The sequence below is a fragment of the Streptomyces avicenniae genome, from assembly GCF_000719135.1.
In the GTDB taxonomy this organism is placed as follows: domain Bacteria; phylum Actinomycetota; class Actinomycetes; order Streptomycetales; family Streptomycetaceae; genus Streptomyces; species Streptomyces avicenniae.
Genome location: NZ_JOEK01000016.1, coordinates 1 through 113,828, shown reverse-complemented (window position 1 = coordinate 113,828; position 113,828 = coordinate 1). Strand labels below are relative to the sequence as shown.

General features: G+C 74.0%; 106 protein-coding genes, 4 tRNA genes and 1 pseudogene (1 of these 111 running past the window's edge). 26 read left to right on the top strand and 85 right to left on the bottom strand.

The window, feature by feature from the left end; translation table 11 throughout:
• Positions 1–2,128 carry the 3' portion of an SCO5717 family growth-regulating ATPase gene (locus tag IF27_RS25355; protein WP_052852102.1) on the top strand. It extends 665 nt beyond the left edge of the window, so the window shows 2,128 of its 2,793 coding nt (coding positions 666–2,793); its start codon lies off the left edge, out of view; its stop codon occupies positions 2,126–2,128.
• A gap of 39 nt (positions 2,129–2,167) precedes the next feature.
• On the opposite strand, the gene IF27_RS25350 is transcribed toward IF27_RS25355, so the two are convergent.
• From IF27_RS25350 to rimP, 9 genes are all read right to left on the bottom strand, one after another.
• The gene (locus tag IF27_RS25350) at positions 2,168–3,112 is read right to left on the bottom strand and encodes a bifunctional riboflavin kinase/FAD synthetase (protein ID WP_052852101.1); all 945 of its coding nucleotides are present in this window, start codon (positions 3,110–3,112) and stop codon (positions 2,168–2,170) included.
• A 92-nt stretch (positions 3,113–3,204) separates the two neighbouring features.
• Entirely contained in the window at positions 3,205–5,304 is a 2,100-nt protein-coding gene (locus IF27_RS25345) for a hypothetical protein (RefSeq protein ID WP_052852100.1), read from the bottom strand.
• 123 nt (positions 5,305–5,427) lie between these two features.
• A complete protein-coding gene (truB, locus tag IF27_RS25340) occupies positions 5,428–6,342 on the bottom strand; it encodes a tRNA pseudouridine(55) synthase TruB (RefSeq protein WP_052852099.1) in 915 nt (304 codons plus the stop codon).
• A 7-nt stretch (positions 6,343–6,349) separates the two neighbouring features.
• Positions 6,350–6,802 carry a 30S ribosome-binding factor RbfA gene (gene rbfA, locus IF27_RS25335; RefSeq protein WP_052852098.1) on the bottom strand — a complete coding sequence of 151 codons (453 nt, stop codon included), beginning with the start codon at positions 6,800–6,802 and terminating at the stop codon, positions 6,350–6,352.
• 15 nt (positions 6,803–6,817) lie between these two features.
• Positions 6,818–7,114 carry a DUF503 domain-containing protein gene (locus IF27_RS25330; protein ID WP_052852097.1) on the bottom strand — a complete coding sequence of 99 codons (297 nt, stop codon included), beginning with the start codon at positions 7,112–7,114 and terminating at the stop codon, positions 6,818–6,820.
• Between the two features lie 79 nt (positions 7,115–7,193).
• Entirely contained in the window at positions 7,194–10,280 is a 3,087-nt protein-coding gene (gene infB, locus IF27_RS25325; RefSeq protein WP_052852096.1) for a translation initiation factor IF-2, read from the bottom strand.
• A 158-nt stretch (positions 10,281–10,438) separates the two neighbouring features.
• Positions 10,439–10,741, bottom strand: coding sequence for a YlxR family protein (locus IF27_RS30555; RefSeq protein WP_110946233.1), 303 nt, complete (start codon positions 10,739–10,741; stop codon positions 10,439–10,441).
• A 181-nt stretch (positions 10,742–10,922) separates the two neighbouring features.
• Positions 10,923–11,984, bottom strand: coding sequence for a transcription termination factor NusA (nusA, locus tag IF27_RS25320; protein ID WP_052852095.1), 1,062 nt, complete (start codon positions 11,982–11,984; stop codon positions 10,923–10,925).
• Between the two features lie 2 nt (positions 11,985–11,986).
• Positions 11,987–12,496, bottom strand: a complete 510-nt coding sequence (gene rimP, locus IF27_RS25315; RefSeq protein WP_052852094.1) for a ribosome maturation factor RimP — start codon at positions 12,494–12,496, stop codon at positions 11,987–11,989.
• A 275-nt stretch (positions 12,497–12,771) separates the two neighbouring features.
• On the opposite strand from rimP, the gene IF27_RS25310 reads away from it, so the two are divergent.
• From IF27_RS25310 to IF27_RS25300, 3 genes are read left to right on the top strand one after another with little or no spacing between them, the layout of a single operon-like run.
• Positions 12,772–13,215, top strand: a complete 444-nt coding sequence (locus IF27_RS25310) for a hypothetical protein (RefSeq protein ID WP_052852093.1) — start codon at positions 12,772–12,774, stop codon at positions 13,213–13,215.
• Positions 13,212–13,694, top strand: coding sequence for a ferritin-like domain-containing protein (locus IF27_RS25305; RefSeq protein WP_052852092.1), 483 nt, complete (start codon positions 13,212–13,214; stop codon positions 13,692–13,694). Before IF27_RS25310 ends, IF27_RS25305 begins: the two co-directional genes overlap by 4 nt.
• 2 nt (positions 13,695–13,696) lie before the next feature.
• Entirely contained in the window at positions 13,697–14,590 is an 894-nt protein-coding gene (locus IF27_RS25300; protein ID WP_052852091.1) for an aminoglycoside phosphotransferase family protein, read from the top strand.
• Between the two features lie 21 nt (positions 14,591–14,611).
• On the opposite strand, the gene IF27_RS25295 is transcribed toward IF27_RS25300, so the two are convergent.
• The 7 genes from IF27_RS25295 to IF27_RS25265 all read right to left on the bottom strand — a co-directional run bounded on the left by IF27_RS25295 (position 14,612) and on the right by IF27_RS25265 (position 23,626).
• Entirely contained in the window at positions 14,612–15,178 is a 567-nt protein-coding gene (locus IF27_RS25295; protein WP_052852090.1) for a GNAT family N-acetyltransferase, read from the bottom strand.
• 82 nt (positions 15,179–15,260) lie between these two features.
• Positions 15,261–16,109 (bottom strand): GNAT family N-acetyltransferase, encoded by an 849-nt coding sequence (locus tag IF27_RS25290; RefSeq protein WP_052852089.1) that lies wholly within the window; start codon positions 16,107–16,109, stop codon positions 15,261–15,263.
• A gap of 102 nt (positions 16,110–16,211) precedes the next feature.
• Entirely contained in the window at positions 16,212–17,366 is a 1,155-nt protein-coding gene (gene ispG / locus IF27_RS25285; protein WP_052852088.1) for a flavodoxin-dependent (E)-4-hydroxy-3-methylbut-2-enyl-diphosphate synthase, read from the bottom strand.
• A gap of 59 nt (positions 17,367–17,425) precedes the next feature.
• Positions 17,426–18,730 carry a M50 family metallopeptidase gene (locus IF27_RS25280; RefSeq protein ID WP_052852087.1) on the bottom strand — a complete coding sequence of 435 codons (1,305 nt, stop codon included), beginning with the start codon at positions 18,728–18,730 and terminating at the stop codon, positions 17,426–17,428.
• Positions 18,727–19,989, bottom strand: a complete 1,263-nt coding sequence (gene dxr, locus IF27_RS25275; RefSeq protein ID WP_052852086.1) for a 1-deoxy-D-xylulose-5-phosphate reductoisomerase — start codon at positions 19,987–19,989, stop codon at positions 18,727–18,729. Before dxr ends, IF27_RS25280 begins: the two co-directional genes overlap by 4 nt.
• A 95-nt stretch (positions 19,990–20,084) precedes the next feature.
• Entirely contained in the window at positions 20,085–21,989 is a 1,905-nt protein-coding gene (locus IF27_RS25270) for an acyl-CoA dehydrogenase family protein (RefSeq protein WP_052852085.1), read from the bottom strand.
• Positions 21,990–22,171: 182 nt separating this feature from the next.
• Complete coding sequence (locus IF27_RS25265) at positions 22,172–23,626, bottom strand: aldehyde dehydrogenase family protein (RefSeq protein ID WP_052852084.1); 1,455 nt, start codon at positions 23,624–23,626, stop codon at positions 22,172–22,174.
• Positions 23,627–23,862: 236 nt separating this feature from the next.
• Here IF27_RS25265 and IF27_RS25260 point away from each other — a divergent pair, with 236 nt between their 5' ends.
• A complete protein-coding gene (locus IF27_RS25260; protein ID WP_052852083.1) occupies positions 23,863–25,158 on the top strand; it encodes a M14 family metallopeptidase in 1,296 nt (431 codons plus the stop codon).
• A gap of 51 nt (positions 25,159–25,209) precedes the next feature.
• Here IF27_RS25260 and IF27_RS25255 read toward each other — a convergent pair whose 3' ends face one another.
• Complete coding sequence (locus IF27_RS25255; protein ID WP_052852082.1) at positions 25,210–26,754, bottom strand: PucR family transcriptional regulator; 1,545 nt, start codon at positions 26,752–26,754, stop codon at positions 25,210–25,212.
• A gap of 117 nt (positions 26,755–26,871) precedes the next feature.
• Positions 26,872–29,208, bottom strand: coding sequence for a type IV secretory system conjugative DNA transfer family protein (locus tag IF27_RS25250; protein WP_223291208.1), 2,337 nt, complete (start codon positions 29,206–29,208; stop codon positions 26,872–26,874).
• A 194-nt stretch (positions 29,209–29,402) separates the two neighbouring features.
• Here IF27_RS25250 and IF27_RS25245 point away from each other — a divergent pair, with 194 nt between their 5' ends.
• Entirely contained in the window at positions 29,403–30,746 is a 1,344-nt protein-coding gene (locus tag IF27_RS25245) for an ABC transporter ATP-binding protein (RefSeq protein ID WP_052852081.1), read from the top strand.
• 65 nt (positions 30,747–30,811) lie between these two features.
• Here IF27_RS25245 and IF27_RS25240 read toward each other — a convergent pair whose 3' ends face one another.
• The gene (locus tag IF27_RS25240) at positions 30,812–31,480 is read right to left on the bottom strand and encodes a pyridoxine/pyridoxamine 5'-phosphate oxidase (RefSeq protein ID WP_052852080.1); all 669 of its coding nucleotides are present in this window, start codon (positions 31,478–31,480) and stop codon (positions 30,812–30,814) included.
• A 188-nt stretch (positions 31,481–31,668) separates the two neighbouring features.
• Here IF27_RS25240 and gabT point away from each other — a divergent pair, with 188 nt between their 5' ends.
• Positions 31,669–33,036 carry a 4-aminobutyrate--2-oxoglutarate transaminase gene (gene gabT, locus IF27_RS25235; protein ID WP_052852079.1) on the top strand — a complete coding sequence of 456 codons (1,368 nt, stop codon included), beginning with the start codon at positions 31,669–31,671 and terminating at the stop codon, positions 33,034–33,036.
• A 170-nt stretch (positions 33,037–33,206) separates the two neighbouring features.
• Here the strand turns inward: gabT and IF27_RS25230 are convergent, their stop codons facing one another.
• On the bottom strand, positions 33,207–33,731 hold the full coding sequence (locus IF27_RS25230) for a hypothetical protein (RefSeq protein ID WP_223291207.1): 525 nt from the start codon (positions 33,729–33,731) through the stop codon (positions 33,207–33,209).
• A 153-nt stretch (positions 33,732–33,884) separates the two neighbouring features.
• Positions 33,885–34,802 carry a DUF4190 domain-containing protein gene (locus IF27_RS25225; RefSeq protein WP_052852078.1) on the bottom strand — a complete coding sequence of 306 codons (918 nt, stop codon included), beginning with the start codon at positions 34,800–34,802 and terminating at the stop codon, positions 33,885–33,887.
• A 101-nt stretch (positions 34,803–34,903) separates the two neighbouring features.
• On the opposite strand from IF27_RS25225, the gene IF27_RS25220 reads away from it, so the two are divergent.
• From IF27_RS25220 to IF27_RS25205, 4 genes are all read left to right on the top strand, one after another.
• A complete protein-coding gene (locus tag IF27_RS25220; RefSeq protein WP_052852077.1) occupies positions 34,904–35,926 on the top strand; it encodes an adenosine deaminase in 1,023 nt (340 codons plus the stop codon).
• Positions 35,923–36,606 carry a glycerophosphodiester phosphodiesterase gene (locus IF27_RS25215; RefSeq protein ID WP_052852132.1) on the top strand — a complete coding sequence of 228 codons (684 nt, stop codon included), beginning with the start codon at positions 35,923–35,925 and terminating at the stop codon, positions 36,604–36,606. The genes IF27_RS25220 and IF27_RS25215 overlap by 4 nt, the downstream gene beginning before the upstream one ends.
• Before the next feature lie 386 nt (positions 36,607–36,992).
• Positions 36,993–38,213: an SWIM zinc finger family protein gene (locus IF27_RS25210; protein WP_223291206.1), complete on the top strand. Its 1,221-nt coding sequence runs from the start codon at positions 36,993–36,995 to the stop codon at positions 38,211–38,213.
• Between the two features lie 68 nt (positions 38,214–38,281).
• Positions 38,282–39,328 carry an RNA ligase family protein gene (locus IF27_RS25205; RefSeq protein ID WP_190233097.1) on the top strand — a complete coding sequence of 349 codons (1,047 nt, stop codon included), beginning with the start codon at positions 38,282–38,284 and terminating at the stop codon, positions 39,326–39,328.
• On the opposite strand, the gene IF27_RS25200 is transcribed toward IF27_RS25205, so the two are convergent.
• Positions 39,312–40,745 carry a gamma-aminobutyraldehyde dehydrogenase gene (locus tag IF27_RS25200; RefSeq protein WP_052852074.1) on the bottom strand — a complete coding sequence of 478 codons (1,434 nt, stop codon included), beginning with the start codon at positions 40,743–40,745 and terminating at the stop codon, positions 39,312–39,314. The genes IF27_RS25205 and IF27_RS25200 overlap by 17 nt on opposite strands.
• Positions 40,746–41,089: 344 nt before the next feature.
• Between IF27_RS25200 and IF27_RS25195 the strand changes: the two genes are divergently transcribed.
• The gene (locus tag IF27_RS25195; RefSeq protein ID WP_052852073.1) at positions 41,090–41,809 is read left to right on the top strand and encodes an ABC transporter ATP-binding protein; all 720 of its coding nucleotides are present in this window, start codon (positions 41,090–41,092) and stop codon (positions 41,807–41,809) included.
• On the top strand, positions 41,791–42,984 hold the full coding sequence (locus tag IF27_RS25190) for a hypothetical protein (RefSeq protein WP_052852072.1): 1,194 nt from the start codon (positions 41,791–41,793) through the stop codon (positions 42,982–42,984). The genes IF27_RS25195 and IF27_RS25190 overlap by 19 nt, the downstream gene beginning before the upstream one ends.
• A 63-nt stretch (positions 42,985–43,047) precedes the next feature.
• On the opposite strand, the gene IF27_RS25185 is transcribed toward IF27_RS25190, so the two are convergent.
• Positions 43,048–44,628 carry a family 10 glycosylhydrolase gene (locus IF27_RS25185; RefSeq protein ID WP_110946230.1) on the bottom strand — a complete coding sequence of 527 codons (1,581 nt, stop codon included), beginning with the start codon at positions 44,626–44,628 and terminating at the stop codon, positions 43,048–43,050.
• A 150-nt stretch (positions 44,629–44,778) separates the two neighbouring features.
• On the opposite strand from IF27_RS25185, the gene IF27_RS25180 reads away from it, so the two are divergent.
• On the top strand, positions 44,779–45,432 hold the full coding sequence (locus tag IF27_RS25180) for a class I SAM-dependent DNA methyltransferase (RefSeq protein WP_052852071.1): 654 nt from the start codon (positions 44,779–44,781) through the stop codon (positions 45,430–45,432).
• Between the two features lie 18 nt (positions 45,433–45,450).
• On the opposite strand, the gene IF27_RS25175 is transcribed toward IF27_RS25180, so the two are convergent.
• The 9 genes from IF27_RS25175 to rpsB all read right to left on the bottom strand — a co-directional run bounded on the left by IF27_RS25175 (position 45,451) and on the right by rpsB (position 55,028).
• Complete coding sequence (locus tag IF27_RS25175) at positions 45,451–46,518, bottom strand: ABC transporter ATP-binding protein (RefSeq protein WP_052852070.1); 1,068 nt, start codon at positions 46,516–46,518, stop codon at positions 45,451–45,453.
• Entirely contained in the window at positions 46,515–48,161 is a 1,647-nt protein-coding gene (locus IF27_RS25170; protein ID WP_052852069.1) for an ABC transporter permease, read from the bottom strand. Before IF27_RS25170 ends, IF27_RS25175 begins: the two co-directional genes overlap by 4 nt.
• Positions 48,158–49,231, bottom strand: coding sequence for a thiamine ABC transporter substrate-binding protein (locus tag IF27_RS25165; protein WP_052852068.1), 1,074 nt, complete (start codon positions 49,229–49,231; stop codon positions 48,158–48,160). Before IF27_RS25165 ends, IF27_RS25170 begins: the two co-directional genes overlap by 4 nt.
• 231 nt (positions 49,232–49,462) lie before the next feature.
• Entirely contained in the window at positions 49,463–50,572 is a 1,110-nt protein-coding gene (gene rlmN / locus IF27_RS25160; protein WP_052852067.1) for a dual-specificity RNA methyltransferase RlmN, read from the bottom strand.
• A 33-nt stretch (positions 50,573–50,605) separates the two neighbouring features.
• The gene (locus IF27_RS25155; protein ID WP_110946229.1) at positions 50,606–51,562 is read right to left on the bottom strand and encodes a phosphatidate cytidylyltransferase; all 957 of its coding nucleotides are present in this window, start codon (positions 51,560–51,562) and stop codon (positions 50,606–50,608) included.
• Positions 51,563–51,626: 64 nt separating this feature from the next.
• Entirely contained in the window at positions 51,627–52,184 is a 558-nt protein-coding gene (gene frr / locus IF27_RS25150) for a ribosome recycling factor (protein WP_052852065.1), read from the bottom strand.
• 33 nt (positions 52,185–52,217) lie between these two features.
• Entirely contained in the window at positions 52,218–52,955 is a 738-nt protein-coding gene (gene pyrH, locus IF27_RS25145) for a UMP kinase (RefSeq protein WP_052852064.1), read from the bottom strand.
• Between the two features lie 200 nt (positions 52,956–53,155).
• Positions 53,156–53,992: a translation elongation factor Ts gene (gene tsf, locus IF27_RS25140; protein ID WP_052852063.1), complete on the bottom strand. Its 837-nt coding sequence runs from the start codon at positions 53,990–53,992 to the stop codon at positions 53,156–53,158.
• Positions 53,993–54,116: 124 nt separating this feature from the next.
• Positions 54,117–55,028, bottom strand: coding sequence for a 30S ribosomal protein S2 (gene rpsB / locus IF27_RS25135; protein WP_052852062.1), 912 nt, complete (start codon positions 55,026–55,028; stop codon positions 54,117–54,119).
• Between the two features lie 371 nt (positions 55,029–55,399).
• Here rpsB and IF27_RS25130 point away from each other — a divergent pair, with 371 nt between their 5' ends.
• From IF27_RS25130 to whiG, 4 genes are all read left to right on the top strand, one after another.
• Positions 55,400–55,783 carry a YraN family protein gene (locus IF27_RS25130; protein WP_052852061.1) on the top strand — a complete coding sequence of 128 codons (384 nt, stop codon included), beginning with the start codon at positions 55,400–55,402 and terminating at the stop codon, positions 55,781–55,783.
• Positions 55,783–57,396: a YifB family Mg chelatase-like AAA ATPase gene (locus IF27_RS25125; protein WP_052852060.1), complete on the top strand. Its 1,614-nt coding sequence runs from the start codon at positions 55,783–55,785 to the stop codon at positions 57,394–57,396. The genes IF27_RS25130 and IF27_RS25125 overlap by 1 nt, the downstream gene beginning before the upstream one ends.
• Complete coding sequence (gene dprA, locus IF27_RS25120; protein ID WP_420822050.1) at positions 57,393–58,604, top strand: DNA-processing protein DprA; 1,212 nt, start codon at positions 57,393–57,395, stop codon at positions 58,602–58,604. Before IF27_RS25125 ends, dprA begins: the two co-directional genes overlap by 4 nt.
• A 165-nt stretch (positions 58,605–58,769) precedes the next feature.
• A complete protein-coding gene (gene whiG / locus IF27_RS25115; RefSeq protein ID WP_052852059.1) occupies positions 58,770–59,612 on the top strand; it encodes an RNA polymerase sigma factor WhiG in 843 nt (280 codons plus the stop codon).
• A 24-nt stretch (positions 59,613–59,636) separates the two neighbouring features.
• On the opposite strand, the gene IF27_RS25110 is transcribed toward whiG, so the two are convergent.
• The 19 genes from IF27_RS25110 to nsdA form a co-directional block, all read right to left on the bottom strand.
• Entirely contained in the window at positions 59,637–60,179 is a 543-nt protein-coding gene (locus IF27_RS25110; protein ID WP_052852058.1) for a GNAT family N-acetyltransferase, read from the bottom strand.
• Positions 60,180–60,291: 112 nt separating this feature from the next.
• Positions 60,292–60,894, bottom strand: coding sequence for a M23 family metallopeptidase (locus IF27_RS25105; RefSeq protein WP_110946228.1), 603 nt, complete (start codon positions 60,892–60,894; stop codon positions 60,292–60,294).
• Between the two features lie 108 nt (positions 60,895–61,002).
• Positions 61,003–61,344: a DUF2469 domain-containing protein gene (locus tag IF27_RS25100; RefSeq protein WP_052852056.1), complete on the bottom strand. Its 342-nt coding sequence runs from the start codon at positions 61,342–61,344 to the stop codon at positions 61,003–61,005.
• Positions 61,345–61,373: 29 nt separating this feature from the next.
• The gene (lepB, locus tag IF27_RS25095; protein WP_052852055.1) at positions 61,374–62,120 is read right to left on the bottom strand and encodes a signal peptidase I; all 747 of its coding nucleotides are present in this window, start codon (positions 62,118–62,120) and stop codon (positions 61,374–61,376) included.
• Between the two features lie 73 nt (positions 62,121–62,193).
• A complete protein-coding gene (lepB, locus tag IF27_RS25090) occupies positions 62,194–63,258 on the bottom strand; it encodes a signal peptidase I (protein ID WP_223291205.1) in 1,065 nt (354 codons plus the stop codon).
• A complete protein-coding gene (gene lepB, locus IF27_RS25085) occupies positions 63,149–64,369 on the bottom strand; it encodes a signal peptidase I (protein ID WP_223291204.1) in 1,221 nt (406 codons plus the stop codon). The genes lepB (IF27_RS25090) and lepB (IF27_RS25085) overlap by 110 nt, the downstream gene beginning before the upstream one ends.
• Entirely contained in the window at positions 64,362–65,069 is a 708-nt protein-coding gene (lepB, locus tag IF27_RS25080; protein ID WP_110946226.1) for a signal peptidase I, read from the bottom strand. The genes lepB (IF27_RS25085) and lepB (IF27_RS25080) overlap by 8 nt, the downstream gene beginning before the upstream one ends.
• Before the next feature lie 31 nt (positions 65,070–65,100).
• Positions 65,101–65,448 (bottom strand): 50S ribosomal protein L19, encoded by a 348-nt coding sequence (gene rplS, locus IF27_RS25070; RefSeq protein ID WP_052852052.1) that lies wholly within the window; start codon positions 65,446–65,448, stop codon positions 65,101–65,103.
• A 138-nt stretch (positions 65,449–65,586) separates the two neighbouring features.
• Positions 65,587–66,417 (bottom strand): tRNA (guanosine(37)-N1)-methyltransferase TrmD, encoded by an 831-nt coding sequence (gene trmD / locus IF27_RS25065; RefSeq protein ID WP_052852051.1) that lies wholly within the window; start codon positions 66,415–66,417, stop codon positions 65,587–65,589.
• Complete coding sequence (rimM, locus tag IF27_RS25060; RefSeq protein WP_052852050.1) at positions 66,414–66,980, bottom strand: ribosome maturation factor RimM; 567 nt, start codon at positions 66,978–66,980, stop codon at positions 66,414–66,416. The genes trmD and rimM overlap by 4 nt, the downstream gene beginning before the upstream one ends.
• Before the next feature lie 127 nt (positions 66,981–67,107).
• Complete coding sequence (locus tag IF27_RS25055; RefSeq protein WP_052852049.1) at positions 67,108–67,347, bottom strand: RNA-binding protein; 240 nt, start codon at positions 67,345–67,347, stop codon at positions 67,108–67,110.
• Positions 67,348–67,349: 2 nt separating this feature from the next.
• Positions 67,350–67,790, bottom strand: coding sequence for a 30S ribosomal protein S16 (gene rpsP / locus IF27_RS25050; protein ID WP_052852048.1), 441 nt, complete (start codon positions 67,788–67,790; stop codon positions 67,350–67,352).
• A gap of 149 nt (positions 67,791–67,939) precedes the next feature.
• Positions 67,940–68,539 (bottom strand): hypothetical protein, encoded by a 600-nt coding sequence (locus tag IF27_RS25045; protein WP_052852047.1) that lies wholly within the window; start codon positions 68,537–68,539, stop codon positions 67,940–67,942.
• 166 nt (positions 68,540–68,705) lie between these two features.
• A complete protein-coding gene (proS, locus tag IF27_RS25040; RefSeq protein WP_052852046.1) occupies positions 68,706–70,121 on the bottom strand; it encodes a proline--tRNA ligase in 1,416 nt (471 codons plus the stop codon).
• A gap of 67 nt (positions 70,122–70,188) precedes the next feature.
• The gene (gene ffh / locus IF27_RS25035) at positions 70,189–71,700 is read right to left on the bottom strand and encodes a signal recognition particle protein (protein WP_052852045.1); all 1,512 of its coding nucleotides are present in this window, start codon (positions 71,698–71,700) and stop codon (positions 70,189–70,191) included.
• 87 nt (positions 71,701–71,787) lie between these two features.
• Entirely contained in the window at positions 71,788–74,274 is a 2,487-nt protein-coding gene (locus IF27_RS25030; RefSeq protein WP_052852044.1) for a [protein-PII] uridylyltransferase, read from the bottom strand.
• A 144-nt stretch (positions 74,275–74,418) separates the two neighbouring features.
• Positions 74,419–74,757, bottom strand: a complete 339-nt coding sequence (locus IF27_RS25025) for a P-II family nitrogen regulator (protein ID WP_052852043.1) — start codon at positions 74,755–74,757, stop codon at positions 74,419–74,421.
• Entirely contained in the window at positions 74,754–76,016 is a 1,263-nt protein-coding gene (locus IF27_RS25020; protein WP_223291203.1) for an ammonium transporter, read from the bottom strand. Before IF27_RS25020 ends, IF27_RS25025 begins: the two co-directional genes overlap by 4 nt.
• A 360-nt stretch (positions 76,017–76,376) precedes the next feature.
• Positions 76,377–77,891, bottom strand: a complete 1,515-nt coding sequence (gene nsdA / locus IF27_RS25015; RefSeq protein ID WP_052852042.1) for a transcriptional repressor NsdA — start codon at positions 77,889–77,891, stop codon at positions 76,377–76,379.
• A gap of 292 nt (positions 77,892–78,183) precedes the next feature.
• Here nsdA and IF27_RS25010 point away from each other — a divergent pair, with 292 nt between their 5' ends.
• On the top strand, positions 78,184–78,867 hold the full coding sequence (locus tag IF27_RS25010; RefSeq protein WP_052852041.1) for a bifunctional DNA primase/polymerase: 684 nt from the start codon (positions 78,184–78,186) through the stop codon (positions 78,865–78,867).
• 103 nt (positions 78,868–78,970) lie between these two features.
• On the opposite strand, the gene ftsY is transcribed toward IF27_RS25010, so the two are convergent.
• The 6 genes from ftsY to IF27_RS24985 form a co-directional block, all read right to left on the bottom strand.
• Positions 78,971–80,173, bottom strand: a complete 1,203-nt coding sequence (ftsY, locus tag IF27_RS25005; protein ID WP_052852040.1) for a signal recognition particle-docking protein FtsY — start codon at positions 80,171–80,173, stop codon at positions 78,971–78,973.
• Between the two features lie 78 nt (positions 80,174–80,251).
• On the bottom strand, positions 80,252–81,673 hold the full coding sequence (locus tag IF27_RS25000; RefSeq protein ID WP_052852039.1) for a sugar porter family MFS transporter: 1,422 nt from the start codon (positions 81,671–81,673) through the stop codon (positions 80,252–80,254).
• A 170-nt stretch (positions 81,674–81,843) separates the two neighbouring features.
• Complete coding sequence (smc, locus tag IF27_RS24995) at positions 81,844–85,377, bottom strand: chromosome segregation protein SMC (RefSeq protein ID WP_190233099.1); 3,534 nt, start codon at positions 85,375–85,377, stop codon at positions 81,844–81,846.
• Positions 85,344–85,436 (bottom strand) — tRNA-Leu (locus IF27_RS31250). Before IF27_RS31250 ends, smc begins: the two co-directional genes overlap by 34 nt.
• A 154-nt stretch (positions 85,437–85,590) precedes the next feature.
• Positions 85,591–85,797: a hypothetical protein gene (locus IF27_RS24990; RefSeq protein ID WP_052852037.1), complete on the bottom strand. Its 207-nt coding sequence runs from the start codon at positions 85,795–85,797 to the stop codon at positions 85,591–85,593.
• 334 nt (positions 85,798–86,131) lie between these two features.
• Complete coding sequence (locus IF27_RS24985) at positions 86,132–86,443, bottom strand: acylphosphatase (protein WP_052852036.1); 312 nt, start codon at positions 86,441–86,443, stop codon at positions 86,132–86,134.
• A 142-nt stretch (positions 86,444–86,585) separates the two neighbouring features.
• Here IF27_RS24985 and IF27_RS24980 point away from each other — a divergent pair, with 142 nt between their 5' ends.
• Positions 86,586–87,482: a CAP domain-containing protein gene (locus IF27_RS24980; RefSeq protein ID WP_052852035.1), complete on the top strand. Its 897-nt coding sequence runs from the start codon at positions 86,586–86,588 to the stop codon at positions 87,480–87,482.
• A gap of 90 nt (positions 87,483–87,572) precedes the next feature.
• Here the strand turns inward: IF27_RS24980 and mutM are convergent, their stop codons facing one another.
• From mutM to IF27_RS24925, 11 genes are all read right to left on the bottom strand, one after another.
• Positions 87,573–88,421: a bifunctional DNA-formamidopyrimidine glycosylase/DNA-(apurinic or apyrimidinic site) lyase gene (mutM, locus tag IF27_RS24975; RefSeq protein WP_052852034.1), complete on the bottom strand. Its 849-nt coding sequence runs from the start codon at positions 88,419–88,421 to the stop codon at positions 87,573–87,575.
• Positions 88,414–89,235 carry a ribonuclease III gene (gene rnc, locus IF27_RS24970; RefSeq protein ID WP_052852128.1) on the bottom strand — a complete coding sequence of 274 codons (822 nt, stop codon included), beginning with the start codon at positions 89,233–89,235 and terminating at the stop codon, positions 88,414–88,416. The genes mutM and rnc overlap by 8 nt, the downstream gene beginning before the upstream one ends.
• A 19-nt stretch (positions 89,236–89,254) precedes the next feature.
• The gene (gene rpmF / locus IF27_RS24965) at positions 89,255–89,428 is read right to left on the bottom strand and encodes a 50S ribosomal protein L32 (protein WP_052852033.1); all 174 of its coding nucleotides are present in this window, start codon (positions 89,426–89,428) and stop codon (positions 89,255–89,257) included.
• A gap of 86 nt (positions 89,429–89,514) precedes the next feature.
• Positions 89,515–90,138 (bottom strand): YceD family protein, encoded by a 624-nt coding sequence (locus tag IF27_RS24960; RefSeq protein ID WP_052852032.1) that lies wholly within the window; start codon positions 90,136–90,138, stop codon positions 89,515–89,517.
• A gap of 149 nt (positions 90,139–90,287) precedes the next feature.
• Positions 90,288–91,376, bottom strand: coding sequence for an ATP synthase F0 subunit B (locus tag IF27_RS24955; protein WP_052852031.1), 1,089 nt, complete (start codon positions 91,374–91,376; stop codon positions 90,288–90,290).
• Between the two features lie 70 nt (positions 91,377–91,446).
• Entirely contained in the window at positions 91,447–91,926 is a 480-nt protein-coding gene (coaD, locus tag IF27_RS24950) for a pantetheine-phosphate adenylyltransferase (RefSeq protein WP_223291202.1), read from the bottom strand.
• 50 nt (positions 91,927–91,976) lie between these two features.
• Positions 91,977–92,564: a 16S rRNA (guanine(966)-N(2))-methyltransferase RsmD gene (rsmD, locus tag IF27_RS24945; protein ID WP_052852030.1), complete on the bottom strand. Its 588-nt coding sequence runs from the start codon at positions 92,562–92,564 to the stop codon at positions 91,977–91,979.
• A gap of 99 nt (positions 92,565–92,663) precedes the next feature.
• Entirely contained in the window at positions 92,664–93,134 is a 471-nt protein-coding gene (locus IF27_RS24940) for a DUF6227 family protein (protein WP_190233095.1), read from the bottom strand.
• A 221-nt stretch (positions 93,135–93,355) separates the two neighbouring features.
• On the bottom strand, positions 93,356–93,874 hold the full coding sequence (locus tag IF27_RS24935; RefSeq protein ID WP_052852028.1) for a hypothetical protein: 519 nt from the start codon (positions 93,872–93,874) through the stop codon (positions 93,356–93,358).
• Between the two features lie 130 nt (positions 93,875–94,004).
• A complete protein-coding gene (gene recG / locus IF27_RS24930) occupies positions 94,005–96,233 on the bottom strand; it encodes an ATP-dependent DNA helicase RecG (protein WP_052852027.1) in 2,229 nt (742 codons plus the stop codon).
• A 67-nt stretch (positions 96,234–96,300) separates the two neighbouring features.
• A complete protein-coding gene (locus tag IF27_RS24925; protein WP_052852026.1) occupies positions 96,301–97,932 on the bottom strand; it encodes a DAK2 domain-containing protein in 1,632 nt (543 codons plus the stop codon).
• Positions 97,933–98,189: 257 nt separating this feature from the next.
• Here IF27_RS24925 and rpmB point away from each other — a divergent pair, with 257 nt between their 5' ends.
• Positions 98,190–98,375 carry a 50S ribosomal protein L28 gene (rpmB, locus tag IF27_RS24920; RefSeq protein ID WP_052852025.1) on the top strand — a complete coding sequence of 62 codons (186 nt, stop codon included), beginning with the start codon at positions 98,190–98,192 and terminating at the stop codon, positions 98,373–98,375.
• 87 nt (positions 98,376–98,462) lie between these two features.
• Here the strand turns inward: rpmB and thiD are convergent, their stop codons facing one another.
• Together thiD and IF27_RS24910 are read right to left on the bottom strand one after the other, a co-directional pair.
• Positions 98,463–99,272, bottom strand: coding sequence for a bifunctional hydroxymethylpyrimidine kinase/phosphomethylpyrimidine kinase (gene thiD, locus IF27_RS24915; RefSeq protein ID WP_052852024.1), 810 nt, complete (start codon positions 99,270–99,272; stop codon positions 98,463–98,465).
• Between the two features lie 68 nt (positions 99,273–99,340).
• Positions 99,341–100,303, bottom strand: coding sequence for a thiamine-phosphate kinase (locus tag IF27_RS24910; RefSeq protein WP_052852023.1), 963 nt, complete (start codon positions 100,301–100,303; stop codon positions 99,341–99,343).
• A gap of 144 nt (positions 100,304–100,447) precedes the next feature.
• Here IF27_RS24910 and IF27_RS24905 point away from each other — a divergent pair, with 144 nt between their 5' ends.
• Complete coding sequence (locus IF27_RS24905; RefSeq protein WP_052852022.1) at positions 100,448–100,681, top strand: Lrp/AsnC family transcriptional regulator; 234 nt, start codon at positions 100,448–100,450, stop codon at positions 100,679–100,681.
• Positions 100,682–100,700: 19 nt separating this feature from the next.
• On the top strand, positions 100,701–101,267 hold the full coding sequence (locus tag IF27_RS24900; RefSeq protein WP_052852021.1) for a DUF3515 domain-containing protein: 567 nt from the start codon (positions 100,701–100,703) through the stop codon (positions 101,265–101,267).
• A gap of 38 nt (positions 101,268–101,305) precedes the next feature.
• Here the strand turns inward: IF27_RS24900 and IF27_RS24895 are convergent, their stop codons facing one another.
• From IF27_RS24895 to IF27_RS24885, 3 genes are read right to left on the bottom strand one after another with little or no spacing between them, the layout of a single operon-like run.
• Positions 101,306–102,448, bottom strand: coding sequence for a D-alanine--D-alanine ligase family protein (locus IF27_RS24895; protein WP_052852020.1), 1,143 nt, complete (start codon positions 102,446–102,448; stop codon positions 101,306–101,308).
• Between the two features lie 34 nt (positions 102,449–102,482).
• A complete protein-coding gene (locus tag IF27_RS24890; RefSeq protein ID WP_052852019.1) occupies positions 102,483–103,484 on the bottom strand; it encodes an NAD(P)H-dependent glycerol-3-phosphate dehydrogenase in 1,002 nt (333 codons plus the stop codon).
• Positions 103,481–104,242 (bottom strand): lysophospholipid acyltransferase family protein, encoded by a 762-nt coding sequence (locus IF27_RS24885; protein WP_052852018.1) that lies wholly within the window; start codon positions 104,240–104,242, stop codon positions 103,481–103,483. The genes IF27_RS24890 and IF27_RS24885 overlap by 4 nt, the downstream gene beginning before the upstream one ends.
• Positions 104,243–104,455: 213 nt before the next feature.
• Between IF27_RS24885 and cofC the strand changes: the two genes are divergently transcribed.
• On the top strand, positions 104,456–105,112 hold the full coding sequence (gene cofC, locus IF27_RS24880; protein WP_052852017.1) for a 2-phospho-L-lactate guanylyltransferase: 657 nt from the start codon (positions 104,456–104,458) through the stop codon (positions 105,110–105,112).
• Here the strand turns inward: cofC and IF27_RS24875 are convergent.
• The 5 genes from IF27_RS24875 to leuC form a co-directional block, all read right to left on the bottom strand.
• Entirely contained in the window at positions 105,093–105,296 is a 204-nt protein-coding gene (locus IF27_RS24875; RefSeq protein ID WP_052852016.1) for a hypothetical protein, read from the bottom strand. The genes cofC and IF27_RS24875 overlap by 20 nt on opposite strands.
• Before the next feature lie 96 nt (positions 105,297–105,392).
• A complete protein-coding gene (locus tag IF27_RS24870) occupies positions 105,393–105,980 on the bottom strand; it encodes an HU family DNA-binding protein (RefSeq protein WP_052852015.1) in 588 nt (195 codons plus the stop codon).
• Positions 105,981–106,105: 125 nt separating this feature from the next.
• A complete protein-coding gene (locus tag IF27_RS24865; protein WP_052852014.1) occupies positions 106,106–106,360 on the bottom strand; it encodes an SCO5555 family protein in 255 nt (84 codons plus the stop codon).
• 169 nt (positions 106,361–106,529) lie between these two features.
• The gene (gene leuD, locus IF27_RS24860) at positions 106,530–107,123 is read right to left on the bottom strand and encodes a 3-isopropylmalate dehydratase small subunit (protein ID WP_052852013.1); all 594 of its coding nucleotides are present in this window, start codon (positions 107,121–107,123) and stop codon (positions 106,530–106,532) included.
• Positions 107,124–107,128: 5 nt separating this feature from the next.
• Positions 107,129–108,553, bottom strand: coding sequence for a 3-isopropylmalate dehydratase large subunit (gene leuC / locus IF27_RS24855; RefSeq protein WP_052852012.1), 1,425 nt, complete (start codon positions 108,551–108,553; stop codon positions 107,129–107,131).
• A 166-nt stretch (positions 108,554–108,719) separates the two neighbouring features.
• Here leuC and IF27_RS24850 point away from each other — a divergent pair, with 166 nt between their 5' ends.
• Positions 108,720–109,451, top strand: a complete 732-nt coding sequence (locus IF27_RS24850) for an IclR family transcriptional regulator (RefSeq protein WP_052852011.1) — start codon at positions 108,720–108,722, stop codon at positions 109,449–109,451.
• Positions 109,452–109,529: 78 nt separating this feature from the next.
• On the opposite strand, the gene IF27_RS24845 is transcribed toward IF27_RS24850, so the two are convergent.
• Positions 109,530–110,024, bottom strand: coding sequence for a DUF4188 domain-containing protein (locus tag IF27_RS24845; protein ID WP_223291201.1), 495 nt, complete (start codon positions 110,022–110,024; stop codon positions 109,530–109,532).
• Between the two features lie 146 nt (positions 110,025–110,170).
• Here IF27_RS24845 and IF27_RS24840 point away from each other — a divergent pair, with 146 nt between their 5' ends.
• Entirely contained in the window at positions 110,171–110,812 is a 642-nt protein-coding gene (locus tag IF27_RS24840) for a MerR family transcriptional regulator (protein ID WP_052852125.1), read from the top strand.
• Between the two features lie 73 nt (positions 110,813–110,885).
• Here the strand turns inward: IF27_RS24840 and IF27_RS24835 are convergent.
• The 6 genes and pseudogenes from IF27_RS24835 to IF27_RS24810 all read right to left on the bottom strand — a co-directional run.
• Positions 110,886–110,958: transfer RNA gene (locus tag IF27_RS24835), tRNA-Glu, on the bottom strand.
• Between the two features lie 33 nt (positions 110,959–110,991).
• Positions 110,992–111,064, bottom strand: a tRNA-Glu gene (locus IF27_RS24830).
• 19 nt (positions 111,065–111,083) lie between these two features.
• Positions 111,084–111,155, bottom strand: a tRNA-Gln gene (locus tag IF27_RS24825).
• A gap of 145 nt (positions 111,156–111,300) precedes the next feature.
• Positions 111,301–112,785: a glutamate--tRNA ligase gene (gltX, locus tag IF27_RS24820; protein WP_052852010.1), complete on the bottom strand. Its 1,485-nt coding sequence runs from the start codon at positions 112,783–112,785 to the stop codon at positions 111,301–111,303.
• The gene (locus IF27_RS24815) at positions 112,778–113,560 is read right to left on the bottom strand and encodes a fumarylacetoacetate hydrolase family protein (protein ID WP_052852009.1); all 783 of its coding nucleotides are present in this window, start codon (positions 113,558–113,560) and stop codon (positions 112,778–112,780) included. The genes gltX and IF27_RS24815 overlap by 8 nt, the downstream gene beginning before the upstream one ends.
• Positions 113,561–113,665: 105 nt before the next feature.
• Positions 113,666–113,828, bottom strand: a pseudogene (locus IF27_RS24810) (ATP-binding protein); the annotation flags it as partial.

Sequence of the window (113,828 nt, the reverse complement as noted above, 5' to 3'; positions counted from 1 at the left end):
GGAGCGCCCCGCCGGACTCCCGCCGCTGCCACCGGACTTCCGGATCGATCCGCCGTCGGCGGAGACTCCGTCCGCCCCGCCGCCACCGGCGGGACCGCAGCCTGAGCCCTCCTCGCCAGCGCCGCCGTTCGGCGGGGCGGGCGGCGGGCCCATCGCCTCGGAGCACACGGCGATCTTCACGCCGCCGAAGCGTCCGGCGTCGCCCGAGGCGCCCAGCGTGGAGGTCGAGTTCACCAAGTCGGGGACCGAGGCCGCGCTGGAGTTCGAGGAGGACGCCGAGCCGGAGCCGACGGCCGACCCCCGTCTCGCGGCGCCTCCGGGACCGCCTTCGCTGCCCGGCGCCCACGCGCAGAACGCGCCGGGTCCCTTCCCGGCGCCCGGCCCGGCGCCGGAACGTCCGGCCGCCCCGCAGTGGCCGCAGCCGACGCCCCATCAGGCGCACGGCGCGGCGCCGCAGTGGCCCCAGCCGTCCCCGGCGGAGGCGTCTCCCCCGCCGACGGCCGGGCCGCCCGGCCTGCCGTCGTACGCGCGGCCCGTCCAGGGCTCGCCACACGCCCCTGCCCCGCAGAACCAGCAGCCGCCCGCGCTGCCCCAGTGGCCTGAGCCCCCGGCGGCCCAGCAGGCAGCGCCGGGAGGGTGGCCGCCCTCCGGCACACCGGCCCACGGCGGCCCGGTACTTCATCCCGGCGTGCCCCAGCCAGGCCCCGTCCAGCAGCAACAGCCCTCACTGCCCGCGCCGTACGAGCAGCAGCAGCCGGCGGCACCGCCCCCCGGCCCGCAATTCCCGCAGCCGCCCGCGCCGCAGTACCCGCAGGCGCCGCAGCACGCGCTGCCGCCGGGCCCGGCGCAGCAACAGCAGCCCGGCCCCGGGGTCCCCGCGGCCCGCCCGCAGGACCCCCGCGAGAACGGCTGGCCCGACCCCTCGAACCAGCCGGTGCCGATGCAGCCGGGGGCGCTGGGCTACACGGCGTCCGTCGAGCTGTCGTCCGACCGTCTGCTCAACGACCGGCGGCGCAAGCAGCGGTCCCAGGCCGCCAGCAAGCCGACCTCCCGCTTCCGCATCGGCGGCAAGGCGGCCGAGGAGGAGCGCCAGCGGAAGCTGAACGCGATCCGCACGCCCGTCCTGTCCTGCTACCGGATCGCGGTCATCAGCCTGAAGGGCGGCGTGGGCAAGACGACCACGACCACCGCCCTCGGCTCGACGCTGGCCAGCGAGCGGCAGGACAAGGTCATCGCGATCGACGCCAACCCGGACGCGGGCACGCTCGGCCGCCGCGTCCGCCGTGAGACCGGGGCGACGATCCGCGACCTGGTGGGCGCGATCCCCTACCTGCACAGCTACATGGACATCCGCAGGTTCACGTCGCAGGCGCCGTCCGGCCTGGAGATCCTGGCCAACGACGTGGACCCGGCGATCTCCACGGCGTTCAGCGACGAGGACTACCGGCGCGTCATCGAGGTGCTGGGCAAGCAGTATCCGATCATCCTCACGGACTCGGGTACCGGCCTGCTGTACAGCGCCATGCGCGGCGTCCTGGACCTCGCGCACCAGCTGATCATCGTCTCGACGCCCTCGGTGGACGGCGCGAGCAGCGCGAGCACCACGCTCGACTGGCTCGCCGCCCACGGGTACGGGGAGTTGGTGCGGCGCAGCATCACCGTCATCTCGGGGGTGCGCGAGACCGGCAGGATGGTCAAGGTCGAGGACATCGTCGGGCACTTCAAGACGCGCTGCCGCGGTGTCGTCGTCGCGCCGTTCGACGAGCACCTCGCCGCGGGCGCCGAGGTGGACCTCGACCTGATGCGGCCGAAAACCCGGCAGGCGTACTTCGACCTCGCCGCGCTGATCGCGGAGGACTTCTCCCGCATGCAGCAGGAGCAGGGCCTGTGGACCCCGGACGGCGGGATGCCGCCGCAGGTGGCGCCGCCGCTGCCGGGCCAGGGTCAGGGTCCTGGCCAGCCCCCGCAGGGGTACGGCTATCCGGCGCCCGCCGCCCACCCGGGACAGCAGCAGCCGCAGCAGCCGCAGTACGGGTATCCGCCGCAGGTCCAGCCGCCGCCCCCCGCGGGGCCGGGTCAGGGGTTCCCGCAGCAGCCGGGCGGGTGGGGGCGCCCGCCGCAGGGCTGAGCGGTCCGGCCGGTGGCGGTCGGCCGGACCCCGGTCCGGTCAGCCGCCGCTGGTCAGCTCGCGGACGCGCCGCAGGTCGTCCGCCATCTTCTCCAGCAGCGCGTCGAGCGAGTCGAACGACTCCTGGCCGCGCACGAACTCGGTGAAGTCCACGGCGACCGTCATCCCGTACAGGTCGAGGTCCGTGCGGCCGAGCGCGTGCGCCTCGACGGTGCGCTGCGTGCCGTGGAAGTGCGGGTTGGTGCCGACCGAGACGGCGGCGGCCATCCGCTCCCCCGCCGCGAGGAGCCAGCCCGCGTAGACGCCGTCCGCCGGGATCGCCGTGTGGGGCACGGTGTCGAGGTTCGCCGTGGGGATGCCCAGTTCACGCCCGCGCCGCGCCCCGTGCACGACGACGCCCTCGACGCGGTGCGGACGCCCGAGCACCTCGGCGGCGCCCGCCACGTCCCCCTCGGCGACGAGCCGCCGTGCCAGCGACGACGAGAACGCCTCGCCATGGCCCGCGGCGCCGCGCTCGTAGAGATCCACCACGACGACCTCGAAGCCGTACGTCCCGCCCAGTTCCGCGAGCGTGGCGACCGTCCCCGCCGCCCGGTGGCCGAAGCGGAAGTTCGGGCCTTCCACGACGGCGCGCGCGTGGAGCCGCTCGACGAGCACCTTCACGACGAAGTCGGCGGGCGCCAGCTGCGAGAACTCCTCGGTGAACGGCAGCACCAGCACCGCGTCCACGCCGAGCGCCGCCATCAGTTCGGCGCGGCGCGGATGGGGCGCGAGCAGCGGCGGGTGGCTGCCCGGCCTGGTGACCTCCTTGGGGTGGGGGTCGAAGGTCACCACCACGGCGGGCACGCCGAGTTCCCTGGCACGGGCCACCGCCCGTCCGATGATCAGCTGATGCCCCCGGTGAACACCGTCGTACGAACCGATGGTGACGACGCTACGTCCCCAGTCCCCGGGGATGTCCGTCACGTCACGCCAGCGCTGCACCGTTCTCGCTCCTCGCCCGAACCCTCGCCACCGTCACCGGTGGACCTGCGGGTCCAAGGTACCCGGCACCCGGCACCGCGAGGACGGCCGCCTCACCCGGCCCGGCCGCAGAACGCCCGCGGGAGCGCCTCCGCCACGCCGCGCGGGCCGGTGCGCGGACCGGTCAGCGGGCCCGTCCACGGGTCGGCGGCCAGCTCGGTCAGCAGCTCGTCCGCGCGCGGGTGCGCCGCCCCGGCCAGGGCCGCCGCCAGCTCGGCGGGGGCCAGGCCGCGATGGGCGTACAGCAGCGCCTGGGCTGCGGTGGCGACGGTCAGCTCCCCCGGCGCGGGGCCGCTGCCACAGCGCAACGGCCGCTCGTCCCCGAACCACCGGCAGACCGCCGCCACGCCCGCCTCCGGCGCGGCGGCCAGCAGCGCGGCGGCGGCCGACAGGTACCGCTCGCCCCCGGTGCCGGGCCCGTCGGCGGGCAGCAGCCGCCGCAGAAGGTCGAAGGTCTCCTCGTCCGGCAGCCGCAGGCCGCGCCAGAACGCGGGGCCGAACGGCCCGGTCGGCAGCGTGCGCCCGCCGATCCGGTCGGCCAGCCAGCGCAGTTCGGCCAGCAACCCGGCCGCCTCCGGCAGCCCGAGGGGGACGGCGTGCAGCAGGTGCCTGGCCCACCAGCCGGTGTCGCCCGGCGCGTCCAGGGCCTCGGCGAGGGGCCGCAGGCGGCGGCGCAGGGCGTCGGCCCCGGCCCGGCGCGCCAGGTGCAGCATCGCCTGGACGACGGTCCCCGCGCGGTCCCGCGCCACGGCGCCCCGCGCCGCCGCCGCGAGCGTGGCGTCCAGGTCGAGGTGCGGCGCGTGCAGCCAGTCGGCGAACTCCCCGTCCACGAACCGGTATCCCGCGCCCTCGGGCCGCATCACCCCCTCGCCGAGCACCGCGCCGCCGCAGCCGTCCGACGCGGGGAACAGCGCCTCGAAGGCCCGCCGCCCCAGCGCGCCCGTCCCGACGGAACGCCGCGCCGCCTCCCGCAGCCGCTCCGTCACCTCCCCGGCGGACGCCCCGCAGCCCGGCGCCCGGACGATCCGCCGCACCACGCCGTCGAGCCGGTGCGCCGACGCGACGTCCGCGCGCAACGCCGGTGAGCAGACCAGCACCAGCCGCACGTCCGCCGTCCGCAGCCACGCGCAGGACGCGGCCACCCAGCCGGGCAGCCGCGCTGCCGGGACGTCGCCCGGCGCGTCCAGGACGACCAGCAGCGGGCGCCCGTCGTCCCGCGCGGTCCTGGCGGCGACGTCCGGATCGACGCCCGGCAGCACGCGCGCCAAGGCGTCCCGCAGGCTACGGTCGCCGGCGCGCAGGTCCGCGGCCCGCAGCCACACGGTCGGGGCGCCGCCCGCCTGCCGCCGCACGGCGTACGCGGCCACCGCGCGCGCCCGGCCGTCCCCCGGCAGCGCCGCGAGGGGCAGCACCTGCGCGCGGGCCGCCTCGAACTCCGCCAGCTCGCCGCCGACCCCGCCGTCCGGGCCGCCGTCGCCCGGCGCCCCGGTGAGCGTCGCGGCGGTGAGCGCCCGCAGACCTGCCGGGTTGAGGTCGGCGCCGAACCCTGGCACCGCCCGGCCGTTGCGCCGCAACAGGTCGGCCAGCGGCCCGCCACGCTCCGCCGCCGCGCGCAGCGGGACGGCGAGCCCCGCCGTGCGTCCGGCGCGGTGCAGGGCCGTCCCCAGCACGGCAACCACGGCGCCCGTGGCGCTGTCGATGACGGGGCTGCCGCTGTGCGCCGCGTTCAGCCGCAGGGCCGCGAGCCGTCCGGACGGGAGCGGCAGCGCGGCCGTCGCGGCGACGCGGTGGAGCCGGTCGGTGGCGGTGTACGTGGCGGGGCCGCCCGCCAGCAGCACGGAGTCGGTCCACGCGTCGAGCCGGACGCGGACGGCGCTGCCCGGCGGGCGTTCGCCGCCGATGAGACGCGGCTCGGCGTCGATGCCCGGCGCGTCGATCAGGGCGAGGTCCCACTCCGGCAGCGGGGTGACGGCGTCGGCGCGTACGTGCCGCGCGCCGCCGCCCGGCGTGTGCAGCAGGAGCCTGGCGAGGCCGTCAACGGCCTCGTGCGTCGTGACGACGGTGCCGGCGGCCGGGTCGGCGAGGAAGCCCTGCCCCCGCGTCCGCCCCGCCAGGTCGCGGACGCACAAGGGAAAGGCCCCGTCCACCGCCATCTGCCGAACCTCCCGTGCCGCTCGGCGCCGCCCGCACGGCGGCGCGGGAGCACTCTGCCCCGCTCGGGGAGGTTCTGCACCGATATGCCGCCGTTCGGGTGAACGGCGGCGGGGACGGGGCGGTCAGACGAACACGGCGAGGCTGCGGGTCGTCTCCTCGTGCGCCTCGACGAGGGCGATGAACCGCTCCTCGGGGCCGAAGACCGCCACGGGCCCCGGTGGCAGGCCCGGCGCGTCGAGGCGGGCGCCGTTGCCGAGGAGGCGGGCCGCCCGCTCGTCCACGTCCCAGCGCGGGAACGCGGCGGCGGCTGCCTCGCCGAGCGGCAGCACGGCGAGTTCGGCGCGCAGCGCGTCGAGGGTGTGGGCGGCCTCCAGCGCGTACGGCCCGACGCGGGTGCGGCGCAGCGCGGTGAGGTGGCCGCCCGTCCCGAGGGCCGCGCCCAGGTCGCGGGCGAGGGAGCGGATGTAGGTGCCCGACGAGCAGACGACCGTGACGTCGAGGTCGGTGACGGGGGTGCCGTCGTCGGCCGTGCGCTCGGCGGTGGCCGTGACGGTGAACGTGGAGACCGTCACCGGCCTGGCCGGGATCTCGACGTCCTCGCCGTCCCGTACGCGGCGGTAGGAGCGCTTGCCGTCGATCTTGATCGCGCTCACCTTCGCCGGGACCTGCATGAGGTCGCCGGTCAGGGCGGCGACGGCGGCGGCGACCGCCGCCGGGTCGAGGCCCGCCGCGCCCGTGGCGCCGGTGACCTCGCCCTCGGCGTCGTCGGTCACCGTCGTCTGGCCGAGGCGGACGGTGCCCCGGTACTCCTTCTCGGTCAGCGCGAGATGTCCGAGCAGCCGGGTGGCGCGCCCGAGGCCGAGGACGAGGACGCCCGTCGCCATGGGGTCGAGCGTGCCCGCGTGGCCGACGCGGCGCGTGCGCGCGATACCGCGCAGCACGGCCACGACGTCGTGCGACGTGAAACCGGCGGGCTTGTCCACGACGACGAGCCCGTCGGCGGCGCCTGCCGCGCGGGTGCTGGTGGTGCGGCTCATGGGACGGTCAGTCTTCCTTCTCGTCCGTGGCGTCCTTCTCGTCCTTGCTGACGTACGGGTCGGCCCCGGCCGCGTAGTCGGCGCCCGCCGACGCACGGCGTACCTCCTCGTCACGCTCCCGCGCGCGGTCGAAGAGGTCGTCGAGGTTGCGCGCGTTCTCCGGCAGGGCGTCGGGGACGAACTCCAGGCTCGGCGTGTGCTTCACGCCCGCCGCCGCGCCCACGGCGGAGCGCAGGATGCCGCGCGCGCTGTTCAGGCCCGCGGCGACCTCGGCACGGTCGGCGTCGTCGCCGTAGACCGTGTAGAACACGGTGGCCTCGCGCAGGTCGCCGGTGATCCTGGTGTCGGTGATGGTCACCCGGCTGCCCAGGCGCGGGTCCTTCACGTCCCGTTGCAGCTTCTGCGCGACCACCTCACGGATGAGGTCCGCCAGCCTCTTGGCCCGGGGGTTGTCGGCCACTGGTCTGTCTCCTTGCTATTCGTCCTCGTCGCCGTGGAGCCGCCGCCGTACCGACAGCAGTTCCACCTCGGGCCGGGCCGCCATCCACCGCTCGCACTCGTCGAGCACGCCGGTGAGGTGGCCCGCGTCGCCCGACACCGCCGCCAGCCCGATGGTCGCGCGGCGGTGCAGGTCCTGGTCGCCGACCTCGGCCACGCTCACCGTGTACTTCCGGCGCAGTTCGGCCACGATCGGCCGGACCACGGAGCGTTTCTGTTTCAGCGATCTGACGTCGCCGAGCAGCAGGTCGAACGACAGCGTCCCGGTATACATATGGTGATCGTAATGGCCAGGGCCGGGGCCCATCGACGGAGTTTCACAGCTCCGGCGACGGGCCCCGGCCCGGGTGGGGTCAGGCGCGGGGCTTCTCCCGCATCTCGTAGGTGGCGATGACGTCGTCGATCTTGATGTCGTTGAAGTTGCCGAGGTTGATACCGCCCTCGAACCCTTCGCGGATCTCGGTGACGTCGTCCTTGAAGCGGCGCAGACCCTCGATGTTGAGGTTCTCCGCGACGACCTTGCCGTCACGGACCACGCGCGCCTTGGTGTTCCGCCTGACCTCGCCGGAGCGGATGAGGACACCCGCGATGTTGCCCAGCTTGGAGGAGCGGAAGACCTCGCGGATCTCCGCCGTGCCCAGCTCGACCTCTTCGAACTCCGGCTTGAGCAGACCCTTCAGGGCCGCCTCGACCTCTTCGATCGCCTGGTAGATGACCGAGTAGTACCGGACGTCCACCCCTTCGCGCTCGGCCGCCTGCGTGGCACGCCCCTCGGCGCGCACGTTGAAGCCGAGGACGATGGCGTCGGAGCCCGCCGCGAGGTCGATGTCGGTCTCGGTGACCGCGCCGACGCCGCGGTGCAGCACCCGCAGGTCCACGCCCTCGCCGACGTCGAGCTGGAGCAGCGAGGACTCCAGGGCCTCGACCGAACCGGACGCGTCGCCCTTGAGGATGAGGTTGAGCTGCTGGATCTCGCCCGCCTTGAGCACCTTGTCCAGGTCCTCCAGGGAGACCCTGCGGGTGCGCTTGGCGAACGCGGCGTTCCGCTCACGGGCGGCACGCTTCTCGGCGATCTGCCGGGCGGTCCTGTCCTCGCTGACGACGAGGAAGTTGTCGCCCGCGCCCGGGACGTTGGTCAGACCCTGCACCAGGACCGGCGTGGAAGGCCCGGCCTCGGTGAGGTTGCGCCCGGTGTCGTCGAGCATGGCGCGCACGCGGCCGTGGGCGTCGCCCACCACCATCGTGTCGCCGACCCGCAGCGTGCCGCGCTGGACCAGCACCGTCGCCACGGCGCCACGGCCGCGGTCGAGGTGGGCCTCGATCGCGATGCCCTGCGCGTCCTGCTCCGGGTTGGCCCGCAGGTCGAGGGTCGCGTCCGCGGTCAGGATGACCGCTTCGAGCAGGCCCTCGATGTTGGTGCCCTGACGTGCGGAGATGTCCACGAACATCGTGTCACCGCCGTACTCCTCGGCCACGAGACCGAACTCGGTCAGCTGGCCGCGCACCTTCGTCGGGTCGGCGCCCTCGACGTCGATCTTGTTCACCGCGACGACGATCGGCACGTCGGCGGCCTTGGCGTGGTTCAGCGCCTCGACCGTCTGCGGCATCACGCCGTCGTTGGCCGCGACCACCAGGATCGCGATGTCGGTGGACTTCGCACCACGGGCACGCATGGCGGTGAACGCCTCGTGGCCCGGGGTGTCGATGAAGGTGATCCGCCGGTCGTCGCCGTTGACCTCGGTGGAGACCTGGTAGGCACCGATGTGCTGGGTGATGCCGCCGGCCTCGCCCTCGATGACGTTCGTCTTGCGGATCGCGTCGAGCAGGCGGGTCTTGCCGTGATCGACGTGGCCCATGACGGTGACGACCGGGGGCCGGGAGGTCAGGGCCTCCTCGCCGCCCTCGTTCTCGCCGAACTCGATGTCGAAGGACTCCAGCAGCTCGCGGTCCTCCTCCTCCGGGCTGACGATCTGCACCGTGTAGTTCATCTCGTCGCCGAGCAGGTGCAGCGTCTCGTCGGAGACCGACTGGGTCGCGGTGACCATCTCGCCGAGGTTGAACATGACCTGCACGAGCGACGCCGGGTTGGCGTTGATCTTCTCGGCGAAGTCGGTCAGCGACGCGCCACGGGAGAGACGGATCGCCTCGCCCTTGCCGCGCGGCAGCATGACGCCGCCGATGGACGGGGCCTGCATGGCCTCGTACTCCTGACGGCGCTGCCGCTTCGACTTGCGCCCACGGCGCGCGGGACCGCCGGGACGGCCGAAGGCGCCCTGCGTGCCACCACGGCCACCGGGGCCGCCGGGACGGCCGCCGAAGCCGGGACGGCCACCGCCGCCACCGAAGCCGCCGCCACCGCCGCCGGGACGGGTGCCCGTACCGGCGCCGCCACCGGCGCCACGGCCGGCGAACCCGCCGCCACCGCCACCGCCGCCGAAGCCGGGACGGCCACCGCCGCCACCGCCGCCACCGCGGCCGGCGAACCCGCCGCCGCCCGCGCCGCCACCGGGACGGGGACCGCCCGCCGGACGGCCACCGGGGCCGCCGGGACGACCGCCGGCCGAGGGCCGCTGCGGCATCATGCCGGGGTTCGGACGGTTACCGGGCGGGCCGGGACGCGGGCCGCCGGGCCCGGACTGCGGACGCGGCATGTTGCCTGGCGTCGCGCGGTTGCCGCCGGGAGCCTGCGGACGCGGGCCGGGCCGGTCCTGGCCGCCGCCGGGACGCGGGGCGCCGGGGGCACCCTGGCCGCCGGGACGCGCCGCGGGACCGGGGCGCGCCTGCGGACGGGCCATGCCCGTGGAACCGCTGGTCGTGAAGGGGTTGTTGCCGGGACGCGGGCCCGCGGGCCTGCCACCTGGCTTGGGACCGCCCGGCTTGGCCGGGGCGGTCTTGCCCGCACCGGCGGACGGCGCGCCGCCACCGGGACGCGGGGCGGCCGGACGCGAGCCCGGCTTCGGGCCCTGCTGGCCGCCGGGGCGCGGCGTCGTCTGGCGGGCCGCCGCCGTGTCACCCGCGGGGGGCGCGGGCGGGGCGGGCGGGGCCGTGAACTCGGGCGCGGCCGGTGCCGGCTTCGCCGCGGGCCGCGGGGCGGCCGGGGCGGGCGCGGGGCCTGGCGTCGGGCGCGGACCGCCCGGCTTCGGACCGGCCGCGGGGGCACCACCGGGCGCGGGCGCACCGGGACGCGGGGCGCCGGGACGGGGCCCTGCCGCACCGGGCTTCGGCGCGCCGGGCCGCGGGGCGGGCGCACCGGGACGCGCGGGCCTACGGCCTGAACCGTTCCCCGCACTCAATGCATCAGTCAGTTTTCGGACAACCGGCGCCTCGATCGTCGAGGACGCCGAACGGACGAATTCACCAAGTTCTTGGAGCTTGGCCATGACGACCTTGCTCTCCACCCCAAGCTCCTTGGCGAGCTCGTATACCCGGACCTTAGCCACTTCGCTCCTTCTACGGTCCGGGGTCGGTCGTCCGCCGGACCTTCGCTACTTCACGGGCGTACTCATCGCGTACTCATCGAGTGCTCATCGCAATCTCGACCTACTTCCCACTCGCGAGGTACCTGCCGCGCGGCCGTTCCGCGCGACGTTTCTGTGCTTTACCGTGCCTGCGCCGGTGGCGCACCGGGCGCGTCCCCACCGACCGCCTGCCGCAGCTCGCCGGTGCCGAGCGGCCCCTGGGTCCTGAAGGCCCGGGGGAACGCGCGACGGCGGACCGCCAGTTCGAGACAGGTCGGTGTGGGATGCAGGTATGCGCCCCGACCGGGCAGCGTACCGCGAAGATCGGGGACACAGTGTTCCCCGACCACCACCACACGCAGCAGACCGTTCCTGGCTGAGCGCTGTCGGCATCCGACACAGGTACGTTCCGGGCAGGCGCGCGCATGCGTCCGGCCAGACACTGAGAATTCTACCTCCCCGTACGCACGGCGCCGAAAGGGGTCACCGTACCGGTGGTCGTGACAACGGACGGGCGCGCCGCCCGCATTCCCGCCGCGCCGTGTGCCCGGCCGCCCCCGGGCGCGCCGGAGGGGCCCCGTCACGTGTCCGGGGCCCGTCGGCGGGTTCCTGCGGGGCGCCGGTCTAGGCCGCCCCGGCCCTGCCGGGCTGCTCGGTCCTGCCGGGGCGCTCGGAGCGACCCGGCTCCTCAGGGCGGCCCGGCTGCTCCGTGTCGGGCCTGATGTCGATACGCCAGCCGGTCAGGCGGGCGGCGAGGCGGGCGTTCTGGCCCTCCTTGCCGATCGCGAGCGACAGCTGGTAGTCGGGCACGGTCACCCGCGCCGACCTGGCGGCGGCGTCCACCACCTCCACCCGGGTGACCCGGGCGGGCGACAGGGCGTTCGCGACCATCTCGGCCGGGTCGTCCGACCAGTCCACGATGTCGATCTTCTCGCCGTGCAGCTCGGCCATGACGCTGCGCACCCGGCCGCCCATCGGCCCGATGCACGCGCCCTTCGCGTTCAGCCCCTGCCGCAGCGAGCGCACCGCGATCTTGCTGCGGTGCCCGGCCTCGCGGGCGATCGCGGCGATCTCGACGCTGCCGTCCGCGATCTCGGGGACCTCCAGCTCGAACAGCTTGCGCACGAGGTTCGGGTGGGTGCGCGAGAGCGTCACGGAGGGACCGCGCGCGCCCTTCACGACGCGCACCACGTACGACCGCAGCCGCGCGCCGTGCGGGTACTCCTCACCCGGAACCTGCTCCTGCGGCGGCAGGATCGCCTCCAGGCGGCCGATGTCCACCAGCACGCTCTTGGGGTCGCGGCCCTGCTGGACGATCCCGGCGACGACGTCGCCCTCGCGCCCGGCGTACTCGCCGAAGGTCACGTCCTCCTCGGCGTCCCGCAGCCGCTGGAGGATGACCTGCTTGGCGGTGGTCGCGGCGATCCGGCCGAAGTCGGTCGGCGTGTCGTCGAACTCACGCGGCTCCGCACCGTCGGCAGCCCCGTCGAGGTCGGTCTCGTCCTCGACGGCCCAGACCGTCACATGGCCCGTCGCCCGGTCGAGGACCACGCGGGCCCTGCGGTGGCTGCCCTCGGTGCGGTGGTACGCGATCAGGAGGGCCGATTCGATCGCCTCCACCAGCAGGTCCAGGGAGATCTCCTTCTCCCGGACGAGCAAACGCAGGGCACTCATGTCGATGTCCACGGCTACGCCTCCTTGCTGCTCTCGTCGTCGCCTGCCGGCTTACGGCTGAACTCGACCTGGACCCGCGCCCGCGCGATCCCGTCGAAGTCGATCCGGCGGGCCGTGGGCTTGCGTCCCTTCTCCCCCGGGACCTGGAGATCCACTCCCGATTCGTCCACGGCGACGACGCGCGCGGTCAGCTCCGCGCCCTCGCGGGGCGTGATCAGGACGAGACGGCCGGTCGCCCGGCGGAAGTGGCGGGGCTCGGTCAGGGTGCGCTCGGCGCCGGGCGAGGTCACTTCGAGTTCGTAGGGGGCCTCCCCCATGGCGTCCGTCTCGTCCAGCTTCTCGGAGACGTCGCGGCTCAGCTCGGCGCACGCGTCGAGCTGCACGCCCTCGTCCGTGTCCACGACCACCTGGAGCAGCCGACGGCGGCCCGCCGGGGTGATGCGCACGTCCTCCAGGTCCATGCCGCGCGCGGCGGCCAGGGGTTCCAGGAGTGCCCGCAGCCTCTCGATCTGGGTCGTGCTCATCCGGGTGACTCCTCGGCCGCGTGTGCTGTTGTCGGACGGTGCGTGTCGGGCGCGCCCGGCCCACACCCTATCGCCTGCCGCAGACACCGCCGACCGCCGATGGGCCCGCCCCCGGGCACGCCCGGGGTCCGGGGTGGCGCGGGAACGGGACGGGCCCCCGGGTACGCTCACCGTGCGGTGATCTTGTCGTTCTCTCACAACGGGAAGTGCGGGAAGCCATGTCCTCTGGCATGTCCTCTGGTCTGCCCAGACGCTCTCTCCTGACCGGCGGCATCGTGACCGGTCTCACCGTCGCCACGGCCGGCTGCACCGGCGGGGACGGCGGCGCGGCCGGTGGCGGCGCCGGTCCCGCGACGACCCGGGGGCTGCGCCGCCGGGCCGCCAGGGACAGCAGCGGACTGCTCGCCCACTACGACGCCACCGCCGCCGCCCACCCGGCGCTCGACGCCACGCTCACGCCGCTGCGCGCGGTCGTCGCGGCCCACGTCACGGCGCTCGGCGCGGACGACCCGGCCGCGGGCGGTGTGGCCGACGGCACACCCGAGGTCCCGGCGGACGCCGCCGCGGCCCTGTCGGCCCTCGCCGACGCGGAACGCGCGCTGGCCAGGAGCCGCACCCGCGCCCTGCCCGACCTCCCCCCTGACCTCGCCCGGCTGCTCGCCTCGCTCGCGGCGTCCGGCACGGTCCAGGCCCATCTGCTGAACGAGGCCCGCGTATGACCCGCTCCCCAGCCCGCCGCACCGCGCACCGCGCCGAGGACGGCACGCCGTCCGCGCTCGACGCGACCCAGGCCGCGCTCGCCGCGGAACACGCGGCGGTCTACGGCTACGGCGTCGTCGGCGGCCGGATCGGCGACGACCGCGGCCAGGAGGTGTCCGAGGCGTTCACCGCCCACCGCGCCCGCCGCGACACGCTGCACCGCACCGTGCGCGACCTGGGCGGCACGCCGGTCGCGTCGGCCGCCGCGTACGCGCTGCCCTTCGAGGTGACGGACGAGGCGGGCGCCGTACGGCTCGCCGGGGAGTTGGAGACGCGGCTCGCGGCGGCGTACGCCGACCTCGTCGAGGCGGGTCCCGCCGAGGAGCGGGGTGACGCCGCGTCGGCCCTGAGCGAGGCGGCGGTCAGGGCGGCGCGCTGGAGCGGGGCGCCGGTGCCGTTCCCCGGCCTGCCCGAGTACGCGGCCGACGGGAGCCGCTGAGCATGGAGCTGGCACCCCCGGAACATCTGGCCAGGCACCAGCGGGCGGCGGGCGCCGACGCCTGGCTGGCCGCGCTGCCCGAGCTGACGGGTGGCATAGCGCGCCGCTGGGAGCTGACCCCGGAACGCGTCGTGGCGCCCGGCGGGCGGACGAGCATGGCGGTCCTCGTACGGACGGCCGACGGCGCGCCCGCCGTGCTGAAGCTGGCGGCGCCCGGGAGCCGGGCGGCGGTCGAGGAGGCCGCGCTGCGGCGCTGGGACGGTCTGGGCGCCGTGCGCGTGCTGCGGTCCGACACCGGGGCGGGCGTACTGCTGCTGGAACGGCTGCGCCCCGGCACGTCGCTGCGATCCCTGGCCGACGCGAAGGCGTCCCTTGAGGCCGTCTCCGTGCTGCGCAGGCTGTGGGTGCCGCCGGGCGAGGGGCATCCGTTCCCCTCGGTCGCGGAGCGGACGGCGGGGCAGGCGGAGCTGATGGCCGCGGCGCTCCCGCCGGAGACCGCCCCGCTGGTGGGCGAGGCGCTCGCCGCGCGCGAGGCACTGCTCGCGGACGGAGGGGAACCGCTGCTGCTGCACGGCGACTTCAGGCAGGGCGCCGTGCTCGCCTCGGACGACGCGCGGGCGCACTGGCTCGCGGTCGGCCCTGAACCGGTGGTCGGCGAACCCGCCTACGACCTGGCGCGGCTGACGCGCGACCGGCTGCACGACCTGGTGGCCTCGGCGGGCGCCGCGTCGGCGACGCGGCGCCGCGTCACGCGGCTGGCGAACTCGGTGGACCTCGATCCCGACCGGCTGCGCGGCTGGTCGCTCTTCCGGGCCGTCGCCTCGGCGGCGCGGGCGTACCGGGCGGGGCAGCGCGACGAGGGCGAGACGCTGCTGGAGTTCGCCGTCTGGCTGTGACCGCCGGGTGCGGGGCGGGGATCAGCCGCGCAGCGGCAGGGGGGCGCCCATGACGGCGTACGGGGTCGGGGCGGAGGGGAACATGACGCGGCGGGCGAGGTCCTGGTAGCCGAGCTTGCGGTACAGCCCGCGGGCCGGGCTCTCCGTGTCGATGGCGGAGAGGATGGAGCGGGGCTGGTCGGCGGCGCCGGTGAGGCCGGTGATGAGCTGGCGGCCTATGCCGCGCTGCTGGTGGTCGGGGTGCACGTGCAGCTCGGTGACCGTGAAGGAGTCGTCGAGCCAGGACTCGTTCCCGCCGCGGCGCAGGTAGGGCTCCACGACGGTGGACCACCACTGCGCGCGGTCGTTGGGCATGCCGTAGACGAAGCCGACCAGCCTGCCGTCGGCGTCGGTGGCGCCGAGGGCGCGCGCGCCCGGCGCGGCGGCGTGGCGCAGGACGATGTGGCGGCGGACGGCGACCTCTTCCCTGCTCAGTCCGAACGCCTCTGCCTGGACGGCCAGCGCCTCGTCCACGGCCCCGGCCAGGTCGAGCGGTGCGATGCGGAAGCGCTGGTCGCCGGGGGCGGCGCCACCGGGGGATGGTGTCATGCCGGGAGGCTAACGCGCGGGCGGGCGGAAGTCCCGTGCCGGTACGGCCCGACACGGGTGCGGGCGGGGGTGTGCGCGGCGGTCAGAACAGGACGCTCATCAGCGTGCCGGTCTCGGTGAAGCCGAGGCGGCGGTAGACCGTGAGGGCGGCGGCGTTGAAGTCGTTGACGTAGAGGCTGACGACGGGCGCGGTCCCGGCGAGCGCGGCGGCGAGGACGGTGGCGAGCCCGGCGGTGGCCAGCCCCTCGCCGCGCCGGTCGGGCGCCGTCCACACGCCCTGGAGCTGGCAGGTCTGCGGGGTGACGGCGCCGATCTCGGCCTTGAACAGGACGCGGCCGTCCTCGATCCTGGCGAAGCAGCGGCCGGTGCCGACGGTCTCGGCGACGCGTGCCTGGTAGGTGAGGCCGCCGTCCTCGGCGTCCAGCGGAGAGACGCCGACCTCCTCGGTGAACATGGCGACGGCGGCGGGCAGCACGATGTCCATCTCCTCCTTGCGCACGCGCCGGACCGCCGGGTCCGGCGTGACGCCGGGGGGCATGCGGTCGGTGGCCATCAGGGGCTGGCGGCGGCGCAGGGTGCGCGCGGGGCCCCAGTACGGTTCGAGGTGGGACCACAGCCGGGCGGTCGGGGCGTGGGGGCCGACGATGGAGGAGCAGCGGCGGCCCTGCCGCAGGGCGCGGTCGGCGAAGGCGCGGACCGCGGCGGGGCCCGCGGCGATGGGCACCAGGTTGGCGCCCGCGTAGCACAGGGACCTGAGCCGGCCCCGCCGGTACCAGCCCCACATCTCGCCGCCCAGCCATGCCGGTTCGAGTCCTGAGTCGAGCACGCGGGCGGTGACGAACGCGTTGGCGACCGGGTCCTGGTTCAGCACGGCGAGGGCGGCGCTGAGGTCGTCGGGGCCCAGGACCCGGGTCGCGGAGGTGGTGAGCACGGATCGGTGCCTTGGCGGTCGGGTGCCCGGGGGCACGGACGGGAGGCGGTGCGGGTGCGGGTCAGCGTACCGGGGCCGCGCGGCCGTGCCGTGCCGGGTGCGTCAGCTGACGGAGACCTCGGGCTCCCCCGAGGCGACGCCGTCGTCCTTCATGGTGGCGGCGATCTTGAGCGCCTCCTCGATGAGGGTCTCGACGATCTTCGACTCGGGGACGGTGCGGACGACCTCGCCCTTGACGAAGATCTGGCCCTTGCCGTTGCCCGAGGCGACGCCGAGGTCGGCCTCGCGGGCCTCGCCAGGCCCGTTGACGACGCAGCCCATGACGGCGACGCGCAGCGGGACGTCCAGGCCGTCGAGCCCGGCGGTGACCTGCTCGGCGAGGGTGTAGACGTCCACCTGGGCGCGTCCGCAGGAGGGGCAGGAGACGATCTCCAGGCCGCGTTCGCGCAGGCCGAGGGATTCGAGGATCTGCGTGCCGACCTTGACCTCCTCCACCGGCGGGGCGGAGAGGGAGACGCGGATGGTGTCGCCGATGCCCTCGCTGAGCAGGGCGCCGAAGGCGACGGCCGACTTGATGGTGCCCTGGAAGGCGGGGCCCGCCTCGGTGACGCCGAGGTGCAGCGGGTAGTCGCAGGCGGCGGCGAGCTGCCGGTAGGCGTTCACCATGACGACCGGGTCGTTGTGCTTGACCGAGATCTTGATGTCGCGGAAGCCGTGCTCCTCGAACAGCGAGCACTCCCACAGCGCCGACTCGACGAGCGCCTCGGGCGTCGCCCGGCCGTACTTGGCCAGCAGGCGCCGGTCGAGGGAGCCCGCGTTCACGCCGATGCGGATGGGCGTGGCCGTCTCGGACGCCGCCTTCGCGATCTCCTTGACCCGGTCGTCGAACTGCTTGATGTTGCCCGGGTTGACGCGGACGGCGGCGCAGCCCGCGTCGATGGCGGCGAAGACGTACTTCGGCTGGAAGTGGATGTCGGCGATGACCGGGATCTGCGACTTCCGCGCGATGACGGCGAGCGCGTCGGCGTCGTCCTGCGTCGGGACGGCGACCCGGACGATCTGGCAGCCGGAGGCCGTCAGCTCGGCGATCTGTTGCAGCGTGGCGCCGATGTCGGACGTTCTGGTCGTCGTCATGGACTGCACGGAGACGGGTGCGTCACCGCCCACGGCGACCGTGCCCACCTGGATTCTGCGGCTCACACGGCGCTCGGCCAGTTTGAGCGGTACGGACGGCATTCCCAGCGAGATGGCTGTCATGGACGTGTGCAACCCCACGGTGCGACGGGCGGTTTCCAGCACTCAGAGCCTACGGCACCTCAGCCGGTCAGACTGACCGGACTGACGATGTCGGCCGCGAGGACCAGAAGAGTGAAACAGACGAAGACTCCTGCGACGACGTAGGCGACCGGCATGAGCTTCGCGACGTCGAACGGGCCGGGGTCGGGACGGTTCCGCGCGCGCGCGATCCTGCGGCGTGCGGACTCCCACAGGGCGCCGGCGATGTGGCCGCCGTCGAGCGGGAGGAGCGGGAGCATGTTGAAGAGGAAGAGCGAGAGGTTGAAGCCCGCGACCAGGAAGAGCGCCGTGGCGATCTGCTGGCTGGCCGGGATGTCGAGGGTGAAGATCTCGCCGCCGACGCGGGCGGCGCCGACGACGCCCATCGGGGAGTCGGGCTCCCGCTCGCCGTTGCCGAGGGCGGCGTCCCACAGTCCCGGGACCTCGGAGGGGATGTTGACCAGGGCCTGGACGCCGTTGGCCATGATGTCGCCCATGCGTCCGGCGGACTCGGTGAAGCTCTGCCGCTCGATGCCGCTGGCCGGGGAGAAGCCGAGGAATCCGGCGCTGACGTACTCGTCCTCGACGTAGCCGCCGTCGCCGTCGGTCTTCGCGACCTGGTTCTCGATGAGGTCGGCGCGCAGGTCGAGGGTGCGGTCGCCGCGCTCGACGGTGAGGGTGGCGGGGCCGACGGTGTCGCGGATGCGCTCCTGGAGCGTGCTCCACTCGGTGACGGGCTCGCCGTCGAACGCGACGATGCGGTCGCCGGGGCGCAGCCCCGCGGCGGCGGCGGGCGCGGGCTGGTCGGAGGCGCGGCAGTCGCGGGCGCCCTCGTCCTGCGGCACGACGCACTCGGAGACGCTGGCGACGGTGGTCGTCTGCTCGTTCACGCCGAAGGCCATCAGGACGCCGAGGAAGATCACGACGGCCAGGATCAGGTTCTGGAACGGGCCCGCGAACATGACGATGACGCGCTGCCAGGGCTTGCGCGTGTAGAAGAGCCGCTTCTCGTCGCCCGGCTGGAGCTCCTCGAAGGCGGCGGCCCTGGCGTCCTCGATCATGCCGCGGAACGGCGAGGTGGAGCGCTTGCGGACGGCGCCGTCCTCGCCCGGCGGGAACATCCCGATCATCCGGATGTAGCCGCCCAGCGGGATGGCCTTGACGCCGTACTCGGTCTCCTTGCGCTTGCGCGACCAGACGGTCGGCCCGAAGCCGACCATGAACTGCGGCACGCGGACGCCGAACATACGGGCGGTGGAGAAGTGCCCGAACTCGTGCCAGGCGATGGAGAAGAGCAGCCCGAGGACGAAGATGAGTATGCCGAGGATGAACATCAGCGCCGTCATGCGGTCATCTCCTGGTTCGCCGTGCCGGCCAGCTCACGGGCCCGTCGCCGGGCCCAGGTCTCCGCTTCGAGGACGTCCGGGAGGGTGAGGGAGGTTCCGGCGGGGACGCCGTCGCTCTCCTCGACCACCGCCGCGACGGTGTCCACGATCCCGGTGAACGGCAGCAGACCGGCGAGGAAGGCATCGACGCACTCCTCGTTGGCCGCGTTGTACACCGCGGGCGCGGTACCGCCGAGGCTACCGACATGCCGGGCGAGCGGCACAGAGGGGAAGGCGTCGGTGTCCAGGGGGAGGAATTCCCACGTGTGGGCGCGCGTCCAGTCCACGGGGGGCGCGGCGCCCGGCACGCGGTCGGGCCAGCCGAGGCCGAGGGCGATGGGCAGCCGCATGTCGGGCGGCCCTGCCTGCGCGAGCGTGGAGCCGTCGGTGAACTGCACCATCGAGTGGACGTACGACTGCGGGTGGACGACGACCTCGATGCGGTCGAAGGGGATGCCGTAGAGCAGGTGGGCCTCGATGACTTCGAGCCCCTTGTTGACGAGGGTCGCCGAGTTGACGGTGATCACCGGGCCCATCGCCCAGGTGGGGTGCGCGAGGGCCTCTGCCGGGGTGACGGACGCCAGCTCGGCGCGCCCGCGTCCGCGGAAGGGGCCGCCGCTGGCCGTCACCACCAGCTTGTCCACCTCGCCGCGCGTGCCGCCGAGCAGTGCCTGGAAGAGCGCGGAGTGCTCGGAGTCCACGGGCACGATCTGCCCCGGCTTGGCCAGCGCGGTGACCAGCGGGCCGCCGACGATGAGCGATTCCTTGTTGGCGAGGGCCAGCACGTGCCCCGCCTCCAGGGCGGCGAGCGTGGGGGCGAGGCCGATGGAGCCGGTGATGCCGTTGAGCACGGTGTGGCAGGGGCGGGCGGCCAGCTCGGCGGCGGCGCCCGGGCCCGCGAGGATCTCGGGCAGCGGCTCGCCGTCGCCGTGGAGCGCGCGCAGGGCCTCGCGCAGCGGGGCGGCCAGCTCGGCGCGGGCGACGGCGACCGTGCGGACCCGGAGGCGGTGCGCCTGCTCGGCGAGGAGGGCGAGGCGTCCGCCCGCCGCCGAGAGTCCGGTGACCGTGAAGCGGCCGGGGTGGCGCGTGACGACATCGACCGCCTGTGTCCCGATCGAACCGGTCGATCCGAGGATCACGACCTCGCGGGGGCCCTCGGTCGGCGGTGCGCCCGAGGGGCGCAGATGGGGGTCGGCGAGACAGACGGGGCTCTCGGTCATCCCCCCATTGTCACCGCTCGGCGGGGCGCCGGGGACCGGCGGGTGGGGGGAACGGCCGTGCGCACGCGGGGCGGGGCGGCGGGGCGCGCGGTGCGTCAGCGGATGGCGCGGTGCTCGTTCTTGCGGGAGGACGGGCCGGGGGTGGCGGGGGCTATCCAGGGGCCGGGCGTCGAGGGGTCGAGGACGCCGTCCTCCAGCCACAGGTAGCGCTCGTCCATGACGCGGGCCGCGAGGGTGACGTCGGCCTTGTCGGCGTTGTGCCACAGGGCGCGGAAGTCGTGTTCGGCACGGAGTCTGGCCTGGTGGCAGAAGGCGTCGGCCAGCTCGTACGCCGTCCGGCCGTGGTCGCCCGCGGCGCGGAGGCGTTCCGCGTGGGCGCAGGCGGCGGCGACGGCGAAGAGTTCGGCGCCGATGTCCACGACGCGGGCGAGGAAGCCCTGCCGGGCTTCGAGGCGGCCCGGCCAGCGGGAGACGCCGTAGAACGTGGCGCGGGCGAGGCGGCGGGCCGAGCGTTCGGCCCAGCGGAGGTGGGCGGCCAGGTCGGGGTAGCCGGAGATGTGGAAGTCGCCGTAGGCGAGGGGGAGATGGCCGCGGCCGACGGCGAGGGTGGGGAGCCAGCGGGCGTAGAAGCGGCCCGCGGCGAGCCCGGCGCGGCGTTTGCGGGTGAGGCTGGCGTCGGGGGCGACGAGGTCGCCGGTGATGTCGAGGTGGGCGCCGATGGCCTCGCGGGCGATGAGGAGGTGGAGGATGTCGGCCGAGCCCTCGTGGACGCGGCTGACGCCGAGGTCGCGGAGGAACTGCTCGGCGGGGACGCCGCGTTCGCCGCGCGCGGTGAGGGAGGCTGCGGTCTCGTAGCCGCGTCCGCCGCGTATCTGGACGAGGTCGTCGGCGACGCGCCAGGCCATCTCGCCCGCGTACAGCTTGGCGAGGGCGCTCTCGACGCCGAGGCCGGGGGCGGGGGCCGGGGCGTCGGCGAGGCCGCCGGTCAGTTCGACGACCGCGTCGAGGGCGAACGCGGTGGCGGCGATGAACGCGATCCGGGCGCCGACCGCCTCGTGCCCGGCGATGGGTCCGCCCCACTGGACGCGGGCGCCCGACCACTCGCGGGCGATCCGCAGGCACCACTTGCCCGCGCCCGCGCACATGGCGGGCAGGGCCGTGCGTCCGGCGGCGAGCGTGGCGGCGGCGATGCGCGGCCCCTCGCCCTCGGCGCCCACGCGGTGCGCGGCGGGGACGCGGACGGCGTGCAGGCGGACGAGGCCGTTCTCGGTGCCGCGCAGGCCCATGAAGGCGCTGCGGTGCTCGACGGTGACGCCCGGCGCGTCCGCCTCGACGACGAACGCGGTGACGCCCGCGTCCGGCACGCGCGCGAGGACGAGGAGGAGCTCGGCGACGGCGCCGCCCGTCGTCCACAGCTTGACGCCGTCGAGCAGGTAGCCGTCGCCGTCGGGCGTGGCGGTGGCGGCGAGGCGGGAGGGGTCGGAGCCCGCGTCGGGTTCCGCGAGGAGGAACGCGGAGATCGCGCCGCGCGCGCAGCGCGGCAGGAAGGCGCGACGCTGCTCGTCGGTGCCGTGCAGGGCGAGCGGCACGGTCACGCCGGTGGACTGGTGCGCGGCGAGGAGGGCGGCGACGGCCGGGCTCGCGGACGCGACGAGGGCGAGCGCCCGGTGGTAGGGGACGTGGCCGAGGCCGAGGCCGCCGTAGGCCGGGTCGATGCGCATGCCGAACGCGCCGAGGGCGGCGAGGCCGCGGAGGGTCTCGTCGGGGACGTGGGCGTCCCGTTCGATGGCGGGGCCGTCGAGGGAGGTGCGGCAGAAGTCGGCGAGGCGGGCGAGGAAGGCGTCGGCCTCGCGGGCGGTCGCCGGGTCGGGCGTGGGGCCCGGATGGATGAGGTCCATGCGGAGGCGGCCGAGGAAGAGGTGGTGGGCGAAACCGGCGGCGCGTCCGTCGCGGCGGGCACCTTGGGCGATGCGGCGGGCGCCCCGTGCGGAGACCGACATCTTCGCTCACCTCGTCCTGGCGTCAGGCCGTCCCGGTGGTCCCGAGGCGGGCCGTTCGCGGCGGGGTCGCGCTCACGGCGCGAACGGGCTCCGCTGCGGTATGTACCCGGACGGCGGCGCTGCGTACCGGCCGGGGCGCGGGAAATCCTCGCGGGACGCGCGCCCGGCCGGTACGCGCCGGGTCACAGGTCGATGCCGGTGAGCACCATGACGCGCTCGTACGTGTAGTCCTCCATCGCGAACTGCACGCCCTCGCGGCCGACGCCCGACGCCTTCACGCCGCCGTAGGGCATCTGGTCGGCGCGGTAGGACGGCACGTCGCCGATGACGACGCCGCCGACCTCCAGCGCGCGGTGGGCGCGGAATGCGGCCTGGACGTCGTGCGTGAACACGCCCGCCTGGAGGCCGAACGTGGAGTCGTTGGCGGCGGCGAAGGCGGCCTCCTCGCCGTCCACCCTGGTGACGGTGAGGACCGGGCCGAAGATCTCCTCGCGGGCGACCTTGGCGTCGGCGGGGACGTCGGCCAGGACGGTCGGCGCGAAGGAGGCGCCCTTCCTGACGCCTCCGGTGAGGAGGGTGGCGCCCGCGGCGGTGGCCTCCTCCACCCAGCTCTCGACGCGGCGGGCGGCGTCCTCGCTGATCAGCGGGCCGACGTCGGTGGCGTCGTCGGCGGGGTCGCCGGTGACGAGGGCCTCGACGGCGGCGACGACGCGCGGCAGCAGCCGGTCGTGGACGGCGGCGTCGGCGATGACCCGCTGGACCGAGATGCAGGACTGGCCGCCCTGGTAGTTGGAGAACGTCGCGATGCGGGCGGCGGCCTGGTCGAGGTCGGCGTCGGAGGCGTAGTCGGCGAGGACGACGGCCGCGCCGTTGCCGCCGAGTTCGAGCGTGACGCGCTTGCGGGGCACGGAGTCGCGGATGGCCCAGCCGACGGGCACGGAGCCGGTGAACGAGATGACGGGCAGCCGTGCGTCCTGGACGAGCGCGGGCATCGCGTCGTTGGGCACCGGCAGGACGCTCCAGGCGCCGGAGGGCAGGTCGGTCCCGGCCAGGATCTCGCCGAGCAGCAGCGCCGTCAGGGGGGTGGCGGGGGCGGGCTTCAGGATGATGGGGGCACCGGCCGCGAGGGCGGGGGCGACCTTGTGGGCGCAGAGGTTGAGGGGGAAGTTGAACGGCGCGATGCCGAGGACCGGGCCGTAGGGGACGCGCCGGGTGAGCGCGAGCCTGCCGGTGCCGCCCGCGTCGGCGTCGAGGCGCTGGGCGGTGCCGCCGTTGAAGCGGCGCGCCTCGTCGGCGGCCCAGCGGAAGACCGAGCGGCAGCGGGCCACCTCGATCCTGGCCCACTTGACGGGCTTGCCGTTCTCCGCGCTGATCAGCTGGGCGATCTCCTCGGCGCGCGCGGCGAGTTGGCCGCCGACGTGGTCGAGCGCGGCGGCCCGTACGTACGCGGGGGTGGCGGCGAACTCGGCGGCGGCCGAGGCCGCCGCGGCGACGGCCTCCTCCGTCTGCGCCGCGGTGGGCACGCTCGCCGTGCCGACGGCGCGGCCGTCCCAGGGGGAGGTGACCTCCAGGGTGTCCTCGCCGGTCGCCTGCCGCCCGGCGAGCCAGAACGGCCGCGGGGAAGTGGTGGTGGTCATCGCGGAGCCCGCCTTCCGATGGGGTCTGCTGTCCTGGGTTCCCACCGTAGGCGCTGGTACGCGGGGGGCCCTTTGTCCGGCGTGGCGTGGTGCGGCGCGCGGGGGCTCCACCGAGGCGCTATTGACCAGAACATGTCACGACCCGGAGCATGGCTCTGCGCGAGCCTGGCGCACCGTCCCGGGCGCCCGACGAGGGGCGCCCCCACCGGCGCATCGGACAACCTCCGGGAGAAGCCTTGCGACCGTTCAGCCGCACCACCTCCGCGCGCAGAGCGCGCACCGCAGCAGCCGCACTCGTGGCCCTGGCGCTCGCCGCCGGACTCGGCACACAGGCCACCGCCTCGCCGTCGGGACCGCCCACCGTCCAGCAGTGGGAGGTCACCGGCCTCGACAGCGCCACCGAGCGCACCGCGCTGACACGGACGGGCACCGCCATCGACGAGGTGCGCCCCGACTCCGTCGTCATCACGGCGGGCGACGCCGACGTCAGGCGGCTGCGCTCCCTCGGCTACGAGCTGAGCGCCCTGCCCGGCACCTCGGCCGCCGACGTGCGGCCCACCGCCCCCTCCGACTACCACACCTACGCCGCCACCCTCGCGGAGATCAACGCGGTGCGGGCCCAGTACCCGAGCCTCGTCACGACGCGCGTGATCGGCCGCTCCTACCAGGGCCGCGACATCGTCGCCGTCAAGGTCAGCGCGAACGCCGCCACGGACGAGGCCGAGCCCGAGGTCCTGTTCACGCACAACCAGCACGCGCGCGAACACCTGACCGTCGAGATGGCGCTGCGCACCCTGAACGTGCTGACCTCCGGCTACGGCAGCAACGCCCGCATCACCCAGCTGCTGAACTCGCGCGAGGTGTGGATCATCCCCTCGGCGAACCCGGACGGGAAGGTGTACGACCAGGAGTCCGGCTCGTTCCGCAGCTGGCGCAAGAACCGGCAGCCCACGCCCGGCAGTTCCCTCATCGGCACCGACCTGAACCGCAACTGGAACTACCGCTGGGGCTGCTGCGGCGGCTCGTCCTCCTCGCCCGGCTCGGAGACCTACCGCGGCCCGTCAGCCGAGTCCGGCACGGAGACCCGGGTCGTCGCGGACTTCGTGCGCGGCAGGCGGGTCGGCGGCGTGCAGCAGATCACCGCGCACATCGACTTCCACACGTACGGCGAACTCGTGCTGTGGCCCTACGGGTACACGTACAACCGCACAGGACCCGGCCTGACGGCGGACGACGCGGCGGCCTTCGAGGCGCTGGGCGAGGAGATGGCCGGCTCCAACGGCTACACGCCGCAGCAGTCCAGCGACCTGTACATCACGGACGGGTCGATCAACGACTGGCTCTGGGGCGACCAGGGGATCTTCTCGTACACCTTCGAGATGTACCCGCGCGGTGCCAGCGGCGGCGGCTTCTACCCGCCGGGCAACGTGATCGCGCGGGAGACGGCCAGGAACGATGCGGCGGTGCTGCTCCTGCTGGAGTACGCCGACTGCGTGTACCGGATCACCGGCCAGGAGGACACGTACTGCTGACGGCGGGCCCGCCGCCCTCCCCTTCGCACGCGGGGAGGGCGGCGGGGCGTCTCAGGCGCTCGGACCGCTCGCCTTCAGGGCGAGCCACAGCTCCATGCGGACGTCCGGGTCGTCCAGCGAGCGGTCCAGGATCTCCTCGACCCTGCGCATGCGGTACCGCAGCGTGTGGCGGTGCACGCCGAGGTCGGCCGCGGCGGCGTCCCACTGGCCGTGCCGTGCGAGCCAGGCCCGCAGGGACGCGACGAGGTCGCCCCTCCCCCGCTCGTCGTGCCGCCGCAGCGCGCCCAGCATGCCGTCGGCGAACGCGCGCACCGCGTCGTCCGCGAGCAGCGGCAGGATCGACCCGGCCGCGACGTCGGTGTGTTCGACGAGGACCCGGCCGCGCCGCCTCGCCACGACCAGCGCCTCGCGCGCCTGCCGGTAGGCGGTGTCCACGGCGGCGGGGCCCGTAGGACCCGACAGGCCCATGACGAGCCCGTCGGGCGCGTCACCGGTCGTTGCGTACGCGGCGCAGGCCGCTGCGGTGCTGCCGCCGTCGGGCAGCAGCCAGACCAGGCCGTCGCCGTCCGCCGCCGCGAGCACCGGCTCCCCGGCACGGGCCGCGGCCGTGACGACGGCGCGGCCCAGCGCCTCGCGGGCCTCCTCCGTGCCCGGCACCTCGGCGACCAGGACGCGCAGCGGCGCGTCGAGCAGCCCGCCGTACAACTGGCCCGCGACGGCGCGGGCGTGGTCCGCCTCGCCGCTCAGCAGCATGCGCAGCACCGCGCCGCCGAGGCGTGTCTCCGCCTCCTGGTGGGCGCGGGAACGCTCGGTGAGCAGGGTGAGCACGGCGGCGGCGGACTGCACGGCGTACCGCTCGGCCGTGCCGGGGGGCGTGCCGGTGCCGATGGCGAGGACGGCGCGGGGGGTGCGTCCGGCGCCCAGGGACTGGAGCTCCACCCGGTCGTCCTCCGGGGCGCCCGCGCACACGGCGCTGGCCGGTGACGGCCGCTCGCCGAGGCGCCGCACCTCGTCGGCCAGCGCGGCGGCGCGGCGGCCCGCCCAGGCGGGCGCGACCTCCGTGACCCGCCCCGCCAGGTCGAACAGGGCGCACCAGCCGCCGACCTCGACGGCGAGCCGGTCGAGCAGCGCCTGCGGCCCGCCGTCGGACAGGGCGGCCTTCGTCAGCTCGCGCTGGGCGGCGAATCCGGCCGAGACGGAGCGGTACTGCTCGGCGGCGAGGGCGGCGGAGACCGCCTTGCCGATGGCGATGAACGGCGTGGGACGCGGCACTTCGAGCAGCGGCAGGCCCACGGCGCGGGCCGCGTCCAGCAGCGCGGGCGGCACCTCGGGGTGGTTGACGCCGACGGCGAAGCCGAGGCCGACGACGCCCGCGCCCGCCAGCCGGGCGACGTACGCCCGCATCGCGTCGGGGTCGTCCACGGCGAGCTTGAGCCCGGTCGTCAGGAGCAGCTCACCGCCGTCGAGCCAGGGCACGGGATCGGCCAGCTCGCTCGCGTGCGCCCAGCGCACCGGCGTCTCCAGCCTGCCCTCCCCGGAGAGCACGGCGAGCTTCAGCGCGGTGTGCTGAGCCAGGGAGGCGAGCGTGGGCTGCATGGGTCACCTCAGGGGCCAGGACAACACGTCTCATCACGGTACAACGAACGCCATAGGGGACGGGCCGCGCGGTACGCTCCCCGGCCACCCCCTCAGGCCCGGGTTCTCCTGCCCGGATCAGCCGAGCCGTACCAGGATCGGCGGGCTCGGTTCGCCCGCGACGGTCGTCATGGACAGCACGGCGTGCCGGGGCGGCACGCGGTGCGCCAGCTCGGAGGCGGACCAGCGTTCCCGCTCGACGCGGCGCACGGTCACCGACTCGGTGGTGGTGTCGCGGCCGGTGAACAGCTTGCGCACGCCGCGGACCGCGCGGCGCAGCGTTCCGCCCGCGCGGTCGGGCGTGCGCGTCGTCTCCTGGTCCTCGGTCCACGCGGTGCCCCAGGCGCGCGCGAAGTGCTCGGCGTCCCAGGTGGTGAGGCCGGAGAAGGCCATCCGGCAGCCGACCGCGCCGAGCAGGCCGGTGCGCAGCCCGGCGGGGACGTCGTCCAGGGTGCGCAGGGCGAGGACGACGCCCGCGTTGTTGGGGCGCAGCTGGGTGAGGCCGCGCACGGTGCCCGGGGTGATCGCGGCGGTGGCGTCGTCGAGCACCAGGCAGGCGAAGAGCGTCCGGTCGGCCCGTGTGGTCGCGGCGGTGGTGAACTGGGCGAGCAGCAGCCGGGTGATGATCCGCGCGGCCTCGGCGTGCCCGCTGCCCGGCAGGTCGATCCGGACGCGCACCGGGTGCACCAGGGCGCTGAGCGAGAACGGGCGCGCGCCGAGCGAGAAGCCCGCGCGGTCCAGGACGGCGAGGCGGTCGGCGAGCTGCGGGCCGAGGTCGTCGGGGCGCTGGGCGGCGCGGGCGCGGGCGTCGAGTTCGCGCTGCTGGTGGGCGGCCCCTGCGAGGGCCAGGTCCTCGTGGAGGGTGGAGAGGAGGGCGGGCGCGCCGTCGAGCATGGCGCGCAGCTCGGCGATGCCGGGCAGCTGTCCGTACGCCGCGTGGTAGGGCGCGATGAGCTGGACGAGGACGGCGGCGGCCTCGCCGGGCTCGGCGCGGGTGCCGCCGACCAGGGCCTCGGCGAGCAGCGCGGCGGCCTCGTCGGTGTCGGCGGCGCCGCCGTACGGGTCGAGGTGGTGGGTGCTCACCGGGTCGCCGACGCGGACGATGATGTCGAAGGCGTGGTCGGGGCCGAGCCCGCTCCTTGCGGTGCCTGCGGCGACGACGGCGGCCTGGCCGGTGAGGGCCTGGAGGCACAGCGCCTCGGTGACCGGGCGTATGACGCGGCCGGTCTTGCCGGAGCCGGGCGGTCCTACGGCGAGGAGGGACGTGCCGAGGACGGCGGGGTCGAGGGCGACGTCCTCGCCGCGGTAGACGTAGGGGTTGCGGTCCTCGTCGGGGGCGTGGCCGATGTGCACCTGGCCGGTGAGGAGGTCGTGCCGCGCGGCCCGTACGGGCAGGTCGCGGTCGCCCGACGGGTGGACGAACGCGGCGGCGCCCTCGGTCTCGGCGGCCGAGGCGAACGCGGGCAGCGCGGTGGGGCGGCCACGGACGGCGCGCCAGGCGTGCGTGATGCGGGCGTAGTCGAGGTCGCTCATCGTGCCGTCCCTGACCTCGCCGGCCAGCCGGTCGGCGGCGGCCGGGGCGCCCGCGGCGCGCAGGTCGGCGAAGTCGCTGAGCCGCGCGCGGTCGGCGGGGGTGACGCCGGAGGCGCCGCCGCGGGGGAAGTGCCGCAGGACCCCGCGCCAGCCGCCCGCGGCGGCGGCCAGGGCGACGAGGAGGGCCGTCCACAGGAGGTAGTGGAGGTTGTAGGCGAGGGTGTACGCGGTCGTGTCGCCGTCCTCCCACCACGCGTCGGGGACGACGGCGTAGAGCGGTTCGAGCCAGAAGGTCCAGGCGCCTTCGAAGCTGAGGCGCCAGGCGGCGTAGAGCGCGACGAGACCGGCCAGCGCGCGTGCGGTGACGCGGGTGGGCAGCGGCGGGTGGTCGGACCGGCCGCACAGCGCGCGCAGCACCGACGGCCGCCAGCGCCGCCAGAGCGCGGGGCCGTTCCCGATGCGGGCGAACGCGTAGATGAGCAGCAGCATGAACGCCAGCTGGTACAGCCACAGCAGCGTCGGGCCCACGGTGGAGGTGCCCCACGAGTCGGCGCCCAGCCAGTCGAGCGGCCAGGTGACGAACGGCAGGTAGTCGTTGACGTACAGCGACCACACGACCCACCCCGTGATCGCCGCCAGGGCCGCGCCGCCGTGCAGTTCGCGGTCGCCCAGGCGGTCCGGGTCCTCCGGCGGCTTCGGCACGTGGCCCGTGCGCCACACCCCCGGCCCGGCGGGCGGGCGCGGCGTGTGCAGCCAGCGGACGAGGGGTGGCGCGCCCGCGTCGGGCACCTGCCGGGGCATCGGAGGCGCGCCGGGCGGGCGGGGGACGGGCGGGGCGTCCTCGCGTGCGCTGTGCGCGTCAGGCGCGCCGTTCGTGGTCATTCGCTGCCAAGCCCCCTGAGCAGGCGATCGGGTGACGTTGCGTCGTCCCTCAATCTAGTGCCCCCGGGGCGCGGGAACCCCCTGCTGGCGGGACGACGGAAAGCGCCGCGCACCGGTTCCCCTGGGGTATCCGGTGCGCTACGTTCCTGGATCACCCCCCACCGCTGGCTCAATGAGGATCTGGGCGGAAAAACATGACACGCGCGATAAGTCTCCGAGACGTGAGCAAGACCTATCCCCGGGGTGTGACGGCCGTACGCGGTGTGAACCTCGACATCGCCCCTGGTGAGTTCATCGTCCTGCTCGGCCCCTCGGGGTGCGGGAAATCGACGCTGCTGCGGATGATCGCGGGGCTTGAGGACATCAGCTCGGGCGAGCTGCTGTTCGACGGTGAGCGGGTCAACGACGTCGCGCCGGGGGAGCGGCGCCTCGCCATGGTCTTCCAGGACTACGCCCTCTACCCCAACATGACGGGCCGCCAGAACATCGGGTTCCCCCTGACCATCGAGTCCCCTGGCACCGATCCGTCCGAGCGCGTCCAGGACGCGGCGCGGCTGCTGGGCATCGGCGACCTGCTGGACCGCTACCCGGCGCAGCTCTCCGGCGGCGAGCGGCAGCGCGTGGCGATGGGGCGGGCGATCGTGCGGCGGCCGTCCGCGTTCCTGCTGGACGAGCCGCTGTCCAGCCTCGACGCGAAGCTGCGCAACCGGCTGCGCGCGGAGATCGCGACGCTGACGCGGCATCTCGGCGTGACGACGCTCTACGTCACGCACGACCAGGCCGAGGCCATGTCGCTCGGCGACCGCGTCGTGGTGATGCGCGACGGGGTGGTCCAGCAGATCGGCACCGCGCGCGAGGTCTACCGGCTGCCGGAGAACGTGTTCACGGCCGCCTTCGTCGGCACGCCCCGCATCAACCTGCTGCGGGCGACGGTGCAGGCGCCGCTGGACGGGCGGATGTCCATCGACTTCGGCACGCAGCGCCTCGAACTGCCGGAACCCCTCAGCCTCGACCACCAGTTGCTGCGCATCCAGATGGGCCGCGAGATCACGGTCGGCGTGCGGTCGGAGGCGGTGCGGATCGGGCGCCGGGAGGAGACGCGGCGGACGGAGGCGCCGCTGTACGGGACGGTGCAGCACGTCGAGTACCAGGGGCACGAGTCGCTGGTGCACGTGAGCACGGGCGCGCGCCCGGCCCTCGTGGACGGTCTGGAATCGCCACGGCCTCGGGCGCCGGGGCGCAGGCGGCGCGGTACGGGCGGTCCCGGGCCGCTGGGCAGGCTGCTGCACCGTGGCCAGGAGCAGCGGGAGGCGGCGGGCGCGGCGTCGGTGGCGACGCTGGAGCGGCCCGAGGAGCCGTCACCGCTCCCGGCGGGCCGCGTACCGGACAGCCTGATCCTGCGCGTGGGGGCGGACGTGCGGCTGCGGCTGGGCGAGCGGGTGCCGCTGCTGCTCGACCTGGACCAGCTGTACGTGTTCGACGCGGACGGCCGCCGCATCTCCCCCGCGCCGACGCGCGAGCCGTCCCTGCACCGCTGACGCGGGCGCCGTGTGGTCCCGCGGCCCTCGTCCGGCCGCCGGGACGGGGGCCGGTCCCGGTGGTGTCACGGCCACAGCCGCTCCGTGCGCCACGCCGTGCCGTCGCGGTCGTACGCGAGCCGGACGTGGTCGCGGTCCTTCCTGCCCTGCCAGAACTCGACGCGCTCCGGACGCAGGGTGCACAGCGTCCACGCCTCCGCGACGGCGGCCGGGTCGCGGTCCAGCCGCTCGCGGGCGGCGGCCAGGTCGCGGTCGCGCCCTGCCTGGTCGGTGAGCGGCGTGCTCTGCCGTCCGAGGAGCGCCTCTGCGCGGGCGGGCAGGCCGCGGGCGCGGAAGTCCTCGGCGCTCGCCTCCGCGTCGGCGGGGACGACGGGGCCGCGCAGCCTGATCTGGCGGGCGAGCGCGGGCCAGTGGAACGTGAGCGCGGCGTACGGCCGTGCGGCCAGGTCGCGGCCCTTGGGGCTCGCGGCGTGGACGGCGAACTGCCAGCCGGGCCCGCCGTCGTCCGGGCCGAGCACGTCCTTGAGGATCAGCACGCGCGCCGACGGCAGCCCGTCGGCGTCCGTCGTGGCGAGCGTCATGGCGTGCGGCTCGGGGACGCCCGCGCGGATCGCCTCCAGCAGCCATGCGCGGAACAGCCCGACCGGCTCGGCGGGCACCGCCGCCACGTCGAAGTCCGGTGTCGCACCGGCGAAGACCGGCAGCTCGCGCAGCAGCGGGCGCAGATCGGTCATGCACTCCCCCTAACGGATGACAGGAACATCACCATAAGAGAGGCACGCCCTCGCCGCGCCGCCCCCACCCGCCGAAATGGCCAAGACATCCCACCGACCGCTCCGTCACGGCGCGTGCCCCCGGCGTGCGCGCGGGCCTAGCCTGCGAGGGACAGTCCCCCCACAGCCCATCGCGACGAGGAGTCCTCATGAGCGCCACGAGCGACACGACCGAGACGACCGGCGGCCCTTCCCTCCCCCAGCGGCGCCGCCTCGTCACCGAGATCCCCGGCCCACGGTCGCGGGAGCTGATGGCGCGGAAGACGGCCGCCGTCGCGGCGGGGGTGGGCTCGGTCATGCCGGTGTTCGCCCGGCGCGCGGGCGGCGGCGTCGTGGAGGACGTGGACGGCAACAGCCTGATCGACTTCGGCTCCGGCATCGCCGTCACGTCGGTCGGCAACAGCGCCGAGGCCGTGGTGCGCCGCGCCACCGCGCAGCTGGAGCAGTTCACGCACACCTGCGCGATGGTCACGCCGTACGAGAGCTACGTCGAGGTCTGCGAGGAGTTGGCGCGCCTCACGCCGGGGGACCACCGGAAGAAGTCGATCCTGGTGAACTCGGGCGCCGAGGCGGTCGAGAACGCCGTCAAGATCGCCCGCTACCACACCAGGCGGCAGGCGGTCGTCGTCTTCGACCACGGGTACCACGGCCGCACCAACCTCACGATGGCGCTGACGGCGAAGAACATGCCGTACAAGCACGGCTTCGGCCCGTTCGCGCCCGAGGTCTACCGCGTCCCGATGGCCTACCCGTACCGCTGGCCCGGCGGCGCCGAGAACTGCGCCGAGGAGGCCGCGGCGCAGGTGGTCGAGCAGATCACCAGGCAGGTCGGCGCGGAGAACACGGCGGCGATCGTCGTCGAGCCGATCCTCGGCGAGGGCGGCTTCATCGTGCCGGCGCGCGGCTTCCTCCCGCGGATCGCGGAGTTCGCGCGGGAGCACGGGATCGTGTTCGTCGCGGACGAGATCCAGTCCGGCTTCTGCCGCACGGGCCAGTGGTTCGCGTCGGAGGACGAGGGCCTCGTGCCCGACCTGGTCACGACGGCCAAGGGCATCGCGGGCGGGCTCCCGCTGGCCGCCGTCACCGGCCGCGCCGAGATCATGGACGCCGCGCACTCCGGCGGACTCGGCGGCACGTACGGCGGCAACCCCGTCGCGTGCGCCGCCGCCCTCGGCGCCATCGAGACGATGCGTGAGCTGGACCTCCCGGCCCGCGCGCGCCACATCGGCGAGATCCTGCTGCCCCGGCTGGCGGAACTGGCCGCGAAGCACCCGGTGATCGGCGACGTGCGCGGGCGCGGCGCGATGGTCGCCGTCGAGCTGGTGAGGCCGGGCACGAAGGAGCCCGACCCGGCCGCCACGGCGAAGGTCGCCGCGGCCTGCCACGCGGAGGGCCTCCTCGTGCTCACGACCGGCACGTACGGGAACGTCGTCCGCTTCCTGCCGCCGCTCGTCATCGGCGACGACCTGCTGCACGAGGGCCTGGACATCCTGGACCACGCCCTCACCACCCTGTGACCGGCCCGGCACTCCCCCGCCCCACCGCCGGGTGCGGCTTCTGCGCCGTTCGTCGCGATGATGGAGAAGGCGCGCGGATGTGATGTGCGTACGGCGGCACCGGGCCCGCGGGGTCGGGTGCTGCCGTACGGTCGGGGAGCGGCGGGAGGCAGTCGGTCCCGTCGTTCTCCTTACGGAACGGGCCCGCCCGCCCCACACCCCCCGGGGCGTGCGGACCGTCCGTCCGCCGCCACCCCGCGCGGGGCGCGGCCGACGACGGCGGCGGCCTCGTGCATCGCCAGTTCCAGGAGCCCCGGATCGGTGAGCACGCCCGACCCGTCGGGCGGCACCAGCCAGCGCACCCCGTACGCGGGACGGCCGGGGTGGGGCACCGCGATCCAGCTGCCGCTCCCCGCGGCGCGCACGCCCGTGCCAAGCCAGCCGCCCGCCGTGCCCGCCGGGACGAAGAAGCCGATGCGCCGGTCGCCCCGGTCCGCGAGGACGGGCCCCGGACGGTCGAGGAGGACCGTCAGCACGTCCAGCGTGGGCCGGGCGAGCGGCTCGGGCACCAGCAGCACGTCCCACAGGCGGCCCGCGGGCAGCAGGGCCACCCCCAGCGGATGCCGTTCCCACTCCCAGCGGCACACGGCCGGTTCCGGCGCCGCCGACGCCAGCCAGTCCGCCGCGTTCCTGTTCGTGCCGCCACCGGTTCTCATCCCGGCCCTCCCCTTCGCGCCATGACGCCCCGTGCCCGGCAGTCCCGGGCCGGGCACTGCCGTGTCAGGGAGGGGGAGGGCGCGGCGGGCGGATCGTTACGCGGCTTTGAGGGTCGGGCGGCGTGGCGCGCGTCACATCCCCCGCGGGGGCGCTCAGACGTCGAGGCTGTCGCCGTCCCCCGGGTTGCCGCTGAGCCCGCCGTCGTCGCCGTCGTCCGCGGGCGCGTCCGTCTCGACGTCGAACTCCCAGAAGCCCAGCTCGTGGTCACCGCCGGGCGAGAAGTCCACGCCGAGGACCTCGGCGTCGGGCGGGACGGTCACCTCGTAGCGCACGCGCAGGGTCTGCCCCGGCCGTACGGTGTCGCGCGGCGCGCTGCGCAGGATGTCGCCGCGCGCCACCCGCGCGTCGTCGGCGAGGGCGTGGAAGTCGCCCCCGGAGACATCGACGGTGCGGTGCCCGTCGTTGCGGACGTTGGCGACGACGACGAGCACGCCCTCGCCGCCCTCGGTCCGCGGCCGGTCGAAGGTGACGCCGAGCCCGTCCGACCAGGTGACCAGCTGCGCGGGTCCCGCGAGCCACTCGGCGCCCGCGTCGGAGTCCACCTCGGCGGTCGGGGCGGTCCAGATGACGAGCAGGAAGGTCAGCACCGCGGAGACCGCCGTCCCGCCGACCCCGGTCCACAGCCCGGCCAGGGCCGTCTCACGGTTGTCGGCCTGGCCGCGCCGCACCCGGGCCAGACCGGTGCGGCCGAGGATCACCGCGACGATACCGGCGGCGAGTGTCAGGGGGCTCAGGTAGTACGTCCAGCACAGCGACACGGAGACGATGCCGAAGACCGCCGCCGCGACCGCGACCCCGTTGCGCGGCTCCTGACGCCACGGCGGGGGCCCGTAAGGGAGCGCGGGGTGGGGAGCGGCGTAGGGGCTGGAGGTGGGTTGGTGCGGGATGCCGTGTCCCTGCGCGTACGGCGCGGGGGCCGCCGGTGGGGGCCACGGAGCGGGCGGCGGCGCCTGGGGCGGGGGCGCGCTCGGCTCCGGCGTCCGGAACGGGTTGGGCTGCTCCGTGGTCACACGGCCTCCTCAGCTGTCCGGCCACACCCTAAGGCCGAGGTCCCGCGGCCGATCACCCGCCGCCTACGATGAGCGGGCACCGTCTATCCGGGGAGGGCCCGTTGTCCGATCTGACCGCTTTCATCGCCGGGCTGCCCAAGGCCGAGCTGCATGTGCACCACGTGGGCTCGGCCTCGCCGCGGATCGTCGCCGAGCTGGCGGCGCGGCACCCCGACTCGCCGGTCCCGAAGGACCCTGCCGAGCTGGAACGGTACTTCACCTTCCGGGACTTCGCCCACTTCATCGACGTGTACATCTCGGTGGTGGAGCTGATCAGGGACGCGGAGGACATCCGGCTGCTCACCTACGAGGTGGCGCGCGACATGGCGCGGCAGCACATCCGCTACGCGGAGCTGACGGTGACGCCCTACTCGTCGGTGAAGCGCGGCATCCCGGACGTGGCCTTCATGGAGGCGATGGAGGACGCCCGCCTGTCCGCCGAGCGGGACTTCGGCGTCGTGCTGCGCTGGATCTTCGACATCCCGGGCGAGCTGGGCCTGCCCGCCGCCGAGGAGACGGCGCGGCTGGCGTGCGAGCTGGGCCCCGACGGGCTGGTCGGGTTCGGCCTGGGCGGGCCCGAGATCGGCTGGCCGCGCCCGCAGTTCAAGCCGTACTTCGACCGGGCGATCGCGGCGGGCCTGCGCAGCGTGCCGCACGCGGGCGAGACGACGGGCCCCGGCACCGTGTGGGACGCCCTGACCGAGCTGCGCGCCGAGCGCATCGGGCACGGGACGAGCGCCGCGCAGGACCCGGAGCTGCTGGCACACCTGGCGGAGCGTGGCATCCCGCTGGAGGTCTGCCCGACGTCGAACGTGGCGACGCGCGCCGTGCCGTCCCTGGAGGAGCACCCGCTGCGGGCGATGGTGGACGCCGGGGTGCGGGTGACGATCAACTCCGACGACCCGCCGATGTTCTCGACCGACCTCAACACCGAGTACGGCATCGCGGCGCGGCTGCTGGGCCTGGACGCCGCCGGGGTCGCCGCCCTGGCGCGGGAGGGCGTGCGCGCGTCGTTCCTCGACACGGCGGGCAAGGCAAGGCTGACGGGCGAGATCGACGCGTACCTGGCGGCGTGGCCCGGATGAGCGTGCTGGCCGTCGCGCATCGCGGCGACCCGTACCGGGCGCGCGAGAACACGCTGGCGTCCTTCAGGTCGGCCGTCGCGGCGGGCGCGGACGCCGTGGAGCTGGACGTGCGCCGCAGCGCCGACGGCGTGCCCGTCGTCGTGCACGACGCGACGCTCGAACGGCTGTGGGGCCACCGGCGGGCGGTGGCGGAGCTGACGGCGCGGGAGATCCGTGAGCTGACGGGCGGCGGCGTGCCGACGCTGGACGACGCGCTGGCCGTGACCGCGTCCGTCCGAACGCTGATCGACCTGCCGGAGCGGTCGGCCGCCACGGCGGCGGCGGCCCTCGCGGCGGTCCGCCGGGCGGACGCGTCGGGGCGCGTCTACTACAGCGGGGACCCGTCGGCGCTGCGCGCGGTCCGCGAGGCCGACGCGGACGCCGAGATCTCCCTGACGTGGCACCGCACGGCGCGGCCACGCGGAACGCTGCTCGCCGCGCTGCGTCCGCGCTGGCTCAACTACCCCTTCGGGCTGATCACGCCCCGCGTCGTCGCCGAGGACCACGCGCGCGGACTGCTGGTGGCGGCCTGGACGGTGGACGGTCCGCGCGCCATGCGGCGGCTGGTCGCGCTCGGCGCCGACTCCGTCACGACCAACCGGATCGGCGCGCTGCGCGTGGTGCTGGACCGGCCGCGCTGAATCGGCGGGCGCCGAGGGAGGCCGTACGCGACCACCCGGTGCGATACTTCCCCGCACGGCCGCGCGACCGGCGCCCGCCTCGCCGCGTGACCGGAGGAGAACGCCGTGTCAGCGCACGCACCACAGGAGTTCACACGATGAGCACGCGCAGCCCGTCGGCGCATGACCCTCAATTTTCCCTCAGAGTTACGGCTTTGACGCGGCACGAACGTCCGATCGACCGTTGCACACGCTAACGTTCCCACATGGTGGCGACACGGTGGCACGCATACCGATACGTTCGGCCGTCCGCGCTTGACGCGGCCAACGGCCTCCTGAGCCTTGCGACTTACGGCGGCTCGACACCGCAAGGACCCCGGCCCCACCCCCGCCTGACAAGCGGCGGGGTGCGGCATCCCGAGCAGTTTGCACGGAGCCTGCTGTCCGTCCTGGACGTGGCGCACGTCGGCTACGACCGGCGGCGTCCGGCCGCCCCGCGCGACCCGGTGGCCAGTTCGGACGGCGAGCGGCTCCGCTTCGAGTCCCTGTCCGTCTGCGGCGGTGTGGCGGCGCGGCTGGACGTCCTGCCCGACGGCATCGCCGTGGACACCCCGGCCCGCGGCAGCACCAGCGTCGAGGCGGGCCCGCAGCTGCGCGCCGCGCTCGACCGCGTGCGGGACGGACGGCCGCTGCGGCTGGTCGTCGGGCACGACGAGCCGGAGACGGCCTCCGACACCGCGCCGAAGCGCCGCGTCCCGCTGCCGGAACGCTGGCTGCGCGCCTTCGCCGAACTGCACGCGGTCTCCGCCCGCCTCGACCTGCGCGCCGAGATGACCCCGGCCGAGGCCGCGCGTTTCCTCGCGACGCTGCCGGGCGCCACCGGGTCGCTCCGCTCCCTGTGGGCCGTCCCGGTCGGCGACCGGCTGCGCACCAGCATGCGCCCGGCGGTGGGCGCCGTGCACCTGGCGGGCCCCGGACGGCTCGCGGCGCTGCGCCCGCTGCTGCGCTTCGCGACGGCCCTGCGCGTGTACGGGCCGCCCGTGCGCCACGACTCGGCCCCCACGGCGTCCGCCTGGGAGCTGCTGATGCCGGGCATGCGCCTCGTGCTGACGCTCTCCCCCGACGCCCGCGCCGGTTTCCCCGGCAGCGCCCCGGCGCTCGACGCCCTGGAGGCGGAACGCGCCTCGGAGGACGCCGGGCTGATCGAGTCGCAGCTCGACCACCGGGGCGGCCTCGACCTCGGCGCGCTGGCCGGGAACGCCGGCCTCGGCCTGGCCCGCGTCCGCACGGCCCTCGGCCTGCTGGGCTCGGCCGGACGGCTCGGCTACGACGTGGCGGAGGCGGCGTACTTCCATCGCGACCTGCCCTACGACGCGGTCCGCTCCGAACGCCTCATCCCCCGGCTGGCCGCCGCCCGCGCCCTGCTCGCCGAGGGCCAGGTGCGGGTGGACTCCCGCGCCCGCACGGCGACGGTGGCGGGCCCGGACCGTACGCACGAGGTGACCTTCGCGCCCGACGGCATCGCCGAGGACTGCACCTGCCACTGGTGGGCCGAGCACCGCGTGAGCCGCGGCAAGTGCCGCCACGCGCTGGCGGCCGAACTGGCCCGCAGGACCGCCCACAGCTGACCACGTGCGCGCGTCCGTGCGACGAATTCCCTTGCCCGGGGCGCCCGCGCGCCGCGATGATCCCGCAGATGTCCTCCTCCACCGCGGGTCCCGCGCCACAGCCCTACCCCAAGATCCCCACCCGCCAGCGGCCCGACGCGCCCGGAGGACGCGAGTGGATCGCGCTGGAGAAGGTGCACGGCGCGCACCTCGCGGTGCTCTGCGACGCGGCCGGTGCCCGTCCGGCGAAGCGGCGTGAACTGCTGGACGACGACGCCCTGGACGGCTTCTTCGGCGTGAGCAGGCTGTGGCCCGCGCTCGCGGTCGCCGTGTCCCGTCTCGCCTCCGCGGTGCGCGCGACGTGGGGCGACGACGCGGTGGTGACGGTCTACGGCGAGCTGGCGGGCGGGCACTACCCGCACCAGGACGTCCCCGCCGCGCCCGGCGTCCAGCCGGTGCAGACCGGCGTCTGGTACGCGCCCGACCTGCGCTGGCTACCGTTCGACGCCACGGTCGAGCGGGCCGGTGGCCGGTGGTGGCTGTCCGACGCGGCCCTGCGCGAGGCGGCGGCCGGGGCGGGGCTCACCTGCGTCCCGGCTCTCGGACGCGGCACGGCCCACGCGCTCCAGGACCTGCCCGTCGCGTTCCCGACGCGCGTCCCGGCGCTCCTCGGCCTCCCGCAGGTGGCGGACAACCTCGCCGAGGGCCTCGTCCTCAAACCGGCAGGAGCCTGGCGGGAGTCGGGCCAGGACGGCGAGGCGGGCGAGGGGCCGCGTCCTGTGGTGAAGCGCAAGCGGAAGGAGTTCGCCGAGGACGCGCGCTACGACGGCGCGCGGCCGTGGAGCGTGCCGCCCGAGGGCGCGGCCGGGGTGCCCGCCTGGCTCCTGGTCGAGGCGACGGCGCTCCTCACCCCCGCCCGTGCGGCGGGAGCGGTGAGCAAGCTCGGGTCCCGCACCCCGGTGGACGCCGTCGCGGCGGAGATCGCCGAGGACGCGGCGGCCGAACTCGCCGACGCCCTGGGCGGGCTGGACGCCGCGGTCCTCGGCGCCGTGCGGCGCGCGCTCGGGCCAGGGGCCCGCGCGCTGGCGCTGCTCGACGCCGAGGACCGCGGCGGGCGGCTCAGAGCGCCGTCATGACGTGCTTGACGCGCGTGTAGTCCTCCAGGCCGTACGCGGACAGGTCCTTGCCGTAGCCCGACTTCTTGAAGCCGCCGTGCGGCATCTCGCCGACGAGCGGGATGTGCGTGTTGATCCACACGCAGCCGAAGTCCAGCGCCTTCGACAGCCGCATCGCCCGCGCGTGGTCCCGCGTCCAGACGGAGGAGGCGAGCCCGTACTCCACGTCGTTCGCGTACTCGACGGCCTGCGCCTCGTCCGTGAACGGCTGGACGGTGATGACGGGGCCGAAGACCTCCTGCTGCACGATCTCGTCGTCCTGCCGGACGCCGGTGACGACGGTCGGCGCGTAGAAGTAGCCGCGCTCCCCGACGCGCCGCCCGCCGGTGACGACCGTCGCGTGGGCGGGCAGCCGCTCGACGAATCCCGCGACCTTCTCCAGGTGCTCGGCGCTGTTGAGCGGCCCGTAGAAGACGTCGGGGTCGGCGGGGTCGCCGGTGCGGACGTCGGCGGTCGCCTTGGTGAGGGCGGCGACGAACTCGTCGTGCACCGACGCGTGCACGAGGACGCGGGCCGCCGCCGTACAGTCCTGGCCCGCGTTGAAAAAGCCCGCGTCGCGGATGCCCTCGACGGCGGCGGCGATGTCCGCGTCCTCGAAGACGACGCACGGCGCCTTGCCGCCCAGCTCCAGGTGCACGCGCTTGACGTCCTTGGCCGCGCTGGTCGCGACCTCGGTCCCGGCACGGACCGAGCCGGTCACCGAGACCATGGCGGGCACCGGGTGCGCGACCATCAGGCGGCCGGTGTCACGGTCGCCGCACAGCACGTTGAACACCCCCGCGGGCACGATCTTCCCGATCAGCCCGGCGACGAACGACGCCGAGGCCGGCGTGGTGTCCGAGGGCTTGAGCACCACCGTGTTGCCCGCCGCGAGGGCGGGCGCGAACTTCCAGACCGCCATCATCACGGGGTAGTTCCACGGCGCCACCTGCGCGCACACGCCCACCGGCTCGCGCCGCACGAAGGAGGTCAGCCCGGCCATGTACTCCCCGGCCGCCTTGCCCTCCAGCATGCGCGCCGCGCCCGCGAAGAAACGGATCTGCTCCAGCATCGAGGGCAGTTCCTCCTGGCGCGTCAGCTCCAGGGGCTTGCCGGTGTCGCGGCACTCGATCTCCAGCAGTTCGTCCGCGTGCCGCTCGAACGCGTCGGCGATGCGCAGCAGCGCCAGCTGCCGGGTCGCGGGCGTGGCGTCACGCCAGGCGGGGAACGCCGCCTGCGCGGCGGCCATCGCCGCGTCCACGTCCGCCGCGCCCGACAGCGCGGCCGTCGCGTACACCTCGCCCGTCGCGGGATCGACGACGTCCGTCGTCCGCCCGTCGTCGGCGTCCCGGAACTCCCCGCTGATGTAGTTGCGCACCCGACGCGGCTCGCTGGTCACGGAACCCTCCTGGTCTCCCGGCGTTCGCTGTTCTGCGGATCAACCCTATGCCCGGGGCGGCCCCGGCGAACAGCACACACGACAAGAGATCCGCCGTCGTTCAAGACAGCACACCGGAAGAACTGCGCCGATCACCGCTCCGGCGGACAGATCCTCCCGTGGGCCCGCTCCGCTGTACACCGTCCGGAGGATTCTTAGGACCGCCCGCCGAGTCGCCCGCCGCGCCTCGTCGGGCCTGTGTCAGCGTGCTGGGGATGCCTGCGACGGTCTCCCCCGCCGTTCTCGTTCACCCGGTCGGGGGATCAGGGCGAAACACGGCGAAACGAGCGGAGGTGCCGCCGACCATGGCCCCACCCGATACGGCCCCACCCGACAACGACGTGCTCTGGGCCCGCGCCCTGCGGCACGCGCACCACGGCTCCCCGGCCCTGCTGGGGGTGTCGGTGAACGTCCGGCAGGGCGAGATCCTCGCCGTGACCGGCCCGCGCGGCTGCGGCAAGACCACACTCCTCGGCTGCCTCTCCGGCCAACTCGCCGCCGACGAGGGCGAGGTCTGGTTCAACAGCATGCCGATCCACACCCTGGACGCCGCCTCCCGCGAACGGCTGCGCCGCGACCGCTTCGGCTGGGTCGGCGACACCCCGCAGCTCGTGGACGAGCTGACCGCCTGGGAGAACGCCGCCCTCCCCCTGCTCCTCGCGGGCACGGGCAACCGCACCGCGCGGCGCACGGCGCTCGACTGGCTGGAGCGCCTGGACGTCGCGGACTGCGCGAACAAGCGCCCGTACGCCATGCTCCAGTCCCAGCGCCAGCGCATCGCCCTCGCCCGCGCCCTGGTGCACAAGCCCGACGTGCTGTTCGCCGACGAGCCCACGGCCCCCCTGCACCGCGCCGACCGCGCACAGGTCCTGCGTACCCTCACGACGGCGGGCCGTTCGCACGGCATCACGGTCGTCCTGGCCACGCACGACACCGAGGTGGCCACGCTCGCCGACCGCACCCTCGCCCTCCTCGACGGCCGCGCCTCGGGCGCGGCGGCCGAAGCATGCTCGCTTACCGTCTAGCCCGGGGCTCCCACCCCGCCGTGCTGCTGCGCCGCCTGCTGCTGGCGACGGCAGCCGGTGGCGTGGGGTTCCTGCTGCTGAGCGCGCTCGCCTACGCCGCCGCGCATCCGGACGGCGGACGGGCCGCCGTACTGCGCCTGGCATGGTGCGCCGTGCCGCTGGCCGCGACCATCCAGCTCTCCGTCGCCGTGGCCCGGGCCGAACCGTCGGGCAAGCCCCGCTCCGGCCTCGACGTCGTCGGCATGGGACCGGCCCGGGTGCCCGCGCTCGCGGCCGTCTCCGCGGCGGCTGCCGGACTGCTCGGCAGCGTGGCGGCGCTCGTCCTCTTCCTGCTGCTGCGCGGCGACCTGACCGTCCTGCCGTTCCACGGCGTGGCCTCCGGTGCGCTGCCCGACGGCGGGCCGCTGCCGCTGGGCGCCACGGTGACGCTGCTGGCCGTCGCGCCCGTGGCGGCAGCCGTGGCCAGCGCGCTGACGCTGCGCGCGCGCCCGTCGCGCCGTCCCGCGCCCGCCCCGGTGGTGGTGACCGACCTGGCCGAGATCACCCGCGCCGAACCCCCGCCGCCGCTGCCCACCGGGCTGCCGTGGGGCACGACGCTGATGGGCACGGGCATCGCCGTCTCAGCCTTCGCTGGCGACGACCCGCTGTCCGTCCCCCCTGACGGCTGGCTGCCCCTGGACGGCGCACTCGGCGGCGTCAGTTCCGGCATGGTGGGCGGCTGGCTGATGATCGTGGCGGGCGTCGTGCTGGCCGCGCCCGGTCTCATTCACGTGTGCGGGCTCCTGCTGTCCACCGGCAGGCCGGGCGTGCTACGGCTGCTCGCCGGACGTGGGCTGCTGGAGGAGGCCACGCGCGTGGGCCGTCCCATGGGCGCCCTCTCCGCCGCCTGCGCGGTGGTGCTGGCCGCGCTGGAGCTGGACACTCTGGGGGACTTCGGCCCGCTGGGCGCCCTGGGCACCGCCGTCGTGCTGGTGTGCGCGCTCGGCACGGTCGCCGTGACGGCCGACCAGACCCGCTCCGCCCGGCGCCCCGCCACCGCGCTGCTGCTACGGCTGGGCGCCGCGCGCACCCTGCTGCGCGGCGCCGCGGCCGTACGGATCGGGACGCTGATCGCCGTCTTCGTGCCCCTGACCTGGCTGGCCGTGCAGCTGATCACGCTGCCGACCGGACGCTGAGCCGGGCCCCCACGGCCGCGGGCCCTCACCCTCGGGTGGGGGCCCGCAGGCGTGCGGCGCGGGTCAGCGGGCGACGAGCCCCGGCAGCCGCGCCTCGGCGATGTCGCCGCGCCTCACGTGCACGACGGTCACGGGCGCGCCCGTCACGCCGCTCGGCAGGTCGGCGCGGACGAGGTAGAGCCCCGGCGGGACGTGCGCGAAGCCGAACCAGCCGGTGCCGTCCGCGCGGGTGACGCCCTCGCGGGCGCCGGGGGCGGCCAGCGGGGTGAGCGTCAGACGGGCCTGGTCGAGCGCGGTGCCGTCGCGCAGGGCCAGCGTCCCGGCCACGTGGCCGTCGGTCGGCGCGGTCTTCCACCGCATCCCCGGCACGACAGCGGGCTCGGCGAACGGGGCGTCGGGGCCGGTCGTCAGCGCGTCGGCCAGGCGGGCGCGTTCCGCCGCCGCACCGGCCGTGGCGCTGTCCATGCTGGGGGTGGCGTACGAGTAGCCGCTCCAGCCCGCGGCGGTGTTGCCCGCCGGAGTGGGGGCGAGGGCACGGCGGACCTGGGCGACGCTGTCGTCCACGCCGTTGAGGTACAGCGCGGGGCCGTTGACGGCCTGCCGGTCGCCCTGCGCGTCGGCCAGGAACTCCGACCACTCGGCGTACATCAGGGCCTGGTCGGGGTCCCACTCGCGCTTGTAGTTCATGGTCACGACCGTGTCCATGATCCCCTCGTCCAGCCAGCCCTCCCAGTCCTGGAGCACCTCGGCGTAGGTGCGGGTGTTCTCCCAGCCCCCGACGGCCTGCGGGCCGTGGCCGTAGGTGATGGCGTCCATGGACAGGCGCACGGACGGGTCCACGTCCCACAGGCCGAGGTAGATGCGGCGCACGAGGTGGGTGATCTGGTCCCGGCGCCAGTCGCTCCACTGCTGGTCGGCTGGCGCGGGCACGTCCGTGCGTCCGGTGGCCTGCTGGAAGCGCGCGACGGAGACGGCGTTGTAGCCCCAGTCGCTGTGCGTGGTCTGCGCGCTGCCGTCCGGGTAGCGGACGTAGTCGAGGTTGACGCCGTCCACGTCGTAGGCGCGGACGATGCTCTGGACGGCGGCCACGATGTACGCGACGGCGTCCGGGTGCCCCGGGTCGATGTACGTGTTGGCGCCGACGCGTTCGGTGCCGTCCGCCTTGCGGTTCAGCCAGCGGTCGGCGCCCTCGGCGTTCGGGCCGTGCTGGTTGTAGACGTGGTCGGGCGAGGTCGGCGGGGTGGCGCTGTTCCACAGCGTGTTGACGTTGACCCAGGCGTGGACTTCGAGCCCGGCCGCGTGCGCGCGTGCGACGACCTCGGCGAGCGGGTCGTACGGGGCGGGGTCGATGGGGGCGTCCGTGCGCGGGTAGAGCGCGTGGTTGCAGAAGCAGTCGTAGCGGCGCGCGGTCTGCACGATGAGCGCGTTGGCGTTCACGGCCAGGGCGTCGTCGATCAGCCGCTCCACCTGCGCCGGGGTGTAGACCCCTTCGTTGAAACCGTCCACCCAGTAGCTGCGCCACTGTTCAGGCGGGCGCGCGCCGGACGGCTCGGCGGTGGCGGCGGGGGCGACGAGACCGGTCACCAGGGTGAGGAGGGCGAACAGGACGGGCAGGGCGGAGCGAACAGGCCGGACACGGCGCATGCGGACCCCTTCCGATAGGTGACGTGATCGCGACAACATACGTCGCCACCGCAGGCCCGTACAGACGGAAACTTCCGTCTGGAACAAGCCAGTTGGGACCGTCCGGGGTGGACACCGGTCCGCGCGGCGGGTGGGCTAGAGTGCCGCGCCATGAGCTCACCGGACCGCCTCGACGCCACCCGCGCCTCCTACGACGCCGTCGCCCCCGCGTACGCCGACCGCTTCCGCGACGAGCTGGAGCACAAGCCGTTCGACCGCGCCCTGCTGGCCACCTTCGCCGAACTGGTCACGGCGGCGGGCGGCGGGCCCGTCCTGGACGTCGGCTGCGGCTTCGGGCGGATCACCGGATACCTGGCGAGCCTCGGCCTCGACGTGTCGGGGACGGACCTGTCGCCCGGCATGCTGGCGGCGGCCCGCGAGAGCTTCCCCGCGCTGCGCTTCACCGAGGGGTCGATGACGGCGCTCGACCTGCCGGACGGCGGGCTGGCCGGGCTGACCGCCTGGTACTCGCTGATCCACCTGCCGCCCGAGGACCTGCCCGTGGCCTTCGCCGAGTTCCACCGGGTGCTGGCGCCCGGCGGGCTCGTCCAGATCGCCTTCCAGGTGCGGCCGGAGCCGGTGCACCTCGACACGGCCTTCGGACAGCCCGTTGACCTCGACTACCCGCGCCTGCCGCTGGAGCACGTCGAGGAGACGCTGCGGGCCGCGGGCTTCGTCGTCCTCTCCCGGCTGCTGCGCGCGCCCGACAAGGCCGAGCACTCGCCGCAGGCCATCGTGCTGGCGCACCGCGACCCGGACGTGTGACGCACCCTGTCGGCCATGTCAGCCCGGCAGGACGACGACCTCCGCCGCGTCGAAGCCGACGCCCACGGCCGCCCCCTCGCCAGGCGCCGACCTGAGCGGGCAGGCGGCCTCCAGCTCGCCCCGCGCCCCGCCGCCGACGCACTCCAGCAGCAGGAGCACGTGGTCGCCCCTGAACGTACGGGCGCGCACCACCGCGCGCGGCCCCTCCTCCGGCCCGCCGACGCCGACACGGACCCCGGAGGGCCGTATCAGCAGCCTGTGACGGCCGTCCGGGGTGCCCGGCGGCACCGGCACCGTCCCCCACGGCGTCGCCGCGCCACCGTCCGTGACGTCGGCCTCCGTCACATTGCGGAAGCCGAGGAAGCGGGCGACGAACGCGTCCGCCGGGCGCCGCCACACCTCCACCGGGCTGCCGGTCTGCGCGATGCGGCCGTCGCGCATGATCACCACCCGGTCGGCGAGCGCGAACGCCTCCGCCTGGTCGTGCGTGACCGCGAGCACGGTCGTCCCGAGGTCGCGGAAGAGCTGCCGCAGCTCCACGACGAGCCGGTCCCGCAGGTCACGGTCGAGCTGGCCGAGCGGTTCGTCCAGCATCAGCAGCCGGGGCCGTGGCGCCAGGGAGCGGGCCAGCGCGACGCGCTGCTGCTCGCCGCCGGACAGGGAGCCGACCGCACGGCGCTGCGCCCCGGGGAGCCCGACGAGGTCAAGAAGCTCGGCGACACGTCGTTCCGTCTCCTGCCGGGGGATCTTGTGCATGCGCAGGCCGAACGCGATGTTCCCGCCGACGTCGCGCTGCGGGAACAACTGGTGGTCCTGGAACATCAGGCCGACGCCACGCCGGTGCGCGGGCACCCCCGCCTGGTCGCGCCCGGCCAGCAGGACCGTCCCCGCGCCCACCTCGGTGAGGCCCGCGACGGCCCGCAGCAGCGTGGACTTGCCGCTGCCGCTCGGGCCGAGGACGCACACCGTCTCGTGCTCCGCGACGGCGAGGTCGATGCCGTGCAGCGCGGTGTGCCCGGGCGCGGTGCGGCTGCCGTACGTGACGGTGACGCCGCGCACGTCGAGCAGCGGGGGTGTGGCGGTCATGGGGTCCTCCCGGCCGGGCGTATGCGTTCGAGGGCCAGCAGGGTGAGCGTGCACACCAGCATCAGCACGGCGCTGAGCGCCATGGCCTGGCCGTAGTTGAGGGCGCCAGGGCGGCTCAGGAGCCGCGCGACGGCGACGGGGAGCGTGGGGTTGTCGGCGCGCGCGATGAAGACGGTGGCGCCGAACTCGCCCAGGGACACGGCGAACGCGAAGCCCGCCGCGACCAGCACCGCCCGCCGTACCAGCGGCAGGTCCACCTCGCGCCACACCCGCGCCGGTGACGCGCCGAGCACGGCGGCGGCCTGCCGCAGTCGGTCGTCAACGGCGCGCAGCACGGGCAGCAGGACGCGGACGACGAACGGCACCCCGACGAGCGCCTGCGCGAGCGGCACCAGCGTCCAGGAGGAGCGCAGGTCGAGGGGCGGCTCGTCCAGCGTGACGAGGAAGCCGAAGCCCACCGTCACGGCGGAGGTTCCCAGCGGCAGCATCAGCAGCGCGTCGAAGCCGCGTAGCGTGCGGCCTCCACCGCGCCGGGCAAGCGCGGTGGCGGCCAGCCCTCCGATGACGACGGCGATGAGCGTGGCGATGGCGGCGTAGCGCAGCGAGGTCTCCACGGCCTGCCAGGGCGCGGCGACGAACGTGCCCCCGTCGTCGGAGAACAGCGAGCGGTAGTTGGCGAGGCCGTGGCCGCCGCCGGGCACGGACAGGGACCGTTCGAGCAGCACCGCGAGCGGCAGGACGAGCAGCAGCGCGATGACCGTGAGGACGGCGGCCAGCGCGGCGTGCTCGGCGGCGCCGCGCGGACGGCGGGCGTTGGTCGCCGGGTCCACGAGGCTCAGCGCGGTCTCCGTGCGGCGGGTCAGCAGGGCCTGCGCGCCCAGCAGCACGGCGACGAGTGCGAACTGGAGCAGGGTGAGCACGGCGGCGGTCGGCAGGTCGAGCAGCTGCGCGGTCTGCCGGTATATCTCCACCTCAAGCGTGCCGTTGCGCGGGCCGCCGAGGATCTGCACGACGCCGAAGGACGTGAACGTGAACAGGAAGACCATGACGGCCGCCGACGCGACGGCGGGCATGAGCGCGGGCAGCGTGACGCGCAGCCACGCGGCGCGCCGGGTCGCGCCGAGCATGCGGGCCGCCTCGGCCTGGCCCGGGTCGAGCTGCGACCACAGCCCTCCGACGATGCGGACGACGACCGCGAAGTTGAGCGACGCGTGGGCCAGCAGGATGGCCCACACCGTGTTGTCCAGGCGCACGCCCCACCAGTCGTCGAGCAGCCCGCCGCGCCCCACCACCGCGAGGAACGCGGCGCCCGTCACCACCGTGGGCAGCACGAACGGCACGGTCACCGCCGCGTGCAGCACCTTGCGCCCGGGGAACCGCAGCCGCGCGAACGCCCATGCGGCGGGCAGCCCCACGGCCAGCGTCAGCACGGTGGAGGCCGCGGCCTGCCAGACGGTGAACCACAGCACGTCCGCCGTGTCGCCGTCCCGCAGCACCTCGCCCGCACGCCCGAGCTGCCATGCCCCGCCGTCGCGCAGCCCCTCCCCCACGATCGTGGCCACGGGGTAGAGGAAGAAGACGGCGAGGAACGCGACGGGCGCCGCGAGCAGCGCGAGCCGTACGGCGGTGCCCCGGCCGGTCATCCGAGGACCAGCGAGGTCCACTCGTCGATCCAGCCGTCACGGCCCTCGGCGATGACCGCCGGGTCCATGGTCACCGGGTCGTCCACGGTGACGCCGTAGCGCGTGTACTCCTCGGGCAGCGCCGCGTCGGGCAGCACCGGCGAGACGAACATCTGGAGGGGCATGTCCTCCTGGAAGTCCCGGCCGATCAGGAAGTCGAGCAGCGCCCGGCCGCCCTCGGGGTTCGCGGCGCCCTCCAGCAGCCCGGCGAACTCCATCTGCCGGAAGCACGTCCCGGTGGACACGCCGGTCGGCGCCTCGTCAGGACGCTCCTCGCCGCCGTACACGACACCGGCGGGCGGGCTGGAGGCGTAGGAGACGACCAGCGGCCGGTCCCCGCCCTGGCCGGAGCCGGAGAACCGCTCGTTGTACGCCTGCTCCCAGCCGTCCACGACCTCGACGCCGTTGTCGGCGAGCCGCTGCCAGTAGTCCTGCCAGCCGTCGTCGCCGAAGGTGGAGACGGTGGCGAGGAGGAAGCCGAGGCCGGGCGACGAGGTGGCGGCGTTCTGCACGACGAGCAGGTCGCGGTAGGCGGGGTCGGCGAGGTCGGCGAACGTCTCGGGCGGCGTCAGCCCCTCCTCGGCGAACCAGGCGCGGTCGTAGTTGACGCAGATGTCGCCGGTGTCCACGGGGGTGACGCGGTTCTCGGCGTCCAGGCGCAGGTCCGCCGGGATCGCGTCGAGACCGGCCGCCTCGTACGGGACGAACACGTCCTCGTCCAGCGCGCGGGAGAGCAGGGTGTTGTCCACGCCGAACAGCACGTCCCCCTGCGGGTTGCCCCGGGAGAGGACGGCCTGGTTGACGACGACCCCCGCGTCGCCGCTGCGCAGGACCTCGACGTGGTGGCCGGTCTCCTCCTCGAAGCGGGCCAGGACCTCGTCGGAGACGAGGAACGAGTCGTGGGTGACGAGCGTCACGTCCGCACGGCCGCCGTCGTCCCCGCCGCCGTCCGCCTCGTCGTCGCCGCCCGAGCCACAGGCGGTGACCAGGCCGAGCCCCAGGGCGAGGCCGAATATCGCGGTGCGCTTCATGGTGCTGCTTTCTTCGCGCGGGCGCGCGCGGGCAGCACGAGAGTGGCTCCGAACTTCCTACCCGGCATGACCCGGGCGAGGTTCGAGGGTCTGCGGCCGATGCCGCACTCTCAGCGCTGCGAGCGCTCCCCTGTCGGAAAATCTGCTGGTGTCAGGACACGACGTTCATATCGACGGGCCTGACCCGGCCGCCCACGATAGCAGCAGCCCCGGACGGCGCGCCCGGCCGCGTCACGCCCGCTCGGTCGCCGCGAGCTGCCCGCAGGCCCCGTCGATCTCCTGGCCCCTGGTGTCCCGCACGGTGACCGGCACGCCGTGCGCCTCCAGACCGGCGACGAACGCCCGCTCGTCCTCCGGGCGCGAGGCCGTCCACTTCGAGCCCGGCGTCGGGTTCAGCGGGATCAGGTTCACGTGCGCGCCACGGCCCTTGAGCAGCCGCCCCAGCCGATCGGCGCGCCACGCCTGGTCGTTGATGTCCCGGATCAGCGCGTACTCGATCGAGATGCGGCGGCCCGACCTGTCCGCGTACTCCCAGGCCGCGTCCAGCACCTCGCGGACCTTCCAGCGCGTGTTCACCGGCACCAGGGTGTCGCGCAGCTCGTCGTCCGGCGCGTGCAGCGAGACCGCGAGACGGCAGGAGAAACCCTCGTCGGCCAGCCGCCGCATCGCCGGGACCAGGCCCACCGTCGAGACGGTGATCCCGCGCTGCGACAGGCCGACGCCGTGCGGCGCCTCGTCCGTCAGGCGGCGGATGGCGCCGGTCACGCGCCGGTAGTTGGCCAGCGGCTCGCCCATGCCCATGAAGACGATGTTCGACAGCCGCGCCGGGCCGCCCGGCACCTCGCCGTCGCGCAGGGCGCGCATGCCGTCCACGATCTGGTGCACGATCTCGGCGGTGGACAGGTTCCGGTCGAGGCCCGCCTGCCCGGTCGCGCAGAACGGGCAGTTCATCCCGCAGCCGGCCTGCGAGGAGACGCACATGGTGACCCGGTCCGGGTAGCGCATCAGCACCGACTCGACCATCGTGCCGTCGTGCAGGCGCCACAGCGTCTTGCGGGTGGCCCCGTCGTCGCACGAGAGGTGCCGCACCTCGGTCATCAGCGACGGCAGCAGCGCGTCCGCGAGACGCCCGCGGGCGGCGGCGGGCACGTCCGTCCACTGCGCGGGGTCGGCGGTGAAGCGGCCGAAGTAGTGCCGCGACAACTGCTGCGCGCGGAACGGCTTCTCACCGAGCGCGACGACCGCCTCGCGGCGCTCCTCCGGGGTGAGGTCGGCGAGGTGCCGCGGCGGCTTCTTGGCTCCGCGCGGCGCGATGAACGTCAGCTCTCCAGGTGCAGGCATGGTCCTGCCAGTGTCGCAGATCGGCCGGACGGCTCAGCCCGCGCCGACGAACGCGAGGAACAGCAGCCAGACGACGGGCGCCGTGGGCAGTATCGAGTCCAGCCGGTCCATGATCCCGCCGTGGCCGGGCAGCAGGGAGCCCATGTCCTTGATGCCCAGGTCCCGCTTGATCATGGACTCCCCCAGGTCACCGAGGGTCGCGCTGACCGAGACGCCGAGGCCGAGGACCAGGCCCTGCCACCACGTGCCGCCGTCGATCAGCAGCGGCATGCAGACCGCGCCCGCCACCATCGCGAACAGCAGCGCGCCCGCCAGCCCCTCCCGGGTCTTCCCCGGGCTGATGCGCGGCGCGAGCTTGTGCCGCCCGAACCGCCAGCCGACCGCGTACGCGCCGGTGTCGCTGATCACCGTCAGCAGCAGGAACGTCAGCACGCGCCACGAGCCGTCGTCCGCACTCAGTATCAACGCCACGAACGTGGCCATGAACGGCACGTACAGCGCGACGAAGACCCCGGCCGTCACGTCGCGCAGGTAGTTCTCCGGAGGCCGCAGCATCCGCCACACGAGGACGGCCATGCCGGTCAGCGCCATCGCGATCCAGGCGCCCTCCGACCCGCCGAAGTACCCCGCCACGACCATGGCCGCGCCGCCCACCGCCAGCGGCGGGAGCGGCACATGGATGTTCTTGCGCTCGGCGAACCGCGTGGACAGCTCCCACAGCCCGACGACGACGGCCACCGCTATGACGCCGATGAACGCGGGCTTGTAGACGAAAAGCGCGGCGACCACCACCGCCCCGAGGGCGAGCCCGACCCCGACCGCCGCGCGCAGGTCGCGGCCCGCGCGCTTCCTGGGCTGCTGCTCCGTCATAGGCCGAGTCTGCGCCGCCGGGACCGGTTCGCGCACGGGACCCGCCGGGGCGGGTGGCACGGCCTGGGGCCGTGCGACGTAACCGGTGGCCCGGGGCGGTCCCCAGGATGAATCGTTCACGGGTGGGTGTGTCCTCGTCCTCAGTCGGCGGGCGCGCCGGCCGGGCCGCCCCGGCCGGTCGGGTTCAGACCTCTAGCAGCTCGGATTCCTTGTGCTTGAGCAGCTCGTCCACCTGGGCGACGTACTTCGACGTGGTGTCGTCCAGCTCCTTCTCGCCGCGACGGCCCTCGTCCTCGCCGACCTCGCCGTCCTTGACGGCCTTGTCGATGGCCTCCTTGGCCTTGCGCCGGACGCCACGGATCGAGATCTTGGCGTCCTCACCCTTGGTGCGGGCGACCTTGATGAACTCGCGGCGCCGCTCCTCCGTCAGCTCGGGGAGGACGACACGGATGATGTGGCCGTCGTTCGTCGGGTTGACGCCGAGGTCGGAGTCGCGGATGGCCTGCTCGATGTTGCGCAGCGCCGTCTTGTCGAACGGGGTCACCACCGCCATGCGCGCCTCGGGCACCGAGAACGAGGCGAGCTGCTGGATCGGGGTCTTGGTGCCGTAGTACTCGGCCACGATCTTGTTGAACATCGCCGGGTGCGCACGGCCGGTACGGATCGCGGCCAGGTCGTCCTTGGCGACGCCCACGGCCTTCTCCATCTTCTCCTCGGCTTCGAGGAGGGCTTCTTCGATCACCACGTGCTCCTGGTTCGGTGTGTGGGAGGCGGCTCAGGCCCGGCGGCCCTGGCTGTTGACGAGTGTGCCGATCTTCTCACCCTTTACGGCACGGGCGATATTGCCCTCCGCGAGCAGCTCGAACACCAGGATGGGCAACTGGTTGTCCCGGCACAGGGTGATCGCGGTGGAGTCGGCGACCCGCAGGTCACGGGTGATGACCTCGCCGTAGTCGAGCGCGTCGAACTTGACCGCGTCGGCGTTCTTCGCGGGGTCGGAGTCGTAGACGCCGTCCACGCCGTTCTTCCCCATCAGCAGCGCCTCGGCGTGGATCTCCAGCGCGCGCTGGGCGGCCGTGGTGTCGGTGGAGAAGTACGGCATGCCCATACCGGCGCCGAAGATGACGACCCGGCCCTTCTCCAGATGCCGCACGGCCCGCAGGGGGATGTACGGCTCGGCGACCTGCCCCATCGTGATGGCGGTCTGCACGCGGGAGTCGATGCCCTCCTTCTCCAGGAAGTCCTGGAGCGCGAGGCAGTTCATCACGGTGCCGAGCATGCCCATGTAGTCCGAGCGGGCCCGGTCCATGCCCCGCTGCTGGAGCTCGGCGCCACGGAAGAAGTTGCCGCCGCCGATGACGATCGCGATCTGCGCGCCGTCGCGTACGACGGCGGCGATCTCCCGGGCCATCGTGTGCACGATGTCGGGATCGACACCGAGCCCGCCGCCGCCCGCGAAGGCCTCTCCCGACAGTTTCAGCAGAAAACGCCGCGGTTTGTCGTCCTGGTTCATGGCACTCTCCTCGGGCACACACCAAGGAGGCCACTGCCGGCGGTTCCGTGCGGTTCCGTCCGTGCGGTGGCCTCCTCGTCACAACTACGGTCGTCCCGGCCGGTGCACAGCCTGCGGCCTGACGGACTTCCGCCCGACAATAGCCGGGCGGAGTCCGATCCGTCGCCGACGGCGCGGCGGGCGCGGTGCGAGGCGGCGGGTCAGGCGCCGACGCGGAAGCGGGCGAAGCCCTTGAGCGACACACCGGCCTCGGTCAGGACCTTGGCCACCGTCTTCTTGTTGTCCTTGGCGAACGCCTGCTCCAGCAGGACGTTCTCCTTGAAGAAACCGTTCACCCTGCCCTCGACGATCTTCGGGAGGGCGCCCTCGGGCTTGCCCTCCTCGCGCGCGGTCGCCTCGGCGATGCGGCGCTCGTTCTCGACCGTCTCGGCGGGCACCTCGTCACGGGTCAGGAAGCGCGGGCCGAACGCGGCGACGTGCTGCGCGACGTCCTTGGCGACCTGGGCGTTCTCCTGGTCGAGCTCGACCAGCACGCCGACCTGCGGGGGCAGGTCGGGGCTGGTGCGGTGCAGGTAGGAGGCGACGAAGGCGCCGGAGAACTGCGCGAAGCGGTCGAGGACGATCTTCTCGCCCAGGGTCGCGTTCGCCTCGTCCACGTAGGTCTGCACGGTCTTGCCGGGCTCGATCTCGGAGGCGAGCAGCGCGCCGAGGTCGGCGGGCGAGCTGGCGAAGACGTGCTGGGCGATGGCGTCGGCGACGGCCTGGAACTTGTCACCCTTGGCGACGAAGTCGGTCTCGCACTTCAGCTCGACGAGCACGCCGCGGGTGCTGTCGTCGGCGATGAGGGAGACGACGGCGCCGTTCGAGGCGGTGCGGCTCTCGCGCTTGGCCACGCCCTTCTGGCCCTTGACGCGCAGGATCTCGACGGCCTTGGTGACGTCACCCTCGGCCTCGTCCAGCGCCTTCTTGCAGTCCATCATGCCGGCGCCGGACAGCTCACGGAGCTTCTTGACGTCGGCGGCGGTGAAGTTCGCCATGGTTACTGAATTCTCTTCCGGAAGTCGATCGGATCGCTTGGCACTCGCTCGGCCGGGCGCACGGGGGACGGGCGGAGTGATCCGTCCGTACCCGCCGTGCGCCCGGCCGTCGCTCTGTTCCGCGTCAGGACTGCTCGGCGGGGGCCTGGGCCTCCTCGGCGGCCGGGGCGGCGGCCTCGGCCGCAGGCGCCTCGGCGGCGGGGGCGGCGGCCTCGGCGGCAGGCGCCTCGGCGGCGGGCTGCTCGTCGGCCTGCTTCTCCTCGGCGCGCTCCAGCAGCTCGCGCTCCCACTCGGGCAGCGGCTCACCGGCGGGCTTCTCGCCCTCCTTGGCCTCGGTGGCCACGCCGGAACGGGAGATGAGGCCCTCGGCGACGGCGTCCGCGATCACGCGGGTGAGCAGGGTGACGGAGCGGATCGCGTCGTCGTTGCCCGGGATCTTGTAATCGACCTCGTCGGGGTCGCAGTTGGTGTCCAGGATCGCGACGACCGGGATGTTCAGCTTGCGGGCCTCGCCGACGGCGATGTGCTCCTTCTTGGTGTCCACGATCCAGACGGCGCTGGGCACCTTCTGCATGTCGCGGATACCGCCGAGGGTGCGCTCCAGCTTCGCCTTCTCGCGGGAGAGGACGAGCAGTTCCTTCTTCGTGAGACCGGACGCCGCGACGTCGTCGAAGTCGATGGCCTCCAGCTCCTTGAGGCGCTGGAGCCGCTTGTGGACGGTGGAGAAGTTGGTGAGCATGCCACCCAGCCAGCGCTGGTTGACGTACGGCATCCCGACCCGCGCCGCCTGCTCCGAGATGGCCTGCTGGGCCTGCTTCTTGGTGCCGACGAACATGACCGTGCCGCCGTGCGCGACGGTCTCCTTGACGAACTCGTAGGCGCGGTCGATGTACGACAGCGACTGGAGCAGGTCGATGATGTAGATGCCGTTGCGCTCGGTGAAGATGAAGCGCTTCATCTTCGGGTTCCAACGACGGGTCTGGTGCCCGAAGTGGACGCCGCTCTCCAGCAGCTCCCGCATCGTGACGACGGCCATGGCCGTTCTCCTTGTGACGCTCGGTTGTCAGCGCCGCCCGGTCGGGCGGCGCCCCTGATGCCCCGGCGCGCTGAGCCTGGGAGCCGCCGTGGGGACGAACCGCTCCGAGGACCGAGGTGCGCGGCCACCGAGGCGCCGGAGGCGGTCGGTGACCGACCGGGGGCGCCGGATGGCGGGGCATGCGAGGTCGATCCGGGTCCCCGGATCGCCACCAGAAGTGTACGGGACCGGGAGGACCCGGGGCGACCGAGTGCTCACGCGCGGATCGTCACCCACAGGGGTGACGGAGTTGTCCACAACCTCCGGGTTGTCCACCAAGATCCACTTCTCGCGGCGGACCGGGCCATCGTCGGGGGCGGAGGTGATGCGGGATGAACCGGCGAGACGCGCTGGGCCGCTTCGGGGAGGACGTCGCCGTACGGCGGCTGCGCGAGGCGGGACTGACCGTGCTGGAACGCAACTGGCGCTGCCGCGCGGGCGAGATCGACGTCGTGGCGCGCGACGCGGCGCCGGACGGCGCCCTGGTGATCTGTGAGGTGAAGACGCGCAGGAGCGGTGGTTTCCAGCATCCGATGGCCGCGCTGACGCCGGGGAAGGCGCGGCGGCTGCGGGAGCTGGCCGAGTGGTGGCTGAGCGAGCGGTGGCTGCGGGAGCACGGCGCGCCGCCGTCCGGCGGGGTGCGGATCGACCTGCTGGGCGTCCTGGTGCCACGGCGCGGCGCCCCGGTCGTGGAGCACGTGCGGGGGGTGGCCTGATGACGTTCGCGCGTACCTGCGCCGTGGCGCTGACCGGGGTCGAGGGGGTGGTGGTCGAGGTGCAGGCCGATCTGGAGCCGGGGGTCGCCACGTTCTCGCTGGTCGGGCTCGCCGACCGGTCGCTGACGGAGAGCCGCGACCGCGTCCGCGCGGCCGTGGTCAACTCGGGGACGCCGTGGCCGCAGAAGAAGCTCACCGTGGGGCTGAGCCCGGCGGCCGTGCCGAAGCACGGCAGCGGGTTCGACCTGGCGGTGGCGTGCAGTGTGCTGGCCGCCGCCGAGCGGATCGATCCGCGGAGCATCGCGGAGCTGATGATGATCGGGGAGCTGGGGCTCGACGGGTGGGTGCGGCCGGTGCGCGGTGTGCTGCCCGCCGTGCTGGCGGCGGCGGGCGCGGGCTACCGGCACGTCGTCGTGCCAGAGGCGGCCGTGGCCGAGGCGTCGCTCGTGCCGGAGGTCGCGGTCCTCGGTGTCAGGACGCTGCGGCAGCTCATCGCGGTGCTGGCCGACGAGCCGGTGCCGGAGGAGCCGGACCCGGGCGATCCCGGTGGCCCGCCCGGCGTGCCGGGTGGCGTGGGGTGGGACTGTCCGCCCGCGGCCGGGCTGACGTGGCTGCCGGCGGGCGAGCGGCGGCCCGATCTGGCCGAGGTGGCGGGGCAGCGGGTCGCGCGCCGGGCCCTTGAGGTGGCCGCGGCCGGGCGTCACCACCTGCTGCTGAAGGGGCCGCCCGGCGCGGGCAAGACGCTCCTCGCCGAGCGGCTGCCCGGCATCCTCCCGGCGCTGTCCCGCCGTGAGGCCCTGGAGGTGACGGCCGTCCACTCCGTGTCGGGCGCCCTCACGACGGAACGGCCGCTGATCGAGCGGCCCCCGTACTGCGCTCCGCACCACTCGGCGTCGATGGCGTCCCTGGTCGGCGGCGGCAGCGGGGTGCCCCGTCCGGGCGCCGTCTCCCTGGCGCACCACGGTGTGCTGTTCCTGGACGAGGCGCTGGAGATGAGCGGGCAGGTGCTCGACGCCCTGCGCCAGCCGCTCGAATCGGGGCATGTCGTGGTGGCCAGGGCGGCGGGGGTGGTGCGGATGCCTGCCCGGGTGCTCCTGGTGATGGCGGCCAATCCGTGCCCGTGCGGTCGGCACGGGTCGGCCGTCGGCGGGTGCGAATGCCTCCCGAGCACGGTGCGGCGCTACCGGTCACGGCTGTCGGGGCCGCTGCTGGACCGGATCGACCTGCGGGTGCCGGTCGAGCCGGTCGGCAGGGCGGAGCTGCTGGCGGCGCCCGCAGGGGAGAGCACGGCGACGGTCGCCGCGCGGGTGCTGGCGGCGCGCGAGCGTTCCGGCGCGCGGTACGCGGGGACGCCGTGGTCCGCCAACGGTGAGGTGCCGGGCCATGAGCTGCGGACCCGCTGGGCGCCGCTCCCCGGGGCGCTGCTGCGCGCCGAACAGGACATGGACCGGGGGCTGTTGACGGCCCGGGGGCTCGACCGGGTGCTGCGGGTGGCCTGGACGGTCGCGGACCTGGCCGGTCATGACCGGCCGACTGCCGAGGACGTCGATGCGGCCCTGGAACTGCGGACCGGCGTGCGCCGGGGCGCCGGTGTGGTGGGGAGCCTGCCGTGACCGATCAGGAGGAGCGCGCGTGCGCGGAAGGTGCGCGGGAGGACGGCGTGCGGGAGGGGGACGACGCGCGGCTGGCGCGTGCCGCGCTGACGACGGTCACCGAGCCGGGTGACGAACTGGTGGGGCGCTGGCTCGCGGAGCACGGACCGTGCGACGTGTGGAGCGCGTTGCGTGCGGACCGGCCGCCCGGGGGCGTGTCGGCGGACCGGTGGGCGGGGCTGCGGGCCAGGGCCGCGCGTGCCGACTCCGCGCGGGACCTGGAGCTGGCCGAGCGGGTCGGCGCCCGGTTCGTGTGCCCGGGCGACCGGGAGTGGCCCCGCCAGCTCGACGACCTGGGGGCGGGGAGACCGGTCGGCCTGTGGGTGCGCGGTCCCTGCTCGCTGCGGTTCGTCGCCCTGCGGTCGGTGGCCCTGGTGGGGGCGCGCGCCTGCACCGACTACGGGGCACATGTGGCGGCGGAGCTGGCGGGCGCGCTCGCCGAGCGCGGCTGGACGGTGGTCTCCGGCGCGGCGTACGGGATCGACGGGGCCGCCCATCGCGGGACGCTCGCCCTGGGCGGGGCGACGGTCGCCGTCCTCGCCTGCGGGGTGGACCGCGCCTACCCGGCCGGGCACCAGGACCTCCTCGACCGGGTGGCGGGCTGTGGTCTCGTGGTGGCGGAGCTGCCGCCAGGCGCCCGTCCGACGCGCGGCAGATTCCTTCAGCGGAATCGGGTGATCGCCGCGTTGACCCGGGGCACGGTGGTCGTCGAGGCGGCCCGGCGCAGCGGTTCGCTGGTGACCGCCAGGCGGGCCCGTCTGCTGGGGCGGCACCTGATGGCGGTCCCCGGGCCGGTCACCTCCGGGCTCTCGGCAGGCGCGCACGAACTGATCCGTGAGGGCGCCACGCTGGTGGGCAGCGCCGATGAGGTGATCGAACTGGCCGGGGACATGGGTGAATTGGCGGCCGAGCGGCTGCTTCCCGTGGTGCCGCGTGACCTGTTGGCGCCCGAGACGGGCCAGGTCCTGGAGGCCGTGCCCGCCGGAGGGGCGGCCGGGGTGGCGGCGGTGGCGGTGGCCGCCTGCACCAGCGAGCGGGTGGCGCTCGCCAGGCTGCACGAGCTGCGCTGCCTGGGCTTCGTCGAACGCGTGGGCGATCGCTGGCAGTTGCGCCGTGGGCCGTCCCGACACGCGGAGGGAGGGATTCCTCGGACACACCACCGGGCCTGACACCACCGTGCGGGCAGCGGAACGTATCTGCGCATACCCGATCGACTCCCACGTGCGCAAAGCGACCTGACTGTCACGCTACGCTCACAGGGTTCCGACGCCTCGGCGACAACCTCGTCCTCGCCTCACCCGTCCGCATCCCTGCAGAACGGTTCCAGACCACGTATGCCACAGCACTCCACCGGGCCACGGCACGCGGCTCCGGCCGCGCCCGCCGCGACGGAGGGGGCCGCGCTCGCCCCGGCGCCCTCCGCACTCGACGCACTGTGGCGCTCCTACAAGACCACCGGCGACGAGCGGCTGCGCGAGCAGCTGATCCTGCACTACTCACCGCTGGTCAAGTACGTGGCGGGCCGGGTGAGCGTGGGACTGCCGCCCAACGTCGAGCAGGCCGACTTCGTCTCCTCAGGGGTCTTCGGACTGATCGACGCGATCGAGAAGTTCGACCCAGGCCGCTCCATCAAGTTCGAGACGTACGCGATCACCCGCATCCGCGGGGCGATGATCGACGAACTGCGGGCGCTCGACTGGATCCCGCGGTCGGTCCGGCAGAAGGCGCGGGCGATCGAGCGGGCGTACGCGACGTTGGAGGCGTCCCTGCGGCGCACGCCCTCGGAGTCCGAGGTGGCCGCGGAGATGGACGTCACATTGGAGGAACTGCACGCCGTCTTCAGCCAGTTGTCCCTGGCGAACGTCGTCGCCCTCGAAGAGCTGCTGCACGCGGGCGGCGAGGGCGGCGACCGTCTCAGCCTGATGGACACCCTGGAGGACACCGCCGCCGACAATCCCGTGGAGGTCGCGGAGGACCGCGAGCTGCGGCGGCTGCTCGCCCGCGCGGTCAACACGCTGCCGCACCGGGAGAAGACCGTCGTCACGCTCTACTACTACGAGGGGCTGACCCTCGCGGAGATCGGCGAGGTGCTGGGGGTCACCGAGAGCCGGGTCAGCCAGATCCACACCAAGTCCGTCCTCCAGCTGCGCGCGAAGCTGGCCGACGTGACCGGCTGACCAGGCCCCGCCCACCGCACCGGATCAGGTCAGCAGTTCGCACGGCAGCAGCGACCCCACCCACGCGTCCACCCGCTCCCCCCGGTGGACCAGCCGTCGGCGCAGCACGGCCTCCACCAGGAACCCGGCCTTCTCCGCGACCCGGCGCGAGGCGTCGTTCCCCACCTCGGCGCGCCACTCGACGAGTGCCAGGCCGAGGCCGGTGAACGCCCACCGGCAGACGACGCGGACCGCGGCGGTCGTCACCCCGGCGCCCCGCGCGGAGGGGTCGGCCCAGAAGCCGATCTCGGCCGTGCCGTTCTGTCGTATGTGGAGGCCGACACGCCCGAGGCGCCTCCCGGGACGTTCGGCCGACTCGACCAGGAACTCGGCGCGCGACCCGTCCGTCCAGCCGTCCACGGCGAGCCGTTCGACGAAGTGCGCGGCGTCCTCCCGGCGGTAGGGCGACGGCAGGTCGATGAAGCGCCGCAGCAGCGGGTCGGCCGAGACCTGGTGCAGCCAGTCGATGTCGTCGCTCCTGAAGGGACGCAGCCGTATCGACCCCGCTTCGATCGCCACGGGTTCCATGACGCGACCCTAAGCCACGACCGGTCGGGCACCACCGCCGCCCGGCGTGCGCGGCCACGCGGTGGGGGTGGCCGTGAGCCGGGCGTGCGCCGGGAGGGGTCGCCCGAGCGCATCAGGCGGAGGCGCCGGGCACGGGCACCCCCGTCGTGGGCAGCAGGCGCGACGGCCCGGCGCGCAACAGTCCTGGCCGCAGCAGGGCCAAGGGGTCGAGGTAGGTGCCGTCCCGCGTGGCGCCCCAGTGGAGACAGGGGTCGGCGCAGTGGTGGGGACCGGCGGCGAGCACGCCGAGCGGGGAGCCCGCCTCGACACGGTCCCCCGCCGTCACGGACGGGGTGACCGGTTCGTGGGTGATCCGGACCGGTGGTGTGCCGCTGGCGTCGAGTTCGACCGTGACCACGCCGCGCCCGGCGACCTGCCCGGCGAACGTGACCCGTCCTGCCCCGGCCGCCCGCACCCGCGCCCCGGCGGGGGCGCGCAGGTCCACGCCCCGGTGCCCGGCCCGCCACGGCTCGGGCGGCGGCTCGTACGGACGGTCCACGGCAGGTCTTCGCCCGCCGTCCACGCCCGGCACGGGCCAGAAGGACAGCGGCGTGGACGACGACGGGCCGGACGACGACGGCGCGCCCCCTGGCGGGGCGCCGTGCGGGGGATCAGCGGGCGAAGGGACAGCGAACGCGAGGAACACGGAGAGCAGGGAACCGATCACGGAGTGCATGGAACAAGCCTGCCCCGGGACCGTCACGCGCGGGGACCGCGCGGAGAATCTGTGGACAACCCGCCACCTGTGGACAGCGCCGTCGCCCGTACGGGTGAAGCCGGGCGGTCAGGCGCCGCGACCGCCGTTCCCGCCGAAGCCGGAGTCCTCCGGGAGGTCCAGCTCGCTGCGGTTCAGCTCCTCGATGTTGACGTCCTTGAAGGTCAGGACCCGCACCTGCTTCACGAACCGCGCCGGGCGGTACATGTCCCACACCCAGGCGTCCGCCATCGACACCTCGAAGAACACCTCGCCCTGGACCGAGTGCACCTGCATCTCGTAGTCGTTGGTGAGGTAGAACCGGCGCTCGGTCTCGATCACATAGGTGAAGAGCCCGACCACGTCCCGGTACTCCCGGTAGAGCTTCAGCTCCATATCGGTCTCGTACTTTTCGAGGTCTTCGGCACTCATGGCGTGATCCCCTTCAGCCGTGCGTTACCTCATTGTGCGCCACCGGCGGCACCGGCACGCCGCCGGAGGCCCGTACGGGACGCCCCGCGTGCGAACCGCCCGTACGCGGCGCCCGCGAAGATCAGCACGGCGCCCCCGCCGACCGCCCACACCAGCGGCCACAGCGGCCCCTGACCCGAGATCCCACCGGGCAGCTCCGCGAAACCGGAGGCCCGGGGCAGACCGCCGAACCTGCCGGGCGGCCAGACCGTCGCCTCGACCCGGCCGTCCACCGCGGCACGCGGCACGCTTCCGGCCTGGGTCGCGGTGATGTGGCTGCGCGAGTCGAGCGAGTCCATCCGGTCGTCGCCGAGCACGAACAGCTCGTCCTCGGGGACGGTCACGTCGAACGCCGTGGCCGAGGCGCCGTGGTCCGACCGCACGTACGACTCGGTGACCGGCTCCCCGTTGATCAGCAGGCGCCCCTCGCCGTCGCAGCACGCCACCTGGTCGCCCCCGACCCCCACGACGCGCTTGAGCATCGGGATGTCGCCCCATGTCTCGTCGCGGAAGACCACGACGTCCCCGCGCCGCACGTCGTCCCCGTCGATGCGCTGGGCGAGCACCCGGTCACCGGCCGCCACGGACGGTGCCATCGACCCGGTCGGCACGGTGTACGGCTGGTACAGCAGCGCCCCCAGGACGAAGCCGCCGAGGAACAGCACACACCCCACGGCCACGGCCACCCCCGACACCAGCCGTTCCCGGCGCCCCGCGCCACCCGCCGCACCCCGCATCAGGTCCCCTCCGGTTCCCCCGGCGATCCGCCGCCGGGCCGCAGGAGACCCTACCGAGGGCCACGTGCCCGGGTCAGCCCCGCGTGCCGGAGTCCTCCCCGCCGCGACCGCCGTCACCGTCGGCGTCACCGACGCCGTCCGCGACGTCCACGGCCGCGCCCTCGGCCGCGCCGAGCATCCGGCGGCGTCGCCACAGGACCAGCGGGACCGCTCCCGCGAGACCGACCGCGCCCGGCGCGACCGCACCGGCAGCGTCGCTCACCGAGCCGAACGTGTCCGGCACCGACAGCACGCTCCACCGCGTCACCGGCCAGGCGACGACGACGGCACGCCCGACGACGTCGTCCTCCGAGACGGTCCCGCCGCCCTCCAGGTTCTGGTGGTAGCGGGAGTCGAGCGAGTTCTGCCGGTGGTCGCCCATCACCCACAGCCGCCCCTCCGGGACGGTGAGCGGGCCGAACGGCTGGTCGTCGCACGGGGTGTTGCCGGGGAACAGGTAGGCGCTCTCGTCCAGGGCCTGCCCGTTGACGACGACCTGGCCGCCCTGCTGGCACTCCACGGTGTCCCCGCCGACGGCGATCACCCGCTTGATCAGGTCCTGGTCCTCGTCGGACGGCATCAGGCCGATCCAGCTGAGCCCGGTCCGCAGCGCCGAGCCGATGCCGCCCTCGTCCGCCGGGCCGTCGTCGAGCCAGCCGCCCGGGTCGTGGAAGACGACGACCTCGCCGCGCTCCGGCTCCGAGCCGAACCACGGCGTCAGCTTGTCCACGAGCACGCGGTCGCCGCGTTGCAGCGTGTCCTGCATGGACAGCGACGGGATGGAGAACGCCTGGACGAGGAACGTCTTGATGATCAGCGCCAGGACGATCGCGATGCCGATCAGGAGCGGCAGTTCCTTCCAGAACGACCGCTGCTTGGCCGCCTTCCGCCCGTGACGGCCGCCGCCTGCCGCCGCGGTCCCGTCGTCGTCCGCCGGGCCGCCGGGCCCGTCCGCGTCAGGCGCCGCGGGGAAGTCCCCCGCGCCCGGGTCAGGGGCGGCGGCCTCCCGGGCCGTGTCGCCGCCGCTCGCTTCCCCCCGCGCCGAGGCGCCGTCCTGACGGGGGGATCCCTCGTCGGATGCTCCGCCGCCCGGCGTCACCGGCCGGTCGTCCCCGGGCTCGCCCGCACCCGCTCGCGCATCCACCGCCACATCCCCCACATCCGCTCCTCACGCTCCGCTCCAGCCCGATCCGCCTCCGCGACAGGCCCACCACTCCCATAACGAGCGGGAGTTCCGCAGGGATCGGGAGTGACGCCATCTCGTTCGCGCCGACCGTCGCCACCGGCCCCGCGCGGGCCGAGGCCGCGCCGGCGCCCGGTTCGGGGACGTCGGCGAACGGGTCGCCGTCGCCGAGCCCCCGCCAGTGGGAGAACGGCCACGCGATCACGACCGCCCGGCCCACGAGAAGGTCAACGGGTACCGTACCCTGCCCCTCCTCGTCGAGGTGGTAGCGGGAATCCGACGAGTTCGACCGGTGGTCGCCGAGGACGAATATCCGCCCCTGCGGCACGGTCACCTCGAACGTGATCTGCGAGGGCGCGTCACCCGGATGGAGATACGGCTCGTCGAGCGGCGCGCCGTTGACCGTGATCCGCCCGGAACTGTCGCAGCAGACCACGGTGTCGCCGCCGAGCCCGATGACGCGCTTGATCAGGTCCTGGTCGTCGGCCGACGGCAGCAGCCCGATCCACGTCAGCGCGTCCCGCACCTGCCGGACGCCCACCGGGGATTCGTCCTGCTCGACCGGCTCCCCGTGCAGCCAGCCGCCCGGGTCGCGGAAGACGACGACGTCGCCGCGCTCCGGCTTCCAGCCGAACCAGGGCGTCAGCTTGTCCACGAGCACCCGGTCGTTGATCCGTATCGTCTGCTCCATCGAGCCGCTGGGGATGACGAAGGCCTGCACGAGGAACGACTTCAGCACCAGCGCGATCAGCAGCGCCGTGCCGACGAGCAGCGGTATCTCCCGTGTGGCGCGCAGCCGTCGGCGCCGCTTGATGCGCTTGGCCGCGCGCCGTCGGTCCGCGCGGCCCTCGCCGGGACCGCGCAACGTGGTGCGCGGTTCGTCGGGCACGGCACCGGCCGCGTCGTGGCGTGCCCGGCCGCCCCCGGCACGCCGGTGGCCGCCCGCCCCGTGCCGTGCGCGCGGGGCACCGCCCGCGGCGCGCTCCTCGTCCCGGCCCGCGTACGGCTCCCGGTCCTGGTCACTCATGCCCCGAGTCCACCGATCCCCAGCGGCCGACCGGCCACGCGATCCCCTCGACCCGTCCGACGACCCGGTTCACCGGAACCGTGCCGCCCCCGGGCGAGCCGAGGTACTGGCGGGAGTCCGCGGAGTCGGAGCGATGGTCGCCCATCACCCACAAGCGTCCCTCTGGCACCTCGATGTCAAACCTGACCTCGGACGGGGCGTCGCCCGGGTGGAGGTAGGGCTCGTCCAGCGCCTCGCCGTTCACCTCGATCCGCCCTTCGGCGTCACAGCAGCTGACCCGGTCACCGCCGACGCCGATCACCCGCTTCACGAAGTCGGTCTCGGACGGCTCGGCGAGCCCGACCGCGGCGGCGGCGCCGTGCAGCAGGCCGAGCAGCGGCCCACGGTCCTGCGGCGGGGCGGCTGCGGTGAACGAGCCCGCGCCGTCGAAGACGATGACGTCCCCGCGCCGCACCGGATCGCCGAACCGGTACGCCAGCTTGTTCACGAGCACCCGGTCGCCGACGCGCAGCGTGTCCTCCATGGAGCCACTGGGGATACGGAAGGGCTGGACGATCCAGGAGCTGACCGACCAGGTGACGACCACGGTCGCGACGAAGGCCACCGTCCACGAACGCACGGAGCGCGACCGCCACCACCCGCCCTCGGGAGGGCGGGAGGCGGGATCGCGCTCCGGGGGCCGTGCGTCGGTTTCCGTCACGCCGTGATGGTAACCGGACGAGGGCGGCGGCTCAGTTGTCGCGCTTCTCCTTGATCTTGGCCGCCTTGCCCCGCAGGTTGCGCAGGTAGTACAGCTTCGCGCGGCGGACGGCGCCGCGCGTGACGACCTCGATCTTCTCCACGACCGGCGTGTGGACCGGGAAGGTACGCTCCACGCCGACGCCGAAGCTCACCTTGCGGACGGTGAAGGTCTCCCGGACGCCGGAGCCCTGGCGGCGGATGACGACACCCTTGAACTGCTGCACACGGGAGCGGTTGCCCTCGATGACGCGGACGTGCACGTTGACCGTGTCGCCGGGGCGGAAGCCCGGGATGTCGTCGCGCTTGGACGCGGAATCGACGCTGTCCAGGAGATTCATGACCTGCTGCTCTCTTCGCCGGTGCCACAGGTCATCGGCGGTACGTGGTGTGGTGGTGTGACGCGGGCCCGTTCCACGGGCGGGCGGCGTTCCCCCTGTGGCAGGGTCGCGCGCCGTGTGGAGTCCGGGGCCGGCGGCCTATTCTTCCACGGGCCGGGACGAGCGCCCAAATCGGCCGTCGTGGCCCTGCTCCCAGCCGAGTTCCGCGAGGGTGGCCAGGTCGTGCTTGTCGAGGGCGGCCGGGTCGGCGCGCTCGACCAGGTCGGGCCGGTTCGCGCTCGTGCGGCGCAGCGCCTCGTCACGCCGCCAGCGGCCGATCCGGCCGTGGTGACCGCTGACGAGGACCTCGGGCACCTCGCGCCCGCGCCACACGGGCGGCTTCGTGTAGACAGGCCCCTCCAGCAGCCCGGCCATCGCGCCGGGGGCGAACGAGTCGTCGCGGTGCGACTCCGCGTTGCCGAGCACGCCGGGCAGCAGCCGGGCGACGGCCTCGACCATGACGAGGACGGGCGCCTCGCCCCCGGCCAGCACGTAGTCCCCCACGGACACCTCGCGGACGTCGCAGCGGGCCGCGTAGTCCTCGATGACGCGGCGGTCGATGCCCTCGTAGCGGGCGGGGGTGAAGACGAGCCAGGGACACGCGGCCAGCTCGACGGCCAGCTCCTGCGTGAACGGCCGTCCGCTCGGGGTCGGCACGACGAGAACGGGGCCGGGGCCGCCGTCCGCGCACTCGGCCGCCCCCGAGGCCAGGACGGCGTCCAGCGCCTCGCCCCAGGGCTCGGGCTTCATCACCATGCCGGGGCCGCCGCCGTAGGGGGTGTCGTCCACGGTGTGGTGCCGGTCGTGGGTCCACTCCCGCAGGTCGTGGACGCGCACGTCGAGCTGCCCGCGGGCACGTGCCTTGCCGACGAGGGAGACGTTCAGCGGTTCCAGGTACTCGGGGAAGATCGTGACGACGTCGATCCTCACCGGGACTCCTGCCCGTCCTGCCCGTCCGCGTCGGTGCCGCCGTCCCCGTCGGGCACGTCCTCCAGCAGTCCGGGCGGCGGAGCGACGACGACGCGGCGCTCCCGTACGTCCACCTCGGGCACGATCTCGGTGACGAAGGGGATCATCACCTCGCCACCGCCGGGCCGGACGACGATCAGGAGGTCCTGGCTCGGCAGGTGCGCGACCTCGCGCACGGCGCCGACGGGCTCCCCCGCCGTCGTGACCACGTCGAGGCCGACGAGCTGATGGTCGTAGAACTCCTCGGGATCGTCCGGAAGTTCGTCCGGATCGACGTCGGCGAGCAGCAGGATGTTGCGCAGGGCCTCGGCGCCGGTGCGGTCGGTCACACCGGCGAAGCGCAGCAGCAGCCGGCCGCTGTGGACGCGGCCGCTCTCGATGGTCAGCGGCCCCGCGGTCCCCGGCTCGGTGGCGAGCACGCTGCCCGGCGCGAGCCGCAGCTCGGGCTCGTCGGTGCGTAGCTCGACGGACACCTCGCCCTTGATGCCATGCGCGCGGCCGATGCGCGCGACGACCAGTTCCACTGCCTTGTCCCCACTCCTCGTTCGGTGACCGCCGGGGCCGCCTGCCTGGCCGGGCCGGTCGTGGACGTCACGAAGGGCCGGGGGCGACTGTCCGTCCCCGGCCCTTCGCGTGCTGCCTTGCGCGTCCTCAGCGGATGTCGTCCGCGTCAACGAGGTCCACGCGGATGCCCTTCCCGCCGAGCGCGCCCACGACCGTGCGCAGCGACCGGGCGGTACGGCCGTTGCGGCCGATGACCTTGCCGAGGTCGTCAGGATGCACCCGGACTTCGAGCGTACGCCCGCGGCGCAGGGTGCGGGAGGCGACCTGGACCTCGTCGGGGTGATCGACGATGCCCTTCACCAGGTGTTCCAGGGCCTCTTCGAGCATCCTCAGCCCTCGGTCGGCGCGGCCGGGGCCTCGGCGGCCTCGGCGTCGGCCTTCTTCTCGGCCTTCTTCTTCGGGGTGATGGCCTCGCCACGGGCCTCACCGCCGCCGGTCGCCTTCGCGGCGGCCTCGAAGACGGCGCGCTTGTCGGGCTTCGGCTCGGCCACCTGGAGCGGCGGCGGGGCCGGGAGGCCCTTGAACTGCTGCCAGTCGCCGGTGGCCTTGAGGATGGCCACGACGGGCTCGGTCGGCTGCGCGCCGACACCGAGCCAGTACTGGACGCGCTCCGAGTCCACCTCGATGCGCGACGGGTTCTGCACCGGGTGGTACAGGCCCAGCTCCTCGATGGCGCGACCGTCCCGGCGGGTGCGGGAGTCGGCGACGACGATGCGGTAGTGGGGCGAGCGGATCTTGCCCAGTCGCTTCAGCTTGATCTTGACGGCCACGGAAGTGGTCTCTCCTGCATGTTGACGTGGTGGGCCTCAGCCGGTCTCCGCGTGGGGATGCGGCGCCACGGGCCCGATGGACGCGCCAGCCGGAGGAGAGAGGGTCCTGTGCGGCTGTCGAGTTCAGCCGCCCATTGTGCCACAGGACCTCAGTGGGGTGCCGACGCGGTCAGCGCCTCCACGATCTGGAACGGCTTCTTGCACGCTCCGCAGACGATGGGCGCCTGGGCCAGCACGGAAGGGACGACGCGGACGTTGCGTCCGCACTCGCAGACCGCCTTGACGCGGACGCCGCCCCCCGAGGAGCCGTGCCGCGCGGCCGGGCCGCGGAAACTTCGCTTGGTGTCGGTGGCCGTGGCCACGTTGTGCGCCTTGAGGGCGCGGGTCAGCCGCTCCGCCGTGGGTCGGTAGCGGCGGCGGGTCTCGGGGGTCATGGCGACGAGCGAGAACCCACTGCTCGGGTGGGGGTCCTCGACGTGCTCAAGGCCCAGCTCCTCGGCGATCGCGAGGAAACGCCGGTTGTGGTAGCGCCCGGCGCGGGAGGTGTCGCGGACACCCCGCGCCGCGGCGATGCCGTGCACGGCCTCGTGCAACAGCCTTTCGAAGGAGAGTTCGGATCCGCAGGCGGACGACGACTCTCCGATCAGGGACTCGGGGGCGGCCAGGTCCGGCAGCTCCGGGTGGTGCCGTTGAATGTCGGCCCACGCGTGCGCCAGCTCGGCGGCGAGAACTGGTGGTGTCGTGCTCACGTCGTACCTAACGAGCGAGTCCCCCGGGGTGTTCCGATTCCGGGTCAAGTCCCCGAATTTGCACTTACCAGTCAGTTTCGGCCCCATTCCGTCGCGCCCCCACGCCCCCCGCCCCCGGGGTTCCGGCGGGCGGGGCGGCGCGTACGGGCGCCGACGGACGAGCGGGTCAGTACGACCGGCCGACGACCGCCACGGTGCCGGGCGCCTCGGCGTCCTCGGGCACGGACCCGTCCTCGGTGGTCAGGCAGCGCACCGTGACCGCGTCCTGCGCGAGCCGCTTCTCGCCCTCGGCGCCCACCTCGGACCACGGCAGACGGGCCCAGCCGCCCGCCTTCGCGGCCTCGGCGGCCTCCTCCACGGTCCGCACGTCGCTGGTGCGCGCCTCGCGGCGCTCGCGGGACTGGCGCAGCAGCAGCGCCTGGTCCTCCTCCAGCAGGCCGGGCAGCAGCGACGGCAGGGCGTCGATCGCCACGGGCTCCTTGCCGCCGGGGATGCGGCGCACGAGCATCGCGGTACCCGCCGCGACGTCGCGCGGGCCCACCTCGATGCGGGCAGGGACGCCCTTCAGCTCCCAGTCCACCGCGCGGCGGCCGAAGGGGGTGTCGGTGCGGTCGTCCACCTCGACGCGGACCCCGGCGTCCGTCAGCGCGGCGCCGATCCTGCGGACCGTCTCCAGCACCTCGGGGTCGTCCTTGATGGCGAGGACGACGGCCTGGACGGCGGCGAGGCGCGGCGGGACGCGCAGGCCGTTGTCGTCGCCGTGCGACATGATCAGGCCGCCGACCATGCGGGTGGAGGCGCCCCAGGAGGTCTGCCACACCAGGTCGCGGCTGCCCTCGCGGGAGAGGAAGCGGGTGTCGAAGGCGCGCGCGAAGTTCTGCCCCAGCTCGTGGCTGGTGCCCATCTGGAGGGCCTTGCCGTCGGTCATCATGCCTTCGAGCGTGCGGGTGTTGATCGCGCCCGCGAACCGCTCCGAGGGGGACTTGACGCCCGGCACGACGTCGATCGCCAGGACGTTCAGCATGAAGTCGGCGTACACCTCGCGGTGGATGTGCGCCGCGTAGTCGCGCGCCTCCTCGTAGGTGGCGTGGGCCGTGTGGCCCTCCTGCCAGAGGAACTCGGTCGTCCGCAGGAAGACGCGCGGGCGCATCTCCCAACGGACCACGTTCGCCCACTGGTTGATCAGCAGGGGCAGGTCACGGTAGCTCTGCACCCAGCGCGCGAACGACGCGTTGATGATCATCTCGGAGGTGGGCCGTACGACGGCGGGCTCCTCCAGCTGCTTGCCGCCGCCGTGCGTCACGACCGCCAGCTCGGGGGCGAAGCCCTCGACGTGCTCGGCTTCCTTGGTCATGTACGACTGGGGGATGAACAGCGGGAAGTACGCGTTGCGCGCGCCCGACGCCTTGATCCTGGCGTCCAGCTCCGCCTGCATCCGCTCCCACAGGCCGTACCCGTACGGTCGGATGACCATGGTGCCGCGCACCGGACCGTTCTCGGCCAGTTCGGCCTTGCTGATCACGTCCTGGTACCAGCGCGGGAAGTCATCCGCCTGGGGGGTGAGTACGGGAGCCTTTGCCATGGCGCAGATGGTACGGGGCGCGGGGGTGTGAGCGTGAATCCGTGTCCGCGCGCCCCGTACGGGGATGTCACTTGGGGGGCAGGATGTCCCGGAATTCCTTGGGCAGTTCGAAGGGCGCGGGCTCGGCGCCGCCGTCCGCGCGCTGGGCCTCCTCCTCGCGGCGCTTCATCGGGTTCCCTGACCGGCGGGCGCCCTTGCCGCGCTTCGGCTGCTGCTTGCCCTTGCGCTTGCCGCCGCCCATCCCGGGGATGCCGGGCATGCCCGGCATGCCGCCGCCCTGGGCCATGCGGGACATCATCTTGCGGGCCTCGAAGAACCGCTCGACGAGCCCCTTGACCGCCGAGACGTCCACGCCGGAGCCGCGCGCGATGCGGGCGCGCCGCGAGCCGTTGATGATCTTCGGGTCGTTGCGCTCGGCGGGCGTCATCGACTTGATGATCGCGGCGGTACGGTCCACCTCGCGCTCGTCGAGGTTGTTGATCTGCTCGCGCATCTGGCCCATGCCGGGCATCATCCCGAGCAGCTTGGACAGGGAGCCCATCTTGCGGACCTGTTCCATCTGCGTCAGGAAGTCGTCGAGCGTGAACTCCTTGGGGCCCTTGGCCAGCTTGCCCGCGAGCTTCTCGGCCTCCTCCTGCGAGAAGGTGCGCTCGGCCTGCTCGATGAGGCTGAGGACGTCGCCCATGCCCAGGATGCGCGAGGCCATCCGGTCGGGGTGGAACGCGTCGAACTCGTCCAGCTTCTCGCCGTTGGAGGCGAACATGATCTGGCGGCCGGTGATCTGCGCGATGGACAGGGCCGCGCCGCCGCGCGCGTCGCCGTCGAGCTTGGAGAGCACCACGCCGTCGAAGCCGACGCCGTCGCGGAAGGCCTCGGCGGTGGTGACGGCGTCCTGGCCGATCATGGCGTCCACGACGAAGAGCACCTCGTCGGGGCTGACGGCGTCGCGGATGTCGGCGGCCTGCCGCATCAGCTCCTCGTCGATGCCGAGGCGGCCCGCGGTGTCCACGACGACGACGTCGTACTGCTTGTCGCGCGCGAAGACGAGCGAGTCCTGGGCGACCTTGACGGGGTCGCCGACGCCGTTGCCCGGCTCGGGCGCGTAGACGGCGACGCCCGCGCGCTCGGCGACGACGGACAGCTGGTTCACGGCGTTGGGGCGCTGGAGGTCGCAGGCGACGAGCAGCGGGGTGTGGCCCTGGCCCTTGAGCCAGCGGCCGAGCTTGCCCGCGAGGGTCGTCTTGCCCGCGCCCTGGAGGCCCGCGAGCATGATGACGGTCGGCGGGTTCTTGGCGAACCGCAGCCGCCGCGTCTCGCCGCCGAGGACGTTCACCAGCTCGTCGTTGACGATCTTGATGACCTGCTGGCCCGGGTTGAGCGCCTTGGAGACCTCGGCGCCGAGGGCACGTTCCTTGACCTGCTTGATGAACGCGCGGACGACCGGGAGCGCGACGTCGGCCTCCAGCAGCGCGATCCTGATCTCACGCGCCGTGGCGTCGATGTCCGCCTCGCTCAGACGGCCTTTGCCGCGGAGGTTCTTGAACGTTGCCGCAAGGCGGTCGGAGAGAGTGTCGAACACGGCGCTGACTGGTCCTTAGAGGTCGGGAGTCATCGGGTCGGCTGGGGGAACGGTGTCCTCAAGCCTATCCGCCCGGCGCGCGAACGGTCAGCCCGCCGGTGGGCCCGCCCGGTCGGCGAGGGCGCGTTCCAGGTCGGTGGCGAGCCGGGCGGCGTCGTCGGGCGGCAGGGGGGCGCCGTCGGGGCCCGTGACGTAGAAGGCGTCCACGGCGTTGGCGCCGAGCGTGCTGACGTGCGCGCTGCGGACGGTGACGCCCGCCGTCTCCAGGGCCTGCCCGATGTGGTGGAGCAGGCCAGGCGCGTCGTGGGCGCGTACCTCGATGACGGTCGCGAGGCGCGAGCCGAGCGGGGCGACGGTGACGCGCGGCGGCGGGCCCTGGGGCAGGCGGCGGCGCGGGCGGCGGTAGGCGGCCTCGCGTTCGGCGAGGCGGCTGGCGATGTCGAGGGAGCCGTCGAGGGCGCGGACGAGGTCGGCGCGGAGGCGTTCCGCCTGGGGCAGGGAGCCGTACTCGGCGGCCACGCGCCAGTCGAGCAGGAGGACGGGCCCGTTGCCCGTCGGGTCGAGCGAGCGCAGTTCAGCGGACCTGACGGTGAGGCGGTGCAGGGCCAGGACGCCCGCGGTGGCGGGGAGGACGCCGGGCTGGTCGGGCAGGGCGACGATCAGCTCGACGCCGACGGGCTCGGGCTCGGCCTCGGTCGCGGTCTCTGTCCCGGCCTCTGTCCCGGCCGGGGCCGGGGCGAGTTCCGGGCGGGGCAGCAGCGCGAGGACGGGGGCGCCGGTGCGCGACGCCTCGACGGCGAGGCGTTCCGCCGCGACGGTCGGCTGCGCCTGGGGCGTACGGGCGCCCCCGCCGTCCTCGAATCCGGCGGCGACGCGCGCGACGAGGTCGGCGATGAGCGAGGCGCGCCAGCCCGACCATGCGGCGGGCCCGGTGGCGAGCGCGTCCGCCTCGGTGAGGGCGTGCAGCAGTTCCAGGGTGACGCGGTCCCCCACGACGTCGGCGACGAGCGCGACCGTCGCCGGGTCGTCCAGGTCGCGGCGGGTGGCGGTCTCGGGGAGCAGCAGGTGGTGGCGTACGAGGGTGGCCAGGGTGTCGGTGTCGGCGGGGCCGAAGCCGATCCGGGTGGCCATGTCGCGGGCGATGGTCTCCCCGGCGACGCTGTGGTCGCCCGGCCAGCCCTTGCCGATGTCGTGCAGCAGGGCGGCGGCGAGGAGCAGGTCGGGGCGGCTGACGCGGCGGGTGAGTGCGGAGGCGCGGACGGCGGTCTCGACCAGGTGGCGGTCCACGGTCCAGCGGTGCACGAGGTTGCGCTGGGGGCGGCAGCGGACGCGTTCCCAGTCGGGCAGCAGCTTGGTGATGATCCCGGCGGCTTCGAGCGCCTCCCAGACGGGGACGGTGTCGGGGCCCGCGCCGAGGAGGGTGAGGAACTGCTCGCGCGCCTCGGCTGGCCACGGCACGGGAAGGCGGGCGTCGGCCGCGGCGAGCGCGTGGACGGCCGGGAGGGCGAGGGGCAGCCCGGCCTGTGCAGCCGCGGCGGCGGCGCGCAGCGGGAGGACGGGGTCACGGTCGGCGCGTGCGGTGCGGGCGAGGACGACCTCGCCCTCCTGCTCGACGACGCCCTCGGCGAGCGGTGTGCGCTCCTCTGCGGGGCGGCGCGCGGTGCGGGAGCCGAGGAGGGTGCGCAGGCGGCGGCGGGCGGAGCGGGCGCGCAGGACGCGTCCGACCTCGCGCCAGGTGACGTCGGAGGCGTAGCTGATGGTGCGGCCCGCCTCGTAGACGCGGCGCAGGAGCGCGTCGGCGTCCAGCAGGCCGAGGGCCTTGGCGACCTGTTCCTGGTCTTCGAGTGCCAGCCGTTCTGTGGCGCGGCCGGTGGTGAGGTGGAGGGCGTCGCGGACGTCGAGGAGGGTGTTGCGCGCGGCCTCAAGCCCCTCGCGGGGCGCGTCGGCGACCCAGGAGGCGGCGACGGCGCGCAGGGCGGTCGCGTCGCGCAGGCCGCCGCGTGCCTCCTTGAGGTCGGGTTCGAGGAGGAAGGGCAGTTCGCCGGAGCGGCGGGCGCGTTCGCGGCCCATCTCGTGCAGTTCCGGCAGGCGGGCCGGGGCCTGGGCGCGCCACTGGGCGAGGAGCGCGGTGCGCAGTTCGGCGGTGAGGGAGCCGTCGCCCGCGATGTGGCGTGCGTCGAGGAGGCCGAGGTGGACCTTGTGGTCGGCGGCTGCCGTCTCGTGGGCCTCGGCGAGCGTGCGGACCGAGTGGTCGAGGGCGATCCCGAGGTCCCAGACCGGGTACCAGAGGTGGTCGGCGAGGGCGGCGGTCTCCTTGGCGGTGGCCGTGCCGTCGTGGAGGAGGAGCAGGTCGAGGTCGCTGCGCGGCGAGAGTTCCCCGCGGCCGTAGCCGCCGACGGCGACGAGCGCGACGCGGCCGGTGCGGGGTCCCTCGGCGAGGAGCCCGGCGAGCCACGTGTCGGTGAGGCGGGCGAGTTCGGCGCGGCGCGGACGGCCTGTGGGGCCTTCCGCGGTCAACAGGCGCAGTCTCTCGGCCGCGTAGCCGCCGCTGCTGGGTGTCGTCTCCGCCGTCATGCGGTGCCCTTCTTCGCCGGTGGTGGGGGTCCCGGGCCGGTCCGGGTGGCGTGCGCGGACGCCCCCGGGGGCGCCTGAGCCGGTCGCGGCGGGTGGCCGCGACCGGCTCAGTGGCCCGGTCCCGAGGAGATCCGTGCGGTGTTCCTACAGCGCGTCGGGGCCGCGCTCGCCGGTACGGACCCGGACGGTGGTCTCGACGGGCAGGCTCCACACCTTGCCGTCACCGATCTTGCCGGTACGGGCCGCCTTGACCACGACGTCGATGATCTGCTCGGCGTCGTCGTCCTCGGTGAGGATCTCGACGCGGACCTTCGGCACCAGATCGACGGTGTACTCGGCGCCCCGGTAGACCTCGGTGTGGCCGCGCTGACGGCCGTAGCCGGTGGCCTCGCTGACGGTCAGGCCGTGCACGCCGAACGCCTGGAGCGCGTCCTTGACCTCGTCGAGCCGGTGCGGCTTGATCACCGCGGTGATGAGCTTCATGCGTCCACCTTCTTCTCGCCCGTGACCGCCGCGCCGGCGGCACCCGGAACTGCGCTGACCGGCACGGAGCCTGAGCCGGTCTGGCTGAAGTCGTACCCGGTCTCGGCGTGGTAAGCCAGGTCGAGTCCGGCGACCTCTTCGTCCTCCGACGCCCGGAAGCCGATCGTGCGTTCGACCAGCAGGGCGATGAGATAGGTGACGACGAAGGAGTAGGCCATGACCGACGCCGCGCCGAGCGCCTGCTTGCCGAACTGCTCCAGGCCCGCGCCCTCCGTGGCGAGGAAGCCGACGAGCAGGGTGCCCAGGACACCGCCGACGAGGTGGACGCCGACCACGTCGAGCGAGTCGTCGAAGCCCAGCTTGTACTTGAGGCTGACGGCCCAGGCGCAGACGGCACCGGCCAGGACGCCGATCAGGATGGCGCCCATCGGGTTGACGTTGGCGCCGGACGGGGTGATCGCGACGAGACCGGCGATGGCGCCCGAGGCGGCACCGAGGGTCGTGAACGCGCCGTGGCGCAGGCGCTCGTAGATCAGCCAGCCGAGGATGGCGGCGCCCGTGGCGAGCTGGGTGTTCAGCGCCATCATCGCGGCGGTGCCGTTCGGGGAGAGGGCGGAACCGGCGTTGAAGCCGAACCAGCCGAACCACAGGAGCCCGGCGCCCAGCAGGACCATCGGCAGGTTGTGCGGACGCATGGGGTCCTTCTTGAACCCGATGCGCTTGCCCACCACGAGGGCCGCGGCGAGACCGCCGGCGCCCGCGTTGATGTGGACGGCCGTACCACCCGCGAAGTCGATCACGCCCTGGTTGAACAGCCAGCCCTGATCGACGGCCCACACCCAGTGCGCGACCGGGAAGTAGACGACGGTGACCCACAGGACCACGAACAGCACCCAGCCGGTGAACTTCACCCGGTCGGCGAGTGCACCGCTCATCAGCGCGGGCGTGAGGATCGCGAACATCAGCTGGAAGACCGCGAAGGCGAGGAGTTCGCCCTGGTCCACGGTGATGTCCTGGAAACCGATGAAATCAAGATTGCCGAGGATGGGGCTCGTACTGGTCTCGCTGAAGGTCAGCGAGAATCCGTAGAGGACCCACAGGACGCTGACGATGCCGAGCGAGACGAAAGACATCATCAGCATGTTCAGCGCGCTCTTGACCCGGACCATACCGCCGTAGAAGAAGGCGAGACCTGGCGTCATGAGCATCACCATCGCGGCACAGATGACCACGTAGGCGATATTGGTCGATGACTGCACTTCCTCAAGGTTCAAAGTGGACGTCTCCTCAGAACGACGACCCGTGCGGGCTGGTTCTCGGTCGGGTCAGGATTCGCCACAGCGTTTCGGAGGGCCGTTTCCGTCGATGGCCGCACTTGTTTCACGTAGGTGACGATGACATAGGCCGTGTTACGCGCTCATGAAGTCGAGCACCGTGCCTTTCCGGCCGGGCCGCGCCGTCCCACGGGTGCGCAGGCGCCCGCCGCGCCGCCGGGCGGGGACGGAAACCGGCCGCCCCCGCCCGCGTGTCCCGGTCGGCACGCGGTGCGCGGGCCGGGCGGGACGCGGGGCGGGGGCGGCCGGGGGACGCGGGTGCGGGCGCGCGGGGCCCCGGGGGCGTCAGACCGCCCGGACGGCCGAGTTCCGGGGAAGTTCCGCCGCGATCCTGGCGGCGCTGTCCCGCACCTCGGGGACGTCGCCGAAGTCGCGCTGCGCCGCCGCCCAGGTCGTGCGGAGCCGGTCGTTGACGCGCTCGGACCGGAGCCGACCGGCCAGATCCGACGCCAGGGTCGCCTGCTCGGCGAACGCCTCGGGTTCCCTTTCGAGCAGGTGGACCGTGGCGAGGCCGATGAGGTTCAGTGCATACGAACGGTGGTGCGCGGCGCCGGGGTCGCGCTCGCACTCCTCGGCGAAGAGCCGCACCGCCCGTTCCATGAGCGGCTTGGCGCGCGTCACGTAGGCGGGGCTGCGGCCCGCGACGTAGGAGAGGTCGCGGTACGAGTGGGCGTTCTCCGCGTTCAGCTCGGCCTCGGAGAAGAAGCCGATCCAGTCCGGGTCGTGCTCGTCCGCCGTGATCTGGGCGAACGTCTCCTGCGCCATCCGCACCGCGCGGTGGCACTTGGCGGGCTGCCCCTGCGTGGCGTGGGCGCGCGCCTCCATCGCGTACAGCATCGCCTGGGTGCGCGGGGTGGCGGTGCCACGGCTGCCGTACTGGGCGAGGTGGATGAGTTCGAGGGCGTCGTCGCCCCTGCCGAGGTGGATCATCTGGCGGCTCATCATCGACAGGATGAACGCGCCGAGGGGCCGGTCGTCCGCCTCCTTGGCCGCGTGCAGCGCGAGCACGAAGTACTTCTGCGCCGTGGGCTGGAGCCCGATGTCGTAGCTCATCCAGCCCGCCAGCTCGGCCAGTTCGGCGGTGACCCGGAAGAGCCTGCGGCGCACCGACTCGGGGTGCGACTCGGCGAGCAGGTCGGTGACCTCGTGCAGCTGCCCCACGACGGCCTTGCGCCGCAGGCCGCCGCCGCTGTGCGCGTCCCAGCTGCGGAACTGGGCGGTCGTCGCCTCCAGGACGGCCAGCTCGGGTTCCGACAGGCCGGAGAGGCGGCGCGGCTCGCCCCCGCCGACGACGCCGATCAGCCGCGCCCCCGGCATGGGTTCGCCGTCGGTGGGCGTGGGGACGAGCCAGCGCTGCATGGGCTCTATGAGCGCGGGCCCGGCGGACATCGTGAGGGCGGTGCCGAGGAAGCCCCGGCGGCCGAGCATGAGGTCGCTGCGGGAGAACTCGTTGATGAGCGCGACGGTCTGCGGCCCGGCCCAGGGCAGGTCGATGCCGGAGACGGCGGCCGACTGCCTAGCGGAGCGCAGGCCGAGGTCCTCGACGCCGACGACGCGGCCGAAGCGTTCGGAGAACAGCTCGGCGAGGATGCGCGGGATGGGCTCGCGCGGCTGCTCGCCGTCGAGCCAGCGCCGCACCCGCGAGGTGTCGGTGCTGATATGGTGCGCGCCCAGCCGCCTGGCCCGCCGGTTCACCTGCCGGGCCAGTTCGCCCTTGGACCAGCCGCTGCGCTGGAACCACGAGGTCAGCCGCTCGTTCGGCGGTTTGGCCTGGCCGTCGCCGCCCGCGTTGACGCCCACGTCGTCACGCCCCCGTCCCGGATGTCGTCCGCGCCCGCCTGTTGACGTCGCGTCTACCGATGTACCGAAAGTAATCCTACGATCACGGCGGCAGTGAGGGTGCACCCGCAAGCGCCACCATTCGCCACCCCTCCGCCTCCCCCTCATGCCCACCACGCGCGCTTCACTTGTACGCGCCGCCCGCCGTCCCGAGGGGAGCGAAGCACACCGGGGGCGCACAGCATCGCGCGCGCTCCCCCGGGGCGCCACCCCCGGGTCGTAACCATCGGCGGAACGGCCCGTTGGACAGTGCATGGGCTTCACGATCGGCGGTCTCCGTGAGATCCGCGACCTGCGGCTCACGGCCCGGCGGCCCGGCCCGGTCTCGACCGCGGTCGCCGAGTACACCGGCCTGCGGGGCTGGGACGTGACGCCCGGCGCCTGGGCCACGCGCCGCGCGCAGCACGGCCCCGTCGTCTGCTCCTGCGGCAGTCCCCGGTGCGCGTCGCCCGGCGCCCATCCCCTGGACCCCGCGCTCACCATCCGCGCGGGGGCGACGCGCGACCACGTCGGCTGCTCGTGGATCCCCGGCGCGTCCGTGCTGCTGCCCACGGGGCACAGCTTCGACGTCCTCGACGCCCCCGCCCCGGCCGCCTGCCGGGCACTCCCCCGGCTGGAACGGCTCGGCCTGCCCATGGGCCCCGTCGCGCTCGCGCCGCACGGCCGGGCCTGGTTCTTCGTCGCCCCGGGGAGCACCGAGGAACTGCCGCTGCTGCTGCGGCGCCTCGGCTGGGCGGACGCCCCGCTGGACCTGCGCGGGCTCGGCCCGGGGCGCCACATCACGGCGCCGCCGTCCGACCACGGCGGCCACGGCCCGGTGCGCTGGCTGCGCGCGCCAGGACCCGAGGCGGCGACCGCGCCACCCGCCACGCGCGTGCTGCTGGGCGCGCTGGCCTACACCTGCGTCTCCCTCGCCTCCCTCACCCGCCGCGCCTGACCCACGGCCCGGCCCGTCGTATACAGCCGTGACATGCCTGTGGCCCCGCCCCCGGAAGCGGATTCCGGGGCGGGGCCACGGGCGCGTCGCCGCGCCGGGCGCGTCAGGCCAGCAGCGCGTCCACGAAGGCCTCCGCCTCGAACGGCGCCAGGTCGTCGGGCCCCTCGCCGAGGCCGACGAGCTTCACCGGGACGCCCAGCTCCCGCTGCACGGCGATGACGATGCCGCCCTTCGCCGTGCCGTCCAGCTTGGTCAGGGCGATGCCGGTGATGTCCACGACCTCGGAGAACACCCGGGCCTGGACCAGCCCGTTCTGCCCCGTGGTGGCGTCGAGGACGAGCAGCACCTCGTTGACCGGCCCGTGCTTCTCCACGACCCGCTTGACCTTGCCCAGCTCGTCCATCAGGCCGGTCTTGGTGTGCAGCCGCCCGGCGGTGTCCACGAGCACGACGTCCGCCGCCTCCTCGATGCCCTGCCGCACGGCGTCGAACGCGACCGACGCCGGGTCCCCGCCCTCGGGACCGCGCACGGTCCTGGCGCCGACCCGTTCGCCCCAGGTCTGGAGCTGCTCGGCGGCGGCGGCGCGGAACGTGTCGGCCGCCCCGAGGACGACGGACCTGCCGTCGGCGACCAGGACGCGCGCCAGCTTGCCGGTGGTCGTCGTCTTGCCCGTGCCGTTGACGCCGACGACGAGGACGACCGCGGGCCGCTCCTCCCCCTCGACGGAGACGCCGCCCTCGGTGTGCACGGCGCGGTCGAGATCCGGGCCGATCAGGGCCAGCAGTTCCTCGCGCAGCAGGTTCCGCAGTTCGTCGGGCGTCCGCGTGCCGAGGACGCGGACGCGCTCGCGCAGCCGCTCCACCAGTTCCTGCGTGGGGCGGACACCGACGTCGGCGCTCAGCAGGGTGTCCTCGATCTCCTCCCACGTGTCGTCGTCCAGGCGCTCGCGGGAGAGCAGCGTCAGCAGGCCCTTGCCCAGCGTGCTCTGGGAGCGGGCGAGCCGCGCGCGCAGCCGGACGAGGCGGCCCGCGGCGGGCTCGGGCACCTCGACCGGAGGCGCCTCCGCCTCCGCCTCGACGGCGGGCGGCGCCGTGCCCGGCGGCAGGACGACGTCCTCGATGGTGCGCCTGGCCTCGTCGGTCGGGGCCTGGGACTCCTCACCGACCTGGGGTTCCGCCGGTGGTGCTGCGGGCCTGTTCTCCTCGCGCGGTGGCGCCGTGCGGGCGCCTCGCCCACGGACGAGGAACGCCGCGATCGCGGCGACGGCGACCACGGCGATGACTACGACAAGGATCAGGATGTCCATCGGTTCCCTTGGGTGGTGCATGGAGGAGGACGGTGCCGGGCGCCCCCAAGTATTGCGGACGCGCCCCCGCCCGGGCGGTCAGCCCATCTCCTCCAGCGGCTTGCCCTTGGTCTCCTTGACCCAGATCAGCAGGAACGGGATGGTCGCCAGGGCGATCGCGGTGTAGATGACGTACGCGCCGGAGAGGTTCCACTCGGACAGTGTCGGGAAGCTCTGGGTGACGGCCCAGTTCGCGATCCACTGCGCGCTCGCGGCCAGGCCGAGGGCGGCGGCCCTGATGCGGCTCGGGAACATCTCGCCCAGCAGCACCCACACGACCACGCCCCACGACAGGGCGAAGAAGAGGACGAACGCGTGCGCGCCGATCAGCGCGACCGTGCCCTGCGTGTCGGGCAGGGAGATGTCGCTGCCCGTGCCGCGCTTGGCGGAGAAGGCCCACGCGGTGGTGCCCAGGGAGACCGCCATCCCGATCGAGCCGATGAGCAGCAGCGGCTTGCGCCCGATCCGGTCCACGAAGACCATCGCGATGACCGTGCCGACGATGTTGATGATCGAGGTGGTGAAGGAGTAGAAGAACGAACTCTCCGGGTCGATGCCGACGGACTGCCACAGCGAGTTCGAGTAGTAGAAGATCACGTTGATGCCGACGAGTTGCTGGAACGCCGACAGGACGATGCCGATCCAGACGATGGGCAGCAGGACGGTGCGTGAGGAGAGCAGGTCACGCCAGCTGGAGCGGTTCTCGCTGTGCAGCGCCGCCTTGATCTCGCCGACCCGGGCGTCGAGGTCGATGCCCTTCGCCTCGACGTCGGCGAGCACCCGCTTCGCCTCCTCGGTCCGCCCGCGCGAGACGAGGTAGCGGGGCGACTCGGGGATGCCGAACGTCATCAGGCCGTAGATCAGCGCCGGGACGGCCTCGATGCCGAGCATCAGCTGCCACGCCTCAAGACCGAGCAGGTGCCCACGCTGGTCGCCGTTCGCGAGGTTGACCAGGAACCAGTTGACGAGCTGCGAGACGGCGATGCCGAGCACGATCGCGGCCTGCTGGAACGAGGCGAGCCGTCCGCGGTACTCGGGGGGCGACACCTCGGCGATGTAGGCGGGGGCGATCACCGAGGCCATGCCGATGGCGACGCCACCGAGCGTGCGCCAGACGGCCAGGTCCCAGATGGCGAACGGCAGCATCGAGCCGATGCCGCTGATGATGAAGAGGACGGCGGCGAGCTGCATGACGCGGATGCGGCCGACGCGGTCGGCCAGCCTGCCCGCGACCAGCGCCCCGGCCGCGGCGCCCAGCAGCGCGATGGCGACGACCGTGCCGAGCCTGCCCGAGGAGATGTCGAACCGTCCGCGGATGCCCTCGACGGCCCCGTTGATCACCGAGCTGTCGTACCCGAAGAGGAAGCCGCCGAGCGCGGCGGTGGCGGCGATGTAGATGACGAACGTGAGGTGGGGCGGTCGCCTCGGGGCTTCGCTGCCCTCGTTCGAGGTCGTGGTCACGCTTCCCTCCTTGTTCCGTGCGACGGCGTCGCCTGCCGTCTTCCCCGGCCCCGCGTGGATCAGCGGTTCAGCTGCCGGTTCGAGGGATCGGCCGCACCCCGTCCGAGTCACATTACGCCGCAAACTGGGCGTTTTCCTCCCGAGGCGCTCCGGCCGGGGGCACGCCCGGTTCAGGACAGACGCTGGCTGATGACCTTGGAGACGCCGTCCCCCTGCATCGACACGCCGTACAGCGCGTCGGCGACCTCCATCGTCCGCTTCTGGTGCGTGATGACGATGAGCTGGGAGCTGTCCTTCAACTCCTCCATGATCCTGATGAGCCGCTGGAGGTTGGTGTCGTCGAGCGCGGCCTCGACCTCGTCCATGACGTAGAACGGGCTCGGCCGCGCCTTGAAGATCGACACGAGCAGCGCCACCGCCGTCAGCGACCGCTCGCCGCCCGACAGGAGCGAGAGCCGCTTGACCTTCTTGCCCGGCGGGCGCGCCTCCACCTCGACGCCGGTGGTGAGCATGTCGGACGGGTCGGTGAGCAGCAGGCGGCCCTCACCGCCGGGGAAGAGGCGCGAGAAGACGCCCTCGAACTCGCGCGCCGTGTCGTGGTAGGCGGCCGTGAAGACCTGCTCCACCCGCTCGTCCACCTCCTTGATCACCTGGAGGAGGTCGGTCCTGGTCTTCTTGAGGTCGGCGAGCTGCTCGCTGAGGAACTGGTGGCGCTCCTCCAGCGCGGAGAACTCCTCAAGGGCCAGCGGGTTCACCTTGCCCAACTGCCGGTACGCGCGCTCGGCGGCCCGCAGCCGCTTCTCCTGCTCGGCGCGGTCGAACGGGCGCGGCCGGTTGCGCGGGTGGTCCTGGTCGTCCGGCAGCTCCTCGCCCTCGGCGGGCGGCGAGGGCGGGACGTGCTGGTCGGGGCCGTACTCCCGGACCAGGACCGCCGGATCGACGCCCAGCTCCTCCAGCGCGCGGCTCTCCAACTGCTCGATGCGCAGGCGCTTCTCGGCTCCCATGACCTCGCCGCGGTGCACGGAGTCGGTCAGCTTGTCCAGCTCTTCCTTGAGCGCGCGTCCGGCGGCGCGCTCGGCGGCCAGTGCCTCCTCCTGCTCCGCCTTGCCGCGTTCCGCCGTGTCGCGCTCGGCCGCGGCGCGGGCGACGGACGCCTCGGCGTGCGCCAGCAGCTGACGCGCGCCGTGCGCGACGGCCGCGGCGACGTCCGCCTCGTGCCGCATCCTGATCCGGCGCCGCTCGGCGCGCAGCCGCGCCTCCCGTTCGGCGCGGGCGGCGCGGTCGAGGCCGTCGGCGCGCCCGGCGAGGCCGCGTACCCGCTCCTCGTGGGTGCGGACCTGGAGGCGCGCCTCCATCTCGGTCTGCCGCGCGTTGGCGCCGTCGGCGGCGAGCCGGTCGCGGACGGCGGTGTCCGGCTCCTCGTCCAGGTCGGTGGCCTCCTCCGCGGTGGCGAGACGTTCCGCCAGCTCCTCGGCCTGCTCGACGGCGCGGGTCAGCTCCTCCTCGGCGCGGGCGAGGGCGGCCCCGGCCCGTTCCGCCTCGCCTGCGGCGCCCCTGGCCTGCCCGGCGAGGCGCCCGAGGTCCTGGGCGACGCGGGACTTGGCGCGCTCGGCGGCGCTGCGCCGCCCGGCCAGCTCCTCCACGCGCGCGGCGAGCGCCCGGCGCCGTTCCGCCGCCTCTTCGGAGACGGCGCCCAGTTCGGCGCAGCGGGCCGTCAGCACGCGCAGTTCTGCGGCGGCCTGGTCCACGGCGGCCTGCACCTCGAGAAGGCTGGGCGCGGCGGCCGATCCGCCGTGGACCAGGTGGCGCGAGACGACGTCGCCCTCGCCGGTCACCACCGTGAGGCCGGGGTGGGCGGCGAGCACCCCGAGCGCCTCGTCCAGGGAGTCCACGACGACGGTGTCGCGCAGCAGTCGGCGCACCGCGGGCATCAGATCGGCCGGGCCGCGTACGAGGTCGGCTGCGGGCGACAGCCCGGCGGGCGGGGGCGCGGCGGGTGCGTCGGGCATGCCGCCGAGGAGCAGCGCGGCACGTCCCGCGTCCTGCTTGCGCAGCAGGAGCAGCGCCTCGGCCGCGGCGGCGGGGCCGTCCACGGCGATCGCGTCGGCGGCGGCGCCGAGCGCGGCGGCCACCGGCACCTCGTACCCGGGGGTGACGGCGAGCAGTTCGGCGGCCGGTCCGAGGACACCGGCCGGCCGGTCGTCGGCGGACAGCAGTGCGCCCGTGCCGTCCTTGCGGCGCAGGCCGAGGGCGAGGGCGTCGTGCCGGGCCGAGGTGGCGGCGCGTTCGCGCTCGGCGGTGGTGACGGCGTCGCGGGCGCGGGCGCGTTCGGTCTCCGCGGCGGCGAGTGCGGCGCGGGCGGCCTCGTGCTCGCGCTCCAGTTCGCTGTCGTCGGCGTCGAGGCCGTCCACCTCGGCGCGCAGGGTCTCGTACTCGGCGCGGGCGCGCTCGGCCCGCTCCGCCGCCTCCTCGTGGGCGGTGGTGAGCCGGTCGATCTGCGACTGCGCGGACGCGGCCTTGCTGCGGGCGGCGTTGGCCTGGCCGTGCAGACGGGCCAGCCCCTCGCGGCGGTCGGCGAGGGCGCGGGCGGCGTCCTTCAGGCGACGCTCCTCCTGGGCCAGGGAGCGTTCGAGCGCGGCGCGGTGGTCCACGGTGTCGTCGAGGGCGCGTCCGGCCGCCTCAAGCGCGGCGGTCAGCGCGGCCTCCTGCTCGCGGATACGGGCGGCCTCCCGCTCCATGTCCTCCGGGTCGCGCCCGCGCCGCTCCTCGGGCCCCTGCGCGGTGGCGCTGGTGACGCGCGCGTCGGCGAGCCCGACGGTGCCGCGCACGCGTTCGGCGAACTGGGAGAGTTCGTACCAGACGGTCCCGGCGCGCTGGACGCGCGGCGCGAGCAGGCGCGTGGCGGCCTCCAGTTCGGCCTCGCGGCGCGCGGCGTCGCGCAGCCGGGCGGTGGCCTCCTCCTTGCGCTGCTTGAGCGCGGCCTCGTCGGCGATCTCCGCGCTGAGCGCGGCGCGCTGCTGTACGAGGTCGTCGGCGAGCAGCCGCAGGCGGGCGTCGCGCAGGTCGGCCTGGATGACGGCGGCCTTGCGTGCGACGGCGGCCTGGCGGCCGAGGGGCTTGAGCTGGCGGCGCAGTTCGTCGGTGAGGTCCTGGACACGGGCGAGGTTGGCCTGCATCGCGTCCAGCTTGCGCAGCGCCTTCTCCTTGCGCTTGCGGTGCTTGAGGACCCCGGCGGCCTCCTCGATGAAGGCGCGGCGGCCGGTGGGGTCGGCGTGCAGCACGGAGTCGAGCCGTCCCTGACCGACGATCACATGCATCTCGCGGCCGATTCCCGAGTCGGACAGGAGTTCCTGGACGTCGAGGAGGCGGCACGTATTGCCGTTGATCTGGTATTCGCTTCCACCGTTGCGGAACATCGTCCGCGTCACGGTGACTTCGGTGTAATCGATGGGCAACGCGCCGTCCGCGTTGTCGATCGTCAGGGACACCTCGGCCCTGCCCAGGGGCGGGCGGCCGGTGGTCCCGGCGAAGATGACGTCCTCCATCTTTCCGCCGCGCAGGGATTTCGCGCCCTGTTCGCCCATGACCCAGGAGAGCGCGTCCACCACATTGGACTTGCCCGACCCGTTCGGCCCGACCACACAGGTGATGCCGGGCTCGAAGCGCAGCGTGGTGGCCGAGGCGAAGGACTTGAACCCCCGCAGGGTGAGGCTCTTGAGATGCACGCCGTGCGACTTTACCCGCCGCTTGTCTGCGATCGGCCGTTTCGACGCGGCGGATGCAGGGCAGATCAGACTCAGCGAGTACGGCAACCGGCCGGGGCAGGACTTCAGGGGGAAATGACGAAGGGACGCCGAAGCGTCCCTCGCATATTCCGCAGGCGTCGCGCCGCGAGCGGCCTGTCCTCGCCGGTGAGGTCAGGTCAGGGCGGGCTCAGCCTGGGGCAGGTCGATGTTGTCGAGCACCGAGTCGCCGTGTCGAGCGGCGGCAGCCAGCGCGTCGTTCTCCGCCTGGACGCGGACGAGCTGCGTCTCCAGGTCCTGTACGCGCTGCTGAAGCCGTCGCATCTCGGCGATGACTCGGGGGTCGAAGCCGCCGACGTGACCGAGAAGCGCCTTTGCCATGATGGATGGTCCTCCACACTGAGTGACCGACCGAAGCCGTTGGTGGGTCGTGAGGGATAACAGCCGCGACGTCCGCCACATCCTGCTTTCGCAAGGCCGCACAGCGGAGAAGCGCGGGACTTTCAGCGTCTCACCAAAAAGTGGGACGGTCAACACGATCACACCGCGTATCGCCGCGGTGATCATTCACGCGGCGTCCTGTGGCGGTTTTCGATCAGTCACCCACCCGGCGCGGCGGCACCGTCCACTTGCCGCTGGTGGCCGCAGCCTTGCACGTCGGAGCGTTGTTGGCAAGGTGTTACCGGTGCTTTCCCCCCGCGCGGGGCGCGTCCCGTCACCGGATCGCGAAATCCGGATAACCGCCGCGCGGTGTGTCCCATATCTCGGTGACACCGTCCACACGGCCGGGCGTGTCGCCGTGCCGGAGCCAGGCGAGAAGGCGCGCGCACCGCTCACGGCTCCCCTCGGCGACGACCTGGACGCGTCCGTCGGCCAGGTTCGAGGCGAATCCACGCAGGTCGCCGATGGCGAGTGCCTGCGCGCGGGTGAACCAGCGGAATCCGACGCCTTGGACATGACCGCGCACCCACGCCGTCATCCGCACGGTCCCGGAGTCCTCCCCTGAGCGGGGTTCTGAGGGCTGCATGTGACGCACGCTATCCGGAGTTTTCGGTGCGGGACCCGCTCACCGACCCGGCCATGGCGTACAGTCACGCGATGAACATTCATCCATTCGGGTGAATTTGGATCTTGGTTGGCCCTCGACGATGACAAGGACGGTGTTGCGCATGGGACGCCATCGCCGCCGCCGGAGCCACGCGCGTACCGGCCTGATCGGCGCCTCAGCGGCCTTGGCCGTGGGCGCTGTCGGCGCGGGCAGCGGACTGCTGCCCGGCATGGGAGGCGCCTTCTCCCCCAGCGGTTCCCCCACGACCGACGACATCCGCGCCCAGGGGATCGACCCCTCCTTCGCGGGCTCCGTGTCGCCGTCGCCGAACGGGTCGCTGTCCCCACGTGACCTGAGCGAAGGTCCGGGGACCAGCCGCGGTTCGGAGCGCGGCCCGCTCGGCGAGAGCGCGTCCCCCTCCGAGTCCGCCACGACGCCCGAGGCCGAGGACAGCCCGTCCGAGGAAGAGGCACCGGAGACGACCGCGCCCGAGCGCACGGAGGAGGCCGCCGAGACCGAGGCGGCCGAGACCCCGGACCGGACCACGCCCCCGGCCGAGGAGGAGACCCCCGCCTCCCCCGCACCCGAGTCGGCCGCGCCCACGCCCCGCGAGGAGCCGCCGGCCCCGGCCCCCGACGACAGGAACGCCGCCGTCGAGGCCGTGCTCAGCCGCGTCAACGCGGAACGCGCCGCCGTCGGCTGCGTCCCCGTCACGCTCGACCCGGCGATGAACGCCCTCGCCGCCGCCTACAGCCAGGACATGGCCGTGCGCGGCTTCTTCGACCACACGGACCCGGAGGGCAGGACCCCCTGGGACCGCGCCGCCGCCGCGGGGATCGAGAGCATGGGCGGCGAGAACATAGCGCGCGGCCAGCAGGACGCCACCGCGGTCATGGACGCATGGATGGGCAGCGACGGACACCGCCAGAACATCCTCAACTGCGACTTCACCACGATGGGCGTCGGCGTGTACTTCGGCGACGGCGGCCCCTGGTGGACGCAGGTCTTCGGCTTCTGACACGCGCCCCTTCCCCGAGACACGCCGGTGCCCGTTCCCCCCGGGGGACGGGCACCGGCGTGTGACAGGTGACGCGAGGCGCGCGCGGGTTCAGCCGGGCGGCGGCTGGCAGCGCGGGCAGAAGTAGCTGGACCTGTTCATCCACGGCCGCCGCCGCATCGGCGTCCCGCACCGGCGGCACGGCTGGTCCTCACGCCCGTACGCGTCGAGCGAGCGGTCGAAGTAGCCGGACTCACCGTTGACGTTGACGTACAGGCTGTCGAAACTCGTGCCGCCCACCGCCAAGGCCGCGTTCATCACCTCGCGGATGTGCGAGACCAGTTCGGCCGTCCTCGGGCGGGTCAGCCCGGCCGTCGGCAGCTCGTAGTGCAGCCGGGTGCGCCACAGCGCCTCGTCCGCGTAGATGTTGCCGACGCCGCTGATGAGCGACTGGTCGAGCAGCGCGCGCTTCACCGTCGTACGGCGGCGGAGCAGCGCCGCGTGGAAGGCGTCCTCGTCGAACAGCGGGTCAAGGGGGTCGCGGGCGATGTGCCCGATGACGTCGGGGACGCCGTCCCGGCCCACCGCGTGGAGGGACAGCCCGCCGAACGTCCGCTGGTCCACGAACCGCAGCTCGCCGCGCGCCACGTCGTCGAACGTGACACGCACCCGCAGGTGCTTCTCGTCCGGGGTGCCGCCCGGCTGGACGAGCAGTTGGCCGCTCATCCCGAGGTGGGCGAGCAGCGCCAGGTCCTCGCCCAGCGGCAGCCACAGGTACTTCCCCCGCCGCCGCGCCGGTGCGACGCGCACACCGCGCAGCCGGTCCGTGAAGTCCACGGCCCCGGCGACATGACGGCGGACGGCCCGGGGGTGCAGCACCTCGGCCGCCGCGACGACACGCCCGCTGACCCACCGGTCGAGACCGCGCCTGACGACCTCGACCTCGGGCAGCTCAGGCAACGGACGACCCGTCGTCCGCCGCCTCGGCCTCCCGGCGGGCCGCCAGTTCGGCCTCCTCCGCCGCGCGCGCGGCGGCGCGCTCCGCGTCAACGGCGGCGCGGATCGCGCGCCAGGCGTTCTCGGCCGCCTGCTGCTCGGCCTCCTTCTTGCTGCGGCCCGTGCCGGTGCCGTAGGTCTCGCCAGCGACACGGGCGGCAGCGGTGAAGTTCTTCTCGTGGTCGGGGCCGCTCTCCTCGATCACGTACTCCGGCACCCCGAGACTCTCGGCGGCACTCAGTTCCTGGAGACTCGTCTTCCAGTCGAGACCGGCGCCCAGGCTGGAGGAGCGCTCGATGACCGGATCGAACAGGCGGTGCACCAGCGCGTCGGCGGCGTCGAGACCCTGGTCGAGGTAGACCGCGCCGATCACCGCTTCCAGGGTGTCCGCGAGGATCGACGCCTTGTCCCGGCCGCCCGTGCCCTCCTCGCCGCGCCCGAGCCGTACGAACGACCCGAGCCCGAGGCCACGGGCCACCTCCGCGAGCGCCCGCGCCTGCACGACGGCGGCCCGCAGCTTGGCGAGCTGGCCCTCGGCGAGATCCGGGTGCCTGCGGTACAGGGTGTCGGTGACGATGAGGCCGAGCACCGAGTCCCCGAGGAATTCGAGCCGCTCGTTGGTGGGCAGCCCGCCGTTCTCGTAGGCGTACGAGCGGTGCGTGAGCGCACGCACCAGAAGGGCGGGCTCAAGCCGGTGGCCGAGCCGCCCTTCCAGCGTCGCGAGGGACGAGGCCGTGTCCGGGGACGCCTGAGGTTGCGGCCTCTTGGCGTGAGACATGGAGCCCGTCACCCGCCGATCAGACCTCGACGACCTGACGGCGGTTGTACGTGCCGCAGTTGGCGCACGCGGTGTGCGGCAGCCTCGGCTCCTGGCAGCGCTCGCAGCGCACCAGGTTCGGGACCGCAGCCTTCCACTGCGACCGGCGGTGGCGCGTGTTGCTGCGCGACATCTTCCGCTTCGGAACAGCCACGGCTACTTCTCCTGTGATCCGGCCCCGCTCCCGCGGGGCGCCAGTTTCTTGCTGTCTCGCTGGTCCTGCTGGCCTTGCTTGTGCCGCTAGCGGTCCCGCCGCGCGGGATCCTCACCGGACTCCTCGGAGCCGGCCAGGCCCCGCAGGGCCGCCCACCTGATGTCCACGGGGGCGTCGTGCCGGTGGTCCGGGTCCTGCGCGAGCGGCGCCCCGCAGTCGGGGCACAGACCCGGGCAGTCCTCCTGACACACCGGCTGCAGGGGCAGTGAGAGCACCACCGCGTCCCGCAGCACGGGTTCGAGGTCGAACAGGTCGCCCTGGACGTACAGCGTCTCCTCGTCCTCGTCGTCGTCACCGGTCTCCGCGGGGCGGCGGCCGGTGACTTCCGACTCGGGGTAGGAGAACATCTCCTGGAAGTCCGCCGTGACCTCGGTGGTCAGCGGCTCCAGACACCTTACGCACTCCCCCGCCAGCGGTGCGCGGGCGGTACCGGTCACGAGGACACCCTCCATGACCGACTCCATGCGCAGCTCGACCTCCACGGGAGCCGCCTCGGGCACCGCGATGACCTCGATACCGAGGTCCGCGGGCGCCGGTACGGTGCGGGAGACCCTTTTCAGCGAACCAGGACGCCGCCCCAGCTCACGTGTGTCGAACACGAGGGGGGCTCGATGGTCCAGGAGGGCGTTCAGGGCCTTCTGCTTTCTCATGGGTGGCTGCGCGGTCGCCGTGCGCACCGGGTCCGCGACGCGTCAGGCGCAGACGGAACCGGGCGGGCAGCCGCGCGCACGGAGGTGGCACGGCCGAAGAGCCAGCATACGGCACGGTCCGCCGGGCACCCAATCGGCGGTCGCCCGCCTCAGTGGCGGCCTTCCTGGTACCTGCGGATCTGCTCCGCGTCGATCATGCTCGTGTCGAAGAGGCTGGTCTCGTCGAGCGCCGCCGGGAGCTGATGCTGCTGCTGGGGCTGCTGCTCGTACCCGTAGCCCCCGCCGCCCTGCTGCTGGCCGCCGTACGGGTCCTGCTGCGGGTAGCCGCCGGAGCCGTAGGGGTCCTGGCCGTACGTGTAGGTACCGGCGTACGGGTCCTGCTGGGCGTAGCCGCCGTCCTGCGGGTAGCCACCGGACGGGGCGGCGTACGCGTCGGCGCCGACCTCGTACCCGGCCGCGACCGCCGGTTCGTGCTGGGGCATGGGGGGCTGCGCCGGTTCCTGCGGGGACTGCTGGAGCTGCTGCGGCTGCGCCATCCCGAGGTACCCGTAGGTGTCCTGCTCGGCCTGCTGCTCGAAGTACGACGCCGTGCGGGTGCGGTCGCCGTCGGCCGCCTCGATGGCCTCCTGCTCGGCGACATGCTCGCCCAGCTCGTCGATCGGACGGTGGCCGGTGAGCTTCTGCCTGCCGCGGCCCACGGCTTCGAGCGTCTTGCGCAGCACCGCCTGGATGGCGCCGAACTGGGCCTCGACGTAGGCGTCGGCGTTGGCCAGCAGTTCCTGCGGGTCGCCGCGGTCGCCGCCGAGGAGCTTGTCGCGGCCCCGGTCCACCGAGCCGATGGTCTTGCCGAGGACGACCTCGAAATTGGCCAGTTTGCTGTCCACGTAGTCGTCGGCCTCGGCCTTCACCTCGGCGGCCTCCCGGCGCGCCTCGGCGAGGATGCGGGCCGCCTCGTCCTGGGCGCGCTGGACGACCTCGGTGTTCTCCACGAGCGTGCCGCGCTCGGTGTGCGCGGCCTCGACGATGCGCCGGGCCTCCTGCTGCGCGTCGGCGACCACCTGCTCGCGGTCGCCGAGCACCTCCCGGGCCTGCGCGAGGGAGCCGGGCAGCGCCTCGCGCACCTCGTCGAGCCGGTCGATCAGGTCGGACCGGTTGATGACGCAGGACGCCGACATCGGCATGCCCTTGGCGCCGCGCACGGCCGCGACGATCTCGTCCAGTTTCTGGTTCACGTCCACGGTGCGACTGTACGGCCAACCGGCTCCGGCCGGTGAGCGTTTGCGCCGCGCGGCGGTGCCCGCCCCGGGGTCAGCGCGCGGCGAGCTTGGCGCGCACGGCGCTCAGCACGGGCTCGGGGACCAGGTGGGAGACGTCGCCGCCCCAGGCGGCGACCTCCTTGACCAGGCTGGAGGACAGGAAGCTGTAGACGGGGTTGGTGGGGATGAACAGGGTCTCCACGCCGGAGAGGCCGTTGTTCATCTGCGCCATCTGCAACTCGTAGTCGAAGTCGCTGACCGCCCGCAGGCCCTTCACGATGGCGGGGATGTCCCGCTGCTTGCAGTAGTCCACGAGCAGGCCGTGGTGGGACTCGACGATGACGTTGCCGTACTCGGTCGTGCACTCCTCGATGAGCGCGATGCGCTCGTCCACGGTGAACAGGCCCTGCTTGGACGTGTTCACCATGACGGCGACGTGCACGACGTCGTACAGCTTCGAGGCGCGGTCAACGATGTCGAGATGACCGTTGGTGACGGGGTCGAACGACCCCGGACAGACTGCGCGGCGCAACGCTCTTTCCCCAATCCCGTTCTGCCGGTCGTGCCGGCTCCGCATGCCGGTCACGACCGGCCGTTCACGTCCTGGTCGGTCGCCCGGCCGTACCAGAGGGTTCCCTCTCCGTAGCGGCGCGAACGCAGGGCCTCGAAGCCGGGCGGCCAGGCGAACGTGCCGCCGCGTGTGACGCGCTCCGCGGTGGCCAGCGCGCCGTCCGCGAGCCAGCCGCCCGCGAGGAGTGTGACCAGGATCTCGCGGAGGGCGTCGTCCGTGGTGGCGTAGGGCGGGTCGAGGAAGACCAGGTCGTACGGCTCGGCCGGGGGCGGCCCGGCGATCAGCTGCTCGGCGCGCGCCGTCCGCAGTTCCGCGCCCGGCAGGGCGAGGGCACGGATGTTCTCGCGGATGGTGCGGGCGGCCCGCGGGTCGGACTCGGCGAGCAGGGCGTGGGCGGCGCCCCGCGACAGGGCCTCCAGGCCGACGGCCCCCGATCCGCCGTACAGGTCGAGGACCCGCGCGCCGGACAGGGGGCCGAAGAGGGCCGCCCAGGTGGAGAAGAGACCCTCGCGCGCCCGGTCGGAGGTGGGCCGGGTGCCGCCGCCTGGCGGGACGGCGAGCCGCCGTCCGCCCGCGGTCCCGGCGATCACGCGGGTCATGTGGGGGTCCTCGCAGTGCTGTGCGTCGTCGTGGCCGCCGCTCGGCCCGGCCGTACGTCCTCCACGCTATACGGGCGGGGCGGTCAGGCGCGGCCCGGGTCAGGCGGGGGTGTCCCCTCCCGGGGTGCGGGCGCGGCGCCTGGCCGCGCGTCCGGCCGCGCTCTCGTCGGGGTAGACCTCGCAGACGAGGTGGCCGTCGGGGGTCTGGTCGTGCTCCAGTTCGTAGAGGCACAGCTCGCTGTCGTCGGCGAGCAGGAACGCATGTTCGTAGACCGAGCACCAGCGGCCCGCCGACCGACCGCCGGGCTCGGGCATGCGCTCGATGAGGTACCCGCGGGCCGCGGCGAGGAGACGCAGGGTCTCCTCGCCGGGACGGTCGGGGTTGACGGCCCGGCGCAGCAGGCGCCTGGCGTGGTCGGACGAGTCCTGGCCCGGGTAGGCGCGCTGGCCCGGGACCCGGCCCTGAGCCCCGTCGGCGGGTGTCACCGACGGACCTGAGTTGAACAGCCACTCCAACTCCTCCACCGAGGGCACGTCGCCCCCTGGTAGAGACTCTGGCTGATCGGTCATGCGAAATCCTCCCGGTTTGCCGCTCCCTGACCGCCTGTGGGGGCACACACCGTAGTCCCCCGGCTCCGGCCTGGGGGTGCCTTTTACTCAAAGACAACCCAGCCATCCGGCGACAGCCGGGACACCTGCGGACAACCGGGCGGGAGGCACGCGCACCGGTCGGACTGACGTGCGGACCCGCGTCCGCACGTCAGCTCCGCGCCGGCGCCGCCGGACGCCCGTCAGTCCGCCGCGGCCTCCGCGGGCGCCCCGACGAGGGCAGGGGAGACGTACCGGGACCAGGACAGGCAGCCGTCGGGCGGGCAGTACTCGGGGCGGCGCGGGTCGTGGCCCAGCTCGCGCAGCTTGGTGCGCACGGAGTCGGGCGTGCGCCCGAAGCGCGCCGCGATGCGGGCGATGGTCTCGCCGCCGTGGAACCGCTGGGTGAGGTCCTCCTCGTGCTGCGGTATCCAGGGGGCACCGTGGCCGGGGAAGAGTTCGCGGAGGATGTCACGGTCGGGGATCGGCTCGGCGACGTCGGCGGCGAGCGCCAGGGCGCGGAGCGCGCGGTTGAAGGCGATGCGGAGGGTGGGGACCTCGGACAGGGGCATGGTGAGCGAACCGGAGGCGAGGGGGACGTCCGGCTGGGTCTCGCGCCAGCCGGTGAGGGTCAGGGTCACGGTGGTGTCGTCGTCGCTGGCCAGCTCGATACGGAAGACCTTGTCGCCGAGCGGCAGTTCGTTGATGTGCCGGAATGCCATACGGGCAACCCCCAAGGGTCCGGCCGCGGGCAATCCCGGATGGATCGCCGCGGACTGGGTCCATTCTCTCAGGGGGCACTGACAATTGACGGGCCGTCAGGAAGCTGTGCGCGGGCCCTGACGGGCCGGTTCAGCCCTTCTCCAGGAACTCCTCGCGGTCCGCGTCGAGGAGGGCGTCGAGCGCGGTCCGCAGGCCGGGCACGCCGGTGAGGTCCGGGTCGCGCTCCACCAGCGCCGCGGCCTCGGCGCGGGCCTCGGCGATGACGTCCTCGTCCTCGATGACGGCGAGCACGCGCAGGCTGCTGCGGCCACCGGACTGCGCCGCGCCCAGGACGTCGCCCTCGCGGCGCTGCTCCAGGTCGATCCTGGACAGCTCGAAGCCGTCCGTCGTGGCGGCGACCGCGTCCAGCCTGGCGCGGGCGGCCCCGCCCTCGACCGCCTCGCTGACCAGCAGGCACAGCCCGGGGGCCGCGCCGCGCCCGACCCGGCCGCGCAGCTGGTGCAGCTGCGAGACGCCGAAGCGCTCGGCGTCCATGATCACCATCGCGGTGGCGTTGGGCACGTTGACCCCGACCTCGATGACCGTCGTGGCCACCAGGACGTCCACCTCACCGGCGGCGAAGCGGGTCATCACGTCGTCCTTCGCGTCGGCGGCGAGGCGGCCGTGCAGGACGGCGGTGCGCAGCCCGGCGAGCGGCCCCGCGGACAGCTGCTCCGCGACGTCGAGGACGGCCAGCGGCGGGCGCCGCTCGGCACCGTCAGGGCCGTCGGGCCCTTCCGCGCCGTCCTGGTCGGCTGCGGCCTTCGCCGCCGGTCCCTCGTCCCCGATGCGCGGGCAGACGACGTACGCCTGGTGGCCCGCGGCCACCTCCTCCCTGACCCGCTCCCAGGCGCGGGTGAGGAAGTGCGGCTTGTCGGCGACCGGCACCACGTGCGTGGCGATGGGCGACCTGCCCTCGGGCAGCTGGTCGAGGACGGAGGTCTCCAGGTCGCCGAAGACGGTCATGGCGACCGTGCGCGGGATCGGGGTGGCGGTCATGACGAGGAGGTGCGGCGGGCGTTCGCCCTTGGCGCGGAGCGCGTCGCGCTGCTCGACGCCGAAGCGGTGCTGCTCGTCCACGACGACGAGGCCGAGGTCGTCGAACATGACCACGTCCTCGATGAGGGCGTGCGTGCCGATGACGATGCCCGCCTCGCCGGTGGCGGCGGCGAGCAGCGCCCGGCGGCGCGCGGCCGTGCCCATGGAGCCGGTGAGCAGTTCGACGCGCGTGCCGCGCTCGGCGCCGCCGAGCATGCCGCCCTCGGCGAGGTCGCCCAGCATCGCGCCGAGGGAGCGGTGGTGCTGCTGGGCGAGCACCTCCGTGGGGGCGAGCAGGGCGGACTGGCCGCCCGAGTCGGCGACCGCGAGCATCGCCCGCAGGGCCACGAGGGTCTTGCCGCTGCCCACCTCGCCCTGGAGGAGCCGGTGCATGGGGTGCTCGGCCGCCAGGTCGTCGAAGATCTCGCCGCCGACGCGGAGCTGCCCCTCGGTGAGGGTGAACGGGAGCCGGGCGTCGAAGGCGGCGAGCAGCCCGTCGGCCGCCGGGCGCCTGGGCACGGCGGCGAGCTGCGCGGCGGCCCTGCGGCGCCGGGCGAGTGCCACCTGGAGGACGAACGCCTCGTCCCACTTCAGGCGCGTCCGAGCGGCGTTGACGTCGGCGCGGGAGTGGGGCCGGTGGATCTTCTCGAACGCCTCGGGGAGCGGGACCAGGTCGCGCTTCCCGCGCAGGGCGGGCGGCAGCGGGTCGGCGAGCCCCGACCAGCCGGTGGCCTCCTGCGAGTCGAGGACGACGGCGACCGACTTCGCGATGCGCCAGGACTCCAGCTGCTTGCACGCCGGGTACAGGGGCAGCGGGCGGCCCGCGAACGCGCGGGCGGCCTCGTCGCCGCTCTCCTCGTCCAGCAGTTCGTAGGCCGGATGCGACAGCTGGAGGCGGCGGTTGAACATGCCGACCTTGCCCGCGAACATGCCGCGTCTCCCCGGCAGCAGCACCTTCTCGTGGTGCCGCACCGCCCGGCTGCCGAAGAAGACGAGCTGGAGGCGCCCGGCGCCGTCGGTGACCGTGACTTCGAGGCGCAGCCCGCGCCCGCGGTTGAACGAGTGGGTGCGGGCGTCGGCGATCTCGGCGACGACGGTGACGTGCTCGTCGAGCGGCAGCTCGGTGAGCCGCGTCAGCTCCCCGCGCTCGGCGTAGCGGCGCGGGTAGTGGTGCAGGAGGTCGCCGATGGTGTGCAGGTCGAGATGGTCGGCCATCACCTTGGCGGTGGTGCCGCCGACGGCTTTGGCCAGGGGTTCGGACAGCGCGGTCACACGGCCCATTGCACACCATGGCACCGACAATCGCCGTACGGGCCGGGGCACCCCGTGTCCGCGCGGCGCCTGACGGCTACTCCACGCCGATGAGCAGCGGCACGCCCTGCCGCCCCTCGCAGACGACCGTGTCCACGCCGAGGTGGCCGCGCCGCACCTGCTCGCACAGCCGCGCGGCCAGGGAGGCGGGGGCGCCTTCGCCGACGACGAGGGTGACCAGCTCGCCGCCCGCCGACAGCATCCGCTCCAGCACGTCGGCCGCGACCTGCCCGAGGTCCGCGCCGATCACCGCGACGTCGCCGTCCACGATGCCGAGGACGTCCCCCGCCTGGCAGATGCCCGCCATGGTCCACGACTCGTGCTCGGCGACGGTGACCTCGCCGAACCGCGTCGCGCCCGCCGCGGCCGTCATGGCGACGACGTCCTCGTCGAAGCGGCGCTCCGGCGCGTGGACGGCGAGCGCGGCGATGCCCTGGACCGGCGAGCGGGTGGGCACCACGGCGACCCGTACACCGGCGGCCCGCGCCTGCTCGGCGGCGGCTGCGGCGGCGTGCCAGAGCGTGTCGTCGTTGGGCAGCAGGACGACCTCGGCCGCGTGCGCCGCGAGGAGGGCGGCGGCCAGTTCGGCGCCGCCCGGCGGTTCGCCGGGGCGGACGGTGAGGGCGGTGGCGCCCGCCTCGCGGCAGAGCCCGGCGAGGCCGTCGCCCGGCATGACGGAGACGACGGTCCTGGTGGTGGCGGGCGCGGGACGTGCCCGGGGCCCGCCGTCGTCGGTCAGCGCGCTGATGCCGATGCGGTGCGGTCGCCCGGCCTCGATCCCGGCCTCGACGGCGGCGCCGGGGCGCGCGGTGTGGAGGTGGACGTTCCACAGGCCGTCGCCGCCGACGACGACGAGGGAGTCCCCGAGCGCGTCGAGCCTGGCGCGCAGGGCGGGGACGGCGGCGTCCGGCGCGTCCAGCAGGTAGATGACCTCGTAGCCGGAGCCGCCCGCGTCCGCGCCGGGTGCCGCGTCGCAGTCGGCGCCGCGGCGGGACGTGACAGGACCGCGCCGCCCGCCGGGGCGTCCGGCGGGCGGGCGGCCGGAGAGCGCCGCGTCCAGCGCGTCGAGCACGGCGACGAGGCCGCTGCCGCCCGCGTCCACCACGCCTGCGTCGGCCAGGACGGGGAGCCGGTCCGGTGTCGCGGCCAGCGCGCGGCGGGCACCGGCGCAGGCCGCGGCGATGACGTCGGCGGTGTGACGGGCCGCGCCGCCCGGTCCGGTGGCGTCCTCGGCGGCGTCGGCGGCTGCCGTGGCGACGGTGAGCATCGTGCCCTCGACCGGGTGGGCCACCGCCTCGTACGCCGAACCGGCCGCGCGGCGCAGCGCGCGGGCCAGGGTGCCAGGCCCGGCGGGTTCCGGTCCTGCGGCGATGACGTCGGCCATGCCACGCAGGAGTTGGGCCAGGATGGTGCCCGAGTTGCCGCGCGCGCCGATCAGCGCGCCGTGGGCCATGGCGTGGACGGTCTCGGCGAGCGTCGGGCCCGCGCTGCCCGCCGCCGTGACGGCCTGGGCGGCGGACTCGACGGTGAGGTAGAGGTTGGTGCCGGTGTCGCCGTCGGCGACGGGGTAGACGTTGATCGCGTCGATGTCCTCGCGGTCGCGGCCCAGCACGTCCAGGGCGAACCGGCACCAGCGCCTGACCGCTTCGGCGTCGAGCGGCTGCGGCACGTGGGCCCTCCTCCGTGGTGTGGCTGCGCGGGCGGGCGCGGCGGCGTCGGCAGCCTATGCTCTCACCGGCGCCAGGGGGCCCGGGGGAACGATTTCCCTGATCGCGAGGGCCCGGGGTATGCTGCCCCGGTTGCCTGATGTCGTCGCCGTGCACCGGCCGGACGTCGGGTGGACCGGCCGGGGCTCTCGTCTCGGTTTCCCAGCGTACGTATCCGTCACCCCGCCTTCGCGGCGGTGACCCGTCTTTGGAGTGACCCGTGGCTGCCAACTGCGACGTCTGCGGCAAGGGGCCGGGCTTCGGCAACAGCATCTCCCACTCGCACCGCCGCACCCCCCGCCGTTGGAACCCCAACATCCAGCGGGTGCGTGCCGTTGTGAACGGGGCGCCGAAGCGCCTGAACGCCTGCACCTCGTGCATCAAGGCGGGCAAGGTCACGCGCTAACGCCCTCTCGGCTTTCCTGGCCGGTCCACCTCACGGTGGGCCGGCCTCTTTGCGTGCCGGGAGAACCCGCGGGGAAGGCCCCGCCGTTCAGCGGGGCGTGGGCCAGGTCACGGTCCCGGCGTGGCCGTGGTGCACCGGGCCGATCCCCGCGCCCAGCGGGAACCCGGCGGCGATGGCGGCCGTGACGTACTCCTTCGCCGCCGCGACCGCCGTGGGCACGTCGTCGCCGTGGGCGAGGCGCGCCGCCGTCGCGGACGCGAGGGTGCAGCCGGTGCCGTGCGTATGGCGGTTGTCGAGCCGCGGGGCGCGCAGCCAGTGCTCCGTGGCGCCGTCCGTGAGCAGGTCGGTGGCGGGCCCGGCGAGATGGCCGCCCTTGAGGAGGACCCAGCGCGGACCGTACGCCAGGAGCGCCGCCGCCGCGCGGCGCATGTCGTCCTCGGAGGCGACCCGGACGCCGGTGAGCTGCTCGGCCTCGGGGAGGTTCGGCGTGACGACGGTCGCGACGGGCAGCAGCCGGTCGCGGAGCGCGTCGAGCGCGTCGGGGGCCAGCAGCGGGTCGCCGTGCTTGGAGACGCCGACGGGATCGACGACCACCGGCGCGGCGAGCGGCGCGAGCAGCCCGGCGACGGCGCCGACGAGGGTGGCCGACGCCAGCATGCCGGTCTTGACGGCCTGGACGCCGATGTCGTCCACGACGCTGCGGTACTGCGCGGTGACGGCCTCGACCGGCAGCTCCCACGCCCCTTGGACGCCCAGGGAGTTCTGGGCCGTGACGGCGGTGATGACGCTCATGCCGTGGGTGCCGAGCGCGAGCATGGTCTTCAGATCGGCCTGGATGCCCGCCCCGCCGCCGGAGTCGGAGCCCGCGACGGTCAGGACGCGTGGTGGTGCCTGCATGGCGGCCACGGTACCGAGTGGCCGTCGCGGGGCGCCGCGCGGGCGGAGGCGGGGCGGGCGGGGGCCGTTCAGGAGGCGAAGTGGTCCCAGCCGCCCGCCGTGGCCCAGGGGGCGCCGTCCACCGTGACCTGCGGCAGGCCCCTGCCCCTGGCGGGCAGGACCTCGCCGATCGTCCGCCAGCGGGCGGGGAGTTTGGTGTCCGGGGGGAAGACGGCGACGATCGCGTGGTCCTCGCCGCCGGTCAGCACCCAGGTCAGCGGATCGACGCCGACGGCCTGCCCGATGTCGTTCATCTGCGCGGGAACGTCGAGGGCGGCGGACCGCAGGTCGATGCGGACCTTGCTGCCGGTCGCGATGTGGCCGAGGTCGGCGATCAGCCCGTCGCTGACGTCCGTCATCGCGGTGGCGCCGAGCGCGGCGGCGGCCGGGCCCGCCGGGTAGGGCGGTTCTGGCCTGCGGTGCGCCTCGACGAACGCGCGGGGCGAGCGGAAGCCGCGCGAGAGCACGGCGTGGCCCGCGGCCGACCAGCCGAGCCAGCCGGTGACGGCGACGACGTCCCCGGGACGCGCGCCGGTCCTGGTGACGGGCTCGCGGCCCCCCAGGTCGCCGAGCGCGGTGATGGAGACGGTGATCGTCTCGCCGCGCACGACGTCCCCGCCCGCGACCCCAGCCCCGGCGACCTGGCACTCGTCACGAATGCCGTCCATCAGCTCCACGGGCCAGGTGGCGGGCAGTTCCGCCGGGACGACGAGGCCGAGGAGGATCGCGGTGGGCACCGCGCCCATGGCCGCGATGTCGGCGAGGTTCTGCGCGGCGCCCTTGCGCCCGACGTCGTACGCGGTGGACCAGTCACGGCGGAAGTGCCGCCCCTCCAGCAGGATGTCCGTGCTGGCGACGACCCGGCGGTCGGGTGCCGCGATCACCGCCGCGTCGTCCCCCGGGCCCAGCCGTACGGCGGGTGTCCCGCTGATCCGGGAGGTCAGCTCCCGGATCAGGCCGAACTCGCCCAGCTCCCCCACACTGCCCTTCACTCACGCTCTCCTCATCGCTCGTCGCGCCCGTCCCGGTCGGCCCTGGGCCTGCCTGCCGCGATCGGCGCCCGCCGTGGTCTCCCGGCGCCGGTCATGACGCGCTACGGTAGCGCCCCCAATCCTCGTAGCCGCCGTGGAGGACCCGTGGTACAGGCGTACATCCTCATCCAGACCGAAGTGGGCAGGGCGTCGGCCGTGGCCGACGTCATCGCGAAGATGCCGGGAGTGGTACAGGCGGACGACGTCGCGGGGCCGTACGACGTCATCGTCAGGGCCGAGGCGCAGAGCGTGGACGAACTGGGGCGTCTCGTCGTCGCGCAGGTCCAGCGCGTGGCGGGTATCACACGGACGCTGACCTGCCCGGTTGTCCATCTGTGACGCCCCGTATGCTCGCCGTGTGACTCTCACCGTACGCCGTGGGGAACGGCGTTCCGCGGGCGGCCTCCGGGCGGTCCGCCATGTGCTGCCCGGTCTCGTGGTCGCCGTGACGGCCGCGCTGACCGGCTGCTCGGACGGGGGTGGGACGGGACGGGTCGAGGTGGCCGAGCCCTCCCCCGCGCCGACCGGCGAGGCGGCGGACGTGTGCCGGGCGCTGGCCGACGCGCTGCCCGAGCGGGTGGACGGCCACGAACGGCGCGGCACGGAGGGCGACTCGCCGTACGTGGCGGCCTGGGGGGACCCCGCGATCACCCTGCGCTGCGGCGTCGGGACCCCGGCGCGGATGACGCCGGGCGACCCCGCGTACGACCCGTACACCACCGACATGATGGCGGTGAACGAGGTGGCGTGGCTGGTGGACGAGCAGGACGGCGGCGTGCGGTTCACGACCTCGGAGTCGGCGTACTTCGTGGAGGTGACCGTGCCGGACGACTACGCCCCGGAGGTCAACCCGCTGCTGGATCTCGCCGACGCCGTCCGCGCGACCGTGCCGCCCGACGCCCTGCACGCGCCCCCGCCGGACTGACGGGGCGGCGCGGGGCGCCGGGACGACGGCACGGCCCGTCAGCGCAGGCCGGTCGAACGCCGCAGCGCCGCCTGGAGCAGGATGTCCACCAGCTCCGGGTAGCTCACGCCGGTCGCCTCCCACATGCGCGGGAACATCGAGATGGGCGTGAAGCCCGGCATGGTGTTGATCTCGTTGATGACGAACTCGCCGCTGTCCAGCAGGAAGAAGTCCGCCCGCACCAGGCCCTCGCAGGACGCCGCCTCGAACGCGCGCAGGGCCAGCCGCCGGACCTCCTCCGTCTGCTCGCCGGTGAGCGGCGCGGGCACGACGCCCTCGGCCGAGTCGATGTACTTCGCGTCGAAGTCGTAGAAGTCGTGCGTCACGCTCGGCGGGATCTCGGCGGGCAGGCTGGCACGCGGCCCGTCCGCGAACTCCAGCACGCCGCACTCGATCTCACGGCCCGTCAGCTGAGCCTCGATCACGAGCTTCGGGTCGTGCGCGCGCGCCTCCTCGATCGCCGCGTCGAGCCCCTCGGGGCCCGTCACCCGCGAGATGCCGACGGACGACCCGGCGCGCGCGGGCTTCACGAAGACGGGCCAGCCGTGTTCGGCCGCGAAGTCGGTGATCCTGCGCCGCGCCCCCGCCGGGTCCTGCTCCCACTCGCGGGGGCGGACCACCGTGAACGGGCCCACCGGCAGGCCGAAGGAGAGGAAGACCCGCTTCATGTACTCCTTGTCCATGCCGACCGCCGAGGCGAGCACGCCCGAGCCGACGTACGGCACCCCCGCCAGGTCCAGCATGCCCTGGAGCGTGCCGTCCTCGCCGTACGGGCCGTGGAGCAGCGGCAGGACGACGTCCACGTCGCCGAGGTCCTTGGGCACGGAGCCCGACTCGGCGAGCGTGATGTCGCGGCGGCCGGGATCGACGGGCAGGACGACGGTGCCGGTGCCCTGTTCGGCGATCCGCTCGATGCTGGGCAGTTCGCGCCCGTTGATGACCATGCGGTCGGGATCGTCCACGGCGAGGGTCCAGCGGCCGTCCGCCGTGATGCCGATGGGGAGCACGTCGTAGCGCGTGCGGTCGATGGCGCGCAGGACGGCGCCCGCGGTGACCACCGAGACGGTGTGCTCGGAGCTGCGGCCACCGAAGACGACGGCGACCCGCGGCTTGGGGCTCTGGGGGGGGTTCTCGCTGCTCATAACCCTGTGAGGCTACCTAACGGAAGGGCCGTGGTCAGTGGTGCTCGGCCTTGGCGGTTCGTGACATGAGGTCGCGGACGGCGGTGAGGGGCTGGGTGCCCTCGTGGACGATGCCGACGACGGTCTCGGTCAGCGGCATCTCCACCCCGTGACGCCGCGCCAGGTCGAGGATGGACCGGCAGGACTTGACGCCCTCGGCGGTCTGCCGGGTGACGGCGACGGTCTCCTCGACGGTCATGCCGCGCCCGAGGTTCCTGCCGAACGTGGTGTTGCGTGACAGCGGCGAGGAGCAGGTGGCGACGAGGTCGCCCATCCCGGCGAGCCCGGCGAACGTCTTCGCGTCGGCGCCCATGGCCTGTCCGAGGCGGGCGGTCTCGGCGAGGCCGCGCGTCATGAGGGACGCCTTGGTGTTGTCGCCCATGCCCATGCCGTCCGCGATGCCGACGGCGAGGGCGATCACGTTCTTGACGGCGCCGCCGAGTTCGCAGCCGACGACGTCGGTGTTCGTGTACGGGCGGAAGTACGGCGTGTGGCAGGCGCTCTGGAGGCGCCGCGCGACGTCCTCGTCGGCGCAGGCGACGACCGCGGCGGCCGGTTGCCGCTGCACGATCTCCCCCGCCAGGTTGGGCCCCGAGAGGACGGCGACACGCTCGGGGCCGACTCCCAGCGCCTCCTGGACGACCTCGCTCATCCGCTTGGTCGTGCCCAGTTCGATGCCCTTCATCAGGGAGACGAGGACGGTCCCGGGCTCCAGCCGCCCGCCCCAGGCGGCCAGGTTGTCGCGCAGCGTCTGGGACGGCACGGACAGGACGGCGAACTCGGCGTCGCGCGCGGCCTCCCCGGGGTCCGTCGTCGCGCGGATCCCCTCGGGGAGGCGCGCCCCCGGCAGGTAGCCCGGGTTGCTGCGGGTGGTGTTGACGGCCGAGACGACCTCGGGGCGGCGTGCCCAGAGCGTCACCTCGCAGCCCGCGTCGGCGAGGATCATGGCGAAGGTGGTCCCCCATGAACCGGTGCCGTAGACGGCGACGCGTGTCACTCCGTTCTCTCCTCCTCAGGCACGGGGTGCGTCCCGCGCCGCTCGGGCGGTGTCCTGCGATGCACGTGACGCCGGTCGGGCGGTGTCTCGTCGCGGATACCGGCGAGCAGGACGGTGATGGCGTCCATGATCCTGTCAGACACCTCACGCAGGACGTCGGCGGTCGGTTCCCTGCCGTAGAAGTCGCTGAGGTCCACGGGCGCCCCCGCGACGACCGTGAGCGTCCTGCGCGGTCTCAGCCGCGGTCTGCGGGAGGCGGCGTACGGCGGCAGGACGGCGTGCGCGCCCCACTGCGCCACCGGGATGACGGGCGCCCGGGTCGTCAGGGCGACGCGCGCGGCGCCGGTCTTGGCCTCCATGGGCCACAGGGCGGGGTCGCGGGTGAGGGTGCCCTCGGGGTAGAAGGCGACGCACTCGCCGTCGCCGACCGCGGCGACGGCGGCGCGGAAGGCGTCGGCGGCGTCCGTGGTCTCGCGGTAGACGGGGATCTGGCCCGTGCCCGACATGAAGCGGCCGACGAAGCCTTTGCCGAAGAGGCTGTCCTTGGCCAGGAAACGCGGCACCCGGCCGGTGTTGTACTGGAAGTGGGCGTAGGAGAGCGGGTCGAGATAGGAGTTGTGATTCACGGCGGTGATGAATCCGCCGTCGGCGGGAATATGCTCCATTCCACGCCAGTCCCGCTTGAACAGCACCAGCAGCGGCGGTTTTACCAGAATTGCGGCCAATCGGTACCAGAAGCCGATTCTGCGGCGAGACACTCGGACACCATCTCCTCTTGACTGCTCCGGCGCGGTCCGCTGCGGACAGTCGCACAAGTGTCGCCCCGGGGTGTAGGGCTGTCCAGCGGCGGTATGTCCCGGTGCAACGGTCCAAGTTTGCACCCTCCTGCCCGGAGCGCCACGGCCATCCGGGGGTGTCCTGGCCGGGTGGCCCGCCGCCGAGGCCGGGACGGGGCGGGGCAGAATGGCCGGGTGCGCACGACGGACGGACCCGGCTGGTCGTTGATCGTCCCCCTCAAGCCGCTGCGGCTGGCCAAGAGCAGGCTGGCCGACGTGGCGGGTGACGCGGCGCGTCCCTCCCTCGCGCTGGCGTTCGCGGAGGACACGGTCGCGGCGGCGCTGGCCTGCGCGTCCGTGCGTGAGGTGGTCGTCGTCACGGACGATCCGCTGGCCGGGGGGCGATTGGCGCGCGCGGGCGCGCGTGTCGTGCCGGACGCGCCGGGCCTGGGGCTGAACGCCGCGCTGGCGCACGGCGCGGCGGCCGTACGGGCGGCTCTGCCGGACGCGGCGGTGGCGGCGCTCAACGCGGATCTGCCCGCGCTGCGGAGCGCGGAGCTGCTGCGGGTCCTGCGCGCGGCGTCGGAACAGGCGCGGAGTTTCCTGGCGGATGCCGCCGGGGTGGGGACAACCTTGCTCGCCGCGACGGGCGGTGCGGAGCTGGCCCCGGCGTTCGGCGGCGCCTCGCGGGCGCGGCATCTGGCCTCCGGCGCGGCCGAACTGCTCCTGGACGGCGTGCCGGGGGTGCGGCGCGACGTGGACACCGCGGCGGACCTGCGCGCGGCCCTGGCCCTCGGTGTGGGGCCGAGGACGGCCGCGGGCGTCAGGCGGCTTACAGCGTTTGCAGCGTGACGAACGTGACGTGACGGTCCGTGCCCTCGCCGGCGACCTCGATCCTGACCCGCTGCCCCGGGCGCAGCAGCCGCAGGCCTCCGGCGTCGAACGCGTCGGCGCCGAAGCGCAGCGGCGTGCCGTCGTCCAGCAGGACGCTGCCGGAACGGGTGGCGGGATCGTAGGTGTACGCCGTGGCCTGCATGGGCCCGAGCCTACCGGCGGGGGCCGGGGGCGAACGGCGGCGGGCCGGGCTCCTGTTGGGAGACCGGCCCGCTCGGTGGCCGAGCGCTGGGCGCCGTCACCCGCGGCGGGCGGCAGCCTTCGTGGCGGTACGGGAGGAGCTGCGCTTGGCGGGCGCCTTGGTGGCGGTGGCCTTCTTCGCCGGAGCCTTCTTGGCGGCGGTCTTCTTGCCGGTGGCCTTCTTGGCGGTCTTCTTCGCCGCGGCGGCCTTCTGCGTGGTGGCCTTCTTGGCGGTGGCGGTCTTCTTCGCCGCCGTCTTCTTGGCCGCGGCCTTCTTGGTGGTGGCCTTCTTCGCCGCGGCGCCACCGGCGCCCGGGGTCAGGCTGCCCTTGGGGGCCTTCTTGACGGCGACGTCGTTGCGCGGGAGCTTCTTGGTCCCGGCCACGAGGTCCTTGAAGCCCTGTCCGGCGCGGAAGCGGGGGACGGAGGTCTTCTTGACCCGCACGCGCTCGCCGGTCTGCGGGTTCCGCGCGTAACGCGCCGGGCGGTCCACCTTCTCGAACGACCCGAAACCGGTCACCGAGACCCGCTCCCCGGCGACCACGGCGCGGATGATGGCGTCGAGCACGATATCGACCGCGTCCGCGGCCTGCTGACGGCCACCGAGCTTGTCGGCAATCGCTTCTACGAGTTGTGCCTTGTTCACGTCTTCCCCTTCGCAGGCATTGCTGGAACGAATGCGTTCAAGCTTTTTCGCACGTTAGGCAGATATATATCGCAAATCAAACGCGAAACGGGCGAATCACCCTTGTGTCGCAACGAACTCGGCCGTCACGGAGTTCCGTCACGGCCGTCGCGGGACCGCCCGGGGGGCAGCCGGTCCGCGTCAACGTCCTCCATCAGCCGGTCCAGACGGCGGGCGGCACCGGGCAGGTCCTGCTTGGCCGCGGCGGTGATGACCAGCAGTTTCCGTGCGAGAGCCCGCCGTACGTCGGCAGGCACTTGCAGGGCCCGCACCAGGCGGTGCGCGTCCTTCAGGCGATCGGCGACGAGGTCGTAGAGTTCGAGTTGACCGTCGCGTTCCATGCGCCGATTGTGCCACCTTGAGCACGGTATCGCCCTCTAAGCCCCCAACGCCCGTGTCGGTACGGGCGATCGCACGCAAACGCCCCCACCGGCCGACGGCCGGTGGGGGCGTTCACTTCTGTCCGGTCCCGGCACCCCTGAGGGCGTCGGCGGGGAGGCCGACGGGGCGTCAGGCGGCCTGTGTGCGCGGCTTGTAGGCGGGGCGCCGGGCCTCGTACGCGTCGATGGTGTCCCCGTGCCGCAGGGTGATGCTGATGTCGTCGAGCCCTTCGAGCAGGCGCCAGCGCGCGTTCTCGTCCAGCTCGAACGGGGCGGTGATCCCCTCGGCGCGGACCTCGCGGGCGACCAGGTCCACGGTGATCTCGGCGGTCGGGTCGGTCTCGGTCAGCTTCCACAGCGCCTCGACGGTGTCCTGCGGCAGGACGACGGTGAGCAGACCGTTCTTCAGCGAGTTGCCGCGGAAGATGTCGGCGAAGCGTGCGGAGATCACGGCCTTGAAGCCGTAGTTCTGGAGGGCCCAGACGGCGTGCTCACGGGAGGAGCCGGTACCGAAGTCGGGCCCGGCGACCAGGACGGTGGCTCCCGCGCGTTCCGGCCGGTTCAGCACGAACTCGGGGTCCTTGCGCCATGCCTCGAACAGGCCGTCCTCGAAGCCGTCGCGGGTGACCTTCTTCAGCCAGTGGGCCGGGATGATCTGGTCCGTGTCCACGTTGCCGCGGCGCAGCGGGACGGCGCGACCGGTGTGCGTGGTGAATGCTTCCATGTCGCTCAGACCTCCACGGGGGTGGGGACGTCGGCCAGGTCGGCCGGGGACGCGAGGCGGCCGGTGAGCGCGGTGGCGGCGGCGACCTGCGGGGAGACCAGGTGCGTACGGCCGCCCTTGCCCTGCCTGCCCTCGAAGTTGCGGTTGGAGGTGGAGGCGCAGCGCTCGCCGGGCGAGAGCTGGTCGGGGTTCATGCCCAGACACATCGAGCAGCCCGCGTGCCGCCACTCGGCGCCCGCCGCGGTGAAGACCTTGTCGAGCCCTTCCTCGACGGCCTGGAGCGCGACCCTGACCGAGCCGGGGACGACCAGCATCCGTACGCCGTCGGCGATCGTGCGGCCCTCCAGCACGGCCGCGGCGGACCTGAGGTCCTCGATGCGGCCGTTGGTGCAGGAGCCGACGAAGACGGTGTCCACCGTGATGTCGCGCAGCTTCTGCCCGGCGGACAGGCCCATGTACTCCAGGGCCTTCTCGGCGGCCAGCCGCTCGTTCGGGTCGGCGAAGGAGGCGGGGTCGGGGACCTCCTGGGACAGCGGCGCGCCCTGCCCGGGGTTGGTGCCCCAGGTCACGAACGGCGCCAGCTCGGCGGCGTCGATGACGACCTCGTGGTCGAAGACCGCGTCGTCGTCGGTGCGCAGCGTGCGCCAGTAGGCGGCGGCCTCGTCCCAGTCGGCGCCCTGCGGGGCGTGGTCGCGGCCCCTGAGGTAGGCGAACGTGGTGTCGTCGGGGGCGATCATGCCCGCGCGCGCACCGGCCTCGATCGACATGTTGCAGATGGTCATGCGGGCCTCCATCGAGAGCTTCTCGATGGCCTCGCCGCGGTACTCGATGACATAGCCCTGGCCGCCGCCGGTGCCGATGCGGGCGATGATCGCCAGGATGAGGTCCTTGGCGGTGACGCCCTCGGGCAGTTCGCCGAGGACGGTGATCGCCATCGTCCTGAACGGCGCCATCGGCAGCGTCTGGGTGGCGAGCACGTGCTCGACCTGGCTGGTGCCGATGCCGAACGCGAGCGCGCCGAAGGCGCCGTGCGTCGAGGTGTGGCTGTCGCCGCAGACGACGGTGGTGCCCGGCTGGGTCAGCCCCAGCTGCGGTCCGACCACGTGGACGACGCCCTGCTCGCTGTCGCCCAGCGAGTGCAGCCGGACGCCGAACTCGGCGCAGTTCTTGCGCAGCGTCTCCAGCTGCGTGCGGGAGACCGGGTCCGCGATCGGCTTGTCGATGTCGAGGGTCGGGGTGTTGTGGTCCTCGGTCGCGATCGTGAGATCCGTGCGCCGCACCCGGCGACCGCTCTTGCGCAGGCCGTCGAACGCCTGCGGGCTGGTCACCTCGTGCAGGAGATGGAGATCGATGTAGAGCAGATCGGGTTCTCCCTCCGCACGCCGGACGACGTGGTCGTCCCAGACTTTCTCCGCCAGTGTCCGTCCCATGGCCTTCCCTCCGGAATCGCCGCTGATCGTCGGTGGACCGCCGTCCGTTCCCCTCGCACCGGACGGTGACCGTTGCTCCACGGATCCCGCGAGCATGACCCCAGCCTCCCGCTTTCCCGCGAGAAGTGGGGTTGCGTTTCACACTGTGAGACGCGAGTATCGTTTCATGGACAACTCTAGCGGTGATACCAGCGGTGTGGGCGTGCTCGACAAGGCGGCCCTTGTCCTGGGCGCGCTGGAGTCAGGACCGGCCACGCTCGCGACCCTGGTGGGGGCGACCGGGCTCGCGCGGCCGACCGCGCACCGGATGGCGGTGGCACTGGAGTACCACCGGTTGCTCGCCCGCGACATGCAGGGACGCTTCATCCTCGGCCCCCGGCTCGCCGAACTGGCCGCCGCGGCGGGCGAGGACCGGCTGCTGGCCGCCGCGGGACCCGTCCTGACCCAGCTCCGGGATCTCACGGGCGAGAGCGCCCAGCTCTACCGGCGCCAGGGCGACATGCGCATCTGCGTCGCCGCCGCCGAGCGGCTCTCCGGGCTGCGGGACACCGTGCCCGTCGGCTCGACGCTGCCGATGAAGGCCGGTTCCGCCGCGCAGATCCTGCTGGCCTGGGAGGAGCCCGAGCGGCTGCACCACGGCCTCCAGGGCGCCCGCTTCACCGCCACCGCGCTCTCCGGTGTCAGGCGCCGGGGCTGGGCCCAGTCCATCGGCGAACGCGAGCCGGGCGTGGCCTCCGTCTCCGCGCCGGTGCGCGGGCCGTCGAACCGCGTGGTCGCCGCGGTGTCCGTCTCCGGGCCGATCGAGCGCCTGACGCGCCACCCGGGCCGGATGCACGCCCACGCCCTCCTGGACGCCGCGGGGCGGCTCACGGAGGCCCTGCGCCGCACCGGCGGCTGACCGGCCCGCCCCCTGCCCGCCGGGGGCGGCGACCGCCCGCACCCGGGCGCGCCCCGACCGCCCCCGGGCAGCGCGCGATCAGCCCTCCGCCGGCCGGGCCGCGAGGCGGGCGGCGGCGCTCTCGCCCCTGCGGCCGACGGGTATCACCCCGGTCGCCGCGCCGAGACCGAAGTCCGGCATGTTGACGTAGACCGCCTCGTGCGCGCCCGCGGGCACGACATAGGTCTCGTGCCAGAACCCGACCCGGCCGCGCCCCTCGCACAGCCGCCGGTTGAACGCGGCCCACGCCGGGCGGTGCAGCCCCTCGCGGTCGCTCGCGTAGGCGAGCAGCTTCTCGTGCGACGCCCAGTACTGCACGACGTAGATGAGCCGGGGGCCGCCGAACAGCAGGCGGTACCCGAGCATCCCGCTGTCCTTGTCCCGCGCCAGCTCGGAGAGCATGCCGGGCATGGCGCGGAAGGTCGGCCACCAGCTGCGGAGATGCCGGAAGCTGTTGATCCGCATGCCGATCAGGAACACGGTGACCTCGCCCGTCCCGCCCGCCGTCATCCGCCCGTCGTTGATCCTCGCCATCTGCCTCTCCCCTCGCCCGTGCCCGCACGGCGCCACGGAACGCCGCGGCACATCGCCCGGAACTTCTTGGATAGCGTCACTATCCATGATTGGATACTGGCACTCTCCAACACGAAACGCAAGACGGAATCTCACGAGGGGTGGACATGCGGCTGGCGGAGCTGAGCGAGCGCAGCGGGGTCTCGACCGCGACGATCAAGTACTACCTGCGCGAGGGCCTGCTGCGGCCCGGCCAGCGGATCTCCTCCACCCAGGCCGAGTACGACGAGGAGCATCTGCGCCGCCTGCGGCTCGTACGGGCGCTCGTCCACGTCGGCCGTGTGCCGGTCGCCACCGCGCGGGAGGTGCTGGCGGCCGTCGAGGACGAGAACGCGCCCCAGCTCGAACGCCTCGGCACCGCCGTGGGCGCCCTGCCGACCGGCGCGACGGGCCCCGTGGACGACGCCGCGGCCGACGCGGCCCGGGAGACCGCGGACGCGGTGCAGCGCCGCCTGGGCTGGCGCGTCGTCCCGGAGAACCCGGCGCACCAGGGGCTGGTGTCCGCGGTCGCGACACTGCTGCGCCTCGGCTACCCCTGCGACCTCGACCAGTTGCTCCCGTACGGCACCCTGGCCGCGGAGCTGGCCCGGCACGAGGTGGCCCTGATCGAGGACTTCGACGCGCCGACGACCCAGCTGGAGGCAGCCGTGGCGCTCACCGTGCTCTACGAACCGGTGCTGCTCAGCCTGCGGCGCCTGGCGCAGGCACAGGAGGCGTCCCGGCGGTTCGGGGGGCGCGACGCGGAGTGACGCCCGGCGGCCGACAGCCGTCCGGCCATGCGAAAACCCCCCGCCACAGGCGGGGGGCGTCGGACGATCAAGGTACCCCCGACCGGATTCGAACCGGCGCTACTGCCTTGAGAGGGCAGCGTGCTAGGCCGCTACACAACGGGGGCCTGAAAACCCGGACCTGCAAGAGATCCGGACCGTACCCCCGACCGGATTCGAACCGGCGCTACTGCCTTGAGAGGGCAGCGTGCTAGGCCGCTACACAACGGGGGCCTGATCTTGAGAAAGACCGCTGGGGTACCAGGACTCGAACCTAGACTAACTGAACCAGAATCAGTCGTGCTGCCAATTACACCATACCCCACCAAAACGCCACCCCGCCGGGGGTGTTGTCCAGGTGACCGCTCCGGCGGCCCGTTTCCGGTCCGTCCCTTGCGACGCGCCAAACAATACCCGATCGAGAAGGGTCTCCCCAAACCGGATCCCCGGCGGTCGGGCGGCGTCCGCCGTCAGACGCCCAGCCGCGCCAGCGCCGCGTCCACGCGGGCCAGGGTGCGGTCGCGCCCGAGCACCTCAAGGGACTCGAAGAGCGGCAGCCCCACCGTGCGGCCGGTGACCGCGACCCGCACCGGCGCCTGGGCCTTGCCCAGCTTCAGCCCGTGCTCCTCGCCCGCCGTCTGCACGGCCCCCTTGAGCGCGTCGGCCGTCCAGCCGGGCAGCGCCGCCAGCCGCTCCCGCGCCGTCGCGAGGACCGCCTCGGCGCCCGGCTTCATCGCCTTCTGCCACGACTTCTCGTCCTCGACCGGCTCGTCGAGGAAGAGGAAATCGACGTTCTCGGTGATGTCCGACAGGACGGTCACCCGCGTCTGCGCCAGCGGCGCGAGCGCGGCGAAGGCGGCCGGGTCGTAGCTCTCCGGCTTCCACGGCGCGTACGGTGCGCGCAGCCACGGCGCACAGGCCGCCGTGAACTCCTCGGCGCTCAGCCGCTCGCGGATGTGCGTCGCGTTGACCGCCTCCGCCTTGGCGAGGTCGAAGCGCGCCGGGTTCGCGTTCACCGCGCCGATGTCGAAGGCGGCGACCATCTCCTCCATGGAGAAGATGTCCCGGTCCTCGGCGATCGACCAGCCGAGCAGCGCCAGGTAGTTCAGCAGGGCGCCCGGCAGGAAGCCGCGCTCCCGGTAGAGGTTCAGGGACGACTCGGGGTCGCGCTTGGAGAGCTTCTTGTTGCCCTGCCCCATCACGTACGGCAGGTGCCCGAAGGCCGGTACGCCACCGCCGCCCACGCCGATGTCCGCCAGCGCGCGGTACAGGGCGATCTGCCGCGGCGTGGAGGACAGCAGGTCCTCGCCGCGCAGGACGTGCGTGATCTCCATCAGGGCGTCGTCCACCGGGTTGACCAGCGTGTACAGCGGCGCGCCGTTCGCCCGCACGATGCCGTAGTCCGGCACGTTCTCGGGCGAGAACGTCAGCTCGCCGCGGACCAGGTCGGTGAAGGTGATCGGCTCGTCCGGCATGCGGAAGCGGACGATCGACGCGCGGCCCTCGGCCTCGTACGCCGCGCGCTGCTCGGGCGTCACGCTGCGGCAGCGGCCGTCGTACCCGGAGGGGCGCCCGGCGGCGCGGGCGGCCTCACGGCGCTCGTCCAGCTCCTGCGCGGTGCACCAGCAGGGGTACGCGTGCCCGGCGTCGAGGAGGCGGGCGGCGACGTCGGCGTAGATCTCCATCCGCTGCGACTGGCGGTAGGGGGCGTGGGGGCCGCCGGTGGCGGGGCCCTCGTCCCAGTCGAAGCCGAGCCAGTCCATGGCGTCCAGCAGGGCGGTGTACGACTCCTCGGAGTCGCGGGCCGCGTCGGTGTCCTCGATGCGGAAGACCGCCGTGCCGCCGTGGTGCCGCGCGTACGCCCAGTTGAACAGGGCGGTGCGGACCAGGCCGACGTGCGGGTTGCCGGTCGGGGACGGGCAGAAACGGACGCGGACGGTGGAGGGGCTAGTCACGCTTGACGACCTTGTTGGTGAGAGTGCCGATGCCTTCGATGGAGACGGCGACCTCGTCGCCGACCTGGAGCGGGCCGACGCCCGCCGGGGTGCCGGTGAGGATGACGTCCTGCGGGAGCAGCGTCATCGACTCGGAGATGTGCACGATCAGGTCCTCGACCGCGCGGATCATCTGGCTGGTGCGGCCGAGCTGCCGCTGCTCGCCGTTGACGGTGCACATGACGGCGAGGTCGGACGGGTCGAGGTCCGTCTCGATCCAGGGGCCGAGCGGGCAGGAGGTGTCGAAGCCCTTGGCGCGCGCCCACTGGGACTCGCGCTGCTGCACGTCGCGGGCGGTGAGGTCGTTGGCGCAGGTGTACCCGAGGATCACCTCACGGGCGCGCGAGCGGGGCACGTCGCGGCACAGTCGGCCGATGACGACGGCCAGCTCGGCCTCGTGGTGCACGTCGGACGAGATCGACGGATAGGCGATGGGGTCGCCGGGGCCGATCACGGACGTCGAGGGCTTGAAGAACGTGAGCGGGACGTCGGGCACCTCGTTGCCCAGCTCACGGGCGTGCTCGGCGTAGTTGCGCCCCACCGCCACGATCTTGCTGGGCAGCACGGGGGGCAGGAGCCTGACCTCGCTCAGCGGCACGCGGCGGCCCGACCGTTCGAACGCGGCGAAGGGGTGGCCCTTGATGAGGTCGAGCTGGAGCCCGCCGTCCTCGGCGGGCTCCTCGTCCACCACACCGAAGCCGACGTTCCCCTCGATGGAGAATCTGGCGATGCGCACGGCTGCGTACGTCCTTCACTGGCCGCTGGGAACCGGGAAGGCGCTTCCCGGGAACTGCGGCACCAGCCTAGACGAACGGCCGCACGGCGCGGCGTGGCGGCCGACTCAGCGGAGACGGGCCATGAGCGCGTGTTCGACGAGGGTGATCAGGGCGCTCTTGGACTCCGCGCGATGCCGCGCGTCCGTCGTGATGATCGGCGCGTCAGGACCGATCTGCAACGCCTCCCGCACCTCCTCAGGAGAGTACGGCTGATGCCCGTCGAACCCG

Coding starts and splice junctions, on each gene's coding strand:
- IF27_RS25345 (WP_052852100.1), bottom strand. CDS start 5,304: ATGGCGGTGGACGGGGCCTTTCCCTTGTGCGTCCGCGACCTGGCGGGG.
- truB (WP_052852099.1), bottom strand. CDS start 6,342: ATGAGCCGCACCACCAGCACCCGCGCGGCAGGCGCCGCCGACGGGCTC.
- IF27_RS25330 (WP_052852097.1), bottom strand. CDS start 7,114: ATGTATACCGGGACGCTGTCGTTCGACCTGCTGCTCGGCGACGTCAGA.
- rimP (WP_052852094.1), bottom strand. CDS start 12,496: ATGAGCACGACCCAGATCGAGAGGCTGCGGGCACTCCTGGAACCCCTG.
- IF27_RS25305 (WP_052852092.1), top strand. CDS start 13,212: ATGACCCGCTCCCCAGCCCGCCGCACCGCGCACCGCGCCGAGGACGGC.
- IF27_RS25300 (WP_052852091.1), top strand. CDS start 13,697: ATGGAGCTGGCACCCCCGGAACATCTGGCCAGGCACCAGCGGGCGGCG.
- IF27_RS25295 (WP_052852090.1), bottom strand. CDS start 15,178: ATGACACCATCCCCCGGTGGCGCCGCCCCCGGCGACCAGCGCTTCCGC.
- ispG (WP_052852088.1), bottom strand. CDS start 17,366: ATGACAGCCATCTCGCTGGGAATGCCGTCCGTACCGCTCAAACTGGCC.
- IF27_RS25280 (WP_052852087.1), bottom strand. CDS start 18,730: ATGACGGCGCTGATGTTCATCCTCGGCATACTCATCTTCGTCCTCGGG.
- dxr (WP_052852086.1), bottom strand. CDS start 19,989: ATGACCGAGAGCCCCGTCTGTCTCGCCGACCCCCATCTGCGCCCCTCG.
- IF27_RS25270 (WP_052852085.1), bottom strand. CDS start 21,989: ATGTCGGTCTCCGCACGGGGCGCCCGCCGCATCGCCCAAGGTGCCCGC.
- IF27_RS25265 (WP_052852084.1), bottom strand. CDS start 23,626: ATGACCACCACCACTTCCCCGCGGCCGTTCTGGCTCGCCGGGCGGCAG.
- IF27_RS25255 (WP_052852082.1), bottom strand. CDS start 26,754: ATGCAGCCCACGCTCGCCTCCCTGGCTCAGCACACCGCGCTGAAGCTC.
- IF27_RS25250 (WP_223291208.1), bottom strand. CDS start 29,208: ATGACCACGAACGGCGCGCCTGACGCGCACAGCGCACGCGAGGACGCC.
- IF27_RS25245 (WP_052852081.1), top strand. CDS start 29,403: ATGACACGCGCGATAAGTCTCCGAGACGTGAGCAAGACCTATCCCCGG.
- IF27_RS25240 (WP_052852080.1), bottom strand. CDS start 31,480: ATGACCGATCTGCGCCCGCTGCTGCGCGAGCTGCCGGTCTTCGCCGGT.
- gabT (WP_052852079.1), top strand. CDS start 31,669: ATGAGCGCCACGAGCGACACGACCGAGACGACCGGCGGCCCTTCCCTC.
- IF27_RS25230 (WP_223291207.1), bottom strand. CDS start 33,731: ATGAGAACCGGTGGCGGCACGAACAGGAACGCGGCGGACTGGCTGGCG.
- IF27_RS25215 (WP_052852132.1), top strand. CDS start 35,923: ATGAGCGTGCTGGCCGTCGCGCATCGCGGCGACCCGTACCGGGCGCGC.
- IF27_RS25205 (WP_190233097.1), top strand. CDS start 38,282: ATGTCCTCCTCCACCGCGGGTCCCGCGCCACAGCCCTACCCCAAGATC.
- IF27_RS25195 (WP_052852073.1), top strand. CDS start 41,090: ATGGCCCCACCCGATACGGCCCCACCCGACAACGACGTGCTCTGGGCC.
- IF27_RS25190 (WP_052852072.1), top strand. CDS start 41,791: ATGCTCGCTTACCGTCTAGCCCGGGGCTCCCACCCCGCCGTGCTGCTG.
- IF27_RS25185 (WP_110946230.1), bottom strand. CDS start 44,628: ATGCGCCGTGTCCGGCCTGTTCGCTCCGCCCTGCCCGTCCTGTTCGCC.
- IF27_RS25180 (WP_052852071.1), top strand. CDS start 44,779: ATGAGCTCACCGGACCGCCTCGACGCCACCCGCGCCTCCTACGACGCC.
- IF27_RS25175 (WP_052852070.1), bottom strand. CDS start 46,518: ATGACCGCCACACCCCCGCTGCTCGACGTGCGCGGCGTCACCGTCACG.
- IF27_RS25170 (WP_052852069.1), bottom strand. CDS start 48,161: ATGACCGGCCGGGGCACCGCCGTACGGCTCGCGCTGCTCGCGGCGCCC.
- IF27_RS25165 (WP_052852068.1), bottom strand. CDS start 49,231: ATGAAGCGCACCGCGATATTCGGCCTCGCCCTGGGGCTCGGCCTGGTC.
- rlmN (WP_052852067.1), bottom strand. CDS start 50,572: ATGCCTGCACCTGGAGAGCTGACGTTCATCGCGCCGCGCGGAGCCAAG.
- pyrH (WP_052852064.1), bottom strand. CDS start 52,955: ATGAACCAGGACGACAAACCGCGGCGTTTTCTGCTGAAACTGTCGGGA.
- tsf (WP_052852063.1), bottom strand. CDS start 53,992: ATGGCGAACTTCACCGCCGCCGACGTCAAGAAGCTCCGTGAGCTGTCC.
- rpsB (WP_052852062.1), bottom strand. CDS start 55,028: ATGGCCGTCGTCACGATGCGGGAGCTGCTGGAGAGCGGCGTCCACTTC.
- IF27_RS25130 (WP_052852061.1), top strand. CDS start 55,400: ATGAACCGGCGAGACGCGCTGGGCCGCTTCGGGGAGGACGTCGCCGTA.
- IF27_RS25125 (WP_052852060.1), top strand. CDS start 55,783: ATGACGTTCGCGCGTACCTGCGCCGTGGCGCTGACCGGGGTCGAGGGG.
- whiG (WP_052852059.1), top strand. CDS start 58,770: ATGCCACAGCACTCCACCGGGCCACGGCACGCGGCTCCGGCCGCGCCC.
- IF27_RS25110 (WP_052852058.1), bottom strand. CDS start 60,179: ATGGAACCCGTGGCGATCGAAGCGGGGTCGATACGGCTGCGTCCCTTC.
- IF27_RS25105 (WP_110946228.1), bottom strand. CDS start 60,894: ATGCACTCCGTGATCGGTTCCCTGCTCTCCGTGTTCCTCGCGTTCGCT.
- IF27_RS25100 (WP_052852056.1), bottom strand. CDS start 61,344: ATGAGTGCCGAAGACCTCGAAAAGTACGAGACCGATATGGAGCTGAAG.
- lepB (WP_052852055.1), bottom strand. CDS start 62,120: ATGCGGGGTGCGGCGGGTGGCGCGGGGCGCCGGGAACGGCTGGTGTCG.
- lepB (WP_223291204.1), bottom strand. CDS start 64,369: ATGAGTGACCAGGACCGGGAGCCGTACGCGGGCCGGGACGAGGAGCGC.
- rplS (WP_052852052.1), bottom strand. CDS start 65,448: ATGAATCTCCTGGACAGCGTCGATTCCGCGTCCAAGCGCGACGACATC.
- IF27_RS25055 (WP_052852049.1), bottom strand. CDS start 67,347: ATGCTCGAAGAGGCCCTGGAACACCTGGTGAAGGGCATCGTCGATCAC.
- proS (WP_052852046.1), bottom strand. CDS start 70,121: ATGGCAAAGGCTCCCGTACTCACCCCCCAGGCGGATGACTTCCCGCGC.
- IF27_RS25030 (WP_052852044.1), bottom strand. CDS start 74,274: ATGACGGCGGAGACGACACCCAGCAGCGGCGGCTACGCGGCCGAGAGA.
- IF27_RS25025 (WP_052852043.1), bottom strand. CDS start 74,757: ATGAAGCTCATCACCGCGGTGATCAAGCCGCACCGGCTCGACGAGGTC.
- IF27_RS25010 (WP_052852041.1), top strand. CDS start 78,184: ATGGGCTTCACGATCGGCGGTCTCCGTGAGATCCGCGACCTGCGGCTC.
- ftsY (WP_052852040.1), bottom strand. CDS start 80,173: ATGGACATCCTGATCCTTGTCGTAGTCATCGCCGTGGTCGCCGTCGCC.
- IF27_RS24990 (WP_052852037.1), bottom strand. CDS start 85,797: ATGGCAAAGGCGCTTCTCGGTCACGTCGGCGGCTTCGACCCCCGAGTC.
- IF27_RS24985 (WP_052852036.1), bottom strand. CDS start 86,443: ATGCAGCCCTCAGAACCCCGCTCAGGGGAGGACTCCGGGACCGTGCGG.
- IF27_RS24980 (WP_052852035.1), top strand. CDS start 86,586: ATGGGACGCCATCGCCGCCGCCGGAGCCACGCGCGTACCGGCCTGATC.
- rnc (WP_052852128.1), bottom strand. CDS start 89,235: ATGTCTCACGCCAAGAGGCCGCAACCTCAGGCGTCCCCGGACACGGCC.
- IF27_RS24960 (WP_052852032.1), bottom strand. CDS start 90,138: ATGAGAAAGCAGAAGGCCCTGAACGCCCTCCTGGACCATCGAGCCCCC.
- rsmD (WP_052852030.1), bottom strand. CDS start 92,564: ATGACCCGCGTGATCGCCGGGACCGCGGGCGGACGGCGGCTCGCCGTC.
- IF27_RS24940 (WP_190233095.1), bottom strand. CDS start 93,134: ATGACCGATCAGCCAGAGTCTCTACCAGGGGGCGACGTGCCCTCGGTG.
- IF27_RS24935 (WP_052852028.1), bottom strand. CDS start 93,874: ATGGCATTCCGGCACATCAACGAACTGCCGCTCGGCGACAAGGTCTTC.
- recG (WP_052852027.1), bottom strand. CDS start 96,233: ATGGGCCGTGTGACCGCGCTGTCCGAACCCCTGGCCAAAGCCGTCGGC.
- thiD (WP_052852024.1), bottom strand. CDS start 99,272: ATGCAGGCACCACCACGCGTCCTGACCGTCGCGGGCTCCGACTCCGGC.
- IF27_RS24895 (WP_052852020.1), bottom strand. CDS start 102,448: ATGAGCAGCGAGAACCCCCCCCAGAGCCCCAAGCCGCGGGTCGCCGTC.
- IF27_RS24875 (WP_052852016.1), bottom strand. CDS start 105,296: ATGCAGGCCACGGCGTACACCTACGATCCCGCCACCCGTTCCGGCAGC.
- IF27_RS24865 (WP_052852014.1), bottom strand. CDS start 106,360: ATGGAACGCGACGGTCAACTCGAACTCTACGACCTCGTCGCCGATCGC.
- leuD (WP_052852013.1), bottom strand. CDS start 107,123: ATGGAAGCATTCACCACGCACACCGGTCGCGCCGTCCCGCTGCGCCGC.
- leuC (WP_052852012.1), bottom strand. CDS start 108,553: ATGGGACGGACACTGGCGGAGAAAGTCTGGGACGACCACGTCGTCCGG.
- IF27_RS24850 (WP_052852011.1), top strand. CDS start 108,720: ATGGACAACTCTAGCGGTGATACCAGCGGTGTGGGCGTGCTCGACAAG.
- IF27_RS24845 (WP_223291201.1), bottom strand. CDS start 110,024: ATGGCGAGGATCAACGACGGGCGGATGACGGCGGGCGGGACGGGCGAG.
- IF27_RS24840 (WP_052852125.1), top strand. CDS start 110,171: ATGCGGCTGGCGGAGCTGAGCGAGCGCAGCGGGGTCTCGACCGCGACG.